General features: G+C 64.1%; 98 protein-coding genes and 2 tRNA genes (2 of these 100 cut by a window edge). 24 read left to right on the top strand and 76 right to left on the bottom strand.

The features are described from left to right. The 3 genes in view from RDV55_RS10065 to RDV55_RS10055 are tightly spaced (at most 19 nt apart) and all read left to right on the top strand, a layout consistent with a single transcriptional unit that may run on beyond the window. On the top strand, positions 1 to 907 hold the final stretch of the coding sequence (locus RDV55_RS10065; RefSeq protein WP_111824249.1) for a DEAD/DEAH box helicase. 1,859 nt of this gene lie to the left of the window's left edge; the window shows 907 of its 2,766 coding nt (coding positions 1,860–2,766); the start codon falls outside the window, past its left edge; it ends in the stop codon at positions 905 to 907. Positions 908 to 923: 16 nt separating this feature from the next. After that, the gene (gene lnt / locus RDV55_RS10060; protein ID WP_111824250.1) at positions 924 to 2,543 is read left to right on the top strand and encodes an apolipoprotein N-acyltransferase; all 1,620 of its coding nucleotides are present in this window, start codon (positions 924 to 926) and stop codon (positions 2,541 to 2,543) included. Positions 2,544 to 2,562: 19 nt separating this feature from the next. Continuing rightward, positions 2,563 to 3,345 carry a polyprenol monophosphomannose synthase gene (locus RDV55_RS10055; RefSeq protein ID WP_111824251.1) on the top strand — a complete coding sequence of 261 codons (783 nt, stop codon included), beginning with the start codon at positions 2,563 to 2,565 and terminating at the stop codon, positions 3,343 to 3,345. Here RDV55_RS10055 and RDV55_RS10050 read toward each other — a convergent pair whose 3' ends face one another. Beyond that, positions 3,346 to 3,711: an RNA polymerase-binding protein RbpA gene (locus tag RDV55_RS10050; RefSeq protein ID WP_111824252.1), complete on the bottom strand. Its 366-nt coding sequence runs from the start codon at positions 3,709 to 3,711 to the stop codon at positions 3,346 to 3,348. 163 nt (positions 3,712 to 3,874) lie between these two features. Here RDV55_RS10050 and RDV55_RS10045 point away from each other — a divergent pair, with 163 nt between their 5' ends. Beyond that, a complete protein-coding gene (locus RDV55_RS10045) occupies positions 3,875 to 4,618 on the top strand; it encodes a phosphatase PAP2 family protein (RefSeq protein ID WP_111824253.1) in 744 nt (247 codons plus the stop codon). Between the two features lie 33 nt (positions 4,619 to 4,651). Further along, a complete protein-coding gene (locus RDV55_RS10040) occupies positions 4,652 to 6,166 on the top strand; it encodes an Hsp70 family protein (protein WP_111824254.1) in 1,515 nt (504 codons plus the stop codon). An 81-nt stretch (positions 6,167 to 6,247) separates the two neighbouring features. Here RDV55_RS10040 and RDV55_RS10035 read toward each other — a convergent pair whose 3' ends face one another. The 7 genes from RDV55_RS10035 to pepN all read right to left on the bottom strand — a co-directional run bounded on the left by RDV55_RS10035 (position 6,248) and on the right by pepN (position 12,778). Further along, positions 6,248 to 6,799: a MerR family transcriptional regulator gene (locus tag RDV55_RS10035; protein ID WP_174703837.1), complete on the bottom strand. Its 552-nt coding sequence runs from the start codon at positions 6,797 to 6,799 to the stop codon at positions 6,248 to 6,250. A 112-nt stretch (positions 6,800 to 6,911) separates the two neighbouring features. After that, the gene (gene ftsR / locus RDV55_RS10030; protein ID WP_111824255.1) at positions 6,912 to 7,679 is read right to left on the bottom strand and encodes a transcriptional regulator FtsR; all 768 of its coding nucleotides are present in this window, start codon (positions 7,677 to 7,679) and stop codon (positions 6,912 to 6,914) included. Position 7,680: 1 nt separating this feature from the next. Beyond that, a complete protein-coding gene (locus tag RDV55_RS10025) occupies positions 7,681 to 8,115 on the bottom strand; it encodes an FHA domain-containing protein (RefSeq protein ID WP_111824256.1) in 435 nt (144 codons plus the stop codon). Between the two features lie 101 nt (positions 8,116 to 8,216). Beyond that, positions 8,217 to 9,017, bottom strand: coding sequence for a DUF881 domain-containing protein (locus RDV55_RS10020; RefSeq protein ID WP_309187952.1), 801 nt, complete (start codon positions 9,015 to 9,017; stop codon positions 8,217 to 8,219). 1 nt (position 9,018) lies between these two features. Continuing rightward, the gene (locus tag RDV55_RS10015) at positions 9,019 to 9,351 is read right to left on the bottom strand and encodes a small basic family protein (protein WP_111824499.1); all 333 of its coding nucleotides are present in this window, start codon (positions 9,349 to 9,351) and stop codon (positions 9,019 to 9,021) included. Further along, entirely contained in the window at positions 9,348 to 10,202 is an 855-nt protein-coding gene (locus tag RDV55_RS10010) for a DUF881 domain-containing protein (RefSeq protein WP_174703848.1), read from the bottom strand. Before RDV55_RS10010 ends, RDV55_RS10015 begins: the two co-directional genes overlap by 4 nt. After that, positions 10,199 to 12,778 carry an aminopeptidase N gene (gene pepN, locus RDV55_RS10005; protein ID WP_111824498.1) on the bottom strand — a complete coding sequence of 860 codons (2,580 nt, stop codon included), beginning with the start codon at positions 12,776 to 12,778 and terminating at the stop codon, positions 10,199 to 10,201. The genes RDV55_RS10010 and pepN overlap by 4 nt, the downstream gene beginning before the upstream one ends. Positions 12,779 to 12,850: 72 nt before the next feature. Here pepN and RDV55_RS10000 point away from each other — a divergent pair, with 72 nt between their 5' ends. The 4 genes from RDV55_RS10000 (at position 12,851) to RDV55_RS09985 (ending at position 17,454) form a co-directional block, all read left to right on the top strand. Further along, positions 12,851 to 14,431: a UDP-N-acetylmuramoyl-L-alanyl-D-glutamate--2,6-diaminopimelate ligase gene (locus RDV55_RS10000; protein ID WP_111824497.1), complete on the top strand. Its 1,581-nt coding sequence runs from the start codon at positions 12,851 to 12,853 to the stop codon at positions 14,429 to 14,431. 79 nt (positions 14,432 to 14,510) lie between these two features. Continuing rightward, positions 14,511 to 16,064 (top strand): ribosome biogenesis GTPase Der, encoded by a 1,554-nt coding sequence (gene der / locus RDV55_RS09995; protein ID WP_111824496.1) that lies wholly within the window; start codon positions 14,511 to 14,513, stop codon positions 16,062 to 16,064. Positions 16,065 to 16,234: 170 nt separating this feature from the next. Then, positions 16,235 to 16,870, top strand: a complete 636-nt coding sequence (locus RDV55_RS09990) for a DNA-3-methyladenine glycosylase I (protein ID WP_111824495.1) — start codon at positions 16,235 to 16,237, stop codon at positions 16,868 to 16,870. 71 nt (positions 16,871 to 16,941) lie between these two features. Then, positions 16,942 to 17,454, top strand: coding sequence for a PH domain-containing protein (locus tag RDV55_RS09985; RefSeq protein ID WP_111824494.1), 513 nt, complete (start codon positions 16,942 to 16,944; stop codon positions 17,452 to 17,454). Between the two features lie 643 nt (positions 17,455 to 18,097). Here the strand turns inward: RDV55_RS09985 and RDV55_RS09980 are convergent. Further along, positions 18,098 to 18,171 (bottom strand) — tRNA-Pro (locus RDV55_RS09980). Positions 18,172 to 18,584: 413 nt separating this feature from the next. Here RDV55_RS09980 and RDV55_RS09975 point away from each other — a divergent pair. Together RDV55_RS09975 and RDV55_RS09970 are read left to right on the top strand one after the other, a co-directional pair. Then, a complete protein-coding gene (locus RDV55_RS09975) occupies positions 18,585 to 19,019 on the top strand; it encodes a hypothetical protein (protein ID WP_309187949.1) in 435 nt (144 codons plus the stop codon). A gap of 347 nt (positions 19,020 to 19,366) precedes the next feature. Next, positions 19,367 to 19,897, top strand: coding sequence for a hypothetical protein (locus RDV55_RS09970; RefSeq protein WP_133256528.1), 531 nt, complete (start codon positions 19,367 to 19,369; stop codon positions 19,895 to 19,897). 60 nt (positions 19,898 to 19,957) lie between these two features. On the opposite strand, the gene cmk is transcribed toward RDV55_RS09970, so the two are convergent. The 7 genes from cmk to RDV55_RS09935 are packed head-to-tail and all read right to left on the bottom strand — an operon-like array spanning position 19,958 to position 25,898. Next, entirely contained in the window at positions 19,958 to 20,689 is a 732-nt protein-coding gene (gene cmk, locus RDV55_RS09965) for a (d)CMP kinase (protein ID WP_111824492.1), read from the bottom strand. A 13-nt stretch (positions 20,690 to 20,702) separates the two neighbouring features. Then, positions 20,703 to 21,917, bottom strand: a complete 1,215-nt coding sequence (locus RDV55_RS09960; RefSeq protein ID WP_111824491.1) for a prephenate dehydrogenase — start codon at positions 21,915 to 21,917, stop codon at positions 20,703 to 20,705. Beyond that, entirely contained in the window at positions 21,914 to 22,663 is a 750-nt protein-coding gene (locus tag RDV55_RS09955) for a pseudouridine synthase (protein ID WP_111824490.1), read from the bottom strand. Before RDV55_RS09955 ends, RDV55_RS09960 begins: the two co-directional genes overlap by 4 nt. Continuing rightward, positions 22,660 to 23,220 carry an SMC-Scp complex subunit ScpB gene (gene scpB, locus RDV55_RS09950; RefSeq protein ID WP_111824489.1) on the bottom strand — a complete coding sequence of 187 codons (561 nt, stop codon included), beginning with the start codon at positions 23,218 to 23,220 and terminating at the stop codon, positions 22,660 to 22,662. Before scpB ends, RDV55_RS09955 begins: the two co-directional genes overlap by 4 nt. Continuing rightward, entirely contained in the window at positions 23,213 to 24,085 is an 873-nt protein-coding gene (locus RDV55_RS09945; RefSeq protein WP_111824488.1) for a segregation and condensation protein A, read from the bottom strand. Before RDV55_RS09945 ends, scpB begins: the two co-directional genes overlap by 8 nt. Next, on the bottom strand, positions 24,069 to 24,932 hold the full coding sequence (locus RDV55_RS09940; protein WP_111824487.1) for a ParA family protein: 864 nt from the start codon (positions 24,930 to 24,932) through the stop codon (positions 24,069 to 24,071). The genes RDV55_RS09945 and RDV55_RS09940 overlap by 17 nt, the downstream gene beginning before the upstream one ends. 18 nt (positions 24,933 to 24,950) lie before the next feature. Next, complete coding sequence (locus tag RDV55_RS09935; protein ID WP_111824486.1) at positions 24,951 to 25,898, bottom strand: site-specific tyrosine recombinase XerD; 948 nt, start codon at positions 25,896 to 25,898, stop codon at positions 24,951 to 24,953. Between the two features lie 127 nt (positions 25,899 to 26,025). On the opposite strand from RDV55_RS09935, the gene tkt reads away from it, so the two are divergent. The 4 genes from tkt to pgl all read left to right on the top strand — a co-directional run bounded on the left by tkt (position 26,026) and on the right by pgl (position 31,489). Further along, positions 26,026 to 28,110 (top strand): transketolase, encoded by a 2,085-nt coding sequence (gene tkt, locus RDV55_RS09930; protein ID WP_174703847.1) that lies wholly within the window; start codon positions 26,026 to 26,028, stop codon positions 28,108 to 28,110. Between the two features lie 169 nt (positions 28,111 to 28,279). Continuing rightward, on the top strand, positions 28,280 to 29,806 hold the full coding sequence (gene zwf / locus RDV55_RS09925; protein ID WP_111824484.1) for a glucose-6-phosphate dehydrogenase: 1,527 nt from the start codon (positions 28,280 to 28,282) through the stop codon (positions 29,804 to 29,806). Next, on the top strand, positions 29,803 to 30,744 hold the full coding sequence (locus tag RDV55_RS09920) for a glucose-6-phosphate dehydrogenase assembly protein OpcA (protein WP_111824483.1): 942 nt from the start codon (positions 29,803 to 29,805) through the stop codon (positions 30,742 to 30,744). Before zwf ends, RDV55_RS09920 begins: the two co-directional genes overlap by 4 nt. A 1-nt stretch (position 30,745) precedes the next feature. Then, complete coding sequence (gene pgl / locus RDV55_RS09915; RefSeq protein ID WP_111824482.1) at positions 30,746 to 31,489, top strand: 6-phosphogluconolactonase; 744 nt, start codon at positions 30,746 to 30,748, stop codon at positions 31,487 to 31,489. Between the two features lie 119 nt (positions 31,490 to 31,608). Here pgl and secG read toward each other — a convergent pair whose 3' ends face one another. The 9 genes from secG to uvrC all read right to left on the bottom strand — a co-directional run bounded on the left by secG (position 31,609) and on the right by uvrC (position 41,606). Then, positions 31,609 to 31,854 carry a preprotein translocase subunit SecG gene (gene secG / locus RDV55_RS09910; RefSeq protein WP_111824501.1) on the bottom strand — a complete coding sequence of 82 codons (246 nt, stop codon included), beginning with the start codon at positions 31,852 to 31,854 and terminating at the stop codon, positions 31,609 to 31,611. A 162-nt stretch (positions 31,855 to 32,016) separates the two neighbouring features. Beyond that, complete coding sequence (gene tpiA / locus RDV55_RS09905; protein WP_111824481.1) at positions 32,017 to 32,793, bottom strand: triose-phosphate isomerase; 777 nt, start codon at positions 32,791 to 32,793, stop codon at positions 32,017 to 32,019. Positions 32,794 to 32,796: 3 nt separating this feature from the next. Then, positions 32,797 to 33,987, bottom strand: coding sequence for a phosphoglycerate kinase (locus RDV55_RS09900; protein WP_111824480.1), 1,191 nt, complete (start codon positions 33,985 to 33,987; stop codon positions 32,797 to 32,799). Positions 33,988 to 34,094: 107 nt separating this feature from the next. Beyond that, a complete protein-coding gene (gap, locus tag RDV55_RS09895) occupies positions 34,095 to 35,102 on the bottom strand; it encodes a type I glyceraldehyde-3-phosphate dehydrogenase (protein ID WP_111824479.1) in 1,008 nt (335 codons plus the stop codon). A 205-nt stretch (positions 35,103 to 35,307) separates the two neighbouring features. Further along, positions 35,308 to 36,291, bottom strand: coding sequence for a DNA-binding protein WhiA (whiA, locus tag RDV55_RS09890; protein WP_111824478.1), 984 nt, complete (start codon positions 36,289 to 36,291; stop codon positions 35,308 to 35,310). 45 nt (positions 36,292 to 36,336) lie between these two features. Further along, entirely contained in the window at positions 36,337 to 37,341 is a 1,005-nt protein-coding gene (locus RDV55_RS09885; RefSeq protein ID WP_111824477.1) for a gluconeogenesis factor YvcK family protein, read from the bottom strand. Then, positions 37,341 to 38,336 carry an RNase adapter RapZ gene (rapZ, locus tag RDV55_RS09880; protein WP_111824476.1) on the bottom strand — a complete coding sequence of 332 codons (996 nt, stop codon included), beginning with the start codon at positions 38,334 to 38,336 and terminating at the stop codon, positions 37,341 to 37,343. The genes RDV55_RS09885 and rapZ overlap by 1 nt, the downstream gene beginning before the upstream one ends. Positions 38,337 to 38,370: 34 nt before the next feature. Continuing rightward, entirely contained in the window at positions 38,371 to 39,594 is a 1,224-nt protein-coding gene (gene purT, locus RDV55_RS09875; RefSeq protein WP_111824475.1) for a formate-dependent phosphoribosylglycinamide formyltransferase, read from the bottom strand. Then, complete coding sequence (gene uvrC, locus RDV55_RS09870) at positions 39,591 to 41,606, bottom strand: excinuclease ABC subunit UvrC (RefSeq protein WP_111824474.1); 2,016 nt, start codon at positions 41,604 to 41,606, stop codon at positions 39,591 to 39,593. The genes purT and uvrC overlap by 4 nt, the downstream gene beginning before the upstream one ends. 188 nt (positions 41,607 to 41,794) lie before the next feature. Between uvrC and glnA the strand changes: the two genes are divergently transcribed. The 3 genes from glnA to RDV55_RS09855 all read left to right on the top strand — a co-directional run bounded on the left by glnA (position 41,795) and on the right by RDV55_RS09855 (position 47,163). Continuing rightward, positions 41,795 to 43,219 (top strand): type I glutamate--ammonia ligase, encoded by a 1,425-nt coding sequence (glnA, locus tag RDV55_RS09865; RefSeq protein ID WP_111824473.1) that lies wholly within the window; start codon positions 41,795 to 41,797, stop codon positions 43,217 to 43,219. 115 nt (positions 43,220 to 43,334) lie between these two features. Beyond that, positions 43,335 to 45,200: an AMP-dependent synthetase/ligase gene (locus RDV55_RS09860; protein WP_309187938.1), complete on the top strand. Its 1,866-nt coding sequence runs from the start codon at positions 43,335 to 43,337 to the stop codon at positions 45,198 to 45,200. Between the two features lie 46 nt (positions 45,201 to 45,246). Further along, on the top strand, positions 45,247 to 47,163 hold the full coding sequence (locus RDV55_RS09855) for an AMP-dependent synthetase/ligase (RefSeq protein ID WP_309187936.1): 1,917 nt from the start codon (positions 45,247 to 45,249) through the stop codon (positions 47,161 to 47,163). A gap of 95 nt (positions 47,164 to 47,258) precedes the next feature. Here the strand turns inward: RDV55_RS09855 and RDV55_RS09850 are convergent, their stop codons facing one another. Then, entirely contained in the window at positions 47,259 to 47,756 is a 498-nt protein-coding gene (locus RDV55_RS09850) for a polysaccharide transporter (RefSeq protein ID WP_111824522.1), read from the bottom strand. A gap of 8 nt (positions 47,757 to 47,764) precedes the next feature. Beyond that, positions 47,765 to 50,635: an excinuclease ABC subunit UvrA gene (gene uvrA, locus RDV55_RS09845; protein WP_111824503.1), complete on the bottom strand. Its 2,871-nt coding sequence runs from the start codon at positions 50,633 to 50,635 to the stop codon at positions 47,765 to 47,767. Positions 50,636 to 50,692: 57 nt separating this feature from the next. Between uvrA and RDV55_RS09840 the strand changes: the two genes are divergently transcribed. After that, complete coding sequence (locus tag RDV55_RS09840) at positions 50,693 to 50,974, top strand: YciI family protein (RefSeq protein ID WP_111824504.1); 282 nt, start codon at positions 50,693 to 50,695, stop codon at positions 50,972 to 50,974. Between the two features lie 70 nt (positions 50,975 to 51,044). On the opposite strand, the gene RDV55_RS09835 is transcribed toward RDV55_RS09840, so the two are convergent. The 5 genes from RDV55_RS09835 to coaE form a co-directional block, all read right to left on the bottom strand. Then, on the bottom strand, positions 51,045 to 53,435 hold the full coding sequence (locus RDV55_RS09835; RefSeq protein ID WP_111824505.1) for a cation-translocating P-type ATPase: 2,391 nt from the start codon (positions 53,433 to 53,435) through the stop codon (positions 51,045 to 51,047). Then, positions 53,425 to 54,423: a TerC/Alx family metal homeostasis membrane protein gene (locus RDV55_RS09830; protein WP_111824506.1), complete on the bottom strand. Its 999-nt coding sequence runs from the start codon at positions 54,421 to 54,423 to the stop codon at positions 53,425 to 53,427. Before RDV55_RS09830 ends, RDV55_RS09835 begins: the two co-directional genes overlap by 11 nt. Positions 54,424 to 54,482: 59 nt before the next feature. Next, on the bottom strand, positions 54,483 to 55,463 hold the full coding sequence (locus RDV55_RS09825) for a TerC family protein (RefSeq protein WP_111824507.1): 981 nt from the start codon (positions 55,461 to 55,463) through the stop codon (positions 54,483 to 54,485). A gap of 280 nt (positions 55,464 to 55,743) precedes the next feature. Next, positions 55,744 to 57,831 carry an excinuclease ABC subunit UvrB gene (gene uvrB, locus RDV55_RS09820; protein ID WP_111824508.1) on the bottom strand — a complete coding sequence of 696 codons (2,088 nt, stop codon included), beginning with the start codon at positions 57,829 to 57,831 and terminating at the stop codon, positions 55,744 to 55,746. Positions 57,832 to 57,912: 81 nt separating this feature from the next. Continuing rightward, positions 57,913 to 58,605 carry a dephospho-CoA kinase gene (gene coaE, locus RDV55_RS09815; protein WP_245907782.1) on the bottom strand — a complete coding sequence of 231 codons (693 nt, stop codon included), beginning with the start codon at positions 58,603 to 58,605 and terminating at the stop codon, positions 57,913 to 57,915. Positions 58,606 to 58,696: 91 nt separating this feature from the next. Here coaE and brnQ point away from each other — a divergent pair, with 91 nt between their 5' ends. Beyond that, positions 58,697 to 60,046: a branched-chain amino acid transport system II carrier protein gene (brnQ, locus tag RDV55_RS09810; protein ID WP_111824510.1), complete on the top strand. Its 1,350-nt coding sequence runs from the start codon at positions 58,697 to 58,699 to the stop codon at positions 60,044 to 60,046. Between the two features lie 387 nt (positions 60,047 to 60,433). On the opposite strand, the gene rpsA is transcribed toward brnQ, so the two are convergent. Both rpsA and polA read right to left on the bottom strand, forming a co-directional pair. Beyond that, on the bottom strand, positions 60,434 to 61,870 hold the full coding sequence (gene rpsA / locus RDV55_RS09805; RefSeq protein ID WP_111824511.1) for a 30S ribosomal protein S1: 1,437 nt from the start codon (positions 61,868 to 61,870) through the stop codon (positions 60,434 to 60,436). Between the two features lie 171 nt (positions 61,871 to 62,041). After that, positions 62,042 to 64,768, bottom strand: coding sequence for a DNA polymerase I (polA, locus tag RDV55_RS09800; RefSeq protein WP_174703849.1), 2,727 nt, complete (start codon positions 64,766 to 64,768; stop codon positions 62,042 to 62,044). Between polA and RDV55_RS09795 the strand changes: the two genes are divergently transcribed. Further along, complete coding sequence (locus tag RDV55_RS09795; RefSeq protein ID WP_111824513.1) at positions 64,767 to 65,243, top strand: hotdog fold thioesterase; 477 nt, start codon at positions 64,767 to 64,769, stop codon at positions 65,241 to 65,243. The two genes, polA and RDV55_RS09795, sit on opposite strands and share 2 nt — an antisense overlap. 60 nt (positions 65,244 to 65,303) lie before the next feature. Here the strand turns inward: RDV55_RS09795 and RDV55_RS09790 are convergent, their stop codons facing one another. Continuing rightward, a complete protein-coding gene (locus tag RDV55_RS09790; protein WP_007588074.1) occupies positions 65,304 to 65,894 on the bottom strand; it encodes an ANTAR domain-containing response regulator in 591 nt (196 codons plus the stop codon). 63 nt (positions 65,895 to 65,957) lie between these two features. Here RDV55_RS09790 and RDV55_RS09785 point away from each other — a divergent pair. Next, positions 65,958 to 66,031, top strand: a tRNA-Leu gene (locus RDV55_RS09785). A gap of 135 nt (positions 66,032 to 66,166) precedes the next feature. Here the strand turns inward: RDV55_RS09785 and RDV55_RS09780 are convergent. The 23 genes from RDV55_RS09780 to aspS all read right to left on the bottom strand — a co-directional run bounded on the left by RDV55_RS09780 (position 66,167) and on the right by aspS (position 92,802). Continuing rightward, positions 66,167 to 66,382, bottom strand: a complete 216-nt coding sequence (locus RDV55_RS09780) for a hypothetical protein (protein ID WP_016461722.1) — start codon at positions 66,380 to 66,382, stop codon at positions 66,167 to 66,169. Positions 66,383 to 66,621: 239 nt separating this feature from the next. Then, on the bottom strand, positions 66,622 to 68,061 hold the full coding sequence (gene pyk / locus RDV55_RS09775) for a pyruvate kinase (protein WP_111824514.1): 1,440 nt from the start codon (positions 68,059 to 68,061) through the stop codon (positions 66,622 to 66,624). A 122-nt stretch (positions 68,062 to 68,183) separates the two neighbouring features. Beyond that, the gene (gene lgt, locus RDV55_RS09770; RefSeq protein WP_245907784.1) at positions 68,184 to 69,143 is read right to left on the bottom strand and encodes a prolipoprotein diacylglyceryl transferase; all 960 of its coding nucleotides are present in this window, start codon (positions 69,141 to 69,143) and stop codon (positions 68,184 to 68,186) included. Beyond that, the gene (trpA, locus tag RDV55_RS09765) at positions 69,140 to 69,949 is read right to left on the bottom strand and encodes a tryptophan synthase subunit alpha (RefSeq protein WP_111824515.1); all 810 of its coding nucleotides are present in this window, start codon (positions 69,947 to 69,949) and stop codon (positions 69,140 to 69,142) included. Before trpA ends, lgt begins: the two co-directional genes overlap by 4 nt. A 1-nt stretch (position 69,950) precedes the next feature. Then, positions 69,951 to 71,246, bottom strand: coding sequence for a tryptophan synthase subunit beta (gene trpB, locus RDV55_RS09760; RefSeq protein ID WP_111824523.1), 1,296 nt, complete (start codon positions 71,244 to 71,246; stop codon positions 69,951 to 69,953). Further along, positions 71,246 to 72,094, bottom strand: coding sequence for an indole-3-glycerol phosphate synthase TrpC (gene trpC / locus RDV55_RS09755; protein ID WP_111824516.1), 849 nt, complete (start codon positions 72,092 to 72,094; stop codon positions 71,246 to 71,248). Before trpC ends, trpB begins: the two co-directional genes overlap by 1 nt. Before the next feature lie 88 nt (positions 72,095 to 72,182). After that, positions 72,183 to 73,712 (bottom strand): chorismate-binding protein, encoded by a 1,530-nt coding sequence (locus RDV55_RS09750; RefSeq protein WP_111824517.1) that lies wholly within the window; start codon positions 73,710 to 73,712, stop codon positions 72,183 to 72,185. 102 nt (positions 73,713 to 73,814) lie between these two features. Next, complete coding sequence (locus RDV55_RS09745; RefSeq protein ID WP_111824518.1) at positions 73,815 to 74,507, bottom strand: prepilin peptidase; 693 nt, start codon at positions 74,505 to 74,507, stop codon at positions 73,815 to 73,817. After that, entirely contained in the window at positions 74,504 to 75,364 is an 861-nt protein-coding gene (locus RDV55_RS09740; protein ID WP_111824519.1) for a shikimate dehydrogenase, read from the bottom strand. Before RDV55_RS09740 ends, RDV55_RS09745 begins: the two co-directional genes overlap by 4 nt. Next, positions 75,361 to 76,806: an endolytic transglycosylase MltG gene (gene mltG, locus RDV55_RS09735; RefSeq protein ID WP_245907786.1), complete on the bottom strand. Its 1,446-nt coding sequence runs from the start codon at positions 76,804 to 76,806 to the stop codon at positions 75,361 to 75,363. Before mltG ends, RDV55_RS09740 begins: the two co-directional genes overlap by 4 nt. Further along, the gene (ruvX, locus tag RDV55_RS09730) at positions 76,803 to 77,291 is read right to left on the bottom strand and encodes a Holliday junction resolvase RuvX (RefSeq protein ID WP_111824520.1); all 489 of its coding nucleotides are present in this window, start codon (positions 77,289 to 77,291) and stop codon (positions 76,803 to 76,805) included. The genes mltG and ruvX overlap by 4 nt, the downstream gene beginning before the upstream one ends. After that, positions 77,288 to 79,996: an alanine--tRNA ligase gene (gene alaS / locus RDV55_RS09725; protein ID WP_111824521.1), complete on the bottom strand. Its 2,709-nt coding sequence runs from the start codon at positions 79,994 to 79,996 to the stop codon at positions 77,288 to 77,290. The genes ruvX and alaS overlap by 4 nt, the downstream gene beginning before the upstream one ends. Positions 79,997 to 80,117: 121 nt before the next feature. Continuing rightward, the gene (gene rpsD, locus RDV55_RS09720) at positions 80,118 to 80,741 is read right to left on the bottom strand and encodes a 30S ribosomal protein S4 (RefSeq protein WP_007590432.1); all 624 of its coding nucleotides are present in this window, start codon (positions 80,739 to 80,741) and stop codon (positions 80,118 to 80,120) included. A 119-nt stretch (positions 80,742 to 80,860) separates the two neighbouring features. Beyond that, positions 80,861 to 82,204 carry a replication-associated recombination protein A gene (locus tag RDV55_RS09715; RefSeq protein ID WP_309187930.1) on the bottom strand — a complete coding sequence of 448 codons (1,344 nt, stop codon included), beginning with the start codon at positions 82,202 to 82,204 and terminating at the stop codon, positions 80,861 to 80,863. A gap of 10 nt (positions 82,205 to 82,214) precedes the next feature. Continuing rightward, positions 82,215 to 83,519 (bottom strand): type IV secretion protein Rhs, encoded by a 1,305-nt coding sequence (locus RDV55_RS09710; RefSeq protein ID WP_174703834.1) that lies wholly within the window; start codon positions 83,517 to 83,519, stop codon positions 82,215 to 82,217. 219 nt (positions 83,520 to 83,738) lie between these two features. Further along, positions 83,739 to 84,833, bottom strand: coding sequence for a hypothetical protein (locus RDV55_RS09705; RefSeq protein ID WP_111824175.1), 1,095 nt, complete (start codon positions 84,831 to 84,833; stop codon positions 83,739 to 83,741). 289 nt (positions 84,834 to 85,122) lie between these two features. Beyond that, on the bottom strand, positions 85,123 to 85,917 hold the full coding sequence (locus tag RDV55_RS09700; protein WP_111824174.1) for an ABC transporter ATP-binding protein: 795 nt from the start codon (positions 85,915 to 85,917) through the stop codon (positions 85,123 to 85,125). Further along, on the bottom strand, positions 85,914 to 86,963 hold the full coding sequence (locus RDV55_RS09695) for a FecCD family ABC transporter permease (RefSeq protein ID WP_111824173.1): 1,050 nt from the start codon (positions 86,961 to 86,963) through the stop codon (positions 85,914 to 85,916). The genes RDV55_RS09700 and RDV55_RS09695 overlap by 4 nt, the downstream gene beginning before the upstream one ends. Beyond that, entirely contained in the window at positions 86,960 to 87,955 is a 996-nt protein-coding gene (locus tag RDV55_RS09690; protein ID WP_111824172.1) for a FecCD family ABC transporter permease, read from the bottom strand. The genes RDV55_RS09695 and RDV55_RS09690 overlap by 4 nt, the downstream gene beginning before the upstream one ends. Positions 87,956 to 87,990: 35 nt before the next feature. Continuing rightward, positions 87,991 to 89,028 (bottom strand): ABC transporter substrate-binding protein, encoded by a 1,038-nt coding sequence (locus tag RDV55_RS09685; RefSeq protein WP_111824171.1) that lies wholly within the window; start codon positions 89,026 to 89,028, stop codon positions 87,991 to 87,993. Positions 89,029 to 89,118: 90 nt separating this feature from the next. Next, on the bottom strand, positions 89,119 to 90,159 hold the full coding sequence (locus RDV55_RS09680) for an enterochelin esterase domain-containing protein (RefSeq protein ID WP_245907750.1): 1,041 nt from the start codon (positions 90,157 to 90,159) through the stop codon (positions 89,119 to 89,121). A 145-nt stretch (positions 90,160 to 90,304) separates the two neighbouring features. Next, a complete protein-coding gene (locus RDV55_RS09675) occupies positions 90,305 to 90,922 on the bottom strand; it encodes an L-threonylcarbamoyladenylate synthase (protein WP_111824169.1) in 618 nt (205 codons plus the stop codon). A 74-nt stretch (positions 90,923 to 90,996) separates the two neighbouring features. After that, the gene (gene aspS, locus RDV55_RS09670; RefSeq protein WP_174703832.1) at positions 90,997 to 92,802 is read right to left on the bottom strand and encodes an aspartate--tRNA ligase; all 1,806 of its coding nucleotides are present in this window, start codon (positions 92,800 to 92,802) and stop codon (positions 90,997 to 90,999) included. Between the two features lie 102 nt (positions 92,803 to 92,904). Between aspS and RDV55_RS09665 the strand changes: the two genes are divergently transcribed. Then, the gene (locus RDV55_RS09665; protein ID WP_174703831.1) at positions 92,905 to 94,314 is read left to right on the top strand and encodes an MFS transporter; all 1,410 of its coding nucleotides are present in this window, start codon (positions 92,905 to 92,907) and stop codon (positions 94,312 to 94,314) included. Here RDV55_RS09665 and RDV55_RS09660 read toward each other — a convergent pair. The 18 genes from RDV55_RS09660 to RDV55_RS09575 all read right to left on the bottom strand — a co-directional run bounded on the left by RDV55_RS09660 (position 94,302) and on the right by RDV55_RS09575 (position 115,307). Further along, on the bottom strand, positions 94,302 to 96,464 hold the full coding sequence (locus RDV55_RS09660) for a DEAD/DEAH box helicase (protein ID WP_111824167.1): 2,163 nt from the start codon (positions 96,462 to 96,464) through the stop codon (positions 94,302 to 94,304). The genes RDV55_RS09665 and RDV55_RS09660 overlap by 13 nt on opposite strands. Before the next feature lie 229 nt (positions 96,465 to 96,693). After that, a complete protein-coding gene (locus tag RDV55_RS09655) occupies positions 96,694 to 98,283 on the bottom strand; it encodes a GTPase (RefSeq protein ID WP_111824166.1) in 1,590 nt (529 codons plus the stop codon). Next, positions 98,280 to 99,935 (bottom strand): dynamin family protein, encoded by a 1,656-nt coding sequence (locus tag RDV55_RS09650; RefSeq protein ID WP_111824165.1) that lies wholly within the window; start codon positions 99,933 to 99,935, stop codon positions 98,280 to 98,282. Before RDV55_RS09650 ends, RDV55_RS09655 begins: the two co-directional genes overlap by 4 nt. After that, positions 99,936 to 101,288, bottom strand: a complete 1,353-nt coding sequence (gene hisS / locus RDV55_RS09645) for a histidine--tRNA ligase (protein ID WP_111824164.1) — start codon at positions 101,286 to 101,288, stop codon at positions 99,936 to 99,938. It abuts the gene before it with no gap. A 31-nt stretch (positions 101,289 to 101,319) separates the two neighbouring features. Continuing rightward, complete coding sequence (locus RDV55_RS09640) at positions 101,320 to 102,039, bottom strand: MBL fold metallo-hydrolase (RefSeq protein WP_111824163.1); 720 nt, start codon at positions 102,037 to 102,039, stop codon at positions 101,320 to 101,322. Position 102,040: 1 nt separating this feature from the next. Further along, positions 102,041 to 103,375: a DUF349 domain-containing protein gene (locus RDV55_RS09635; protein WP_111824162.1), complete on the bottom strand. Its 1,335-nt coding sequence runs from the start codon at positions 103,373 to 103,375 to the stop codon at positions 102,041 to 102,043. A 167-nt stretch (positions 103,376 to 103,542) separates the two neighbouring features. Continuing rightward, complete coding sequence (locus RDV55_RS09630) at positions 103,543 to 105,843, bottom strand: RelA/SpoT family protein (protein WP_309187925.1); 2,301 nt, start codon at positions 105,841 to 105,843, stop codon at positions 103,543 to 103,545. 78 nt (positions 105,844 to 105,921) lie between these two features. Next, complete coding sequence (locus tag RDV55_RS09625; protein ID WP_111824161.1) at positions 105,922 to 106,461, bottom strand: adenine phosphoribosyltransferase; 540 nt, start codon at positions 106,459 to 106,461, stop codon at positions 105,922 to 105,924. Then, a complete protein-coding gene (gene secF, locus RDV55_RS09620) occupies positions 106,458 to 107,546 on the bottom strand; it encodes a protein translocase subunit SecF (protein ID WP_111824160.1) in 1,089 nt (362 codons plus the stop codon). Before secF ends, RDV55_RS09625 begins: the two co-directional genes overlap by 4 nt. Position 107,547: 1 nt before the next feature. After that, on the bottom strand, positions 107,548 to 109,503 hold the full coding sequence (gene secD, locus RDV55_RS09615; protein ID WP_111824159.1) for a protein translocase subunit SecD: 1,956 nt from the start codon (positions 109,501 to 109,503) through the stop codon (positions 107,548 to 107,550). Positions 109,504 to 109,529: 26 nt separating this feature from the next. Beyond that, on the bottom strand, positions 109,530 to 109,916 hold the full coding sequence (locus RDV55_RS09610) for a preprotein translocase subunit YajC (RefSeq protein WP_111824179.1): 387 nt from the start codon (positions 109,914 to 109,916) through the stop codon (positions 109,530 to 109,532). A gap of 176 nt (positions 109,917 to 110,092) precedes the next feature. Beyond that, positions 110,093 to 111,133 carry a Holliday junction branch migration DNA helicase RuvB gene (ruvB, locus tag RDV55_RS09605; RefSeq protein WP_174703833.1) on the bottom strand — a complete coding sequence of 347 codons (1,041 nt, stop codon included), beginning with the start codon at positions 111,131 to 111,133 and terminating at the stop codon, positions 110,093 to 110,095. A gap of 7 nt (positions 111,134 to 111,140) precedes the next feature. Continuing rightward, positions 111,141 to 111,746 carry a Holliday junction branch migration protein RuvA gene (gene ruvA, locus RDV55_RS09600; protein WP_111824157.1) on the bottom strand — a complete coding sequence of 202 codons (606 nt, stop codon included), beginning with the start codon at positions 111,744 to 111,746 and terminating at the stop codon, positions 111,141 to 111,143. Between the two features lie 55 nt (positions 111,747 to 111,801). After that, positions 111,802 to 112,431 carry a crossover junction endodeoxyribonuclease RuvC gene (gene ruvC / locus RDV55_RS09595; RefSeq protein WP_111824156.1) on the bottom strand — a complete coding sequence of 210 codons (630 nt, stop codon included), beginning with the start codon at positions 112,429 to 112,431 and terminating at the stop codon, positions 111,802 to 111,804. Continuing rightward, a complete protein-coding gene (pdxT, locus tag RDV55_RS09590; RefSeq protein WP_111824155.1) occupies positions 112,431 to 113,024 on the bottom strand; it encodes a pyridoxal 5'-phosphate synthase glutaminase subunit PdxT in 594 nt (197 codons plus the stop codon). Before pdxT ends, ruvC begins: the two co-directional genes overlap by 1 nt. Next, the gene (pdxS, locus tag RDV55_RS09585; RefSeq protein WP_003792524.1) at positions 113,018 to 113,920 is read right to left on the bottom strand and encodes a pyridoxal 5'-phosphate synthase lyase subunit PdxS; all 903 of its coding nucleotides are present in this window, start codon (positions 113,918 to 113,920) and stop codon (positions 113,018 to 113,020) included. Before pdxS ends, pdxT begins: the two co-directional genes overlap by 7 nt. A 2-nt stretch (positions 113,921 to 113,922) precedes the next feature. Then, positions 113,923 to 114,684 (bottom strand): YebC/PmpR family DNA-binding transcriptional regulator, encoded by a 762-nt coding sequence (locus RDV55_RS09580; RefSeq protein WP_111824154.1) that lies wholly within the window; start codon positions 114,682 to 114,684, stop codon positions 113,923 to 113,925. Between the two features lie 140 nt (positions 114,685 to 114,824). Beyond that, on the bottom strand, positions 114,825 to 115,307 hold the full coding sequence (locus RDV55_RS09575) for a SixA phosphatase family protein (protein ID WP_111824153.1): 483 nt from the start codon (positions 115,305 to 115,307) through the stop codon (positions 114,825 to 114,827). Between the two features lie 32 nt (positions 115,308 to 115,339). Here RDV55_RS09575 and RDV55_RS09570 point away from each other — a divergent pair, with 32 nt between their 5' ends. Next, positions 115,340 to 115,343, top strand: the start of a protein-coding gene (locus tag RDV55_RS09570; protein WP_111824152.1) for a hypothetical protein. Its footprint extends 230 nt past the window's final position; the window shows 4 of its 234 coding nt (coding positions 1–4); its start codon is at positions 115,340 to 115,342; the stop codon falls past the right edge of the window.

Below are 115,343 nucleotides of genomic sequence, written 5' to 3'. Positions count from 1 at the left end.
GTGGCGCGCTCTGGCTTTCGAGGACGTTCGCGGCGCGATTGCAGTCGTCGGCCATATGTCTATTCCGGGAGGCTCCGCGCTTCGGCGCACAAAGGAGCGCACAAGAATCGCCGGAGAACTGCGGTCCGGCACTGCCAAGGGCATCTATGAGCTCCCCTCAGATGTCGCGCAGGACTGCGACCCCGTCTCAGCCCTGCGTGTCGCGATGCGCCAGCACCCAGTTCACCGATGCCCGCATCGGGAGGAACATGCGCGTGCGGGTGCCCAATGGGCACGCTTGGCACGGGAGGTTGACCGCCTGCGCTCATCTATCGATTCTCAGACGGGATCCGTCGCGGCCCAGTTTGACCGCGTCTGTTCGGTGCTCGAACGCCTCGGTTTTTTGGCGGGCGATGAGGTCACCGATGCCGGTCAGCGTTTGCGTCGGATCTTTGGCGAACGCGACCTGGTTGTCGCGATGTCGATGAACGAAGGCACGTGGAACGAGCTCAACGAGGTGGAACTTGCCTCGATGGTCTCCGCCCTCGTGTACGATTCACGGTCCGACGACGATGCCCAGCAGCTCGCTCCCGCAGGGGTTGGCATTCGCTTGCAGGAAGCCTGGCACGAGAGCCTCGCGACTCTGAAGCGTGTTCACCGCGTGGAGAAAGCGTGTGGGTGCGACCTTACCCCGAGCCTCGACGCGGGCCTGATGGCACCGACGCTTGCGTGGGCGCACGGAGCGACCTTGGCAACCGCGATCGATACGACGCCTATCCAGGCGGGAGACTTCGTCCGCTGGATGCGCCAGGTGATGGATTGCCTAGGCCAGATCGCGTCGGCCGCAACGAGCAGCGAGCTCAAGCGCAAGGCAGAGACCGCGAAGGATCGAATCGGCCGCGGTATTGTGGCGTGGTCGACTATCTAAACGACCTGGAGGGATAGTGGGGCAGCAGGACTTGTTTCGACGCGTATCGCTGGGCCACCTGTGCGGTGATTCGCTCATCGCCGCCATCGCCGGACTCACGTCATACGCGTCGTTTCCCCCGGTGGGCTGGTGGTGGCTGTCGATCCCCGCGCTCGCGCTGTACCTGTCGCGCATTGACGAGGCCCGGGCGCCACGCGCGCTGACAGTGACCTTTGTGTTCGGCATGAGCTTGTGGATTCCGCTCATTGACTGGATTCCGCTGGCGGTGGGGACGACGCCTCCGTGGTTTGTCCTTGCGTTCGTGCAGACCTTATTCCTCATGGGATGGGTGTTATTCGCGCGTTGGACGCAGCTGTGGTCGTGGGCGCGGGGTCCGCTTCTTCAAGCGACGTTCTTTGCTCTCACGTGGGCAGGCGTCGACGCCGCACGATCGCGGTGGCCGTGGTCGGGTTTTCCTTGGGGCTCTGTGGCTTTGCCACAGGTGGATTCGTCTTTGGGGCATCTCGCGCCCTACGGCGGGACCACGCTTATCACCGCCGTCGTCGTGTTTCTGGCCGTCCTCCTGCGCCGTGCTTTCGCGGCTCGCGACGCGAGCATCGTGCGGGAGCATTGGTTTTCGCGGCCTGTTCTCGCCCTTATCATCGTCGCCGCGTTCATTGCTCCACTCGCGCTGCCGCTGCCCAAGCAGGCTGAGAACGGGATGCTGCGCATTGGCGTCGTTCAAGGTGATATCGCTTTGCCTGGCGCACAGGCCTACAGCCGCGAGGGAGAGGTGACGGACAACAACGTGCGGGCATCCCTCGATCTTGCGAGTTCGCCAGAGGTCGCCGATGACCCGATCGACGTAGCGATCTGGGGTGAGGGGTCCGTCGATCGCGATCCGAAGGATTTCCCAGCGATTGGGCAAGCGGTTGATCAGGCCGCCACGGCCCTGGATGCTCCGATTCTTATCGGGTATACGAACGTAAACGAGCGCGATCGCGTCAAGAATTGGCTGGCGGTCTGGGTACCGGGGCAGGGGGTGGACGAGTCGGCGCGCTACTCCAAGCACATTCCCGTACCTTTCGGCGAATTTATTCCATTCCGCGAGTTCATCGCCTCCTTCGCCACGGAGGTCGCACAGTCGAGCCGCGACATGGAAGCGGGGGAGGAGCCTCCCCTCATGACGATTCGTGCACGAGACGGTCGCAGCGTACCCCTCGCGGTCGGCATCTGTTTTGAGGCCGGCTACCCGCTGGTGATCGGCGAGGGCGTTGCCCGTGGCGGACAGGCGATCATCGTTCCATCGAACAACTATCACTTCCAGTCCTCGGGAGAGTCCGCTCAGCAGGGTCAGCTGTTGCGCATGCGGGCGATGGAGTATTCGCGTAGTGCGGTTCAGGCCTCGACGACTGGGCATTCCTACGTCATTCGTCCCGACGGCTCGATCTTAAAGAGCAGCGGCACGCAGCAGTCGGCCACACTCGCCGCAGACGTTCCGCTTCGTTCGTCCCTGACGTTCACGGCCCAAGCGGGGGAGAGAATTCCCAATGGTGTCATGGGCGCGACGCTTATCGTCGGCTTCCTCGCCTTCCTGACGGTTATCGGTCGGGGAGTGCGTGCCTCCTGGCGCGCCAGGCGTGCGTCACGCCGCTAAGTTCGGCAAAATGTGACTCATGACCGTTTCTGAGCGCCTCGTGCCGTCTCCCGAGGGAGACCACACCCTGATCGTTATCCCGACATACAACGAGATGGAGACGCTTCCAGAGATCCTCACGCAGGTCTGGGCGCACGTGCCACGCGCTCATATCCTCATTGTTGATGACTCCTCGCCAGATGGGACGGGGGAATGGGTCGATTCTCGCCGCGCCTGCGAGGAACGACTGCACATCCTGCATCGCCCGGCGAAGTCCGGCCTGGCGACCGCCTACGTCGACGGCATGGGCTGGGGTATCGACCGCGGGTATCCGTTCATCCTCCAGATGGACGCCGACGGATCTCACCGCCCAGCGGACCTCCCGAAGCTACTGAGCCGCATCGCCGGACCCGATCGGCCCGACCTCGTCATCGGCTCACGCTGGGTACCCGGAGGGCGCATCAACGGGTGGTCTCACAAGCGCGTCGCCCTGTCGAAGGCGGGCAATTATTATGTCCGATTCTGCTTGGGGACCCCGGTCAAGGATGCAACAGCGGGCCTGCGCCTACACCGCGCCGCCTTCCTGGCTAACAATGAGGTTCTCGACCGGGTAGCGACCACCGGATTCGGATTCCAAGTCGAGATGACGGAGCTGGAACGATCCCTGGGTGCCACGATTGCCGAGGTGCCTATCACCTTCGATGAGCGTATCGCCGGAGAATCCAAACTCGACTCGTCGATCTTCGTCGAGGAACTCATCATGGTCACGAAAGGCGGCTTGGGTCGTCTGACCCAAGCCGCCCGTCGAGTGCTGTCGAAATGATCAGCCCTTGCGGTATGAGCCCTCTGGGCGCAGGCGTCCCTCTCGGTAGGCACTGAGCTGCTCGGTGAGAACGACCTCGAGTTCTTCGATAGAACGACGCTCGAGAAGCATGTCCCAGTGGGTGCGCTGAGGCTTAACGGGCTTGTCTTCCTCGTCCTCGACGGTCTCGCCGATCAGATCCGCCGACTGGCCGCACTTGCATTCCCAGGTCGCCGGAGCCGTCGCCTCACTGGACAGCGTCACCTCGAACTCATGTCCGTTCGGGCAGGCGTAACGAACGATGAAACGATCGGCGAAAACGACGCCGTCCTCGGACTCGAGGGACTTCGCACCGATCTGCATGCCACGCAGCGCGCGGTCAGCCATAACAGCCTCCTGGACGTAGATAAGAAACGGAACCATTCTATCTGACGCGTCAAGCGGAACGGTACTGGCTCCGGGCAGTAACAGACCCCTACGATCCGATAATGTACATTATGTCCGTTTTTCTTTTCCTGACCCTCTCCGCCCACACGCTACAGTTGCACCCATGACGACAGAACACGACGCGCGCTCACAACGCCCCCCTGCTCTTCGAGAGACCATCGTGCTCACGGCGGCCTGCCTATCGTATTCACTCCTGTCATTCCTCGCGAAGGCCCCGGAATCCATTGCCATCGCACACGCGCACGACGTTGCTGCCTTTGAGACGCGCTTCGGCTTCTTCATCGAGAAACCCGCGAACGCATGGCTAACGGCTCATCCACTCCTCGCATCGCTCGCGTCAGTTCAATACGCCGTTTCCTTCTTTGCGATGACCGGTTTTGCCATGATCATCCTGTGGCTGAAGGCCCCCGCCCATTACCGCCGCGCTCGATGGACTCTTGTCATCATGACGATCGGCGCGCTCATCACCTACTGGTCCTATCCCCTGGCACCCCCGCGCCTCGTGCCCGGCCTCGGCTTTGTTGACGCTGTTGCCCAGCATACGTCTGCCTATTCGCAGCTGTTTGGCACACTCGCGAACCCCTACGGGGCCATGCCTTCAATGCATACTGGCTGGTCCGTATGGGTCGCCTGCACGCTCGGCGCCTACGTGTGGCGCTCATGGTGGGCACGACTCATTCTTGCCATTCACCCCGCCTTAACTATCGTGACAATCGTCGCAACCGCCAATCATTACGTGGTTGACGCCATTGCCGGATGCACATACTTCCTACTTGCGTGGCTCTTTGTCATCATTGGGCAACGTGCCTTACCGGGGAACGTGCGTACGCTCGGCGAGACGTCCTAGGACCGGCCTACTTTAGACGCTAGGGTGGTTGTCATGAGACTCGGAGTAGATTTTGGCACCACGACAACCGCAATCGCTATCGTTGATCGGGGGAACTATCCGATCGTCTCTTTCGTCGACAACAACGACGATACGGTCGATTTTGTCCCCTCGATCATCGCTCTTGACGGAGACCGCCTCGTCTACGGCTTCGACGCCGAGGACGCCGCACGCGATGGAGCTCCCCACCTGCGTTCTTTCAAGCGTTTGCTGTCCGACCCATCGGTAACTGACACGTCTACGCTGCGCCTAGGCAACCACAGCATTTCGATCCTCGAGGTGCTCACCGGTTTTCTGACCTACGTTGCGCACCAGCTGCGTACCAACTCCTCTATTGCATCGCTGCCCGATTCCGAGCCGCTCGAAGCGCTCGTTGGCGTGCCTGCTCACGCATGGTCGGCTCAGCGTTTCCTTTCCCTCGAGGCCTTCCGGCGCGCCGGCTGGCATGTCCTCGCGATGGTGAATGAGCCTTCCGCTGCCGGCTTCGAGTACACCCACCGTCACGCCGGAACCCTCAACTCCAAGCGCACCGCGATTCTTGTGTACGACCTCGGTGGCGGCACGTTCGACGCGTCAATCGTTTCGGCTACCGGCACCTTGCACGAGGTCATGGGTTCACGCGGCCTCAACATGGTCGGCGGAGACGACTTCGACGTGGTGCTCGCCACCCGCCTTGCAGCGGCCGCCGGAACCGATTCCGGGAAGCTCGGCGAGGCAGCCTGGGAACGCCTCATCGAGGATGCCCGAGACGCTAAGGAGACCCTCTCCCCCTCCACGAAGTTCATTACCGTGCCCGTCGACGGCGAGCCCGTCACGATCCCGGTTGCGGATTTCTACGAAGCCGCTTCTGCCCTCGTCGAAGCGACGATCGCCGCGATGGAACCACTCCTTGTTCACGACGCGTCCGGAGTCGGCCAGCTCGGCGGCGACATCGCCGGTCTGTACGTCGTCGGTGGCGGCTCACAGCTGCCTCTCGTTGCTCGCATGCTGCGTTCGCGCTTTGGCCGCCGCGTTCATCGTTCTCCCCACACCGCTGCCTCTACCGCGATTGGCCTGGCGATCGGTGCCGATCCTGAGGCCGCATACACGGTACGCGAACAGCTTTCCCGCGGTGTCGGTGTTTTCCGCGAGCGTGAAGCTGGTTCCTTGATTTCCTTCGATACGCTTCTTGAGCCCAACACCGAGCTCGCTCCCGGCGAAACTCTCACCATCAAGCGCCGCTACCGCGCCGCGCATAACATCGGCTACTTCCGTTTCGTCGAGTACTCCTCGTTCGACGAGGCCGGGGTGCCGCGCGGCGACCTTCAACCCTACGGCGAGGTCATCGTTCCCTTCGATCGCGCCTTGCGTCGTGACGATGTCGACCTGAGCACTGTTCCTGTCATTCGCACCGAGGACGGGCCGCTCATCGAGGAGTCATACATTGTGGACGAGAACGGCATGGTGACCGTGGAAATCACCGACGTCGAAGCATCCTACACGGTCCATCGCCCCCTGGGTCGCCGCTGAGGGCCACAGTCCTGCCGACATTCACAAGCTGTGGGGGCCAGGCTCAGCCTGGCCCCCACAGCTATGTTCAGACGCTCCGTGTCAGGACGCAGAAAGCTTGGAACGACGACGCTGCGCGAGCTCGTCAACAAACGTTGGCTCAGAACGCTCAAGCGGAAGCTCCGCGAGCGATCCCTCGACCTCGCGCCACACACGGCCTACCGCGATTCCGAAGACGCCCTGGCCACCCTGGAGGAGATCGATCACCTCGTCGGTCGAGGTGCATTCATAGACCGACGCTCCGTCACTCATCAGAGTGATAGACGCAAGATCGTCCACTCCCCTGTTCTGGAGCGACGAGACGGCAACACGTACCTGTTGAAGGGACACACCCGCATCCAGTAGCTTCTTGACGACCTTCAGCACGAGAATGTCTCGGAAGGAGTACAGACGCTGCGAGCCGGAACCGCGAGCCGCGCGAATTGAGGGTTGAAGGAGGCCGGTACGCGCCCAGTAGTCCAGCTGACGGTAGGTGATACCTGCGGCGCTGCACGCAACGGGACCACGGTAGCCCATCTCGTCCGTATCAAGACCTTCGAGCGGGTCGCCAAAAAGCATGCCTTGCCGGCTAGCGGCGTTCGCTTGTGCGCTCACTGTCGGGCTCCTTGCAGGTGGTACTTGATGAGAACAGGTCTACGGTAGAGCACCGAGGCACGGTGGTCAATGACCGAAGCGGCGAGTCTAACCTTCATGTTCAACATGAGACTTAGCCTGCATCATCCGCGAGGGCAGACACAGCCACAGTCAGCATTTCACGGTGCAGGTCGGCAAACATCTCCCCCAGTTCAACCGCCCTGGCGCGCGCACGTTCACGATCGGCACCACGGCCTCGTCCACGCTGTGAGGACACGGCCTGATCGATGATGTCGGCGCTACGCTCGGCACCTTGACGAACCGCTCGCAACACGCGCACGTCAACTCCAGCACACTCAAGGCGTGCAATTGCTGACACCGCCTGCACGCAGCGCGCAGGAAAATAACCGGCCAGGTCAGGTGTGATGAGCCCAAGGCGGGTGTAGCGGTCGAGGGTCTCTACATCGATGCCCGTCAGATCAGACAGATCAGCGGCGGGCACCGCGCGGCGCCCGGCGAGTGACACCGTCTGTCCCTCGGAGGAGACGACCTGGGCGACCCTGCGCCTCGCAGGAGTGTGGCCCGCATCGAGCGCATCGAGCTGCGCGCGAATCACGCTCAGCGGTGTGAAGGAATCACGCTGCTCGGTGAGCACGTAACGCAAACGCTCCACGTCGGCTGCGGAGTACTTACGATAACCCGAACCTGTGCGCGCGGGAGTCACGAGTCCCTCGCTCTCCAGGTAACGCACCTTGGACAGCGAAATAGCGGGGAACTCCTCTTTCAGAGAGTCAACGACGCGGCCGATTGACAGCTCGGGGCTGTGATCGGCATCCTGCGGCCACGAGCGAGCCTCGTGAGAGGAGCCTGCCCCCCGCGCGTGCGCAACGGCTGCTGACACGTCAGGCCTGCTTGGTCGACGGCTGGTAGGTCAGACGATACTTACCGATCTGCACTTCGTCGCCGGCGCGCAGCTGGACGGAGTCGACGCGCTCGCGGTTGACGTACGTTCCGTTCAGCGATCCCGAATCGCGCACGATGTGACCGCCCTCAGAGGCGATGAACTGGCAGTGCTTGCGCGACACGGTCACGTCGTCAAGGAAGATATCAGCCTTGGGAGAGCGACCGGCGTTGGTCACCTCAGGATCCAGCAGGAAACGCGCACCCGTATTCGGACCGCGCAGCACGATGAGAAGTGCCGAGCCAGCGGGCAGGGCCTCGACGGCCTCGCGGTCGCGAGCGGAAAGCGCAACGGGTGCCTCTTCGACCTCGTCAACGACAGGCGCCAAGCCGAAAACTGAGGTTGCAGTCGGGTCGAATGGCTGGTTGTCAGACATTGTGCGCTCCAAAGAATAAGAAAATGGAATGAGTCAAGTGTAAACGTTTGCCTTGTATCAGGCGCGAGCACGCACCACATGATAGCCAGCTACGGCCACGATCAGCCGTAGGTAGCAAACTGCGGGGGTTTCGGCGCGGCAATCGATGTAATCGATAGATCGTCAGCCTGCGTGATCGTGACGGTCGCACCCTTCGCTCGCATCTGCGCCGCTGAGCCCGCCTGGATATCAAGAGCGGTCGCGATTGTCTGTCCTTCGCCGATCACCTTCCACGTGTACGGCGAAACGATCGGTGTCCCATCGACGATAATGGCACCAGCCTGACCCGTGAAGGCAGAGCGCGTAGAGAGGCGTACGCCGTTGAGTTCGATTGCCTCAGCTCCCGCATTGCGCAATTCCCCCAGCGTCATAACGAATTGCGTGGGAGTCAGATTAGTGCCCGGGTCCGCGACTCCGACAGTGACTCCGGGGCCGTGCACGGGTGCTGTACCAGCTGCAATTTGCGCTTGAGTTTCAGCCTTGCGAGTAGCCTGTTCGCGTGCATCTGCCTCGCTGGCTGCGCTGCGCAGGTCATCAAGCTCGCGGGAAAGCTCGCCGCGGCGGTTGCGTAGGTTCTGTTCCTGTGTGCCCAGCTCGTCCAGGACGGTGACGAGATCCTGCTCCGAGAGCCCCTCGAGGGGATCGGACCGTTGCGCACGCACCTGCGTGGCCAAAGCAAATCCGAGAATCATGAAGATCACGAGCATCACGACATGCAGTCCGCGAGGAAGTGCGAAGAAGGCTTGGCGAGCACGCGTCCACACGCGGGAATCCCCGTGTGGCCCTCGACGGCTGACGTGCGCACGCGTCTCTTCCTCGACGCCATCGTCCTGTGCGACAGGCTGAGTGGGTTCGTCGTTCATCTCAGGCTTTCAGAAGTAGACGGCGAATCGACGCCGTGTTGGAGAAGATACGGATACCCAGAACGACGACGACAGCTGTCGTCATCGCTGAGCCGACACCAAGCTGGGTGCCGAGGAACACAAGAAGGCAAGCGACGACGACATTCCAGAAGAATGACGTGACGAAGACTCGGTCCGCGAAGCGACCCTCGAGCCACGCGCGACCGGCACCGAAGAGAGCATCCAGACCAGCGACGACGGCGACGGGCAGGAACGGGGCTAGCCAGGCCGGAACCGTGGGATCCAGGACCACGCCGAGAACGATGCCGATGATCAAGCCAATGACAGCGATCATGAAGAACCTCCTTCATTCGATTCTCCCACCGGGGTTGCGTAGCGGGAATCCGTGAGCGTGAGCGCCTCCATCTGGAGGTGGTCCGAAACCTTCGAGGACACCGTCATACCGGTCACCGACTGCGCGGCCGAGAGGTAGTCGCCGGTGGCCCCGCGAACGAGGGCGACGGAGAGCGCGTTGGCGTCACCGATCGCCGACACTTCGTAGGGCGAGGAGACGGGGGTAACGTTCACGAGGATCACGGATCCAGCCGTGCGCACGAACGTGTCGGGACCGACCCGCTGACCGTTGATGGAGACGGCGTCCGCTCCGGCGGCCCACAGGGCATTGACGACTATCGCCAGATCTTGATCACGCACCGCTCCGCTCCCCTTGCCCGGGCCGCCGCGATCCGTCAGAGTGACCGTGATGCCGGGGCCGACGACCGGAGTCGTCGCGGTCACGAGATCCTGTGCCGGGTTAGATGCCGCAGTCGGGCCTGTACCGGAGTACTGTTCGATGGCACGCCCCAAAGATTGCACGTCGTTGTTGAGCGCTTCGACCGTATCGGTGCGCTCGGATGCCTGTGCCTTCAAATCGGATTTGACATCTGAGGCCGGAGCTCGCAGCGAGCTCGTCGCGACGATGGAGGCGAAGCCGAGCGCGACGGCTACCGCGAAGACACCGATTGTACCGATGACGCTTGCTGGCCTCGACCCACGGTCGGCGTGAAAGTGCTCGTAACCAGCGTCGAGGGGGTTGGCGAGCAGAGAATTCAGGAGGGACATCGAGGCCGCGGGGTCGGCGGACGAGGCCAGGGTGGCCTCGGCCCGCTCGCCCGCCGCCTCGCTGCGCTGTGCTCCCGGCGTCACTGATCGTGCTTCCAGCGGCGCTGTACGCGCTCGTCACGCTCAAAGGCATCAAGGTGCTCCAGGACAATACGGCGCAGCTGCGCCGGAGCATCTCCGTGAGCATCGAGCCAGCCGCGCAGGAGCCCCACAGAACGTTCGACACTGCCCTCCCGGTCAATGTCGAGGCCGTAGCCGAGCACGCCGTTCGCGTAGCGCAAGGCCATCCCAATGGTGTGGGATTCCCAGTAGGACCGAAGGCGCTCGACGGCGCTGTCGATACCCGATTCACCATCCCACGACGAAGCGTTCAGGCCGGCGAGTGTCGCCGTCAGGAAGTCGTTCGAAAGCGACTCCGAATACACCGCCTCCCACGCCTGCGAGCGCGCCTCCTCGAGCGGCAGCGACGCGAGTGCTTCGACGCTCATGCGCGCAGCCTCACCGGAGCCGTCGGCGTTGCGCCACGCTTCGATGGCTCCCGTGTCGACGAGGCCCCGTGCCGCCAGGGCACGGCGGGCACGCCAGGCGATGTCGGGGTCGTCGCTGGCTGCGAAGCCGCGCACGGTGGCCTCGTGCTCTTGAGCGCCGCGGGCGGCGAACTCCGCGATAAAGGCACGGGTGTAGGAGCGCCAGGCGTCGGAATCTTCCGTCTCGCGCGACAGGCGAATCGTCGTGGCCAGCACCTGATCGTGGACGTGACCGCGAAGGCTTCCCGGCAGGAACGAGGACAGCGCCTCGGAGACGAAGAGAAGCAGCCGGTCGCGAATGGCGGGTTCTGTCTCTGTAGGAACGGCAGTCAGTACGGCAGCAATAAAACGGCGAGGATCGAGCAGTCCGTCACGCACCGCGTTCCACAACGACGCCCATATCACGGCACGCGTGATCGCCGTGTCGATGGTTCCCACGTAGGCGAGTGCCACGTCGGTCGAACGCTCATCCAGGCGAGAGATCGCATACGTAAGGTCGTCGTCGTTGACGACGACGAGATCAGCGCGGGCGGCTCCACCGGGAACGGAGAGCACTCCTTCGGGGTCGATGGCTGCCGCTTCGCCTTCGATACGCACGTCGAAGCTATGCGTCCGTTCGAGGGTGCCAGCAGCGACCCGCCACGTGGAAACGGTGACGCGGTGAGGACGCAGCGCACCGTCGCAGGCATCGCCGCTCTGGTGAAGAATGAAGTCGGTGATCGCACCTACATTGTCCGTGACCCACGATGCGGACAGCGTCGAGGGGCCGGAGGTCTCAAGCCACGCGCTCTTCCACGACGACAGTTCCTGGCGCGATGCCCCTTCAAGGGCGACTAGCAGGTCTTGCAGATTCGTCGCCCCGAACTGATGCTCCGCAAAGTAGCGGCGTGCTCCTTCGTAGAAAGCGTCTTCTCCAACCCAGGCGACCAGCTGCTTCAGGACCGATGCACCCTTCGCGTAGGTAATGCCGTCGAAGTTGGTCTTTGCGGCCGCGACGTCCGGAATATCGGCTGCGATCGGGTGGGTAGTCGGCATCTGGTCCTGCGTGTAGGCCCAGATCTTGCGGTTCATTGCGAAGTTTGCCCATTCCCCGACGTAGCGGGTCGCGGTCGCAATCGCGCTGGCACCCTGGTTCTCAGCGAAAGACTCTTTGAGCCACAGGTCGTCCCACCACGAGGGCGTTGCAAGGTCGCCGAACCACATGTGGCACATCTCGTGCAACGTCGTGTTCGCTCGACGCTGGCGCTCGGAGAACGTCGGGGTCGAGCGGGAAATGTAGTTCTCGTTGAAGGTAATGCACCCTGGGTTCTCCATAGCGCCCAGGTTGTATTCGGGCACGTAGACCTGGTCGTAGGAGCCCCACGGGAAGGTCACTCCGTAGCGCTCATGGAAGAAGTCCAGGCCTGCGCGCGTCACCTCGAAAACGTCATCGGAATCGAGGTAGCGCTCGAGCGTACGCCGGCACAGGAGACGCAGGGACAGCTCGGCGTGCCCGCCATCCGATGCGCCGCCACGCCACGTGCCGCCGTCGATAACCGCCCAGGGCCCCGCGACGATGGCAGTAATGTAGCTCGACAGCGGGCGGGTCGCGGTGAAGTCGTGGCGCAGCGCCCCCGAACCTTCCACCTCCTCGACGTCTGTCTCGACCCCGTTGGAGGAGACGACCCAACCGGCGGGAGCGATGACGTGGAATGTCCACTCAGGCTTAACATCCGGCTGATCGATGCACGGCCACGCACGGTGTGCGTCATTGGGTTCGAACTGGGTGTAGAGGTACACCTCGCCGTCCTCCGGATCCGTGTAGCGGTGGAGGCCCTCACCGCTACGCGAGTAGCGCGCAAGTGCACGGATCTCCAGAGTGAATGTTTGCCCCACGGGTAGCCCGCCGACCCAGACGCGATCATTATCATCATCGAAGGGATGCGCCTGACCGTTGAGAAGGACGCCGGTGACCTCCCCTGCGATGTCGATAAACGTGCGCTCTTCATCCGAGCTCATCGTCAGGGTCGACGCCACGGGATAGGTGGGATTCGCCGTGTCCTGGGCGTCTCGGATATCGACCACAACGTCGATAGCGGAGACATGAAGGTGGGCAGCGCGATGCTTTGCTTCGTTGCGTGTCAAGATCTGCATGACACCCATCCTACTGTGTCCCGGCCCGTCGGTGTGGCGCGCACTGCCGTCGCGACGAACTACAGTAGAGACATGACTTCAGTGAATGACATTCGCCCCACGATCGCTCCGGTCCGCCTGGCGACCGCCCTGTCCGGCCTGGACATTGAAGGCTTTTTCGGTGCCGATGGTGCCCCCGCATCTATCGCCGACACGGAACTGATGCTTCGCGGCGTGACCGTCTCCTCCGATGACTGCGAGTCGGAGTGGCTTTTCGTGGCAGTGCCCGGCCTGAAACAGCACGGTATTCGTTTCGCTCACGCGGCGATCGAAGCCGGAGCAAGCGTCGTCCTGACGGACGAGGAGGGACGCACACAGGCGCACGAGCGCGGCCTGGGAGTGCCCGTCATTCAGGTCGCCGACCCGCGCGGCGTGGTTGCGCAGCTGTGCGCCAACGTGTACACCTCGCCCGCCACGCGCCTGACGACGATGGCGATCACGGGCACGAACGGCAAGACGACGACCTCGTATCTGATGCGCGCAGCGATCGCCTCCCGTTTCCCACACGCGTCACTGTGCGGCACCGTGGAAACCCACGTCGGACCGATTTCTTTCGAGGCCGTGCGCACGACCGCCGAAGCTCCCGTTGTCGCACGTTTCCTGGCAGCGACCGAGCAGTACGAGTGCGGAGCCGGGGTCATCGAGCTGTCCGCGCATGCGCTGTCGTTGCACCGTGTCGACGGGATCGTCTTCGACGTCGCCGCATTCACGAACCTACAGCACGACCACCTGGACTACTACGGGGACATGGAGAACTACTTCCAGGCGAAGGCTCTCCTGTTCACTCCGGAGCATTCGCGCCGCGGCGTCGTATGCGTCGACGATAAATGGGGTCGTCGCCTGGCTGAGCAAGCCACTGTTCCGGTGACCACTGTTTCCGCTTTGACCGAGCAGGACGCCGATTGGCGCGTCCGCGACGTCACCCCCGATCAGACGATCGGTCGCACCGTATTCACCCTCGTTGATCCTTCCGGGGCCGGGCACCGAGTCGCGATGCCCATCCTGGGCGAAGTCAACATCCAAAACACTGCGGTTGCGATCGTCAGTGCGGTAAGCCTCGGCATCGACCTTGCTGAGGTTATCTGCGCGATCGAGGATGCGCCTCAGATTCCCGGACGGATGGAAAAGGTAAACCCGGTGCCCGGTGGCCAGCCCCTCGTCATTGTCGACTACGCGCACACTCCCGAAGCCCTCGAGTGGACGCTGCGTTCGACCCGGGAGCTGACGCCCGGTCGGGTCGTCGTCGTCTTCGGAACCGATGGTGACCGCGACGCCACCAAGCGCGAGCATCTCGCCGAGATCGCTGCGCGCGAGGCCGACGTCCTGTGGGTGACGGACGAGAATCCGCGCACCGAGGATCCTCAGTCGATTCGCGACTACCTTCTCCGGGGAATCCGTTCCGTACGCCCTGGCATGGAACATGTCACCGAGGTGACGACCTGCCGCCGCGATGCAGTGCGCCTCGCGATCCTTGCCGCCGATCCCGGTGATACCGTCATCATCACGGGTAAGGGAGCCGAGTGGTACCAGGAGGTTCAGGGAATCCACCACCGCTACAACGACGTGCCGGTCGCCGCCGAGGTGCTCGCCGGAGACGTTCGTTCGCATGAATAACCACGCCACAGCTGTGAACTGGCGCGCCGCAGGTACTCCCATCGGGCCTTTGCAGTGCGCCACACCGTAGACTGGGCGCGTGAACGACTTTGATAAGCAGCCCGACGTAACCACCGAGTACGATGCGGGCGCGGACGAGACCTACATCGAGGACGCGACGACGGCCCCCTCCGACGCGATCGAACTGAGCGACGAGGAGACCGAGGCTCGCGCCCGCGTGATGCGCGCAAACCTCGACCAGTTCGACCTGGACGAGGAGGACCTGGCGCTCTTGGAAGGCGAGTCTGGGCTCGAGGACGTCGACGACGTGGCGGCTGGCCTGCCTGTGCTCGCAGTCGTTGGACGCCCCAATGTCGGCAAGTCCACACTGGTCAACCGCATCCTCGGACGGCGCGAGGCCGTCGTTCAGGACACGCCCGGCGTGACCCGCGACCGCGTCTCCTACCCTGCCGAATGGGCGGGCCGCGACTTCACGCTCGTTGACACTGGCGGATGGGAAATCGATGTCAAGGGTCTGGACCGCTCTGTCGCGGAGCAGGCCGAGATCGCGGTTGACCTGGCCGATGCTGTCGTCCTCGTTCTCGACGCGACCGTCGGCGTCACGGCCTCGGACGAGCGCATTGTCGAGATGCTGCGCTCGAAGAAGAAGCCGATCATCCTGGCCGCCAACAAGGTCGACTCACCCCTTCAGGAGGCCGACGCGGCCTACCTGTGGAGCCTCGGCCTGGGTGAGCCCTACCCGATCTCGGCGCTGCACGGACGTGGAACGGGCGATCTCCTCGACGTCATCATGGAGGTTCTCCCAAGCGAGTCCGCCGTCGCTTCGGCACTGCCCACCGGCGGTCCGCGGCGCGTCGCTCTCGTCGGCCGCCCGAACGTCGGCAAGTCTTCCTTGCTGAACGCGCTGGCCGGCGGCGAGCGCGTCGTCGTTAACGAGCTGGCGGGCACCACGCGTGACCCCGTCGACGAACTCATCGAGCTCGATAATCGCTCGTGGTGGTTCGTTGACACCGCAGGCATTCGCCGCAAGATGCACCGTACGACCGGAGCGGACTACTACGCGTCGATCCGCACCCAGGCAGCGATCGAGAAGGCCGAGGTCGCACTCGTCCTCATCGACGGTTCCACTGCGCTGACCGAACAGGACGTCCGCGTCGTGCAGCAGGTCATCGATGCCGGCCGCGCACTCGTCGTCGTCACCAACAAGTGGGATCTCGTCGACGAAGAGCGACAGAAGGAGATCAAGAACGAGCTTGAACGTGAGCTCGTACAGATCCAGTGGGCACCGCGCATCAACCTTGCCGCTAAGACTGGCTGGCATACGAACCGCATCGTGCGCGCGCTCGACACCGCCCTGGAAGGCTGGGAAACCCGTATCCCCACGGGCCAGCTCAACGCCTTCCTGGGTCAGCTGGTCGCCGCCCATCCTCACCCGCTGCGCGGCGGCAAGCAGCCGCGCATCCTGTTCGGCACGCAGGCGTCGAGCAAGCCCCCGCGCTTCGTCCTCTTCACAACGGGTTTTCTCGATCCTGGTTACCGTCGTTTCATCGAGCGCCGCCTTCGCGAGACCTTCGGTTTCGCCGGCACACCGATTCAGATTTCGGTGCGCGTGCGTGAACGCCGTCGCAAGTAGGCTTGAGTCACAAAGGGCGGGGTGCCACGGTCGTGGCAGCCCGCCCTTCTCGCGCGACACCCATGCATACGACCTCTCCCCTATCCACAGGCGGCCAGCGGCGCGTACCTGTATCCACAGGTCTTATCCCCTGCCTTGACTGGCCGAGGAACCGGGCGCACCATCCTGTCATGACTACTTCACGCACAGCACCAACCTCGCGGCCGATTCCCGTCGGTCTTACCCTGTGTTCCGACGGCCTCGTCCGTCCCGACTGGGCCTCCAATGACCTACTCATGCGCGAGTACTACGACTCCGAATGGGGACTGCCCGTACACGACGAAGCAGGCGTCTTCGAGCGCCTCGTGCTCGAGGGATTCCAAGCCGGGCTCTCCTGGCGAACGGTACTCGCCAAGCGCGATGCATTGCGCGCAGCTTTCGCGAGTTTCAGCCCTGACCGGGTCGCTGCCTTCACGCAGGCCGACGTCGAACGCATCCTCTGCGACCCCGGCGTCATTCGTAACCGCCGAAAAATTGAGGCTGCAATCAGTAACGCACGCGCAACGGTCACCATGCGTGGCAGCAGCGACAGTTCGCGTGCTCCGACCCACCTGGGCGAACTCGTCTGGACCTATCGCCCCAAACAGGATCCGTTTCCTCGATCACAGGACGAGGTGCCCACACAGCTGCCAGAATCGGTGGCGCTCGCTAAGGAGCTGAAGGACAGGAACTTCCGTTTCGTGGGTCCGACGACGATGCTCGCATTGATGTCAGCGATAGGCATCGTGAATACTGACATCGTAGGTACGTACCGCAGGCCGTCATGACGTGACGCAGCGTGGCCACCAGGGGCCTACCGACTATCCCTCTTGCCCCGGCTATCTGGCATGATGGTGACATGGCCCTGTCGAAAAAGCTCCTCAGTCAGGACGAGGTCGTCGTCCGGCACATGCACACGCACCTTAAGACCCTGCTCCCAGCGATCGTTGTCGAAATCCTTTTGGTCCTGGCAGCGGCCGTCGGATCGTTCTATGTTCCCCAGGACGCCCGCTACTGGGCGCTCACGACGATCTGGATCGCCGTCGCGGTCCTGTCGATCCCGCTGTTGATCGCTCCGTGGGTCAAGTGGTGGTCGACCAGCTACACGGTGACGACGAAGCGTGTGATCACCCGTACCGGTGTGCTCAAGCGCACCGGCCACGACCTTCCGCTGAGCCGCATCTCCGATATTCAAATTGAGAAGGGCGTTGACGACCGCATCTTTGGTTGCGGAACGCTGGCGCTTCAGACATCCGCTAATGATCCGCTGCTCCTGCGTGATGTGCCCAAGGTGGAGATGGTGCAGGTAGAGATCTCGAACCTGCTCTTCCACGACATTCAGGGGGCGATCGACGCGGATCCGCGGAGCTGATCGCACTGCGGTACCCAGGTCCCGCATTAGCCTGTCAGCGCCATATCTGCTTCGGCGGTGAACCAGGTGACGGCGGTGTCTGAGTTCTAGAATCCACAAACTCGAACACCGACGTTGGTGGACCTCTCGTCTGGTTAGCCTGGCGTTGTGGATCATCTCGCGCGCTGAGGGGTTCTCCGAGCGTTCCTGCCGTGGCCTCGTTCTGCGATGGACTGGGACGGGCGGTCGTCGCGGAAACGGAGATGCCCAACGAACTGTTGCGCACATTAAACCGCGCGACTCACGTGCGGAGTACCCGCTGGTTAAGGTGTCACGTCGTCTTCTGCCACGGCCGACAGTAAGCAGGTCGAAATCATCCCCGTTGACGACTTCGACCTGACAATCAGTTTACTCCAGTCATTGAACTAGTTGTGAGTGTTCGCGCACGCCCAGCTAGCGGCTTTCACCTGCAAGAATCCGTTGATATTTTCGAGAAAACTACGTTCTACCAGCCGAAATATAATAGCAAAATCTGGATCACATTTCGGTTACAAATGAAAAGCTGGAGCGTCGTCAGGGACAGAGGTCCCTACCTTACCTTCTCCACGCAGACAGCACGACAAACAACAAAAAACCGTGAGGCTCACTCCTCACGGTTCTTCCGTCGGGCTGGCGGGATTTGAACCCACGACCCCTTGACCCCCAGTCAAGTGCGCTACCAAGCTGCGCCACAGCCCGTATTTAGTTCGTCGCCTCGGCGACCTGTAGAACTATAGCTCACCCAACGTTGGGGAAGCAAGCCGACGAGCGTGCGCCACAACACACTATTGACACAAGTCGAAATATGCTGCTCCCAACGAGCATCATGCCGACCGTATCGGCCCGCGAAACACCGGGTCTACAGCCAATAGTGGGGCTAGACTGATACCTATTCATGACCGTCCCTCATCGTGGGAGAGATCCACATGACCATCCGCCGACCACTAACCTTTGCCGCGACCCTCGCCCTCGCTATCACGGGTGTCGCACTGCCTTACGCCGGCGCGTGGGACACAGCGACACCGCAGGCGAGTGCGGTCGCCGTTAGGTCGGACAGCTCCCCCGCTAACGTTGCCACCACGGGACATCAGGTTGCCACCACGGGACATCAGGTGGATACGAGCACATCGGTAACTGCGCCAACACGTCGACGTTTCCGCTCGCGAATCACGTCTCACGACCCTGTCTCCGTCGTCATCGCCCTGGTCGTTCTTATCCTAGCCTTCGGCGGCTACTACCTGTTCCGTTACCTGTCTACCCAGGGATCCAGGCGCCAACAGCAGACCGTGAACTACAACGGCCCCGCCGGCCCTCAATACGGCGTCACCGCGGACATCTATGGAGGCCCCCAGTATCCCCAAACGGGCGCCCCCATGAACTCGCCCATACAGCAGGCAAACGAGTACGGCATGGGCGGCTACGGGAATTACTACGGCAGCGGGCAAGCCGGATACCCGCCGTCAGGACCGAACGGCCCCTACGCAGGCCCGAACGGCACCTACGGTCCCTACGCAGGACCGAACAGCACCTACGGCGGCAGCTACTGAGATCCCGATAGGCCCACCACGGCACCGGCATAGACGTGTGGCTCCGTAGACCCGCTCGCCCCATCTCCCATCGCGCACGAAGGAGCCAGCCTATGTTGTCGCATCGGCTTTTCGCCTACGGAGCTACCCTCGCTTGCGTCCTCATGCCCCTCGTTTCTTCCTTAGCCTTGGCATCTGGACAGTCAAGCGCGCCGCTGGTCGCAAGCTCCGCAGCGCTGCACGACTCCGGCAACGTCATAACATCGAGCGCCATAGTCCGCCCTCCGGCACGGCCAGGTACGACCGCCAGCAGATCTTCGTCGCACACGCCTCACAGCGCTGCAGTCAATTCCGCATCTAGTGCCGGGATGTTTGAAGCCGTCATCCTGTTCATGATTCTGGCCATCTTCTTTTCGCCCATCACCATCATCTACATCATCTTGTATCGACGGGCACGAAAGGACGTCAACGATATGCCTAACTACACCGGGGTCAACGGTCCCCAGTATGGTGTCACAGGCTATCCTCAGGGAACAGTACCTCCCAGACAATCGATCCACGCAGGCTTTAATCCCTTGTGGTCGAAGAACAGCTCCTACACCGGTGGTCAGGCTATGCCGGTGGTATCCCCTGTCAACGGCTACGGTGCTCCCCCCGCCCAGGGACCTGTGTATGGCGCGCAGCCGGGACAGGCACCAACCTACGGGTACGGTACCCAACCCGGCCAGGCACCCGCATTCGGATACGGCGCAGAGGCAGGCCAATGGCCAAGCTACGGCTCGCAAGCAGGCGGAGGCTACGGAAGAGCACCCGCTTCGCAGGAAGAGGTTTCGCCTTTCGCCCAGCCTCCTGAGCAGGCTGGCGGCGAGCCACCTGGACAGAACTATCCGGGCTACTGAGCACAGTAGGGGTGTGCCCCGCACCTGTCGGTGCGGGGCACACCCCTACTGTCTCGGTGACTACTGGCCGTCGCGGAACGCAAGGTCAGCGTCCACGTAGGCGAGGATCGCCTCGCACACACCGTCGATATCGAGGCCAGTTGAATCAACGGTCTGAACGCCGGGTGCCGCCACCATGAACTCGGACACCGCGGAATCCGCCCTGTCGCGGCCCTCAACCTGAGCACGCACAATCTCCATGTGTTCCTCGGACGCGTCGCCGTACAGTTCGAGAGTGCGCCGGCGCAGGCGTGCTTCCTGATCCGCGAGGAGCAGGATGCGCACGTCCGCGTCGGGGCACACCACCGTCGTGATATCACGGCCTTCGGCGATCATGCCCGAGCCCTCCTCGCGGGCTTCCATCATGCGTCGGCGCTGCTCCGTAGCCATCCACGCGCGCACGTCAAGATTCGTCGACACGTGCTTGATCTCCAAGGCGATACGCGGATCGCGGATCTCCTGGGTGACCTCTCGTTCCCCTACCCACACGTGAGGATCAGCAGGATCCGACACGAGCCGCAGAGGCATGTCGTTCGCGGCCGCGGCGACGGCCTCCTTCGCAGTCAGATCGATACCGCGATCCAGGCAGTACCACGTGAGAGCGCGGTACATCGCGCCAGTATCGAGATAGCCAATACCGAGCCTGGACGCCAAAGCCTTAGAGACGGTAGACTTCCCCGAGCCCGCGGGACCATCGATCGCGATCGTGATGCCCACGCGCGAAATGGCGTCCCTGCGCATCAAGTCATTCATAGCAGCATTCTCCTCATCGAGGTGTTGAGTGAGTGATGAGTCGCCAGCCCCGATCCTGCAGGCCCGCGACGCAACGGTCAGAAACTGATGGGTCAATCATGACGCGGGCGACGCCGGCCTGTGCCCCCGCCGAGTGCTCGAGCACGAGATCCTCAATGTTGATGCCGGATTCGCCCAGCTCGCTGAACAAACGTCCCAGCGCACCCGGTTCGTCGGGGATGAGAACCTCAATCTCGGCGTAGCGGGACGGCGCACCACCGTGCTTGCCGGGAATGCGTGAGACACCCTGGTTTCCAGCGGTCATGACGCGATTGATGGCTCCGACGCTTCCGCCGCGCAGCGGCCCCAGCTCAGCCGCAGCGTCAAGGTGCGTCAACAGATCGTCGAGATCGCCGCGCAAATCGCGCAGAATCGATGCGACTGGCCCGGCGTTGCCCGCCAAAATCGCGGTCCACAGACGCGGATCGGAGCCTGCGATACGGGCGGTATCCCTCAATCCCTGGCCGGCCAGACCCAGAGCCTGAGCAGGAGCATCGACGAGGCGCGCAGCGAGCATCGAAGACACGAGCTGCGGGACGTGAGAGACGAGAGCCACCGAATGATCGTGCGTCCCCGCGTTCATTTCCAGCGGAACGGCACCCACGTCAGTTGCGAGCGCACGGGCGACCAGGACAGCTCGAGGCCAGGTGTCGTCGTGAGCCACGATGACCCACGGGCGCCCGTAGAAGAGGTCCGCGTCGGCAGCGCCCGCGCCGCTGCGCTCGCGGCCTGCCATCGGATGGGAACCGACGTAGCGCGACGAGGCCTCGGACGCCCCCTCGGCTCGCAGACCGGAAAGTACATCGGCGACGATGGCATCCTTGACCGACGCGACATCGGTAACGATCGCCTCGGGGAAACGCAGCAGGGACTCAACGATGACCCGATCGGCGACGTCAGGTGGCGTCGCGACGACGACGAGACGAGGAGCCTCATAGTCTTGGTGATCGGTACCGCAGGCCGCGCGTCGAACACCGGCCTGCGCGAGGACGTCAGTGAAGGCGTCTCCCGCGCCCACGTCAGAGGCCAAGCGCAAGGACGTGGGCGAGGCATCCTCTAGATAGACGGGCACTCCCCCGGCGCGCAGAGCGAGACCAAGCGACGCGCCGAGCAGACCCGATCCGATGATGAGGACCGGTCCAACAGTCGAAACGGCGCGCTGGGCCGTCCTCCCGCTCGAGCCGCTCACAGGCCGACGGAGTCGTAGAGCGCGGCCAACGCGTTGCCCTTAACGCGTCGGGTCGTGCCCTGCTTCAGGTGATCAAGAGAGATCGGACCGAAGCCGGTACGCACCAGCTCGCGGACCGGATAGCCGACGGCCTCCATCATGCGACGCACCAGCCGGTTACGCCCCTCATGTACGACAATCTCCACCGTCGTGATGTCGCCGTAGGTGTCGACAATGCGGAAGGAATCAACCTTGATCGGCCCGTCTTCCAGATCGATACCGTTCAAGAGGGTGCGCCTGACGCCAGGCTTGACGTCGCCGTGCAGACGCGCCACGTAGGTCTTGCGAATCTCGTAGGACGGGTGGGTCAGCCGGTTCGCGAGCTCGCCGTCGTTGGTCAGCAGCAGCAGGCCGGACGTGTCGATGTCGAGGCGACCGACGTGGTAGAGACGCTCCGGGTAGTCAGCGATCAGATCCGCGATCGTGGGGCGTCCCTCCGGGTCGCTCATCGTGGAGACAGTACCGATTGGCTTGTTGACGGCCAGCACGATGTGCTTCGTCTCGTCGAGGATCAGGCGCTCCCCGTCAACGTGAATGACCTGCGTCGCGGGATCGACGCGCACGCCCTGGTTGCGCACGACGGTTCCGTCGACGCTCACACGCCCATCGGCAATCATCTGTTCGGACGCACGCCTGGATGCGACGCCAGCCTGGGCGAGCACCTTCTGCAGGCGCACTCCACCCTCCGTGTAGGGGTTAGCCCTCATAGTTCTTCCTCCAATTCATCCAGCGCGTCGGCGTCTGGCAGGTAGGGTGCCAACGGTACCAGTTCCGACAGGCTCTTTATTCCCATTTTCTCAAGAAACTCTCCGGTCGTCCCGTACAGGCGCGCGCCGGAGGGTGTCAGTCCCGTCTCTTCCACGAGGCCTCGGGAAAGTAGCGTGCGCACGACGCCGTCAACGTTGACACCACGGATGCGACAGATGCGGGCCCGCGAAATCGGCTGACGGTAGGCAATAACGGCCAACGTCTCGAGGGCCGCCTGCGAGAGGCGGGCATGAGACGAGCCAACGACGAAACGCCCAACCACATCGGCAAAGGCACGCGCCGAGTATACTCGCCATCCGCCCGCCACCTCGCGCAGCTCAAAGCCGCGGGGGCGGCGCTGCCCCTCACCCAGGTACTCCGAGGCGAGAGCACGCAGTTCGGCCTCGATGTCTTCAACGCTCTCTTCGAGCACATCAGCGAGGTCGCGAGCTGCGACGGGCTCGGATGCCACCATGAGAATAGCCTCGATAGGGCCGCGGAGCGTGTTCTCACTCATCGCTTAGTACTCCTTCTGTGTCGATCGATGGCTCGCGCGCCAACGTGGCCGGGTCCACCTCGGGGCCACCGGTGTAGTCATCCACGTCAATGTCGATGCTTCCTTCACCGCCGGTCCACGAAATGGTTAAGGCCCCTAGCGCATCTTCCTGAGAAAACTCGACGGCGCCGCGCCGATAGAGCTCCAGGAGCGCGAGGAAACGCGACACGACGACGGCGCGCGTCGGCGCGTCCTCAACGAGATCATGGAACGTCATGCGCCCAGCGTCGGCGAGCATCGCAGACACGACAAGCGCCTGTTCGCGCACAGGCACGACCGGATCGTGCAGATGCGCGATGTGAACCGTCGGAGTCGGCGATGAGAGCGCGTCGGCCGCCAAACGGGCGAGATCCTCCAGGCTCGTGCGCCACTGCAACTCGGGAAGCAGCACGGCAAAGTGAGGCTCAAGAGAAACGTCTCTGGCGACGTAGGAGCTGTACTCATCGAGGCGCTCGGCGATGTGTGTCGCAGCTTCCTTAAACGCCCTGTACTGCAACAGCCGGGAAAAGAGAAGATCGCGTGCCTCGAGGTCGGCTTCCGACGCGTTGTCCTCCTCGTCGATGCGAGGCAGGAGGTGCGCCGCCTTCATGTCGAGCAAAGTAGCGGCCACCACCAAAAACTCTGTCGTACGGGACAGGTCCGGAGAGGCTTTCATAAACGCGATGAACTCGTCGGTCACCTGCGCGAGCGCGACCTCGGTGATGTCGAGCTTCTTGCGAGCGATCAGCGACAGGAGAAGGTCGAAGGGTCCTTCGAAAACCGGCAGGGAGACCGCAAAAAGGTCGAACTCTCCCTGAATCTCCAGGCTGTCAGGCCGCGTCGCCACGGGCGATGACTTCCCGCGCGAGTCGACGGTAGGCGTGAGCGCCCGCGTGGTTGGGGGCGTAGGAAATGATCGGCTCGGTGGCCACCGACGCGTCCGGGAACTTGATCGTACGGCCGATACGGGTATCGAAGACGAGATCGCCGAATGCCTCCTGCAAACGCTGCAGGACCTCACGCGAGTGCAGGGTTCGAGAGTCGACCATCGTGGCGACGATGCCGTCAATTTTCAGTCGCGGGTTGATGCGGTCACGCACCGTCTCGATCGTCTCGACCAGCAATGCTACTCCACGCAGCGCGAAGAACTCGGCCTCGACCGGAACGATGACGCCGTGGGCAGCCGTCAGAGCGTTAACCGCGAGCAGACCAAGCGACGGCTGGCAGTCGATGAGCACCACATCGTAGTCGGATTCAACGTGGCGCAGCACGCGAGCAAGTGCGCTCTCACGTGCGACCTCGTTGACCAGCTGCACCTCGGCCGCAGACAGGTCGATGTTTGCCGGGATGATGTCAAGGTTGTCCGTCGACGTGTGACAGATCGTCGCCTTCACGTCCGCCTTCGGGTTCATGAGCAGCGTATAAATCGTCTGCTCCATATCGAGCGCGTTGATGCCCAGGCCCACGGATGCGGCCCCCTGGGGATCGAAATCCACGATCAGAACACGACGACCGTACTCGGCCAGCGCGGCACCCAGGTTAATCGTGGTCGTCGTCTTTCCGACGCCGCCCTTCTGATTACACATCGCGATCACCCGGGCGGGACCATGCCCCGACAGTGGCGCGGGCACGGGAAAATCGACCGGCTCTTCGTGCAGGTCGGGCGTCAGCGTAGGATGCGAGTTCGTGGTCACGTCCCCAATCCTAATTCATCACCGCGCCGATGCGTCGGTGCCACGCGCCCGCGGATGCGAGAGCGAAAAAACCTCACGCAGCGCCTGGGCTGTCACCTGCGTATAAATCTGCGTCGTCGCAACCGACGCGTGTCCGAGGAGTTCTTGCACCTCACGCACGGATGCGCCGCCTTCGAGCAGGTGCGTCGCGAACGAGTGCCGCAAGGTGTGGGGGGAGATTCGGTCTCCAAGTTCGGCCGCCTGGGCAGCGCGCCGGATGGCAGTCCAAGCGCTCTGTCGAGACATCGCACCACCCCGCGAGTTCAGGAAGAAGACGGTGGATCCACGTCCTCGTGCGGCGAGAGCCGGGCGGGCGCGCACCCGGTACGCATGGAGAGCGTCGACCGCGAACGAGCCGACGGGAACGATCCTCTCCTTGCGCCCCTTGCCAAAGAGTCGAACCACGGGAACGTCTCCGTCAAGATCCAGGTCATCCGCGCTCAGAGAAGCCGCCTCTGAGACGCGGGCACCGGTCGCATACAGCAACTCCAGCAAAGCGGCGTCACGCAGACCGATCGGGGAATCGTCTGCATGGGCAGCATCGAGCAGTCTGCCTACTTCGTCCACCGACAGAGCCTTGGGAAGGTGGCGACCCTGGCGGGGCGCGCGTAGAGCGGCGGCCGCGTCGTTTCCGACTGCCCCCTCGGTCAGCGCGTACTTGTGAAGTCCGCGGATGGCAGCGGAGGCACGCGCGACAGACGAAGCCGCAGCAGGTTTGCCAGTAACCGCTCCAGACGCGAGCCGCATCGTGTAATCCTCAATGTCTCGCGTCGTCACGTCATCGACGTTCGACTTTCCCCGGCTCTCCATGTCAAACGCATAGCGGACGGCGTCTCTGCGATAGTTAGAAACTGTATGAGCCGATGCACCCTTCTCAACGCGCAGATAGTCCACCCACTCGTCAACAAGCGCTGTCAGAGAGGTCATGGTGACAGGGTAAGCGACATTGCAACATATGTGCGTGAGCGCTATCGGCATGCACGTACATTCGCTAGACTGTGACGCGGTAAACCATTTCCGCCCCAACGCAGGGGCCCAACAACTGGAGAGCAACGTGTCACTTCACTGGGATCACATCGACGACGAAGCGGTCAAAACCGCAAAGCTCCTCGCCGCCGACGCCGTCGAGCAAGCCGGTTCGGGCCACCCCGGTACCGCCATCTCGCTTGCCCCGGCCGCATACCTCCTCTACAACAAGGTCATGAATGTCGACCCCGCGGATCCGCGCTGGATCGGACGCGACCGCTTCATTCTCTCGGCCGGCCACTCCTCTCTGACCCAGTACGTCCAGCTCTACCTCGCCGGCTTCGGCCTGGAGCTCGAGGACATCAAGACCCTGCGCACCGCCGGCTCCCTGACGCCCGGGCACCCCGAGTATGGTCACACCAAGGGCGTCGAGATTACGACCGGCCCCCTGGGGACCGGCATCGCCTCGGCCGTCGGCTTCGCCATGAACGCCCGCCGCGTCCACGGCCTACTCGATCCCGAAACTCCCCTCGGTGAATCCGTTTTCGACCACAACGTCTACGTTATCGCCGGCGACGGCTGCTTCGAGGAAGGCGTCTCCGCCGAGGCCTCCTCGCTGGCTGGCACCCAGGAGCTGGGCAACATCACCGTCATCTGGGACGACAACCACATCTCCATCGAAGACGATACCTCGATCGCTTTCAACGAGGACGTCCTGGCCCGCTACGAGGCATACGGCTGGCACGTCCAGCGCGTCGACTGGCTCGGCGAGGACGGCTCCTACGAGGAGAACACGGACGCGCTGAACGATGCCCTCGACGCAGCCAAGGCCGAGACGAAGAAGCCTTCGCTCATCGCGCTGCGTACCATCATCGGCTGGCCGACCCCCGGCAAGCAGAACACAGGTGGCATCCACGGCTCCAAGCTCGGCTCCGAGGCTCTCAAGGGACTGAAGGAAGCCCTGGGCGCAGATCCCGAGAAGATGTTCGACGCCGACGCCGCGATCGTGGACGAGGTCCGCGCCCGCGCCGCCGCCCGCGCCGCGCAGTTCCGCGAAGACTGGGACGCCCGCTTCGAAGCGTGGAAGTCCGCCCACCCCGAGCAGGCCGCACTGCTCGAGCGCCTCCTTGAGGGCCGCCTCCCCGAGGGATGGGAGACCGCTCTGCCCACCTTCGAAGAGGGCAAGGCCATTGCGACGCGGGCCGCCTCCGGCCAGGTTCTCAACGCGATTGCCCCCGTGCTCCCCGAGCTGTGGGGTGGCTCTGCCGACCTCGCAGGCTCGAACAACACCTTCCTCAAGGGCGAGCCGTCCTTCCTGCCCGCTCACCGTTCCTCCTCGTCCTTCAGCGGCGACGAGTTCGGCCGCAACCTCCACTTCGGCGTGCGTGAGTTCGCCATGGGCGCGGCCCTCAACGGCATCGCCGCAGACGGCTTCACCCGCGCATACGGCGGCACGTTCTTCGTATTCTCCGACTTTATGCGCGGCGCCGTGCGCCTCGCCGCCCTCATGGATCTGCCCGTCACCTACGTGTGGACCCACGACTCCATCGGCGTCGGCGAAGACGGCCCCACGCACCAGCCGATCGAGCACCTGGCCTCCTACCGCGCGATCCCGAACTTCGCGGTCGTGCGCCCCGCCGACGCAGCCGAGACGGCCGCGTCCTGGAAGGCAATCCTCGAGCAGTCCCACCCGGCCGCCATCGTCCTATCGCGCCAGAATCTGCCTAACCCGGCACGTGGCGAAGGCACCGGACTTGCCACCACCGAGGACCTGGCGCGCGGCGCCTACGTCCTGGCCGACACCGAGGGCACGCCCGACGTGATCCTGCTGGCCTCAGGCTCCGAGGTCTCCGTCGCTCTTGAGGCTCGCGAAGCACTGGCCGCCGACGGTATCGCAGCCCGCGTTGTGTCCGTTCCCTGCCTCGACTGGTTCGAGGCACAGGACCGCTCCTACCGCGACGCCATTCTGCCCCCGTCGGTGCGCGCCCGCGTCTCCGTCGAAGCCGGCATCGCCCTGCCGTGGTACCGCTGGATCGGCGACGCCGGCCGCGCCGTGTCCATCGAGCACTTCGGCGCGTCCGCGCCCGGCGAGTTGCTCTTCAAGGAGTACGGCATCGACGCCGAGCACGTGACCGCCGCAGCGAAGGAATCCATCGAGGCCGCTCGTTCGTGACTTTGTAGTCAACTGAACTGAACACAGGGCTGCTGGCGCGCAATAGCGTGCCAGCAGCCCTATTCTCTTAAACATATGTGTGTCCTCGGTCCCGTTCCGCTCGCCCCTGCGTGCGCAGCGTTCGGGCCCCGGCCTCGTCCCAACCCTTCAGCGAAAGGAGCGACCACTCGTGACCAACGAGATTCCCACCCTACGCGACCCCCAGGACCGCAGGCTTCCGCGCATCTCGCCACCCTGCGGCCTCGTCATCTTCGGTATCACCGGCGACCTCGCGCGCAAGAAGCTCCTGCCCGCCATCTACGACCTTGCGAACCGGGGTCTTCTACATCCAGCATTTTCGCTGACCGGCTTTGCCCGCCGTGACTGGAGCCCCCAGGATTTCGAGGAGTACGTGCGTGCGTCCATCGAGGCCCACACTCGCACCGGCTTCAACGAGGGGACGTGGAACCAGCTGCGCTCGGGCCTGCGCTTCGTCTCGGGCACCTTCGATGACCCGGAGGCTTACCGCCAGCTGGCCGACACCGTCGCCGAGCTCGATTCCTCTCGCGGCACCGGCGGCAACCACGCATTTTATCTGTCCATTCCCCCGTCGTACTTCCCCGTTGTTGCCAAGCATCTGTCGGACACGGGCCTCAACAAGCGCCAGGGCCGGGAGTGGCGACGCGTCATCATCGAGAAGCCTTTCGGTCACAACCTTGAGTCCGCGCGCGAGCTCTCTGACGTCATCTCTCAGATCTTCGACGAGCAGGATGTCTTCCGCATCGACCACTACCTGGGCAAGGAAACCGTCCAGAACATCATGGCGATGCGCTTCGCGAACGCCATGTTCGAGCCCCTGTGGAAAGCCAACTACGTAGATTCCGTGCAGATCACGATGGCCGAGGATATCGGCATCGGAACGCGCGCCGGCTACTACGACGGAATCGGTGCGGCTCGCGACATCATCCAAAACCACCTCCTTCAGCTCATGGCGCTCACCGCCATGGAGGAGCCCGTCCACTTCACGCCCGAAGAGATTCGCGCGGAGAAGGAAAAGGTACTCTCCGCCGTCCGTCTGCCCGATGACCTAGCCGCCGACACCGCGCGCGGCCAGTACGCGGGCGGCTGGCAGGGCGGCGACCAGGTGCGCGGATACCTCGAGGAGGACGGCATCCCCGCCGAGTCGACCACCGAAACCTTCGCTGCCATCAAGCTGTTCGTTGGCACCCGCCGCTGGGCGGGGGTGCCCTTCTATCTGCGCGCCGGCAAGCGCCTGGGCAAGCGCGTCACCGAGATCGCGGTGATCTTCAAGCGTTCCGCTCACGTACCTTTCGGTAACTCCGACCTGTCCGAGTCCGGACAGAACGCGCTCGTCATCCGCGTCCAGCCCGACGAGGGCCTCACCCTCAAGCTCGGCGCGAAGGTTCCGGGCACGTCCATGCAGGTGCGCGACGTGACCATGGACTTCGCCTATGGACATGCGTTCACCGAGGACTCGCCCGAGGCCTACGAGCGCCTCATCCTCGACGCGCTCGTGGGTTCCGCTCCCCTGTTCCCCCACCAGCGCGAGGTCGAGGCCTCGTGGAAGATCCTCGACCCTATCCTTTCTTTCTGGGAAACCCAGGGCCAGCCCGAGCCTTACGCTCCTGGCACGTGGGGTCCCCAATCCGCACACGACATGCTCGCCCGTGACGAACGCTTCTGGAGGCTCCCGTGATCATCACCCTGAAGAACACCACGTCCGCCGAGGTCGCCTCCCGCATCATTGAGCTGCGCGACGAACGCGGTTCTGCAACCCTCAGCCGCGTCCTGACGCTGCTCATCTGCGTCCCCGACATGATCGACGTCGACAACGCGATCGAGGTATCCGACGCCGTCTCACGCGAGCACCCGTGCCGCGTGATCGTCATCGTCGAGCCCAAGTCGACCGAAGGTGCCGCTCTCCTGAATGCGCAGATTCGCGTAGGCGACGCTGCGGGCCTGTCCGACATCATCATCCTGGAGCCGCGCGGCGAGGCCGGGTCGAACATCGATTCGCTCGTCATGCCGCTGCTTCAATCGGATACACCGGTCGTCACTTACTGGCCGGTCACCCCACCCGAGAATCCGGGTGCTCACCCGCTCGGCCGTCTCGCGGTCAAGCGCATTACCGATTCGCGCGCCACTGAGTGCCCGATGGAGACGCTCTCGGCACTGTCGAACGTCTACACCCCCGGTGACACGGACCTGGCGTGGGCGGGAGTCACCCTGTGGCGCGCACTGCTCGGAGCCATCGCCGAAGACTTCGATCGCCTCCCAACCTCGATCCGTGTGTCGGGCAATGCGACGCATCCCTCGCCCTTCCTCGTGGCCGCGTGGCTCCACCACCAGCTGGGGGTGCCCGTCGAGCGCGTCGTGGATCCCCATGCCCTCACAATCACGGACATTACATTCTTCTTCGCGGACGATACGACCGTGTCCCTGTCGCGTAGTGCATCCTCGTCGGTCGCACGCCTATCCCGCCCCGGTCTCGAAGATCGCAGCGTGAACCTGGCGCGTCGTTCCGTGCAGGACTCCCTGATGGAAGACCTACGCCGCCTCGATCCCGACGTGTACTACGGCGAGCTGCTCACAACCGAGCTGCCTCGCCTGGCTACCTGCTCTACGGAGGGCTGAGATGCATCGGGTCCACACGTTCGAGGTCTACCCGAGCATCGAGGAACTCAACGATGCCGTTGGCCGCGCGTTCCTTGCTCGTCTGGGTACGCTCGCCGACGAGGCAGAGGTCGGCTCACGCGTCAACCTCGCCATCTCGGGCGGCGCGATCACGACATCTCTGCTGCCTTCTTTGTCGGAGCGCGTCGGCGAGGTCGATTGGACCCGCGTTCGCGTGTGGCTGGTCGATGAACGCTACGTTCGGTCCGGCGACGCCGACAGAAACGACGATCAGGCGTGGGAGGGCTTCTTCCACGCGGCTACCGGCGTGGAGCTGGTGCGCATGCCGACCTCCGACGCATGGGCCCCGGGTGCCGGTTCCCTTGACGAGGCGACCACAGCATTCACCGCAACGTGGCGCGAGATCATGGGTGAGGGCTCTTTCGACATTGCTCTCATCGGCATGGGCCCCGACGGGCACATCTGTTCGCTCTTCCCGGGCAGCGTCGACATGAACGAAAGCGCACCCATACTCGCGATCCGCGATTCGCCCAAGCCTCCGCCGCAGCGCATCACGGTGTCGATGCCAGTCATGCGTCGCTGCGGCGAGGTGTGGCTGACGACCGCAGGCAAGGCGAAGGCGGACGCTCTGGAGCGCGCGTTCTCGGGAGCCTCCGCACTCGAGGTACCCGTCGCGGGGATCCTCTCCCCCTCGACTCGCGTGTACCTCGACGAGGCCGCGGCCTCGCAGATTGTGAACGCTTAGCCCCCGTGTAGCATCGCGTGTGGCCGTCTTCCTTGACGAGACGGCCACACGCGTATACGCACACATAAACAATGGCTCCCCGCCGAGAAGCGGAGAGCCAAAGCGACAGACGAGTGTGGTCAGCCGCCGAACTTAGCAAGAAGCGCGTAGCCGATGATGCACACCAGCCAGACGAGCAGCGTGCCCAGGGTGATGCGGTTCAGGTTGCGCTCGGCCACGCCGGAGGAGCCGGCAGACGAGGAGATACCGCCACCGAACATGTCCGACAGACCGCCGCCCTGTCCCTTGTGCATGAGGACGGTCAGGGTCAGCAGGATGCTGGTCAGGAAGATCAGCACGATCAGCACGTTGTTCAGAATGGTCACGGTCAATCCAGTTTCTATCGCAGTCACGCCCCGCAACGGGACACATACGGGTTAAGTTTAACGGAGAAAGCCGGTGGGGCCAACCGGCACACCGGTTGGCCCCACCTCGCGTCCGCTCCGACCCGGCTGAGGTGGCTGGGCGGGCAGGCGCTTGACATGTTCTCAGGCGTAGAACGTCGCCATGGCGGCGAAGGAGTCAGCCTTGAGGGACGCGCCGCCGACGAGGCCGCCGTCGACGTCGGGCTGTGCCATGAGCTCCTTGATGTTGTCGGGCTTGGCGGAGCCACCGTAGAGGATGCGGGTCGCCTCGGCGGTCTCGGCGCCGAAGTCCTCGGCCAGGGCGGCGCGGATGGCGCCGCAGACTTCCTGGGCGTCCTCGGCGGAGGCGGTCTCGCCGGTGCCGATGGCCCAGATGGGCTCATAGGCGATGACGATCTTGGCGACCTCTTCGGCCTTCCAGCCGGCGAGCGCAGCACGGATCTGGCCGAGCACGAAGTCGACGTAGGTGCCTGCCTTGCGGACCTCGAGGGCCTCGCCGCAGCACAGGATCGGGGTCATGCCGGCGTCGAAGGCCTTGCGTGCCTTGGCACCGACAAGTTCGTCGGACTCGCCATGGTACTCGCGGCGCTCGGAGTGGCCCATGACCACGTAGGAGACGCCGAGCTTGCGCAGCATGTCAGTGGAGATTTCGCCGGTGTACGCGCCGTTGTCGTGGATCGACACGTCCTGAGCACCGTACTTGATGCCGAGCTCGTCGGCGTCAACGATGGTCTGGACGGTGCGGATGTCGGTGAATGGCGGGATGACGAGGACCTCGCACTTGGAGTAGTCGTGACCCGCGTCGGACAGGGCCATCGCCAGGCCCTGGACAAGGTGGTTGGCCTCGAGGTGATCGAGGTTCATCTTCCAGTTGCCGGCCATCAGGGGGGTGCGTGCCATGTGTCAGTCCTCCAGAACTGCGATACCGGGCAGAACCTTGCCCTCGAGGAGCTCGAGGGAGGCGCCACCGCCAGTGGAAATGTGGGAGAAGGTGTTCTCGTCGAAGCCGAGCAGGCGAACGGCCGCGGCGGAGTCGCCACCACCGATGACGGAGAACATGGTGCCCGTGGAGAGGGCTTCGGCGACGGCGCGGGTGCCGCCGGCGAAGGAATCGAACTCAAAGACGCCCATGGGGCCATTCCAGGCGACGGTCTTCGCGCCTGCCAGCTTGTCGGCGAAGAGCTTCGCGGACTCGGGGCCGATGTCGAGACCCATCTGATCGTCGGGGATCGCGTCGACCTTCACAACGGTCGCGGGCGCGTCGGCGGCGAACTCGGGGGCGACAACAACATCGATGGGCAGAACCAGGTCAACGCCGCGCTCGGCGGCCTCGGCGATGTAGCCCTTGACGGTCTCGATCTGGTCCTCTTCAAGCAGGGACTTGCCCACCGAGTGCCCCTGAGCTGCCAGGAAGGTGAAGGCCATGCCGCCGCCGATGAAGAGCATATCGGCCTTCTTCAGCAGGTTCGCGATGACGCCGAGCTTGTCGGAGACCTTGGAGCCGCCGAGGACGACGCCGTAGGGGCGCTCGGGCTCACCGGTGACCTTGGACAGGGACTCGATTTCCTTGAGGACCAGCAGGCCGGCCGCCGAGGGCAGGATCTTCGCGATGTCGTAGACCGAGGCTTGCTTGCGGTGGACGACGCCGAAGCCGTCGGAGACGAATGCGTCGCCGAGTTTGGCGTATTCACGGGCGAGTTCTTCGCGCTCTTCGTCGACCTTGGAGGTCTCGCGAGCGTCGTAGCGGACGTTCTCGAGCAGGGCGATCTCGCCCTCGGACAGGCCGGCGACGGTCTCGGTGGCGGACGCGCCGACGACGTCGGAGGCCAGCGTGACCTTCACGCCGGACAGCTCGGCCAGGCGCGTGGCGACGGGGGCCAGCGAGAAAGCGGGATCAACCTGCCCCTTGGGGCGGCCAAGGTGGGCCATGATGACGACCTTTGCACCGGCGTCGGTGAGGGTCTTGAGGGTCGGCAGCGCTGCGCGGATCCGGCCATCATCGGTGATGACGCCTTCCTTGAGCGGAACGTTGAAGTCGGAGCGGACGAGGACGCGCTTGCCGCGCAGGTCGCCCAGGGTGGAGATGGTCCTCACGGGGAGTCCTTTCGGTCTGGAGGCTGTGGCGATGTACGAGATGCCCGTGCACGGCCGTGCACGGGCATCTCGCTGATCAGCTCATGGCTGGTGTATCAGCTGTGTGCTCAGGCGAGCTTGGAGCCGATGAGGGCGGTGAGGCGAACGAGAGCGTTCGAGTAGCCCCACTCGTTGTCGTACCAGGACAGGACCTTGACGAGGTTGCCGATGACCTTGGTCTCGGTGGCGTCGAAGATCGAGGTGTGCGGGTCGCCCACGATGTCGGTGGAGACGATCGGATCCTCGGTGTACTTCAGAACACCCTTGAGCTCACCCTCGGCGGCGGCCTTGACGGCGGCCTTAACGGCCTCGACGGAGACCTCGTTCTTCGCGATGAAGGTGAGGTCGGTCAGGGAGCCGGTCGGGGTGGGGACGCGGACGGCGAGTCCGTCGAACTTGCCCTCAAGCGCGGGCAGGACCAGGGCGACGGCCTGGGCAGCACCGGTCTTGGTGGGGATCATGTTCAGGGCCGCGGCGCGGGCGCGACGCAGATCCGAGTGGGGGGCGTCAAGGACGCGCTGGTCGCCCGTGTAGGAGTGAATGGTGGTCATGATGCCGCGCTCGATGCCGAAGTTCTCCTCGAGAACCTTGGCGAGGGGGGCGAGGCAGTTGGTCGTGCAGGAGGCGTTCGACACGATGTTCATCGTGGCGTTGTCATAGTCAGCCTCGTTCACGCCCATGACGAACGTGCCGTCGACGTTCTTCGCGGGAGCGGAGATGACGACCTTCTTGGCACCACCATCAAGGTGAGCCTTGGCCTTCTCGCCGTCGGTGAAGAAACCGGTGGACTCGACGACGACCTCAACACCGAGCTCGCCCCAGGGCAGATCGGCGGGGTTGCGCTGCGCGAGCACCTTGATGTGCTTGCCGTCGACGATGATGCCCTCGTCGTCGTAGGAAACCTCACCCTGGAAGCGACCCGTGATCGAGTCGTACTTCAGCAGGTGAGCGAGGGTCTTGTTGTCGGTGAGGTCGTTAACGGCAACGATCTCGATATCCGCGCCCTGCTCAAGGGCAGCGCGGAAGAAGTTACGGCCAATGCGGCCGAAGCCGTTGATGCCAACGCGGGTGGTCACTATGTTCCTCCTGCTCGTGCCCCACACGGGGCACGGTATTCGATGCAACCGGGCCTGCGGGTTGCCTGCCCGGCCCGCAGATGTCTGCGGTTCCAGCAATCCCTACTCTACACCCGAAAGCGGACTCCATCACAGTCCAATTTGAAAATCTTCACGTGGGGTAATTCTCGTTTGGATTGAGACAAAGCGGCAGGATTCAGGGACCTCAGTCCTCTTCCAGCATGTCGAGTGTCAGCGCTGATTCCGTATCGGGAATGCCGCGTTCGTGGGCGACCTTGTCCGCGAGAGCCAGAAGCCGGCGGATGCGTCCGGCGACGGCATCCTTCGTCAGGGGCGGAGTCGTGCGCTTTCCGAGCTCCTCAAGGGACGCCTGCTTGTGCTGCAGGCGCAGGGTGCCAGCCTCGAGCAGATGGGCGGGCACGTCGTCCCCGAGAATCTCGAAGGCACGCTCGACGCGGGCACCGGCCGCGACGGCAGCGCGCGCCGAGCGACGCAGGTTCGCGTCGTCAAAGTTGGCCAGTCGGTTGGCGCTACCGCGGGCCTCGCGCCGCTCGCGTCGCTCCTGCCACGCCGCGAAGGTCTGGGGCGCACCCATGGCGGAAATCAGCGTGCCGATCGCATCCGAATCGCGCACGGATACGCGGTCGGTGCCGCGCACCTCCTTGGAGCGGGAGGCCGCGCCGAGCTTGCGCGCGCACCCGACCATCGCGAGGGCCACCTCGGGGCCGGGGCACGTGATCTCGAGAGAGGAGGATCGTCCGGGCTCCATGAGGGAACCGCGGGCGAGGAACGCGCCGCGCCAGATCGCGGCGGCCTGAGCGGTACCGGAGGCCACGAGAACCGGAGGCAACCCGCGCACGGGCCGACGCATGGAGTCAACAAGGCCGGTGAGGCGTGCGAGTTCGTCGGCCTTGTGAACGACGCGCACGACGTAGCGCTTGCCGCGACGCAGGGACGAACCGGACACCACGACGACCGTAGACTCGGCGTTGTACAGCGCCTGGAGGTAGGTACGCAGGCGGCGAGCAGCGACGGGCGAGTCGAGCTCGGCCTCGACGAGGATGCGGCCGCCCACCAGGTGTAGTCCTCCCGCAAAACGCAACGTTGCGCTCACTTCGGCGGCGACCTCGGACGGCGTCGTGATGACCGCGCGCGCCAGCTCGTCCTTCATGTCAGATGTCAGGGACACGGATTCTCCAGGTATGTGATGTCGTTTGTCAGCAGGCAACAGGTTCTAAGGTAACCACGTTTCGGGCTGTCCGACCTCGCCGAGGAAGCCGTCAAATGCGTCACGCAGCGCCGCCGCTAGGCGCAGCGGGTCATGATGCGGCGCACCGTCGCCCGTGCGAACCTGCCGTAGGAGGACGCGCGCACCGATCTCCTCGGCCGCGACGATGAGGTCGTCGATGTCGTCGCAGGCCGTCGGGTCGGCGACGACCACGTCGAGCTTGAGCATGGGTGCGTATTCACGCAGCACGCGCACATGGTCGGCTGTCGACATCAGGTCGGTTTCGCCGCGCTGACGCGCCAGGTTGAGCACGAGCGCACGGTGAGCGTCGGTCGTGGCGAGCGCACGGTTGATCTCGGGGACGAGCAGGTGTGGAATGACGGAGGTGTACCAGGAGCCGGGACCCAAGACGACCCAGTCGGCCTCAGAGATCGCCTCGGTGACGGCGGCGGGCACCTGCGGGGCCTCAGGCGTGATACGCACGTGCTCGACGGTGCCGGGGGCGACGGCGACCTTAGACTGACCGGACACGACGTAGCGGCGGCCGCCGTCATTCATGTCCGCCTCAATGTCGATCGGCGTCGTCGACATGGGCAGAACGCGTCCCTGGGCTCCGAGGAGACGGCCCACCCAGTCGAGGCCCTCGACCGGATCGTCAAGGAGTTGCCACAGGCCGGAGATCAGCAGGTTGCCGAGAGCGTGTCCGTTGAGGGGACCGCTCGTATCCAGACGCAGCTGCATGACGTCGCGCCACGTCAGACCCCACTCGGATTCCTCGCAGAGCGAGGCCAAGGCCATGCGCAGGTCGCCCGGAGGCAGGATCGGCATCTCCTGGCGCAGACGGCCGGAGCTGCCCCCATCATCGGCGACGGTGACGACGGCGGTGAGCGCACGGGTAATGTGGCGCAGCGCCCGCAGCGTCGCGGACAGGCCGTGGCCGCCGCCCAGGGCGACGATGTTCTGGCCGGATTCTCCGCGTTGAACCCAGCCGGCTGCATCAAGATAAGGCATCAGTCTCTCCCAATGTCACGGTGCATGACGCGAACCGTGTATCCGTGTGTGCGCAAGCGTTGCGCGATCGCCTCAGAAGACGCGACGGAACGGTGCTTTCCGCCCGTGCATCCGACGGCGATCGTGACGAACGGCTTCAATTCTGCCAGATAGCCGCTGAGCATGGGGGCCAGAAGGTCGGCGTATCCGAGAGCAAATTCGCGCGCGCCCGGTTGAGAGAGGACGTAGTCGGCGACGGCCTCGTCCTTACCCGTGAGGTGTCGCAGCTCATCCACCCAGTACGGGTTCTTCAGGAAACGCACGTCGACGACGTGATCGGCGTCGAGAGGTAGACCGTGCTTGAAGCCGAAGGACTCGACCGTGACCTGCAGGGGGCGTTCCTCCCCCGCGACGATGTCGCGGATACGACGGGTGAGGTCGTGGACGCTCATCGTGGAGGTGTCGATGACTTCGTCGGCTGCGCGGCGCAGGGGCGCGAGCAGGCGCATCTCGGCTTTGATGCCGTCCATGAGGGTCCCGGCACCCTGGAGGGGGTGGGGGCGACGGTTGGATTCGTAGCGGCGCACGAGGGTCTCGGGGCTGGCCTCGAGGAAGATGACGCGATAGACGATGCCCGCGCCCTTGAGCTGCTCGAGGGTTGCGTCGAGCGTACGGAAAAAGGTTCGCGAGCGCACGTCGACGCCAACCGCAAGGCGATGCACGCCCGCGGCCGGATCGTTCGACATCATGCCGACCAACGCAGGCAACATCGTCGGCGGCAGGTTGTCGACGACGTACCAGTCGAGGTCTTCGAGCGCGCGGGCGGCGCCGGTGCGGCCCGCTCCCGAGTAGCCGGTGATGATGAGGACCTCGTTGGAGGCGCGCGGCTCGTACTTGACCCGGACCATGTCGCGCACGGCGATGCCCTCAGGAACCGTGGGTGGGTTCTCTTCCCTCATAGACGAGGCCTGGGCCTCGGGCGCATCGCAAGCGTCCGTGGGTGTGTGGTCGGGCATGGCGTCCTCCTGACGGGTCGGGTGCTGGGAGCGGTTAGGCGAAAGGCGCGGGGGCCTCGTCGACGGTGATGCCGGCGGCAGCGCGCCTGGCGATAACTCGCGCTTCCTTCGGCGTGCTTGCGGTCGCGGCAACGACGCCAACGCGCCTGCCGGCGCGGCTCACGGGCTTACCGAACAGACGCACAATGTCGGCTGATCCGAGGGCGTGCGAGACACCGTTGTAGACGGGGGCATCGACGGCGCTTGTCGACTTGATGACGGCGGACGCGCCCGGCGTGGACTGCGCGGTGGAGACGGGCAGGCCGAGAATCGCTCGGGCGTGGAGCTCGAACTCGGACTGGTTTTGGGTCACCATCGTCACCATGCCCGTGTCGTGGGGGCGCGGCGAGAGCTCGGAGAACCAGACATCGTCGCCACGGACGAAAAACTCGACGCCGAAGATACCCAGGCACGGGCCGTTGCCAGCCTGTGCGAGGGCATCGGTGACGGCCTTGGCCATATCTTGCGCCGTGCCGATAGCAGCCTCACTCATGGCCATCGGCTGCCAGGATTCGACGTAGTCTCCGCCCTCCTGGCGGTGACCGATGGGTGCGCAGAAACTCGTCGTGACCGTGCCGGAGGCACCGTCCCACGAGCGCACGGTCAGCAGGGTGATCTCGTAGTCGAAGTCAACACCCTCTTCGACGATGACGACGCCGGTCGCGGCGCGCGCGTCTTCCTGCGCGTGCGCCCAGGCGGAGGCTGCCTGCTCGGGGCCGGTCACGCGGGACTGTCCGTGCCCGGACGACGACATCGTGGGCTTGACGAAGGCAGGATAACCGACCTCGTCGAGCGCGGCAGCCAGTTCAGCCTCGCTACGGGCGAAGCGGAACGCGCTGGTGCGCACCCCGGGCACGGATGCGGCAAGGGTGCGGATGCGTTGGCGGTCCATCGTTGCCTGGACGGCGAAGGCGTTGGGGACGACGCGCACGCCGCGCTCCTCGTCGACACTCAGGCAGTCGGTTGCGATCGCCTCGACCTCGGGGACGATGATATCGACGTTCACGGCGTCGAGAACCTCGCGCAGGGCCTGTGGGTCGCTCATGTCGAAGACACGGGATTCGTCAGCAACCTGCATGGCGGGAGCGTTCGGGTAAGAGTCGCAGGCGATGACAGTGCATCCGTAGCGCTGCAGGGCGATCGTCACTTCCTTGCCGAGTTCGCCCGATCCGAGCAGCAGAACGCGTGCCGGCAGTGGCACCGGAAGCATCGTTGTCATGGTGTGTCCTCCCTCGACGATGTCGCTAGCCTATCGTGGATCGTCTGCGCGAGGCTGACTCCCACGCCCTTGACCGCGGCGATCTCGTCGACGGAGGCCTGGCGAATCCGCTTCACCGAGCCGAAATGCTTGAGCAGCGCCCCCTGGCGTGCGGGTCCAAGCCCTGGAATGGAGTCCAGGACCGAACGGCGCTGAGCCTTCGAGCGGCGCTTGCGGTGCTTCGTGATGGCGAAGCGGTGGGACTCGTCGCGCAGGTACTGCAGGAGGTACAGCGCCTCAGAAGTGCGCGGCAAAATGAGCGGGAAGTCATCGCCGGGGATCCACACCTCTTCGAGACGCTTGGCCAGACCCACGACGGGAACGTCCGCGCCCACCGCGTCCAGGGCAGCGCGGGCTGCGTTGACCTGGGGCAGGCCACCGTCGATGACCACCAGATCGGGCCGGTATGAGAAACGCTTGGGGCGTCCCGTCATCGCATCGATCGGTCCCGAGGCGTAGGCAACGCCATCCTCGTCCTCACCGTCGACGCCGGCCTCCTCGGCGAGCAGGCGCGAGAAGCGCCGAGTGAGGACCTCATTCATGGCACTCGTGTCGTCGGGGGTGCCGTTCCCGTCCTCGCCACGGATGTTGTAGGTACGGTAGGCGTCCTTGCGCGGGATGCCATCCTCGAACACCACCATTGAGGCAACCTGATTCTCGCCGCCCGTATGCGAGACGTCGTAGCACTCGATGCGCAGGGGCGCGCCCGGCAGGTCGAGGTTCTCGGCGAGCTGCTCCAGCGCCTTCGAGCGCGCCGTGATGTCGCCGGCGCGCTTCGTGCGGTGCAGGGCAAGGGCCTGCCGGGCGTTCTCCGTGACCGTCTCCATGATCTGTGCCTTCGGGCCGCGTTTGGGCACGTGGATCGACACGGAGGCACCGCGAATCTCGGCGAGCCAGCGCCCGATCGTCTCCTTTTCCTCGGGTTCGACGGAGACGAGCACCTCGCGCGGGATCGCGGAGGTCGGCGTGTGCGCGACGTCGTCCACGCTCACTGCTGCCACCTTTGCCGTCTTCCCCGTCCCGGCCTCGTCCGGCGATGCCGAGGAATAGACCTGCTCAAGAAGGCGAGCCATCAGGGCCGCGTCATCCGCCCCGTCCACGCGCTCAATCACCCAACCGCGTGTGCCTCGGATGCGTCCGCCGCGCACATGGAAGACGTGAACGGCCGCGTCCAGGTCGTCGCTGACAAGGGAGAACACGTCCGCGTCGGAGCCGTCGTCGAGCACGACCGCGTTTCGCTCCAGCACGGTACGCAGCGCCTTGACGTCGTCACGCAGCTTCGCCGCACGCTCGAAGTTCAGTTCCATCGACGCCTGGCGCATCTGCTCCTCAAGGTCACGGATCACCGGTCCCGTTCGCCCCTCCATGAACTGGCACAGGCCCTCGGCGAGCTCGCGATGCTCCTCCATCGAAATACGCCCCACGCAGGGAGCCGCACACTTATCGATGTATCCAAGCAGGCAGGGGCGTCCCTGTGCCTTCGCACGCTGGAACACTCCCGCCGAGCACGAGCGCATCGGGAAGACTCGCAGCAGCTGATCGATCGTCTCTCGAATCGCCCACACCTGAGTGTATGGGCCGAAGTAGCGCGACACCGCCCGCTTACGCTCACGTGTCACCTGCACGCGCGGGTAGCGCTCCCCCATCGACACCGCCAGGTAGGGATAGGACTTGTCGTCCTTAAACATGACGTTAAAACGCGGATTGAACTCCTTAATCCAGGTGAATTCCAGCGTCAGGGCCTCCACCTCGGAACGCACGACGGTCCACTGCACGGCGCTCGCGGTCGTCACCATCTGCTGGGTGCGCGGGTGCAGGTTCGCCAGGTCCTGGAAGTAGTTGGTGAGGCGGTTGCGCAGGTTCTTAGCTTTGCCTACGTAGATGACGCGGCCGCGCGGGTCTGAGAATCGGTAGACGCCCGGCGAGGTGGGAATGTCTCCCGTGCGGGGTCGGTACGTCGAAGGATCTGCCACGTTCCCAGGGTACGAGGCCTGGGCAGGGAGTGCCCGACGCTCACCTTGGGCGTGCGCTATGTCATGAATCCATCAAAAACTAGAACCAACACACGCAGACACCACCCGTGGGCATATACTGGACTTGGTTACGAATTGATCGATTCTTGACCATTGAGTAGATATCACTCCCGCAAAGAAGGACGTTCATGTTCACCTCCGCCCAAGAGGTCGCAGACTTTATCTCCGAGCAGAACATTGAACTCGTCGACGTGCGCTTCTGCGACGTCCCCGGTGTTCAGCAGCACTTTACGATCCCGGTGAGCGAATTCCTGGACGCCGCTTTGTCGGACGGCCTCATGTTCGACGGCTCCTCGGTGCGCGGTTTCACCGCCATCCACGAGTCCGACATGAAGCTCGTCCCGGACATCTCCTCCGCCTTCGTAGATCCTTTCCGTGATCGCAGGACTCTCGTCGTCAACTTCTCGATCGTCGACCCCTTCACGGACGAGCCTTTCTCCCGCGACCCGCGTCAAGTGGCCGCAAAGGCCGAGGCCTACCTGCGTTCGACCGGCATCGCCGATGAGTGCTTCATTGGTGCTGAGGCCGAGTTCTACCTCTTCGACGACGTGCGCTACCAGGTCACGCCGCACAACACCTTCTTCTCCGTCGACTCCCCCGAGGCATACTGGAACACCGGACGCGTCGAGGAGGGCGGCAACATGGGCTATAAGGTGCCCATCAAGGGCGGCTACTTCCCCGTCTCCCCCGCCGACAAGTACGCGGACGTGCGCGACGAAATGAGCCGACTCCTCGAGGAGGTCGGCCTTACTATCGAGCGCGCCCACCACGAGGTCGGTTCGGGCGGCCAGCAGGAGATCAACTACCGCTTCGCAACCCTACAGACCGCGGCCGACGACATGATGAAGTTCAAGTACGTCATCAAGAACTCCGCTCTCGAGTTCGGGCATTCAGCGACCTTCATGCCCAAGCCCCTGTTCGGCGACAACGGCTCGGGCATGCACACGCACATCTCGCTGTGGAAGAACGGCGAGCCCCTGTTCTATGACGAGCGCGGCTACGGCTCCCTGTCCGACACGGCCCGCTGGTTCATCGGCGGGCTGCTCGAGCACGCACCCGCGCTCCTCGCCTTCACAAACCCGTCGGTGAACTCCTTCCGACGCCTCGTTCCCGGCTTCGAGGCCCCGATCAACCTCGTGTACTCGGCGCGAAACCGCTCCGCGTGCATCCGCATCCCCGTGACGGGCACGTCCCCGAAGGCCAAGCGCGTGGAGTACCGGGTGCCGGACCCGAGTGCGAACCCCTACCTGGCTTTCTCCGCGTGCCTGATGGCAGGCATCGACGGCATCAAGCGCCGCATCGAGCCGGCTGCGCCGATCGACAAGGACCTCTACGAGCTCCCCCCCACCGAGTACCTGGACATCGCGAAGCTGCCGAGCTCGCTCGAGGCTGCCCTCGACGCGCTGCGCGAGGACCACGAGTTCCTCACTGAGGGCGACGTCTTCACGCAGGACCTCATCGACACGTGGCTCGAGTACAAGGAGACCAACGAGGTCGCCCCCATGCGCGCTTACCCGCACCCCTACGAGTACCAGATGTACTACGACCTGTGATCTAGTCGTCACTCAGTGGCCCCCACCCCGGTTAAGGGGCGGGGGCCACTACATACCCAGTAGACTCTCATCGAACCTGTTGTTCAGCCTTTGAACCGATATCCCGGAGGACACGATGAAGCGGATGCGCGATGGCTCGTACACGATCAAGCCAACCTACAAGGTTGGCGAACACGACATCGTGCCCGACATGCTCGCCAAGCGAGCGCTCCTGCACCCCGGACAGGTTGCGGTCGAACAGCGCTCTTCCGTCGGATCCACCCGCTCACTGACCGCGAGCGAGCTTCAGCGTCAGGTCGAGTACACAGCCTGCGGCCTCATCGGCCTTGGCGTCCAGCCTGCAGACGCGGTCGCGATCCTCGCCCCGACCTCGTACGAATGGCTTCTCCTGGACCTCGCTCTCCTGTCTATCGGCGCGATCACCGTCCCGATCTACGAATCGGACTCCGCCGTCCAAATCCGGCACATCCTCACCGATGCCCACGTTACCCGGGTCTTCACCGCCACGACCCAGCAGGCCGAACTCGTGCATTCCGTCGCCCCCGAATACACCGTGTCGGTGGATTCCTTCGACCGCGGAGCCCAGCGCCTGATCGCCCGCGCCGCCACCGGCATCACCATCGAGAACGTCCAGCAGCGCCGAGCGGCCATCTCCTCCTCCGATATCGCCACCATCATCTACACCTCGGGAACGACCGGGAACCCCAAGGGCGTAGCCCTCACCCACGCGAACTTCGTGGCCACCGCGCTCGGCGCACGCCAGATCCTCAGCGAGGTCATCGACTCCCCCGAGACCCGCCTGCTCCTCTTCCTACCCGTTGCCCACGTCCTCGCGCGCCTCGTCATGCACGTGATTCTCTCCGGCCAGGGCGTACTCGGCTTCTCCCCCAGCATCAAGAACCTGCTGCCGGACATCCAGGCCTTCAAGCCCTCCGTGCTGCTCGTCGTGCCACGCGTCCTCGAAAAGGTCTATAACGCTGCATCCTCCAAGGCGGGCGGCGGCCTCAAGGGCCGCATGTTCTCGTGGAGCGCCAAGCAGGCACGGACCTTCTCCATGGCCTCCGAGAAGACCTTCGGCCCCGGCATGTTGAAGAAGATGCGTCACGGCATCGCCGACGCGCTCGTCCTCAAGAAGATCCGCTCCGTCCTGGGCCCCAACCTGCGTTACATCGTCTCGGGCGGCGCACCCCTGGCCACCGACCTCGCTCACTTCTACGCCGGTATGGGTATCACGCTCATCCAGGGTTACGGCCTGTCAGAAACGACCGGCCCGATCGCAGTCCAGCACATCGGCAAGAATCCCGTCGGCGGCGTAGGCCTGCCCCTGCCCGGAAACTTCATCAAGATCGCCAAGGACGGCGAGATTCTCGTGCGCGGCCAGTCCGTCATGCCCGGCTACTACCACCTCCCCGAACAGACCGCAGAGGTCATGCCCGACGGAACGTGGTTCCACACGGGTGACCTGGGTTCAATCGACCGCAAGGGCCAGCTGACCATCACGGGCCGCAAGAAGGAACTCATCGTCACCGCCGGCGGCAAGAATGTCTCTCCCGAGGTGCTCGAAGACTCCCTGGCCACGCACCCGCTCATCGCCAACGTCATCGTCGTCGGCGACCAGCGCCCCTACGTCGGAGCCCTGTTCACCCTTGACGCCGACATGCTGCCCGATTGGCTCACCAAGCACGGCCTGCCTCAGTGCTCCCCTACCGAAGCCGCCGAGCTGCCAGCCGTGCGCGACTCCCTCGAGAAGGCCGTCGAACGCGCCAACAGGGCCGTCTCCCGCGCCGAGTCAATCCGTAAGTTCCGCATCATCGACGCTACCTTCACCGTCGAAAACGGGTACGTCACGCCGTCGATGAAACTGCGCCGCCGCAAGGTCATCACCGACTACGCCTACGAGGTCGATGCCCTGTACGGCGGCCCGGTCTCCGCCGAGGAGCCCAAGAAGGGCGGGTTCTTCCGCCGCTTGAAGAAGAACTGATCTCAGCACGCTCAGCACACAACGCCCACCCCACGAAAGGACCGCAATGACGGTACGCAGGCTCGCGGATGGCTCATGGGAGTCCATCGCAACGCGAGAAGCCACCGAGGATATGAACCTGCCCAAGATGCTCCACCAGCGTGTAGCAACTCACCCCGGGCAGGTCGCGATTGAACGCCGCTCCAACGTCGGCGCATGGCGTAGTGTCACCATGGAGACATTCCTCGGCGAGGTCGACTCGATCGCGCGTGGCCTCATTGGCATCGGGCTTGAGCCCGGCGACCACCTGGCGATCCTGGCCCCGACCTCGTATGAGTGGGCGCTCATCGATGTGGCGGCGCTGTCCTGCGGCGCGGTCACCGTACCCATCTACGAAACGGATTCTGCGTCGCAGATCGCGCACATCCTGGCCGACGCCGACGTGCGCATCGTCATCACTGCGACGACGCAGCAGGCCGAGCTGGTCGAGTCCGTGCGCACCGAAAGCGTGCGCCACATTCTCTCCCTTGACCGCGGCGCGCAGCGCGTCCTGACGGGCGCCGCACAGGGAGTGACGGTCGAGCAGGTGCGCGAGCGTACCGATGCCGTCAAGCTCAGCGACGAGGCAACGGTCATTTACACCTCGGGAACCACCGGCATGCCCAAGGGTGTCGTCCTCACGCACGGCAACTTTATCTCGCCCATGCTGCAGGCCTACGACTTCCTTCCCCTGCTCATTAACGACCCAAAATCGCGCTCCCTACTCTTCCTGCCTGTCGCTCACGTGCTCGCACGATTCGTCATGTACTGCCTGCTCGCCGGGCAGGGAGTCACCGCTTTCTCCCCCGACACCCGCAACCTCGTCGACGACATCGCGACCTTCAAGCCGACGATGCTCCTCGTGGTACCGCGCGTCATGGAAAAGGTCTACAACGCTGCCGCCGCGAAGGCCGGTGGCGGCATGAAAGGCCGCATGTTCTCGTGGGCCGCCAAGCAGGCGCGCGCCCTGTCCAAGGCCAGCGCCTACGTGGACTCTCCGCTACCCGAGTCCGCCGTCGCGGGCCCCGGACCCGACACGACGCCCATCCCCGACGCCTCCGCGATGCCCTCCCCCGGGCCATCCACAGTGCTCAGGCTGCGTGGCCGCATCGCCGACGCCCTCGTCCTGTCGAAGGTGCGCGCAATCCTGGGCCCGAACCTGCACACCATCATCTCCGGTGGCGCTCCTCTGGCTCTCGACCTGGCGAATTTCTATCGCGGTCTGGGTATCACGCTCCTACAGGGCTACGGCCTGTCTGAGACGACCGGCCCGATCTCCGTGGAGACCCCGCAGGATTTCCCACCGGACTCGGTGGGCTTCCCCTGGCCCGGCAACCGCATGAAGATCGCCCCCGACGGCGAGTTGCTCGTTCAGGGCATTTCCGTATCGAAGGGCTACCACAACCTGCCGGAAGCGACGTCCGAGGCCTACGTTGACGGCTGGTTCAAGACAGGTGACCTCGCCTCCATCGACGACCGTGGCCACCTGCGCATCACGGGGCGCAAGAAGGAACTCATCGTCACTGCGGGGGGAAAGAACGTCTCCCCCGAGATCCTCGAAGAGTCCCTGTCAACACACCCTCTCATCGCGAACATCATCGTGGTCGGTGACAACCGCCCCTATATCGGCGCGCTTATCGCGCTCGACACGGAGATGCTGCCCGAGTGGCTCTCGACGCACGGCCTGCCCGTCGTCGACGCGGCGCAAGCCGCGAATCTGCCCGAGGTACGCGACTCGCTCGAGAAGGCGATCGCTCGGGCCAACAAGGCCGTCTCGCGCGCCGAGTCTATCCGCCGCTACCGCATTGTCAATGCGGCGTTCACCGTGGAGAACGGTTACATGACTCCCTCGCTGAAGCTCAAGCGTCGCCGTGTCCTGGCCGACTACGCCGACGAGGTTGAGGCCCTGTACGCGTCGGGTGAGGCCGCGAAGAACCAGGAGTAACCCGGGTTCTCCCGCTCTTGTCTCACAGACCAAGCGGCCACCGCCTCGTTCACAAGTGAGGTGGGGGCCGCTTCGCACCTCCCGTTCTGGAGCGCTCATTCGGGGGCGGTGTTACGTCCCAGGACAAAGGCTGCGAAGACAGCGAGCAGGAAGATCGCTCCCCAGACAGGCAGCGGAATCCAGAAAAGCATACGCCGCGCGATTTCGAGGGCGGCGAACACGGCCACGCCAACCGTCAGCAACAGGTGAAAGGCACGCGACCACCCGAAGCCGCGGGACCCCGCGCGCCACAGGGACACGAGGGTCGCGACCAGGAAGACGGCGACGACCGCATAAATCACGATGACCGTTCCGAGCTGCCACACGTGGCGAGCCTCGGCATGGGCCAGCACGCTCAGGCACAGGTTACCGAGACTAGCGACGAAACCGCAGCCCAAGCCGTAGACCCGGGGCCGACCGGCGCTTCGGGCAACGAGTGCCTTGAGAGTTAAGCCGCCGGACACCACCATGAGCGCGACCACGACGAGGTGGAGCCATGCGGGCCAGAAGTAGTAAAAGCCGTACAGACCGTATGCGGGAGTCGTGAGATACATACTAACCTTCACTTCTGACCATTGGCGGTGTCTCGCTCGGCCTCCTTCGCAAGGACCTCTGCGAGGTATTGGCCGGTGAAGGATTCCTTGACCGTGGCGACTTCTTCGGGCGTCCCCTGCGCGACGACCGTGCCGCCGCCGGCGCCACCCTCCGGACCCATGTCGATGATCCAGTCGGCGCTCTTGATGACGTCAAGGTTGTGCTCAATGACGATCACGGTGTTGCCCTTGTCAGCGAGTGACTGGAGGACCAGGAGCAGCTTGCGGATGTCCTCGGAGTGCAGGCCCGTCGTGGGCTCGTCGAGCACGTAGACCGTGCGGCCGGTCGAGCGTCGCTGCAGCTCGGAGGCCAGCTTCACGCGCTGAGCCTCGCCACCCGACAGGGTCGTCGCGCTCTGGCCAAGACGGACGTATCCCAGTCCGACCTCGACGAGAGTGTTGAGGTGGCGGGCGATGCGCGAGATCGGCGCGAAGAACTGTGCGGCCTCCGCGATCGGCATATTGAGCACGTCAGCGACGGTCTTGCCCTTGTACTCAACCTCGAGTGTCTCACGGTTGTAGCGGGCGCCGTGGCAGACCTCGCAGGGCACGTACACGTCAGGCAGGAAGTTCATCTCGATCTTCAAGGTGCCGTCGCCCTTGCAGGACTCGCAGCGCCCACCCTTGACGTTGAAGGAGAAACGGCCCGGGCCGTAGCCACGCACCTTCGCCTCCTGCGTCTCGGCGAAGAGTTTACGGATCTGGTCCCATACGCCCGTGTAGGTCGCCGGGTTGGAGCGGGGTGTTCGGCCGATCGGGCTCTGGTCCACGTGTACGACCTTGTCGAGCTGTTCGATGCCCGTGATCGTGCGGTGACGTCCGGGCACCATGCGTGCTCCGTTGAGGCGCGAGGCCAGGGTGCGGTAGAGAATCCCGTTGACGAGGGTGGACTTGCCCGATCCGGAGACCCCGGTCACGGCCGTGAGGACGCCCAGAGGGAAGGAGACATCGACATTCTTCAGGTTGTTTTCGCGCGCGCCCTTAACTGTGACGACGCGTTTCTTATCGATTGGCCGGCGGGTCGGGGGCAGGACGATACGGCGCTTGCCAGACAGGTACTGGCCGGTCAGCGACTTGCGGTTGGTGAGCAGCTCAGACAGCGGACCCGAGTGTACGACCCAGCCGCCGGTTTCTCCCGCACCGGGTCCAATGTCGACGATCCAGTCGGCGGCCTCCATCGTCTCCTCGTCGTGCTCGACAACGATAAGTGTGTTGCCGAGGTCTCGAAGGCGCTCGAGCGTGGCGATGAGCTTGCGGTTGTCGCGCTGGTGCAGGCCGATCGACGGCTCGTCAAGGACGTAGAGGACGCCGACGAGGCCGGAGCCGATCTGCGTGGCCAGGCGGATACGCTGTGCCTCGCCACCCGACAGGGTGCCGGCACCGCGCGACAGCGTCAGGTAGGTGAGTCCAACGTCAACGAGAAAGGCGAGACGAGCCTCGATCTCGGTGAGGATCGGCGCGGCGATCGAGCGTGCGCGCTGCTCGAGCTCGACGTCGGCGAGGAAGGCGCGCGCATCCGCGATAGACATGTCGGAGAGCTCGGCGATCGATTTATCGCCGATGCGCACGGCCAGTACCTCCGGGCGCAGGCGGGCACCGTGGCACGTCGGGCACGGGATCTCGCGCATGTAGGAGTCGAGCTTTTCGGTCACGGCGGTGGACTCGGTCTCCTCGCGCTTGCGCTCAATGTACTTGACCGCGCCCTCGAAGCCCGTCGTGTAGGAGCGTTCGCGCCCCCATCGGTTACGGAACTTGACCGTGACCTCGTAGTCCTTGCCGTACAACACGGCGTCCTTGACCTTCTTCGGCAGGGATTTCCAGGGTGTGCCCATCGCAAAGCCCAGCTCCTTGGAGAGGGATTCGAGGAGCTTCTTGTGGTACTTGAAGTTCGAGTTCCAGACAATGACGGCACCGTCGGCGAGGGAAAGCTCCTCGTCGGGCACGACCAGCTCGGGGTCAACCTCGAGGCGGAAGCCCAGTCCCGAGCAGTCCGGGCAGGCACCGTAGGGGGCGTTGAAGGAGAAGGTACGGGGCTCGATCTCGTCGAGCATCAGGGGGTGATCGTTGGGGCACGCACGTTTTTCGGAGAAGCGGCGTCGACGCTCGGGATCGTCGGCGTCCAGGTCGACGCAGTCGATGACGACGAGGCCGTCGGACAGGCGCAGGGCGGTCTCGACGGAGTCGGTGAGGCGCTGGCGCATGCCCTCACGCACGACGAGACGGTCGACGACAACCTCGATGGTGTGCTTGAGCTTCTTCTCGAGCTTGGGAGCGTTCTCGAGGCGAACCATCTCGTCGTCGATAATCGCTCGCGTGTAGCCCTCTGAGCGAAGCTCGTCGATGAGGTCCTGGTACTCGCCCTTGCGGCCACGTACGACCGGAGACAGGACCTGAAAGCGCGTACCCTCGTCCATCGTGCGCACACGGTCGACGATCTGCTGGGGTGTCTGCGCCTGAATCCGAGCCCCGCATTCCGGGCAGTGAGCGACGCCGGCGCGGGCGTAGAGTAGGCGCAGGTAGTCGTGGATCTCCGTGATCGTGCCCACCGTCGAACGCGGGTTGCGCGACGTCGACTTCTGGTCGATGGAGACCGCGGGCGACAGGCCTTCGATGAAGTCCACGTCCGGCTTGTCCATCTGTCCGAGGAACTGGCGGGCGTAGGACGAGAGGGACTCGACGTAGCGGCGCTGTCCCTCGGCGAAGATCGTGTCGAAGGCGAGGGAGGACTTCCCGGATCCCGACAGGCCGGTGAAAACGATCATGGAGTCGCGGGGCAGCTCGAGGTTCACGTCCTTGAGGTTGTGTTCGCGGGCACCCTGGATGATTAGCTTGTCATGCACCCCTCGATCCTAGCCGTCCCCTAGGCAAAAGGGCGGATGGGGGCTAGTGTTGTGCGTATGGCATTCTACGCAGTCGAATACGTCTACAACCCCTCGATGACCGAGACGATGGACGAGGTACGCCCAACGCACCGCGCGTTCCTCTCCGGCCTGCTCGAACAGGGGATCAACATCGCCTCCGGCCCCCTCGTTGGCGAGATCCCCGGCGCGCTGATCCTCATCAACGCCGAGAGCGAAGCCGACGTCGAGCGGATCCTCAACGAGGATCCCTTCTACGTCGCCGAGGTCATCCAGGCGCGTCTCATTCGCGAGTGGAACCCCGTCATCCGGGCGTTCTGATCGCGGCTCACGAACGAGGCCGGAAACGGGTTCATCACCCGTCACCGGCCTCGACTCGTATCTGGATTCCTCAGCCCTCCAGCGAGCGGACGAATTGGCTCGCGTAGAAGATGCGCTGTGCGACCTCGATGAGGATCGCTGCGCAGGCACCAACGCCGAGGATGACGAGCCACTCGTATCCGGAAGGCGCAACCATAGAAAAGAAGCGGCGCACGGGCGGGATGAGCACTCCCCCGACGGTCGCGCTCGTCACGCAGACGAGCAATACCCACTTCCACGTGGACAGGGGGCGCGCCGTGATGACGAGCAGCCAGATCGCCCCCAGCATGAGGGACAGGATCGCCGCCGTGGACTCGCGTGCCTGAGGGGGCCCGTCAACGATGCCGAAGGCGGTGAGCGCCGCGGCCGACAGGATGATGCCCGTGGGCATCGCAAGCGACAACGTTCGCTTGAGGAAGCCGGGCACGTAGCGGCGAGGGTTCGGCCACAGCGCCAGGAAGAACGCCGGGATGCCGATCGTCAGCGAGTCGATGTAGCTGAACTGGCGCGGCAGGAACGGGTAACGCCAGCCGACCAGCGCCGTCACGATGACGAGGACGGCAGCGTAGGTGGTCTTTGCCAGGAACAGCGAGGAGACGCGCTCCATGTTCGCAATGATGCGCCGGCCCTCCAACAGGACACCGGGAAGGACGGAGAACTTGGAGTCCACGAGGACGATCTGCGCGACAGCCTTCGTGGCCTGCGTGCCATTGCCCATCGCGATCCCCAGGTCGGCGTCCTTCAACGCGAGAGCGTCGTTCACACCGTCACCGGTCATGGCCACGCAATGATCGCGGGCCTGGAGCGCGCCGACCATGGCACGCTTCTGCTCGGGGGTTACGCGGCCGAACACGTCGTGGTTCTCGATGGCATCGACAAATGCCTGCGAGGTCAGGTCCTCGGGCAGGTCACGGGCATCCATCAGGCGGGCGGGCGAGCCGTCCGGCGCGGTCAAGCCGGCCTGCGCGGCGAGCGCGCCGACCGTCGTCGGGTTGTCCCCCGAAATGACGCGAACGTGCACGCCCTGCGAACGGAAGTAGTCGAGAGTATCGGCTGCGTCGGGGCGCAAGTCCTCCTCAAGGACAACGAGGGCAGCCACCGCGCGCTTCGCGGGCAGCTCATCGTCCACCACGGCCTCGTCGGCGTGAACGAGGGCGACGACGCGCGAACCATCCGCCGCGGCGAGTCCCACCTTGGCCAGGACATCCGCGTTCTCAACGAGCGTCTCGTCGATCACGAACTCCGGTGCGCCCAGAATCCATGATTCGCTCCCCGCCCCCCAGGCGCTCCACTTGCGCGCCGAGGAGAAGGGCACGGACCACTCGATGCGCTGTGCCGCTTCGGCGCGCTCACGGTCCCCCAGGTGCCCCCAGATCGCTTCGGCGGTCGCATTCGTGCGGTCGCTCGCGGCGCTCGCGAGGGCACGCAACACCGTGGTTTCGTCACCCGAGACAGTCTCAACACTGCGCACTCGGATGCCACCGGTCGTGAGGGTTCCCGTCTTGTCCAGGCACAGGCAGTCGACACGCGCGAGCACCTCCACGGCGGGAAGCTCCTGGACGAGCACGCCGCGGCGGGCAAGCGTCGCCGAACCGATGGCGAAGTTCATCGAGGTCAGCAGCACGAGCCCCTGCGGGATCATGCCGATGACGGAGGCGACCGAGAGCACGAGAGCCTCGCGCCAGTCTCCCCCGTGCCCCCCAGCGACGCGGTTCTGCGAGTAGAACGTAAGAACCACGATGGGAAGCAGCATGACGGATACGACCTGCAGCACCCGATTGATCGACATCTGAATCTCGGAAACGGTGCGCGTGAAGGCACGAGCCTGCTCGGACAGGCCCTGCGCGTAGACGCGCTCACCGACCGCAGTCGCGACCATGCGGCCCGAACCCGCGACGACGCTCGTTCCCGCAAGAAGCTGATCCCCTTGTTTCTTCTTGACGGGGCGAGACTCGCCGGTCAGCAGCGATTCGTCGATCTCCAGGCCCACCGAGGACAGGACCGTACCGTCGACGCTCACCTGATCGCCGAGAGTCAGCTCGATCACGTCATCGAGGACCACGTCGCGCGCGGGCACCACCGTAAGAGTGCCGTCGCGTAAAACGGTCGCCTGCGGGGCATCGACGATCGCAAGCGAATCGAGAGTGCGCTTGGCTCGCAGCTCGGACACGATGCCAATGACCGCGTTGATGATCATGACGCCACCGAAGATGCCGTCGCGCAGATCGCCAAAAAGCAGCACAATGACCGACGCCGCGACGATGATCGCGTTGAACAGCGTCAGCACGTTCTCTCGGATAATAGACGTCACTGATCGCGACGTGCGATCCTTCACGCGGTTGACCGCGCCGCGCGCCACGCGCTCAGCGACATCGGCACCGTTCAGGCCGTGCTCGTCGACACTGGGGTTCTCAGCGCTCACGGGCGCCCTCCTCGTCCATTGCGCTGCGAACCAGCGAGGTGACAACGGTAACCACGAGGGTCACGACGATAACCCCCAGCGATACCGAGACGGAAATTTCTGGAGCCCACTCAAAGCCACGTCCGCCGTTGATAAACGGTAGCGTGTTGGCGTGGAGGGCCTCAAGAATGAGCTTCACGCCGATAAAGCTCAGGATCACGCCGAGGCCGTAGCCCAGGTAGACGAGCTTGCCGAGCAAGGCATCCACCAGGAAAAAGAGCTGGCGCAGACCCATGAGTGCAAAAACGTTGCATGCAAACACGAGGAACGCCTGCGAGGTGATCCCGAAGATCGCGGGGATCGAATCGAAGGCGAACATGAGGTCTGCGGAGCCGAGGGCCAACACGACCACGAACATCGGCGTCATGTAGGTGCGCCCGCCGTGGCGGTAGAGCATGCGGCTGCCGACAAAGCCGTCGGAGACCGGGAGAACTCGGCGGAGAACGCGAATGAAGGCGTTCTCTTCGTACTCTTCGTCGTCTGCGCTACCCGTGGCGGTTTCCTTCACCTGAGAGAATGCCGTCCACAGGAGCCAGACACCAAAGATGAAAAAGACCCACGAGAAGCGTGCGACCAACGCGGAACCCATGAGGATGAACACCAGGCGAAGAAGCAGCGCTATGACGATACCGAAGAGCAGCGCTTTCTGTTGGTTCTCGCGCGGGACCCGGAACGCCTTGAGGATCATGATGAACACGAAGAGGTTGTCGACGGATAGCGACCACTCCATCGCCCAGCCCGCGTAGAACTCCTGAGCATAGAGCCACCCATTCGTCAGCCAGATGCCAACCCCGAACAGAGCCGCAAGGCCGACGTAGAAAAGCGTCCAGCGGGCGGCCTCCGTGGCCGTCGGCGGGTGAGGATTACGGGCATGCCCCAGAAAATCGAGCGCGACCAGGGCGACGGCGACAAGCGCCAGGACACCCCACGCCCACGCGTGAACAACCATAGGTACCTCTTAACTCTCCGACCACGGAATTCTAACGCCGAGCCGCGCTCGCATTCATCTCACGCGCGCGCTTTACGTGAAACCGCGAGCGAGGCAGCAACGGTGATCAGGATCGTCACGACGATGAAGCCCAGCGAGAAGGCAATGGACGGTTCGGGGATGACCGACACCTCGTGGCCCCCGTTAATGAAGCGCAGCTCGTTGGTGTGCAGCGCATGATTGATGAGCTTGAAACCAATGAAGCCGAGGATCGCAGCGAGGCCGTAGTGCAGGAACACGATGCGGTCGAGCAGGCCGTCGATGAGGAAGTAGAGCTGACGAAGGCCGAGCAGCGAGAACGCGTTGGCGGCGAACACGAGGTAGGCCTCGGAGGTCAGCGAGTAGATCGCGGGAATCGAATCGACGGCGAACATGACGTCGGCGGTGCCGATGGCGATGACGCACAGGAGCATCGGCGTGATGTAGGTGCGTCCGCCGTGGCGGTAGAGCATACGCGAGCCGATGAAGCCGTCGGTGACAGGCACTACCTTGGAGACCCAACGAACGAGCAACGGCGGCCGGTACTCATCCTCGTCATCATCGTTGGAGCCCTCGCGTACCTGGCTAATGGCAGTCCACAGCAGCCAGGCTCCGAAAATGTAGAACACCCACGAGAAGTTCTCGATGAGGGCGGCACCCGCCAGGATGAAGATGAGGCGCAGGACAAGCGCAATGATGATACCGGCCAGCAGGACCTCCTGCTGGTTCTTCCGAGGCACTCGGAACGTCGACAAGATGATGACAAACACGAAGAGGTTGTCAATACTGAGCGCTTTTTCGGTGATGTAGCCTCCCAGGTATTCCTGGCCATACTGCGGCCCCCACACGGCCCAGACGATGGCACCGAAGATGAGGGCGATCGCGATGTAGGCAACCGACCACCAGGTGGCTTCCTTGAGTGTGGGTTCGTGGGGCGTGCGAACGTGGCCGACGATGTCGACGACGATCATGGTCAGGATGATGCCTGCCAGGACAATCCAGGCAAGGGCGTGCACGTGCATACGTGGGTCCTCCGGTACGAGTCGGGTACCGGAGGTCTCCTCCCGCCAGGGATTCTGGCCGGTGACGCCGGAGGCCACGCCGCGTGGGCGGGCCGTCGTGATGACGACGCCACTGTTGGTGGGAGTACTCCCCTCCGCTTACGCCTCTATCCTAGTCGGAACAAAATGATCCTTGGTGATTCATGACAAGTGGCGTCTGTCGCCTTGACGATCTCTACCGGCGCCGACGAACGAGGCAGGGGCGGTTCTGATGCCCGGCTGCACCGGCCGGAAGGCACGCTCAGTGGGCGCGCTTCATGGCACGCAGTTCCTTTTTGAGGTCTTCGATTTCGTCGCGCAGGCGCGCCGCAACCTCGAATTGGAGGTGTTGGGCGGCGGTCATCATCTGGGCAGACAGCTCTTCGATGAGTTCCGCGAGCTCGGCCTCGGCTCGCGCACCGGAGGACGCGGAGCACCCGGCACCTACGGCGCTTTCGGAGCGTTCACGAGCGGTCTTTTCCTTGCGGTAGCCGCCCTCCAGGAGCGTCTGAGTGTCGACCTGCTCGCGTGCCAGCATGTCTGTCACGTCCGCGATCTTCTTGCGCAGCGGCTGCGGGTCAATCCCGTGTTCCTCGTTGTAGGCGATCTGGATCTCGCGGCGGCGCATCGTCTCGGAGATAGCCTCGTTCATCGAGTCGGTCATGTTGTCCGCGTACATGTGGACTTCACCGGACACATTTCGGGCGGCGCGGCCGATCGTCTGGATGAGCGAACGGGTAGAGCGCAGGAAGCCTTCCTTATCCGCGTCAAGGATCGACACAAGAGAAACCTCAGGCAGATCGAGGCCCTCACGCAGAAGGTTAATGCCGACGAGCACGTCGAAGGTTCCCAGGCGCAGCTCGCGCAGCAGCTCGACGCGGCGCAGCGTGTCGACATCAGAGTGGAGGTACTCGACCTTCACTCCGCGTTCGGCCAGGTAGGTGGTGAGTTCCTCGGCCATCTTCTTCGTGAGTGTGGTGACCAGGACGCGCTCGTCGCGCTCGACGCGCACGCGCACCTGCTCGAGCAGGTCATCGATCTGCCCCTGCGTGGGTTTGACGACGACGAGCGGGTCAACGAGGCCCGTGGGGCGAATGATCTGCTCGACGACGCCATCGGAGCGCTCGAGCTCGTAGGGGCCGGGCGTGGCCGACAGGTACACGGTCTGGCCGATGCGCTGTGTAAACTCGTCCCACTTCAGGGGGCGGTTGTCCATCGCGGACGGCAGGCGGAATCCGTAGTCGACGAGGGTGCGCTTACGGGACATGTCGCCTTCAAACATCGCGCCGATCTGCGGGACGGTGACGTGGGACTCGTCGATGATGAGCAGGAAATCGTCGGGGAAGTAGTCCAGCAGCGTGTGCGGCGGCGTGCCCGGGCCTCGTCCGTCGATATGCCGCGAGTAGTTCTCCACGCCCGAGCAGGACCCGATTTCCTTGAGCATCTCTAGGTCGAAGGTCGTGCGCATGCGCAGACGCTGCTCCTCAAGCAGCTTGTTCTGGCCGCGGAACCACTCGAGCCGATCGTCGAGTTCGTCCTCGATGGACGCGATCGCTTTCTTCATGCGTTCCTCGCCGGCCACGTAGTGCGATGCCGGGAACAGGTAGGTGTGGTCGACCTCGGAGATCACGTCGCCGGTCAGCGGGTGGAGAACGGCGAGGGAATCGATCTCTTCGCCGAACATCTCGATGCGGATCGCGAGTTCCTCGTACACTGGGATGATTTCGATCGTGTCGCCGCGCACACGGAAAGTGCCACGCGTGAAGGCCATGTCGTTGCGCACGTACTGCATGGAGACGAAGCGACGCAGCAGCGCGTCACGGTCGATAATCATGCCGCGCTCAAGCTCGATCATGCGGGCCACGTACTCCTCGGGCGTACCGAGGCCGTATATGCAGGACACCGAGGACACGACGACGGTATCACGGCGGGTGAGCAGCGAGTTCGTGGCGCTGTGCCGCAGGCGCTCCACCTCGCCGTTGATGGAGGAATCCTTCTCGATGAAGGTGTCCGTCTGCGGGACGTAGGCCTCCGGCTGGTAGTAGTCGTAGTAGGACACGAAGTATTCGACGGCGTTATTGGGGAGCAGCTCGCGGAACTCTGCGGCGAGCTGGGCGGCCAGCGTTTTGTTCGGCTCAAGGACCAGGGCGGGACGCTGCAGCTCCTCAATGAGCCACGCGGTCGTGGCGCTCTTTCCCGTACCCGTCGCGCCCATCAGGACGACGTCCTGTTCGCCGTCGCGGATGCGGGCGGCGAGTTCGCGGATGGCCTTGGGCTGATCGCCCGACGGCGTGTAGGGAGAAATAACCTCGAAAGGCTTGTTCTGGCGGGTCACAGGCTTAGCGCTCACGCCTCTACGCTACCGCCCAGGCACACGTGCCGCCCGCACAGAGCACCGAGGTTCGCGCCAAGCGTTGCCGCCTCGGCCCGGTCAGTCGAAGACAGGGGTATCCGGTGCGAGCCAGCGTTCGTAGACGAGGCGCGCTACCTCTTCGAGATCGCACGCGCTTCCCTCGTTGTCGATCCAGATCGAGGCGACGGCGCGGCGCTGGCACGACGAGGCCTGGGCGCGGATGCGTGCACGAGCGTCCTCGGGCGCTACTCCCCTGCCTTCCAGTCGCTTAATGCGTTCCTCGATGGGCGCATCCACGATGACAACCGCATCGAAGTGCTCCGCATGATCTCCTTCGACGAGCAAGGGAATGTCGTACACCGCGACAGATCCTTCGGGAGCTCCGTTTAGTATCTCCCATGCACGCTGCTCGATGGCGGGATGGGTGATCGCGTTGAGGGCCGCGATACGCTCTTCGGCGCCCTCTCCGGCGAAAACACGTCGGGCGAGGCCGGAACGATCGAGGGCACCGTCTTCACCGATCAGGTCAGCTCCGAAGCGCGCTGCGACCTCCTTGAGCGCGGGCTGACCCGGCTCGAGAACCTGCCGAGCGATAGCGTCGGCGTCCGCCGTCGTCGCCCCCATCGAGGCGAACACGCGGGTGACCGAGGACTTGCCGGATCCGATACCGCCGCTGACTGCGACGACGCGGGCGGGGCCCTGCACGCGCAGCGGAGGGATCGGACGGATGAGCGAGGCCGTACAAGCCCCGCGGCTCAGAGCACTGTTCACTCCCACAGGGTAACCTCCCAGCACTTGCGCATCGGTGCCCTCATGCAAGAATTGGTGCTGTTAAAGAACCCACACCATCAAGTGAGTATCAGTGACGCAGACAGTCAATGAAGATTCCACTGGCCGTTCGAGCAGCACCGCTGTTCTCATCGCGACCGCCCTGACGCTTTTCTCGATGTTCTTCGGCGCAGGCAACCTCATCTTCCCTCCGATCATGGGCGCATCGGCTGGAACCAACTTCGCCCCCGCCATGGTTGGCTTTCTTATCGGCAGCGTCGCGCTTCCCGTCATCTCGATTATCACGATTGCCCTGTCGGGTACCGACATGCGTGACCTCGTTAGCCGCGCCGGAAGCGCTTTCGGACTCGTCTTCTCCGTCCTCGTCTACCTGTCGATCGGCGCGTTCTATGCTCTGCCGCGTACGGCCGCCGTGTCTTTCTCAACTGCGGTCGTTCCCATCATCGGCACGAAGTCACTGGTGGCATCTGTCGTTTTCTGTTTGGTGTTCTTCGGCGTTGCTTTCTATCTGTGTTGGAATCCGGGCAACATTATCGATAGCCTCGGCAAGGTTCTCACTCCGATTCTGCTTGGCCTGCTCGTCCTTCTCGTGTTCTTGTGCTTGGCTTCCCTGCCTGCCTCTCACGATGCTCCGACGGGCGAATACGCGTCCACTCCCCTGGCCGCAGGCCTTCTCGAGGGCTACATGACGATGGATTCGATCGCGGCGCTGGCGTTCGGCATCATCGTCGTTACCTCGCTGGGACACACGGGCGGAGGAATCGGCGCTAAGGTGGTCCGCCGCACGTCTACGGCTGCGATCATCGCCGGCGCCTTGCTTGCCGTCGTCTACGTGGGTCTGGGGCTCGTCGGACACGTCATCCCCAACGCCCAAAGCTACACTGACGGTGCGACCCTGCTCGCCGACGCGGCACAGATGACGATGGGGTGGCCCGGCCAGATCGTCTTTGGGCTCATCGTGCTGACCGCGTGCATGACGACAGCGGTCGGCCTCATCGCGGCAACATCGGAGTTCTTCCACCGCTTGGTCCCGGCGATCCCCTACCGCACGTGGATGATCATCTTCACGATCATTTCCTTCGTCCTGGCATCTGCGGGCCTCAATTCGGTACTCGCGATCGCCGTCCCGATCATCACGTTCCTGTATCCGATCGCCATCGCGGTCATCTTGATCACGATTACCTCTCATCCCCTGCGTCTGGCAACACCCGCTTTGTGGACGTTCCGCCTGGGCACGTGGGTGGCGGCCGCCTGGTCGGCCCTAACGACACTCGCGCAGGTCGGGGTTGCCACCGACGCGATCAACGCGGCACTGGCGTGGAGCCCCCTACAGGCGCTTCAGCTCGGCTGGATCCTACCCACGGTTGTCGCAGCCGCTATTGGTGCCTGCATCGATGCGGCAGCGCTACGTCGCTCAGCCTAATCACAGTGCGTGCAGGTCCTCGGCGAAACGCATCCGCCCGATAGGAGTCCACCGCGGTTCCGTAGAAAAAGGCAGCGGTGCACGTGTACGGTCGCGCTGGACACGGCTAGGCATCGGGGATGGCCTGGCTGCGGTTCCCGTGGGCGGTGGCGGGGCCTGGCCGGGCTTCGAGGCGACGCGCCGAGCGCAGCTCGCAGCGCGGACGGTTAGCGGGCGGGCCCCCGCCCACGGACACGCCAAGCAGCCCGGCCCACACACGCAGGCCGCGTGGCAGCCGGAGAGGCGACAGAAGAAGAAAAAGTGGTGGCCCCCAGGAAACCTGGGGACCACCACTCATGCGTTCACGTGCGTGAACCGACGAGTTGAAGGTTAGTCACAAAGACTGATTCAGTTGTTCGTCAGCTTCTCACGCAGCGCGGCCAGGGCCTCGTCGGAAGCAAGGGTGCCCTCGTTGTCGACCGGAGTCGAGTAGGAGGCCTGCTCCTCGATGGAGGGAGCCGCTTCGGCGTCCTCTTCGAGGGCCTTGCGGACCTGAGCCTTGTGGGACTCCCAACGGGCCTGAGCCTCGGCGTACTGGGCTTCCCACGCCTCGCGCTGAGCGTCGAAGCCTTCCATCCACTCCTGGGTCTCCGGATCGAAGCCCTCGGGGTACTTGTAGTTGCCGTTCTCGTCGTACTCGGCGGCCATGCCGTAAAGCGAGGGATCGAACTCTTCGGAGGTCGGATCCACACCCTCGTTGGCCTGCTTGAGAGACAGGGAGATGCGGCGACGCTCAAGGTCGATGTCGATGACCTTGACGAAGACGTCTTCGCCAACCTTGACGACCTGGTCCGGGAGCTCGACGTGACGCTGAGCCAGCTCGGAGATGTGGACGAGACCCTCGATGCCGTCCTCGACGCGAACAAACGCGCCGAAGGGGACCAGCTTGGTGACCTTGCCCGGCACAACCTGGCCGATTGCGTGGGTGCGGGCGAATGCCTGCCACGGATCTTCCTGGGTGGCCTTAAGCGACAGGGAGACGCGCTCGCGATCCATGTCGACGTCGAGAACCTCGACGGTGACTTCCTGACCAACCTCGACGACCTCGGACGGGTGGTCGATGTGCTTCCAGGACAGCTCGGAGACGTGAACGAGGCCGTCGACACCACCGAGATCGACGAATGCGCCGAAGTTGACGATGGAGGAAACGACGCCGGAGCGCACCTGACCCTTCTGCAGGGTGTGCAGGAAGTTCGTGCGGACCTCGGACTGGGTCTGCTCGAGCCATGCGCGGCGGGACAGAACCACATTGTTGCGGTTCTTGTCGAGCTCGATGATCTTCGCTTCGATCTCGCGACCGATGTAGGGGGCGAGGTCGCGGACGCGGCGCATCTCCACGAGGGAGGCGGGCAGGAAGCCACGCAGGCCGATGTCGAGAATCAGGCCGCCCTTGACGACCTCGATGACGGTACCGGTAACGACGCCGTCCTCTTCCTTGACCTTCTCGATCTGGCCCCAGGCGCGCTCGTACTGCGCACGCTTCTTCGACAGGAGGAGGCGGCCTTCCTTGTCTTCCTTCTGGAGGACGAGCGCCTCGATCTGGTCGCCCACGGCGACAACCTCGTCGGGGTCGACGTCGTGCTTGATGGACAACTCGCGAGAGAGGATGACACCCTCGGTCTTGTAGCCGATGTCAAGGAGGACCTCGTCGTGGTCGACCTTGACGACAGTGCCCTCGACGATGTCGCCATCGTTGAAGTACTTGATGGTCTCGTCGATGGCTGCGATCAGGTCTGCTTCCGAACCAATGTCGTTGATAGCGACCTGCGGCGTGTTGGTGGTCATGTAGTAGTTTCTCCGAAACGGACTGGATAGTAGATGGACAGTTCTGGCACCTCGGATCACATGCGGATGCACGTGTGCCCAGGCACCATGATCCAGTTTAGCAGTCTTTAACGTGCAAATGTGACGAATATGGCGGCACTTTGCGTGGTGTGCGTCGCCTCATGTCGCCCATCAGTGGGCCGCGAGCTGCCAGGACTGCCCGATTCCGACGGCGACGTCGAGCGGCACGGAGAGCTCGACCGGGGTCGCCATCTTGTCGCGGACAATCGCTTCGACGGCCTGTGCTTCGCCCGAGGCAACCTCGAGAAGAAGCTCGTCATGGATCTGCACGAGAAGGCGTGACGCGAGCCCCGCCTCGGACAGGGTGTCGGCGACGTTCATCATCGCGATCTTCACGATGTCCGCGGCACTGCCCTGAATGGGTGCGTTGAGGGCAGCGCGTTCGGCCATCTCTCGACGCTGGCGATTCGACGAGCGCAGGTCGGGCAGGTAGCGGCGGCGTCCAAACATCGTTTGGGTGTAGCCGTCAGCTCGCGCTTGAGCGACGAGACCCTCGAGGTAGTCGCGCACTTTACCGAAGCGCTCAAAGTAACGGTCGCGCAGAGCAGCCGCCTCTGGGACGGCAATACCGAGCTGGGCCGCCAGACCGTAGGAAGACAGACCGTAAGCGAGGCCGTAGGAGGTTGCCTTGATGCGCGAACGCTCCTCGCCACTGACATCGGCGACGGGGGTACCGAACACCATCGAGGCCATGGTGCGATGCAGGTCTTCACCCGAGTTGAAGGCTTCGATGAGAGCCTCGTCGCCGGACAGGTGAGCCATGAGGCGCATCTCGATCTGCGAGTAGTCGGCACTCATCAGCGTTTCGAATCCGTCGCCAGCGACGAAGGCACCACGAATACGCATGCCGTCTGCGCTGCGCGCGGGGATGTTCTGCAGGTTCGGATCGGAGGATGCGAGGCGACCCGTTGCCGCTGCGACCTGTGAGAACGTCGTGTGGATACGGCCATCGGAGGCGACGGTCGCCGACAGGGAGTCGACCATCTGCTTGAGCTTGATGCGCTCACGGTGCGTCAGTAGGAACCCAAGGAAGTCGTGTCCTGCTCCCCCCTGATCAGCAGTCTTCGCATGCAGGTCCGCCAAGGCCTCTGCGTTCGTCGTATACCCGGTCTTCGTCTTCTTCGTCTTGGGAAGGCCGAAGTGGTCAAAGAGGAGCTCCTGGAGCTGCTTGGGGCTCGAGAGGTTGATCTCACGCCCCGCCGCCGCCCACGCGCCCTCGCGCGCGGAATCGACGGCCGCTCCGAGTTCGTCAGAGAGCCCGTCGAGCACGCTCGTGTCCGCTGCGATACCGATGTCTTCCATCCGGCCAAGCAGGACCGACAGGGGCATCTCCATCTCGGTCAGCAGCGACGCTTCGGAACTCTCTTCGAGCCGGGCGCGCAGGGTCTTGGCAAGAGGGTGCAGGTGCGCGGCCAACTGGCCCGCATACGTCTGCGCAGCGTTCGGCCCCGCTCCGACGTCCGAGAGTTCAAAGAGCGCACCGGTATCACCCTCCCGCTCCTCGATGACGGCTCCGAGCACGCGCGAGAGCACGTCCACCAGCTTGTGTGAGCGCTGGTCCGGGTGGGCGAGGTATGCGGCCAACATGGTGTCGCACTCGATGCTACCAAGGGTCCATCCGCGCGATGCCAGGGCGTGACGGGTTCCCTTCGCGTCGTGCACGATCAGGGACGAGGCCGTGGCCAGAACGGCGCCAACCGCTTCCTCCTGCGCAGGACTCAGCTCGACTGGGTCGATGACGAGCGCGTCAGCCTCGGAGGCGAGAACGAGGCGCGTGACATCTCCACGCGTCGGCCTCGTGTCGCCCTCAACGAGGACGGCGAGCGTGGGGCGGCCGCGAGCCCACTGAGCGATGTCGCAGGACGCATCGGCGAGGGACACCGAGATCTCAACCTGTGCGACCGGTTCGGGAGCATCGTCGGCGCGCTCCTGCCCCATACCGATGCCGGAAACTTCACGAACCTTATGACGCAGGCGACCAAACTCGAGAGAATCGAAAAGACGGTCAATGGCGGCCACATCCGTGGCGCGGCGAGCGAGGTCGCCAGGACCCACCTCCAGCTCCATATCGGTGAGCAGGTGGTTGAGGCGACGGTTGCGCACAACGTCGTCTAGGTGTTCGCGCAGGGCGGCACCGCGCTTTCCACCGATCTCGTCGGCGCGGGCCAGGAGGTTGTCCAGTCCGTCAAACTTATTGATCCACTGAGCGGCGGTCTTCGGCCCGACGCCGGGAACGCCGGGCAGGTTATCCGACGTCTCGCCCACGATTGCGGCAATCTCCGGGTAGCGATGCGGCGGCACGCCGTATTTGTCTTCCACGGCCTGCGGCGTCATCCGGCGCAAGTCACCGGGGCCCGTACCCGGATACAGGACCGTGACATTCTGTGTCACCGTCTGGAAGGAATCGCGGTCGCCGGACACCACCAGGACGGTCGCCCCCTCGCGGCCGGCGCGGTAGGCAAGAGTCGCGAGAATATCGTCGGCCTCGAATCCCTCGCGAGACAGCGAGACGATACCCATCGCGTCGAGTACCTCCCGGATGAGCTCAACCTGGCCCTTAAACTCCTCGGGGGTCGCGTCGCGCGTCCCCTTGTACTCCGGATACTCCTCCGTCCGAAATGAGTGCCTGGACACATCGAAAGCGACGGCGATACGGGTGGGCTTCTCCGTCTCCAACAAGCGCGTCAGCATTGAGACGAAGCCGTAAACCGCGTTCGTGTGCTGGCCTGTGGCCGTCACAAAGTTATCCGGCGGAAGCGCGTAGAAAGCGCGAAACGCCATCGAATGGCCATCAATAATCAGCACAGTGTCACTCACACATGCCACCCTAGATGCCATGACACACGATCACCAGACGAAACACACGCAGTCTTCCTCACCCGACCCGCTTGCACGCGGCGGCTGGGTCGGTGCCCACTGGCCCGGCACCCTCATGGAGGCCACAGGGATGGAGGTGCTCGAACACAGCGCCATGCGCACCGTGATCTCCATGCCCATCGACGGAAACCGCCAGAGCGCGGGAATCCTCCACGGCGGTGCGTCCGCAGCCCTCGCTGAAACCGCCGCATCGTTCGCTGCGCAGATCCATGCCAGGGAAACGAACCCGGGTAAGCAAGCGTACGCCGTCGGTACCGAACTAAACGCCTCGCACATTAGTGCGGGCCGTGAAGGGATCATCACGGCAACGGCCACAGCCGTTCACCTGGGACGCAGCTCAACCGTTCACACCGTGGAAATCCGCGATGAGGCGGACCGCCTCATTTCGATTGCGCGTGTGGCTAACCGCATCCTCGTGCGCTCGAGCCACGACTGACGAGCCGCAACACAACGATGGGGAGGGTCTATTGACCCTCCCCATTCGCGCATTCTTGACTCAGTCGTCGACCTGGTTGATCACCGCGTCGGCAACCTCACGCATGGACAGACGACGATCCATCGACGTCTTCTGGATCCAGCGGAAGGCCTCGGGCTCGCTCATTCCCATGTTCTTCATGAGAAGGCCCTTCGCACGGTCGACCCGCTTACGAGTCTCGAAGCGATCCGACAGATCGGCAATCTGATCCTCGAGCGACTCAATCTCTGCGTGACGCGACAGGGCAATCTCGACCGCGGGAATCAGGTCAGCAGGGCTGAAAGGCTTAACGACGTATGCCATCGCACCGGCGTCACGGGCACGCTCGACGAGCTCGGTCTGCGAGAACGCGGTCAGCATGACGACGGCGCAAGACAGCTCCTGCAGGATCTTCTCAGCAGCGGTGATGCCGTCCATCTTCGGCATCTTGACATCCATCACGCACAGGTCGGGTTCCAGCTCAAGCGCGAGCTCGACAGCTTCCTCACCATCGGCAGCCTCGCCGACGACCTCGAACCCCGCCTGGGTCAGCGTCTCAACGATATCGAGACGAATCAACCCCTCGTCTTCTGCGACGAGGACGCGACGCGGTTCAGCCTGCTCTTCACTCATTGTCATATTCCTCAGTTTGATCGGTTTGCTTAGCTGTTCTATTGTAGACCTCGCACACGCGAAGCCCCGATAGCCCAACTGGCAGAGGCGGTCGGCTCAAACCCGGCTTGTTGTGGGTTCGAATCCCACTCGGGGTACCGCCAGTGGAGTACGTGCTCCTAATGGTACCGGCAATTGCGCACGCGTGCGACGCGCGTCGCGCAACAGCTACAACAAAATCGCAGACGAACAAGGGGCCGACAAGCACTGCTTGTCGGCCCCTTTGTCACGGCTCAGGCCACCACGCTCAGTTCGAGACCGAGATACTCGGCAGCCGCGCCCCGGCGGGCCGGCTCGTCAAGGTCGGCAATTGCCTGCTTGACCCTCGAATCGTGGAAGTCAGCGAACCACGGCTCAACGGCGCGTGACAGCTGACCGACCTCCAGGTTGTTGGCCACACGACCAAACAGAGTGTCGTGGACCGACACGGTCCGGATATTCGTATTCATTTCTCTTTCTCCTCTTTCATTCGGGCGCTCCAGAAAACGTGCTTTGTTCGCACAGGCATTCCTGATCACGCCGGGCAGCGATCTGCTGCACTGCCGCGCCGTCGTTGGTGCGACGTCCACGTGTCTCAACGTGTATCCGGATAGTTTATTCCACGAATACAATGTTGTCCACGTCAATGCTGAAAAAGAGCGGGGGCACCGGCTCACCGCCGACACCCCCGCTACCGCATATCTCAGGCCTAGCGCAGACCACCAATCGCGTAATCGGCCTCATCTCCGACTTCGTGGATACGCAGCATGTTCGAGGAGCCGGCGATGCCCGGGGGCATGCCCGCGACGATCACAAGCTGTTCGCCGATGTCGGCCAGTCGCGAGGATTGGACGACCTGATCGAGCTGCCAGACCATGTCGTCGGTGTGCTGAACAGTCGGCACACGATAGGTCTGAATGCCCCACGACAGGGCCAGGCGGCGCCGGGTCGACTCCAGCGGAGTGAAGGCCAGCATCGGGATCGGGCGACGCATGCGCGACAGCAGGCGTGCCGAGGTGCCCGACTGAGTGAACGTCACGAGGTAACGCGCGTCCATCTTCTCTGCGATTCGTGCAGAGGCTTCACAGATGACACCGGCGCGATCGGCGAAGTAGCCGGGAATCGAAGCGATGCGCTCTCCGCCGTTCTCTTCCGTCGACTCGATGATCGCGGCCATCGTGCGAACCGTCTCGATCGGGAAAGCGCCCACCGAGGTCTCGCCGGAGAGCATGACCGCGTCGGCACCGTCAAGAATCGCGTTGGCGCAGTCGGAAGCTTCCGCACGCGTCGGGCGAGGATTCTTGATCATGGAGTCCATGACCTGCGTCGCGACGATAACGGGCTTGGCAGCAATACGAGCGAGTTCGATCGCGCGCTTCTGAACCAGAGGAACGGCCTCGAGGGGCATCTCGACGCCGAGGTCGCCGCGGGCGACCATGATGCCGTCGAAGGCCTCGATGATGTCCTCCAGCGCCTCAACGGCCTGCGGCTTCTCGATCTTGGCGATAACCGGGATGCGCTTGCCCATCTCGTCCATGATCTCGTGAACATCCTTGATGTCCTCGGCAGAACGCACGAAGGACAGCGCGATGAAATCAGCGTCCTGATCGATGGCCCAGCGCAGGTCCTCCTTGTCCTTGTCGGACAGGGCGGGCACGGACACGGCGACACCGGGCAGATTCAGGCCCTTGTGGTCCGATACCACGCCAGGAACCTCAACCAGGGTGACCACGTCGGTCTCGTTCACCTCGAGAACGCGGACCGCGACGTTGCCGTCGTCGATCAGCAGGCGGTCGCCCGGAGCACAGTCGCCAGGCAGGCCCTTGAAGGTGGTTCCGACGAGTTCCTTGGTGCCGGGAACGTCCCGGGTGGTGATGGTGAAGGTGTCGCCAATCTTCAGTTCCTGGGGTCCGTCCTGGAAGGTTTCCAGACGGATCTTCGGTCCCTGGAGGTCGACGAGAACCGCAATAGCGCGGCCGGACGTGGCAGACGCCTTTCGCACGCGCGAAATGACGGCTTCGTGTTCCTCAGGCTTTCCATGCGACCGGTTGATACGCGCGACATCCATGCCGGCGTCCACCAGTGCCTGGAGCTGCTCAGGGGTTTCAGTGGCAGGTCCAATAGTGCAGACAATCTTAGCTCGACGCATAAGGATCAGTTTACCGTCCAATCACAGTTGAAACGAGGAGGATCAGCGTCAGGGGGACGTGATCATTCCCATGAATACCCCGTAGCGGCATCATATGGGCGGGTAGCGAGGTGGGGCGCATATCAAGACCGCTCGTGCTCGTTGTCTCCAGTCGTTGCGTCCACGTCGTCGGAGATCGTCTCATCCGCCGCGTGTGCCTCGACAGCGCTCGTGGAGTCCTCCCCCGCTGCGCAGGATTCCTCCTCTTCCGTGGCGTCGGCGGATATGACCCGCGTCGAACGGCCCAGACGTCCCGCAACGACGAAGACAAGAACGCCGAAAGCAAACACGAGAATCGACGTCCACACGTTCAGGCGCAGACCCAAAACCCTGTGCGCATCATCGATGCGCAGCATCTCAATCCAGCAGCGCCCCGCAGTGTAGGTCATCAGGTACAGGCCGAAGACCTGACCCCCGGCGAAGCGGTGGCGCCGGTCAAGCCACACGATCAGCGCAGCGGCGGCGAGGTTCCACAGGCACTCGTAGAGGAATGTCGGATGGAACAGCGTCCCTGCGGGGTACCCGGCGGGGATGTGGGCCGCATCGATCTGGAGGCCCCACGGCACGGTCGTTGGGGCACCAAAAAGCTCCTGATTAAACCAGTTCCCCCACCGGCCGATAGCCTGTGCGACCAGCAGCGCAGGGGCCAGGGAGTCCGCGATCGGCCCCAAGCGGACGCCCGCACGCTTTACGGCGATGAAAACTCCGAGAGCGCCGAATGCGACTCCGCCCCAGATGCCAAGTCCGCCTCGCCAAATCTGGAAGGCGAGCATCGGGTCGCCACCGGGGCCAAAATATGCTTCCGGAGAGGTGATCACGTGGTAGATGCGCGCGCCAACGACCCCAAGGGGGATAGCCCAGAGCGCCACGTCGTACAGCGTGTCCGGCTTTCCCCCGCGATCGCGGTAGCGACGGGCGGTCCACCACACGCCGACAATCATGCCGACGGCGATGATGATGCCATAGGCCCTCAGCGGGATCGGCCCGAGGTACCACACTCCCTGCGAAGGCGACGGAATACCGGCCGTAATGAGCGCCCTCATACGCGGGCCCCACTGACGCCGACCTTAAGCTCCTTCGCGAGCTCACCCAAGGCCTTCAAGCCACGGTCAATGTTCTCATCGAACAGAGTCTTTACGAGCGCAGAGCCAACGATGACGCCATCCGCGTAGGCACCGATCTCCCGAGCCTGAGCACCGTTGGAAACTCCAAGGCCCACACACACGCGTTCGGCGCCCGCTGCGCGGGTACGCGCCACGACGTCTGCCACGTGCGCGCCAACTGCGGCGCGCGCACCCGTGACGCCCATCGACGAGGCCGCGTACACCCAGCCTCGCGAATGCTCCGCGATTAGCTTCAGTCGGTGCTCGGGCGACGAGGGGGCACTCAAGTAGATGCGTTCCAGGTCGTACTCGTCCGAGGCCGCTTCCCACTGCGCGCCCTCCTCGGGCGGCAGATCGGGGGTAATAAGACCCGAGCCACCAACGGCGGCGAAGTCCTTGGCGAAACGCTCAACCCCCCACCACTCGACGGGGTTCCAGTAGGTCATCGAGCACGTCGAAACACCGTAGGAGGTCAGCTCGTCCACGGCATGGAAAAGATCCTCCAGATGGGTGCCGCGCTCGAGAGCAGCAACGGTCGCACGTTGGATGGTCGGACCGTCCATGCCGGGATCCGAGTACGGAAAGCCGAGCTCGATGACATCAACGCCGCAGTCGGCCAAGACCTTGCCCGCGCGGATCGAATCCTCAACCGAGGGGAAGCCAACGGGCAGGTATGCGATGAGTGCGGCGTCGCCACGGTCGATAGCGGCATCGATAGCCACGGCTGAATGGGGTGCGCGCGTCATGTCACTTCTCCTCGTTCTCGTCTAGGACGGCAACGCCCGACGGTCCGGCGCTGGGGTCGATGACCTGCAGCTTCGCGTGCCCATAGCCAAACCACCGCGATGCCGTATCGACGTCCTTGTCGCCACGGCCCGAGACGGTCACGATGACGATGGGTTCCTCCCCCGGCGCGAACGATCCCTCGGCCTGCGCCTTGGCGCGAGCCCACGCGCGCGCACCGGCAAGGGCGTGTGACGACTCGATCGCGGGGATGATGCCCTCCGTGCGTGACAGGCGCAGGAACGCGTCCATCGCCTCGGCGTCGGAAATCGGCATGTAGGATGCGCGATTCGAGCGAGCCAGCCACGCGTGCTGCGGGCCGACGCCCGGGTAGTCCAGGCCAGCGGAAATTGAGTGCGAGGCCTTTGTCTGACCGTCGCGCTCCTGCAGGACGAAGGTACGCGCTCCGTGGAGGACGCCGACCTCATCGGCGGTGATAGACGCTGCGTGGCGCCCGGTCTCAAATCCGTCGCCGGCCGCCTCACATCCGAGCAGCTCGACGCCCGGATCATCGATGAACGCTGTAAAGGAGCCGATCGCGTTGGAACCGCCACCCACGCAGGCGACGACCACGTCGGGCAGACGCCCCTCGGCGGCGAGCAGCTGAGCGCGTGCTTCATCGCCGATGACGCGCTGCAGATCACGCACGAGCTCAGGGAACGGATGCGGCCCGGCGGCGGTGCCGAAGATGTAGTTGGTCGTCTCCGCGTTGGTCACCCAGTCGCGGAACGCCTCGTTGATCGCGTCCTTGAGGGTCGCCGAGCCTGCGGTCACGGCGATGACCTCGGCACCGAGCATTTGCATGCGCGCGACGTTCAGGGCCTGACGCTCAGTGTCCTCACGTCCCATGTAGATCGTGCAATCGAGGCCGAGGAGGGCTGCGGCGGTAGCGGTGGCCACGCCATGCTGTCCCGCACCGGTCTCGGCGATGACTCGGGTCTTGCCCAATTCCTTGGTGAGCAGTGCCTGTCCGAGCACATTGTTGATCTTGTGGGAACCGGTATGGTTCAGATCCTCTCGCTTCAGGAACACGCGCACGCCGCCCAGGTCAGCGGCGAAGCGGGGGGCCTCGGTCAGCAGGGACGGGCGTCCCGCGTAGTTCAGGAAAAGGTCACGCAAACGACGCTGAAAAGACTTGTCTCGCCACAAGCGTTTCCACGCGGCCTCGACCTCTTCGAGGGGGCCCATGAGTGACTCGGCGACAAAGCGACCGCCGAAATCACCGAAGTAGGGTCCTTGCGCAAAATTCTCGGCTTCCATCATTGTCCTTCCTGACGCGCCGCCGCGACGCGAGCCTTGCGATCCGTACGCAGCGCGGGATGCTGGCCTGCGCTCACCATGTCCTGGATGCTCGCGTGTGGATCGCCCGACGTCACGAGAGCCTCGCCGACGAGAACCGCATCCGCACCCCACTTGGCATACTCAAAAACGTCATGGGCATTGGCGACGCCGGACTCGGCGACCGCGACAACATCCTGGGGGATCACGTCGATGACCTGCTCGACGGTCGAGCGGTCCACTTCCAGAGTCTTCAGATTGCGGGCATTCACGCCGATGATCGAGGCACCGGCCTCCATCGCGCGCAACGCCTCAAGCCGGGAGTGCGTCTCTACCAAGGCCTCCATGCCCAGGGAGCGGGTACGCTCCAGCAGTGATATCAGCGCGTTTTGTTCCAGGGCCGCGACGATCAGCAACACGAGGTCAGCGCCGTGAGCACGCGCCTCGTGAATCTGATACGGCGTAACGATGAAATCCTTGCGCAGGATCGGAATATCGACGACCGCGCGCACCGCATCAAGGTCTGCGAGCGAACCGTTGAAACGACGCTGCTCGGTGAGCACCGAAACAACAGACGCTCCCCCGGCCTCGTACGTCGAAGCCAGGGCGGCGGGATCTGGAATGGATGCGAGTGCACCCTTGGACGGTGAAGAACGCTTCACCTCGGAAATGATCTTGACCGCACCGTCACGGTTGCGCAGGGCGCTGAGCGCATCCTTCGCCTCCGGGACCTGAGCCGCCAGCTCCTTGATCCGAGCCAAAGGGACGCGGTCTTCACGCTCTTTCAGGTCTTCGCGGACCCCGGCGATAATGTCATCGAGAACGCTCACGACGCTCCCCTTTCAGGCAGAAACAATCAATCCTCACCTAGGCTAGCGAAAAATGGCCCACGGCGGCTGAGCCATCCCGCACTACGGGTTAAGACAGGGGCACGAGAGTCGAGGCACGCACGACTGACTCGACCGCCGCCGCGGCCTTGTTTCGCGACTCCTCGTATTCGAGGGTGGGAACCGAATCCGCGACGAGTCCCGCGCCCGCCTGGACCGAGGCCAGGCCGTCCTTGAGAGAGGCCGTGCGAATAGCGATCGCCAGATCCGCATCGCCCGACAGATCGAAGTAGCCCACGACGCCGCCGTACACGCCACGGGCAGCCGGCTCAAAGTTGTCAATCAGCTGGATTGCGCGAGGCTTGGGAGCACCCGAGAGGGTACCCGCAGGGAAGGTCGCCACCAGGGCGTCAAGAGCGTCGGCGTCAGGGCGCAGCACACCGGTGACCGTCGACGAAATATGCTGAATATGAGAGAACCGCTTGAGCTCCATCAGCGTCGAAACCTCGACCGACGCCGGGTCGCACACCTTCGACAGATCGTTCCGGGCCAGGTCGACGAGCATCACGTGTTCGGACAGTTCCTTCGGATCCTCAAGCAACTCCGCTGCCAGTCGATGATCCTGCGCCGAATCCGCGCCGCGCGGACGCGAGCCGGCAATCGGGTAGGTCCACACACGCCGCCCCTGCGCCTTCACGAGAGTCTCGGGAGAAGAACCCACGACCTCGAAGTGACCGCCCTTGTCGTCGGGCAGATCAAGGAAGTACATGTACGGCGAGGGGTTGACCGTACGCAGCACGCGGTAGACATCGATCCCGCTGGCCGACGTCGACACGTCGAGACGCTGCGACAGCACGATCTGGAATACGTCACCGTCTTCGATCGAGCGCTTGGCGGCATTCACGGAGGACTCGAAGTCAGCGCGAGAAGTACGCTCGCGAACCACCGGGGGGGTCGCGCCACTACTGCCCAGCACCGCCGGAGCAATCGGGGTCGCAAGCTGCGCCGTCATCGCATCGAGGCGCTCAATCGCACGGTCATAGGCTCCGTCGATTCCTTCCGCGGAGCCGTTCAGGTTCCATGCGATCGCCATGAGATACACCGAGCCGGTGGCATGGTCGAGCGCGGCGACCTCCGTAGCCAACACAAGCGTCGCATCGGGTATGTCCGATTCCTTCGGGGCGGTCGCGGCGAGCGTCGGCTCCCACTCGGGAATGATCCCCCATCCCAGCGAGCCAACGAGCGCTCCGGTCAGCGGCGGCATACCCTCGATAGCCGGTGCGGAAAGCTCCTCGAGCGCTGAGTGAACAACCTCCAGGAACGTCCCCTCCTGCAATGCGCCTTCAGGATACGATCCGATCCACCGTGCGCGACCGTCCCGGGCGACGATAGCGCCCGCGCTCGACGCGCCCACGAACGACCAGCGCCCCCAGGAACCTCCGTGCTCCGCCGATTCCAAGATGAAACTGCCATAGTTGCCGTGCGCGAGCTGTCGATAGACACCCACTGCGCTGAGTTCGTCGGCAAGCACGCGCCGGACGACGGGAATCACGCGTCGATTCTGCGCAAGATTGACAAAAACGTCGCGAGGAGGCCAGGTCTGGCCCCAATCGAGACTCACAGGCTCAGACTGAAACGAAGGCGTCGAGTTACTCACCGTGCCATTATCCCACCCCTCACCGGCCTCGGCCCATCGGGTTCACGATGGGACAGCGTGAGCGACCTACAGCCAGTCGGGAACGACTCCCCAGGCAATCGCAGCAACGAGCGCCGATCCGATCATCCACGGCCCCATCGGCACTCGTGACTTCGTACCAGCCGACCCGATAACGACCTTCCAGAGAGCCGCAAGCCCGGCGAGCACGAACGACATGGCGAGAGAAAAAAAGGCCGCGTGCAGGGCGACAGAACCTGCCATCGCACCCAGCACGGGTGCGAGCTTCACATCTCCCCCGCCCATGCCACCCGGCAAACGGTTCAGCAGCGCGATGGGGATTGTCCAGACCAGAGCACCGACGATGCACCCAATGAGACGCTGCTGCCACATCGGAGAAATGATCACGCCAACGCCGACGCCCACCGCGACACCGACCGCCATCGCCGCTGTGTAGGCGTTCGGCAGACGATGAGTATGTCCATCGACGTAGGCACTAAGCGCACCGATCATCGCAACGGACATCACTGCTGGCATACCGGGGCGCATCTGGGCCGCGACGAAAAAGAGTGCGCCGACGATCGCCGCACTCCAGACGATCGCATTACGCGTCAATGGCGTTCGGGTGGCTTCAATGAAATACCTGCGCTGAATCTTCCAGCCCGACCGCCACAGCCACGCGAGCACGATAATCCACGTGAGGAAACCCGACACGAGAGAGAGGTCCGCGCTGATTCGCGGAGGGAGCCATCCGACGATCACGGCACCAATCCTACCCGTGAGCGCCTTTCCAGTTCTTCCTCAAGGGCATCGCGCATAACACCGGTGTCGGGGCTCCGCCCCGTCATGAGCTGCACCTGGGCGGCGGCCTGGTAGACAAGCATGTCTGTGCCCTCGGCGACGATGCCCCCGGCTTTCTCAAACGTGCTGCGCAACGCTGTTTGACGCGGAGCGTACACGACATCCAAAAGGATCTGTCCCTCGCGAACGTTCAAGCGCTCGGCAAGAGGATCGGCGGCTGAGGCAGGAAGTGTGGAAATGATGAGGTCGACGCCGTGGGCGGCGCGGTCCACAGCCTCGATGTCCGACCACAGAACCTGTTCGATGCTGACTCCGAGCCGCGAAGCCGCTGCCACAACCGAACCGGGGCCACCAAAGCGGCGCGCCGCCACCGTCGACGCGGTGATTCCAAGTTCGCCGAGGCCGGCCAGAGCCGACGAGGCCGTGGCACGCGCGCCGAGCACGAGGGCACTGCGCGGCAGCGGCACATTCGCCATCGAGCAGGCACGCCGCACAGCCGAAGAAATACCGGTCACGTCCGTGTTAAAGCCCGCGAGGACGCCGGAGGACGGAACGACTGTGTTCACCGCACCAACTGCACTGGCCAGAGGATCGATGACGTCCAGCAGCGCCATGATCGCCTGCTTGCAGGGCATCGTGACAGACAAACCGGCACAGTCGTCACCAAGGCCGGCGATGAGACCCGGCAACGAGTCTCCGTCGCGTTCGAGCCTGCGGTATTCCCACCCGTCAATGCCGAGCTGGACCCATGCCGCCCGATGGATCACGGGTGACAGTGAGTGCCGAATCGGCGATCCAATGACAGCGGCCCAGGTCATGACGCTTGGCAGTCGCCCGGGTGGGCGGTACAGTACGCATTCAACTGTTCGCGGTTCTTCTCCTGCTCCTCGAGCGTAGAGGCGAACAGCGTTTCACCCGTCTCCAGATTGACCGTGACAAAGTACAGCCAGGTTCCCTCCGCCGGGTTGAGAACGGCTTTAATGGCCTTCTCACTGGGCTGACCGATCGGCGTAGGCGGAAGGCCAGCGTGGAGGCGGGTGTTGTACGGGTTGTCGTTGTCGAGGTCCGCCTGGTCGGGCAGGCCGCTCGTCTTACCGACGCCGTAGAGTACCGTCGAGTCCATGCCGAGCATGCCCTTCGTCTCGCCGTTGGTGTCAGCAAGGCGATTCTCGATCACACGAGCGACCATCGGCATGTACTTGTCGATGTTCATTTCACCATCGACGATCGATGCCTTGATCAGCACGGTCTCACGGTCCGCGGGTGCGACTCCTAGCCGATCCAGTTCGTCAATCGTGCCCTGGACCATACGTGCGATCAGGGTCGTGGGCGTGTCTGTTTCACCGGCTTCGTAGGATCCGGGCAAAAGCCAGCCCTCGGCGTTACCGCCGGCCTCGGACGGAAGGCCGATGGCCTCGGTGTCCGCGAAGGCCGCATCAACGTCCTCCTCGGAAACACCCATGATGTCGACGATACGCTGCTTCACCTCCGAGAGCTTCTGGCCGGAGCGGATCGTCACGGTCGAGTCAACGCGGTTCGTCTCATCCAATAGCGCGGCGAGCGCTCCTGCGGCGCTCATCTGCAACTTCAATCGGTACGTGCCCGGGCGGATAGACATGGACGCCGAGGTCTTCTCGAATTGGCGCACGAACGCTCCGACGGACTTCACGACGCCCGCGTCCACGAGTGTCTGTCCGATCGCTCGACCAGACGCCTCCTCATCGATCGTTACTTCGACCGAGTCGACGCCGGGTCCCGGATAGTCGTCCGATGCGGTCGTCGACGTATTGACGAGCTGGTCGTATGCGACGTAGCTGGCACCCGCGAGCAAACCGAGCACGAGAACGATGATGAAGAACGAACGCACGCGGCGGCGGCGCTTGCGCTTGCGGGCGGCGCGCCTCTCGCGATCGAGTCGACGAGACCGCATTCCGGTGGTTTCAGACAGCGTGTCGCCTCCCTGGGTGCCCCCGCGACCGAGAGTGTCCGACGCAGACACGCGCAGCGTCCCACCGGTGTCGGTCACCTCATCAAACGAAGGGAGGGATGCCGATCGCTGGCGCACGCTCTTACGACGCGCAGGCGCTGCGGCATCGTCTGCAGAAGCCGTGCCAGCCGCAGGTGTGCCCTGCACCGGAGTGGGTGTGGGGTCGTCGGCAGCGGCGCTGGCATTCTCTTGCGGCGCGTCCGAGTAGACCTTTGGCTCGCCAGAGTGAATCTCACGGCGAGAACGGAAGGGGTAAGGGGGAGGCGTACTCACGTGTGCGCTCCTTCGTTTGGTTCGAGGATGATCTCCTCACCGGGAGATCGACCGCCCATGCGTTCGAGCTCGAGCGCCTGCTCCAAAATGATCTGCGCTGCGACTTGGTCAATGACGCTACGGTGCTCAATCTCGGGGATTCCGGATGCGCGTAGTCGCGCATGGGCCTGGTGAGAGGTCATGCGTTCGTCGACCATCGCCACGCGAACATCGGGAACAAGCTTCTTAATTCGGCGCGCGTACTTGCGCGCACCCTTCGCAGATATGCCCTCTCCCCCACGCAGGTGGCGAGGAAGTCCGACGATTACCTCGATCGCCTCGTGGCTGCGAACGAGATCGGCCAGACGATCGAGGTCGGATAGATCGGGGGCCCTGAGAAGGGTTTCGACTGGCATCGTGAGGATGCCGTCGGGGTCGCACCGGCTGACGCCGACACGCACGGTGCCGACGTCTACGCCGATACGGATACCCCGACGCATACTCACAGAGCCTCGATTTCCTTGCGGATCGCCGCGATCGCGTCGGCGATGCCCTCGGGCTTGGAGCCTCCGCCCTGAGCGATGTCATCCCGGCCACCGCCACCACCACCCATGTACTTACCAACGGCGCGAACGAGTGCACCGGCCTTGACGGAGTGCTCCCGCGCGGCCTCGTTCGTTGCCACGACGAGCGAAGGCTTGCCACCAACGACACCCGCCAGTGCCACGACGGTACCACGCTCGTTGCCGAGGCGATCACGCACGTCCAGCGCGAGGGTTCGCAGAGCATCGCCCGAGGGCATCTCAGCAACGGTGGCCGCGACGACGCTCAGAGCGCCAACCGGCGAGGCAGAGGCCGCCAGGTCGGCACCCTGGCTGAGGGCCTGCGCAGTACGGATCTTCTCGAGCTCCTTCTCGGAATCGCGCAGCTTGGCCAGCAGCGACTCGATGCGCTCCGGCAGCTCGTCGGCGCGCCCACCCACCAGCTGCGAGAGCTGGCTGACGAGCGCGTGCTCCTTCGCCTGGAACTCGTACGCGCCGGTGCCGACGAGGGCCTCGATGCGGCGCACGCCGGATGCGACAGAGCCCTCGCCGAGCAGGGTAACACGACCGATGTGGCCGGTTGTGGGCACGTGGGTGCCACCGCACAGCTCACGGTCAAAGCCGTCGCCGATCGTCACGACGCGCACCTCGGAGCCGTACTTTTCACCGAAGAGCGCGATCGCGCCCATCTCCTTCGCCTTGTCAATACTCATCACCTCGGTGGTGACCTGCATATCTTCGGCGAGCTTCTCGTTGACGAGAGCTTCAATATCGCTCAGCTGTGAGCCCGCGAGGGCGCTCGAGTGGCGGAAGTCGAAGCGTAGACGGGACGGAGAGTTCTCAGAACCGGCCTGGTCCGCGTTCTCGGACACGACGGCGCGCAGGCCCGCGTACACCATGTGGGTCGCGGTGTGCGCGCGGGCGATAGCGAGGCGACGCTCTGCGTCGATTTCAGCGTACGCCTTTTCGCCCACCGTCATGGCGCCCTCGGTGAGAGTGCCACGGTGGACGCTGAGCCCGCGGATCGGTGCCTGCACATCGTGAATCTCCACGACGCCGCCGCCGGCGAGGCGAATCGTTCCATGGTCTGCCAGCTGGCCACCCATCTCGGCGTAGAAGGGCGTGCGATCAAGGATGACCTCGACCTCGCTAGGAGCGGTAGCTGCGGGGGCCTCCACGCCGTCAACAAGGAGGGCCTGGACGGTGGCCTCGGAAGCCTGCTCAGTGTAGCCAAGGAAGGTCGAGCCTCCCCCCATTGCCTTCTCGATGTCGTGGAAGATACGCACATCGGTATGGCCGGTCTTCTTCGAGCGCGCGTCGGCACGAGCGCGTTCCTTCTGCTCGGCCATCAGAGTGCGGAAGCCCTCCTCGTCGACGGAGACGCCCTGCTCGGCGGCCATCTCGAGGGTCAGGTCGATCGGGAAGCCGTAGGTGTCGTGCAGCGAGAAGGCAGACTGGCCCGAAATCATGGGCGCCCCCTTCGATTCCTTCGCGTGTGCCACGGCCGCGTCGAGGATCGTCGTTCCGGTGCTGAGCGTGCGACGGAAGGCGTCTTCTTCCGCGTAGGCAACCTCGGAGATCGTCTTCCAGTTGGTCTCCAGCTCCGGGTACGAGGCCTTCATCGCGTTCTTGGATGCCGTCAGCAGGGTCGGCATGGTCGCCTCGTCGACGCCCAGCAGGCGCATCGAGCGGACCGCGCGACGAATCAGGCGGCGTAGCACGTAGCCGCGGCCGTCGTTACCCGGGCGAACGCCGTCACCGATGAGCATCAGGGAGGAACGCACGTGGTCGGCCACGACACGCATGCGTACATCGTCTTCGTAGGCGGAACCAGCTTCGGGACCGGCGGCACCCAGGCCGTAGCGCTTGCCACTCATCTGCATCGCTGCGTCGATGACGGGGAACACCTCGTCGATCTCGTACATGTTGGCCTTGTCCTGCATGACGAAGGCCAGGCGCTCCAGGCCAGCGCCCGTATCGATCGCCTTCTTGTCCAGCTCGCCCAGCAGCGGGTAGTCCTTCCCGGTGCCCTCGCCACGCATGTACTGGTCGAAAACCAGATTCCAGACCTCGAGGTAGCGATCGCCACCCGGGTCGACGTTTCCTCCCACGGCCTCGGGACCGTAGGCGGGGCCGCGATCGTAGTGCCACTCAGCGCATGGGCCGGCGGGGCCGGGCTGGCCGGTGTCCCAGAAGTTTTCGACGCGGGGCAGGCGCACGATGTGCCCGGGATCCATGCCGACCTGCTTCGTCAGGACGTTGAAGGCTTCCTCGTCCTGGTCCCAGATCGTCACCCAGAAACGATCACCGTCGAGGCCGTACTTGCCTTCTTCCCGAGAACCCGTCAGCAGGTCCCACGCGAAGTTGATGGCACCCTCCTTGAAGTAGTCTCCAAAAGAGAAGTTTCCGTTCATCTGGAAGAACGTGCCATGGCGGGTCGTCTTTCCGACGTTGTCGATATCGTTCGTACGAATGCACTTCTGCACCGACGCTGCACGCGGCCACGGAGCAGGCTCGACGCCCATGATGTAGGGGATGAACGGGACCATCCCCGCGATCGTGAACAGGATCGACGGCTCCGGCGAGACCAGAGAAACGGAAGGACAGATCTCATGACCCTGCTTGCCGAAGTAGTCAAGCCAGCGGGTGCGGATTTCAGACGTACGCATAGTGCCCCATGTTAGTCGGTATCCACCCATCACGGCACATCGGCACGCGAAAGCGGACAGTGGGATACATGAAAAAACTGCGCCCCCGAGCCGAAGCTCGAGGGCGCAGGAAAGACGGGTGTCAGCGCGAGTAGTGCTCGACGACCATCTGGACGTCGACGGTCACGGGGACCTCGGCGCGCTTCGGGCGACGAACGAGGGTCGCCTTCAGGCGCGACAGCTCAACGTCCAGGTACTCGGGGACGGCGGGCAGAACGTCGCGGTGGATGCCCTCAGCGGCGATCTCGAAGGGAACCGTCGTCTGCGACTTGGGCTTGACCTGCAGGGTCTGGCCGGGCTTCACGCGGAACGAGGGGCGGTCGACGATCTTGCCGTCAACGAGGATGTGACGGTGAACGACGAACTGACGCGCCTGCTGAATGGTACGGGCAAAGCCGGCGCGCAGGACGAGGGCGTCAAGACGCATCTCGAGCAGCTCCACCAGGTTCTCACCGGTCAGGCCGGCGGTGCGGCGGGCCTCTTCGAAGGCGCGGCGCAGCTGCGACTCGCGGATGCCGTACTGGGCGCGCAGACGCTGCTTCTCCTTCAGACGAACGGCGTAGTCGGAGTCCTGGCGACGGCGGGTGCGGCCGTGCTCACCGGGGCCGTAGGGACGCTTCTCGAAGTAGCGAACGGCCTTGGGGGTCAGGGCCAGGCCGAGGGCGCGGGACTCGCGCACCTGCTTGCGGGAACGATTCGTTGCCATTTTTCTTCTTCCTGTTTCTCATGTCATGCCGGGGAACCCGACATGGGGCCAACTCCTGGATCGATTCGATCCGTCGGCTAGGGCCCCAGGTGCCCGCCGGTGCGGGCAGCTGTCCTATCCTAGCGTCTTCTCAGCAGATTGCGAATCACACCGAGCCGCTTCGTGAGCATCGCCTCATGTCCATTCTCCGTCGGCTCGTAGTACTGCGAGCCTTCTAGGTCATCGGGCAGGTACTGCTGAGCGGCGACGTGGTGCGGGTGATCATGCGCGTAGAGGTAGCCATCGCCGTGCCCCAAAGACTTGGCACCAACGTAGTGCGCATCGCGCAAATGCTCGGGTACCGCTGCCCCACGCCCTGCGCGCACATCGGCAATGGCACGGTCGATTGCCAGGTAGGTCGCGTTCGACTTTGGCGCGGTTGCGACGGCAACGACGGCTTGAGCCAAAAGCAGGCGCGCTTCCGGCATACCGATCAGAGCGACCCCCTGGGCGACGCTGACACAGGTGCTCAGCACTTCGGGGGCGGCCATGCCAACGTCCTCGGAGGCGGCGATCATGATGCGCCGGGCGATGTAGCGCGGGTCCTCCCCGGCCTCAATCATGCGTGCGAGATAGTGAATAGACGCATCCACATCCGATCCGCGCATCGACTTGATGAAAGCACTAGCGACATCGTAATGCTGGTCCTTGCCCCATCGAACGAGGGCTTGGTTGGCCGCGGCCTCGACACTCTCCACGGAGATCTCGCCGGACCCGACCTCACTTGCAACTCCGGCGGCCGCCTCGAGAAGGGTCAGCGATTTGCGCGCATCCGAGCCCGCCAGACGCACGAGGCCAGCCACGGCCTCAGCACTGATTGAGAAACGATTACCCAGGCCGCGCTCGTCCAATAGTGCCCGCCGGATCAAGCCCTCAATCGAATCGGGATCGAGCGGACGCAGCGTGAGTAGCAGAGAGCGCGACAGCAAAGGCGATATTACCGAGAACGACGGGTTCTCAGTCGTTGCGGCGACGAGCACGACCCACCGATTCTCGACCGCGGGCAGGAGCGAGTCCTGCTGCGACTTGGAGAATCGATGCACCTCATCGACGAACAGAATGGTCTCTTCTCCCCCGCCGGCGAGCGTGCGACGCGCATCGTCGACGACGCGTCGAACGTCGCTCACGCCGGAGGACACAGCCGACAGCTCGACAAAGCGGCGGCCAGACGCGCGCGCGATCAAGTAAGCGAGCGTCGTCTTACCCGTACCCGGCGGCCCCCACAGCACGACGGAGGAAACCGCAACGCCGTTGGACCCTCCGGTCGACAGCAAGCGCCGTAGCGGTGCCCCCTCCCCCAGGAGATGAGACTGACCGACAACCTCATCAAGGCTCGAAGGGCGCATACGAACGGCGAGGGGCGCACCCGCGTTATAAGCAGGCACGCCCGACTCGTCGATAGATTCAGAATCAAACAGATCCATGAAACACAGCTTAGGACAAAGTGACTCCACTAGAGGAGGAGGCGATCTTTGGACCGGAGAGAACCTGAACGACCACCAGTCCGCCAAGGATCAACATGCAGGCACCGGCACCGAGAAGGTAGCCATTGAGACCTTCCGACTCGTTTCCCGCGACGGAGGAGGAGAGCCTCTCTGCATGCAGCTTCACATCGCCGGACGCGTCGACCGAAGAGCCGACACCGGCTGCGGCCACCGTGGAAGCAACCTTAAAGTCGGCCCAACCAACCAATTCGTGCTGGCGGTTGGCCACGACGACCTTGTAGTCTCCCATCGGCAGGCCCGTCACGTCCATGGACACCTGATTGGAGTCCTCCACCTGAAGCCAGCGGGCCTCACGTGTCTGCATGATGTTCGCACTAACCCATTCGCCAGCAACAGCCTTGTCCGAGGGGACGTTGATCGTCAGCTGCCCGCCGGTGAAAGCAGCACTGACGCCACCCTTGTTCGCGTCCGTCAGCTGAGAGACGTCGGTGATGGGCGACACCGGGGCACCGAAAGGCTGCGAAGCTGCAGGGGATGCGCTTGCGGAAGGGGTGGGAGTAGGCGTTGCGGACGGCGTGGGCGTCGGGCGCACAGCGGGGAGCTCCGGATCGTCGGGCTGGGGGGCGGCTGAGTCGTCAACGGTAGGCACGGGAGCGGGCTCGGGCACAGGATCTGCCGTCGGTTCGGGAGCGGGCGCAGGATCGGCCGTCGGTTCGGGAGCGGGCGCAGGATCTGCCGTCGGTTCGGGAGCGGGTGCAGGATCTGCCGTCGGTTCGGGAGCGGGCGCAGGATCGGCCGTCGGCGGCTCAGTCGGCGAAGGATCGTCGACATTGTCGTCGTCTGCGTTGTCGCTAGTGGGTTCGTAAACGCGCACGGTGTAGGTCACCGGGTCGCCCTCGATGAGCGAACGACCTTCCTCGAACATCAGCACGGTCACAGTGTGAATCGTACCGGGTTCCCAGGTGATGCCCTCAACATTGTTCTTACCGTTGGGGACAGGAACGGTCAGCGTGTAGTTACTCGGGCTGGCGGCAACCCAAATGCCATCGGCGGCCACTGCCTCCGTTTCACCGTTGCGAATGTAGGTCGGCTTCTCGATGGGCGTCACGCGCCCCGAATCGAGCATCACACCCCAATAGCCGGTTTCGCCGTACATCTCCTCGAAGGACGAACCGTGCTCGATCGTGACGGTGAACGACGTGTTCGGGACGGGAATTGCATCATCATTGCCGTCCGCTCGAGCAGAAAATCCGGGGATCGCAAGCGCAATGGCAGCGAACAGGCTCAGGCCCATCAGGAGGCTCATCAAGCGGCTACGCCCCGCAAGCCCGCGCGCGGCAAGGGCAGAAGTAGCCCGTGCGTGCTGCATACCGTTCTCCTTATAGTTACTCAACCCTCAGAAGCAATTGTTCTGGAACTAGAGTAACAGGCGTGACGCGTGAATGCTAAATTCCAACGCACACCGATCGGTTAATGCACGTTATCTCAACTCATCGGCACGGATGCGAAGCAATCAGCGCATCAAGCCGTGCGAACGACGAACGATACTGACCGTCACGATCGCACCGAGGAGCACCAGAAGGCCACCACCCGCGACGACCCAACCATACAGACGCGACTCCTGCTCATGCGCAGCCTGATTCGACGCCTGCTGCTCAGAATGCGCCTTGGGACCAATCTGCGACGCAGAGACACTCTGCTGCGCCGAAGACGTGGAAGGCTCCGGCGTCGGGTCCGCACCGGAGTCCGATCCAGCTACAGACGAGGAGGAAGAAGCTGAAGCGGAGGCCCCACCGGCGGAAGATGAGCTCGTCGAAGCGGAAGGCGAAGCGTCCGGGGAAGCCGCATCGCTCGCCGCCGGCGTCGGAGAAGTCCGGGCCTGAACGCCTACCGGAGGAACCGGCTGCGACGTAGACACGGGCGGCTCACCATTGATCGAGGGGGAGGCATCGTCGGCGACAACGTCAGAGGGAACCACAGGCAGGCTATCGGTTGCGGAGTCAGCCGTTGGAGCTACGGTATCGTCGGCGACCGGATCAGCAGCATCGGCGCTCGATCCGTCGGTCGGCTTGAGCGTACAGGAACGAGCCTCGGCCGTAGCCCCAACGATCGAGACCTCAACCTGGACGTAGTTACCTGTCACACCGTCACCGATCATCACCTGATGCGACGAGCCAATAGCCCACGCGGCGGGCAGGTCAAAGTCGATCGAAAACACTCCCTCAGCGTCAACCTTAGCCGCAGCCCATGCAGACTTGTTACGCTCCACCGAGGCCGGCACCCAGGACGGGAGCGCGACACCGTCGGGACGGACCTCCTGACCGTCGTCGAGCGTCACGACAACGAAACCAAGCGCGTCGCCGGTAGAAGCACCCCAGCCGGAGCCCTCAACATGAAGCGGCGCCCCGACGGGAACGTTCGACGACACAACGATCGACGCACCCGCTTCGGACGCGGTCAAACATTGCGCGGCGACGTCACCGATTCCATCCACGCTGTAGGCCGGAGCGACCGAAACAAACATTGCACCAACAACGGAGGCAGAGGCGGTCAGCGCAAGCAGGGACATGCGCAGTCCCCTGCCCTGTGAGCGCATCCGTGTTGTCATGCGTATTAGTTTCCTTCTGTCTGGGATAGTCTCAACCGATCGGCACCGTCATGCGCAGAACGTTCATGTCAGTGTTTCAGTAACTACTCGATACAAGCAGAATACTATTGCCTTACCCCAAAGATGTAATTGCAAGCAACAAGCAAACTCGCGGAACGTTCGCTCAATTCCAGGTTTCACCCGGTTTTATAGGGCCATACCTCGAAGAACGTGACGCATATTATCGAACAATCGTGGCAGCTGATGACCCTCCGGTCAGCATTTGAGATATTCACGAACACATCGCCCATCACCGCCGCGGGATAACGAGCGGGGCACCCGTTTCGGGATCATCGATAATCCGACATGGGACGGCAAAGACTTGCTCCACGAGCTCAGGCGTGACCACCCGACCAGGCTCGCCCTGCGCGAGGACCCGCCCATCCTTCATGAACACGAGGTGCGTGGCATATCGGAACGCCAGATGCAGGTCGTGCAACACGGCGACGACCGTCGTGCCTGCACGCTGCAGGCGCTCCGCCAGGCGCAACACCTCGAGTTGATGATTCAGATCCAGGTAGGTCGTTGGCTCATCCAACAGCAGAATCTCAGTAGACTGAGCCAGCGCCATCGCTATCCATACGCGCTGGCGCTGCCCACCAGAAAGCTCCCCAACGCGACGCCCCGCCAAAGGCGCGACCCCTGCGTCTTCCATCGCTCGCGCCACGGCCTCGTCATCCTCACGACTCCACTGACGCAGGAGTGACTGGTAGGGGTACCGCCCACGTGCTACTAAGTCCTCAACGAGCATGTCGCCCGGAGCGACGGACGACTGGGCGAGTAGGCCAAGTCGGCGCGCAAGCGCCTTCTGGTTGATGTTCGCGACGCTACGCCCATCGAGTTCCACCACACCAGAGCGCACATCAAGGACACGCGCCAGCGAACGCAGAAGCGTCGATTTCCCGCACGCATTGGGGCCGACAATGACCGTGAGTTCCCCAGCGAGCACGTCCAGGGATAATCCTTCCAGAATCGGATCGTTTTTCCCATAGCCGACGACGATGTCCCGAGCACTAAGCCCCTGCCTCGTAACGATCTCAGTCACGATCTCACCTCACGAATCAACAACCACAGAAGGTACAGGCCTCCGACGACGCCGGTCACGACGCCGACAGGGAGCTCAGCGGGAGCCACAAGCCTTTGAGCGCAGATATCAGAGACCAGCACGAGCACAGCGCCAACGAGGGCGGAGGAGGCAAATCCGACTCCCCCAGCCGCGCACAGCCGATGCGCGACGTGCGGAGCCGCCAGAGCAACGAAGGCGACTGGCCCAGCGACCGCAGTCGCGGACGCAACAAGCAAAATGGCGACGACAATGAGGAGCACGCGGGTCTGACGCACTCTGACGCCAAGCCCTGTCGCGATGTCATCGCCCATCGCGACAAGTCCGAGGGGAACCGCACAGACGGCACACACCGCAACGACACCGGCGATCACGATCAGCAGAGGCGTCAGACGCTCGATGGTGACGCCCGAGAATGAGCCAGCGCTCCACAGCTGCGCACGCTGGGCCGCCTCCAGAGGCGCCTTGACGATGAGCAGCGAATTGACCGCCCGCAAGGCCGCCGAACATCCGATTCCCACGAGGACGACGCGGATTCCCGTCACTCGCATGCCTCCCGCGCACGCGAGGATGAACGCGCCCGAGGCGAGTCCACCGAGCAAGGCACCGATTCCTGTGACGGCGGGGCTCGAGCCCATAAGAATGATGGCAATCAGAGCGCCGGTCGCGCACCCCGTGGACAGGCCCACGATGTCGGGGCTACCGAGCGGATTGCCCGAGATTGTCTGGAAGATGCGCCCCGCGATTCCGAGTGCCGCGCCAACAGCCACCGCCGCGAGCATACGCGGCAGGCGCACGGACTGGACGAAGTAGACGCCCAAAAAGTCATCCCGAGGCCCACCGTCTCCGAGGAGACGACGGAATGAATCGGCGGCGCTGAGCCCGTAGTCACCGAGAGTGAGCGAATAGACCGCCAATGCACACAGAAGAGCGAATCCGATGAGCACGACGGCGGCGCTGCGCCGGTGCACACGCACCGACACGCGACGCAGCGAGACAATTGTGTAGCGCGACGGAGCTGGCCTCATGACATGCCCTTTCCGCGCGACCCTATGATAAAGAACGGCGCACCGATCAAAGCGACGATAACGCCAACGGGAACCTCGGAAGGCGCCAGCACAAGGCGCGAGACAACATCGGCAGCGCACACCCACGCGGCACCGACGATCAGCGACCACAGTGCAATCGTCCCCTGCCGAGCACCCACAACGCGTCGCACCAAGAGCGGAACCGCGAGACCCACAAAGGTTAGCGGCCCACCAAGCGCCGTCGCCCCGCCAGCCAGGGCCGTGACGGCCACGACGCCGAGACTGCGAATGAGGCGCACACGCACACCGAGGCTCACCGCGGTGTCCTCACCGATAGCGAGGACCCCAAGAGCCGAGGAGATCAGGGCAGCAACCACGCCGCCGCATGCGATGACTGCCCCGGCGGCAGCCACGGAGCCCATGTCGACGCCCTCTAATGATCCCGACGCCCAATATCGGAATTCGTTAAACGCAAACTGATTCGCCGCGAGGACCGCCTGGGTCAGCGATGCGAGCGCAGCCGATACGGCAATGCCCGCCAGGGCGAGGCGTGATCGAGAGCCTCCCCCGCTCCCCGACATAGCGAAGACGAGACCAGCCGCGACCCCCGCACCGATGAGAGAAGCGCCCAGCGTCGACGTGCGAGTGGCGACGCCACTCGCAGCGGTGATGGTCACGACGAGAAAGGCCGCCCCTGCGTTGATGCCGAGTACACCGGGATCCGCAAGAGGATTACGAGTCATCGCCTGCATGATCGAACCTGCCAACCCCAGTGCCCCGCCAATGACGAGCGCGGCGAGCGTACGGGGAACACGCAGTTGTGTGACCACCTGGGCGTCCTGACTGCTTCCCCCGTTCACGAGAGCGTCCCACACTACTTCGGGAGCGATCTGGCGCGAGCCCAGAGCGAGAGACGCGAGCGTCACGAGGACAAGCACCAGCGTCGCCACTGCACAAGCAATGGCGACGCTGGTGATGCGACGGGTAGTCATGTTAGGTCATCAACCCGGGGTGCCCTGTTACGAGCTCAGGAAGCCGGGACGAACTGGGCCTCGATGCTCGAGACGATGCCGTCCATGAGGAGGTAACCGCCAGTCGAGGTCCACAGGGAGCCGTCGACGGGGATCACGTGATTCGCCTTCACGGCGCCGAGGGAATCGAAGCCGACGGTGGCCTTCGCCTCTTCCAAGGCGGCGGCCGAGGCATCGACCCCCGTGTTACCACCGGCGGAGGGGTTGTTCACCGAGGCCTTACCGAGCGTGCCGAAGAAGATCCAGTCCGCGTCGATCTGGTCGATGTTCTCGAGGGAGACCGGCTCCGAGTGGCCTTCACCATCGCGGTCCTGGTTTGCGGGGCGCTTCATGCCGAGCGCGGAGAGGGCCTGACCGGCGGGCAGCTCCTTGAGGATGAGGCCAGCGCTGTCACCCTGCCAACGCACGACCGAGTAGGTCTGATCGAGGTAGCCGGCGTCCTTCAGGCGTGCACTCACGGACGCCACATGCTGGTCGAATTCGGCGAGCTTGGCCGCAGCCTGGTCAGCAACGCCGAGCGCATCGGCCGTCAGAGTGAAGGTCTCGCGCCAGTCGCCTCCCTTTTGAGTCGTGAAGAAGACGGGTGCGATCTGGGACAGTGCATTCAGGGTCTCGGTGTCATTGTTCTTCACCGATGTGCCGTCGACGAGGATGAGATCCGGGTGTGCCGCACCGATGGCCTCAAGGTTGGGAGTGCCAATGGAGCCCAGGATCGGGATATCGCCCGCGCGTTCAACGAGATAGTTGGGGACCGTCTGCTGGCCGCGGCCGGAGACGACACCGATCGGGGTCACGCCCAGGGCGAGCGCATTGTCGGTCGTCGGCTCAGAGAGCGTGACGACGCGGCTCGGGTGAGACGGGAGTGTAATGTCCTGGCCGGAGGCATCGGTGACGGTGCGCGTCGCGGAGGTTTCGGAGGTCGCGGAGGCCTCGGGGGACGAGGCCGGGGCGGGCTGGTTGGACGAGCATGCCCCCAGGGCGAGAGCGGTCAGAGCGACGCCGACGATGGCGCGAATTCGCGTCGACAGGTGCACGAGTGCCTCAATTCAGTCGATAGGTTAGCTGGCATAGGTAAGCCTAACCTAAAGACCTGGCTGGGGCTATGGTTGTCTCACTAATGGTCGTCATGGGCGAGCCCACCATTCATCGAGGGCCCGCACAAGACCCTCACGCCACCATGCCACGTCGTGGCCACTGCGATAGTGGTCGACCTCAACGGCTGCTCCCAGGCCCTGCAGGAGCTGCGCGCAGTCATCCACAACGGGTCGCATCGTCTGTTCCAGCGTCCCCACCTGTAGACGTAGGTGCACATCCCTGCGCGGCCTGACGCTCCCGGCGCGAAGGTCGCCCATCAGCGTCCCTTCGCCAACTCCTCGTTGCTCTCCTCCCCACCACAGGGACGGAGACTGGGCGACCGCACAATCGAGGGAAAGATCACTGCGCAGCGCCGCCTCCAACACAGCCAGACCGCCGTAGGACTGGCCCGCGACCATCACAGGCCCCACCCCAGTCTCGTCGCACACTGCCCGTAGCAGCGCCACGACACTGTCCACGTCGGTCAACTCCGCCTCGCGCACGCCCAGATCTCCGGCGTCGATCGTCACGACGCGCAGGCCGGGATAGCGCCGCGTCAACCAGCCAACGCAGTTGCCCCGCCAGATCTCGCCATCGAAGAGGATGAGCGTACACGTCGGATCCGCGTCGCCGTCATGAACGATCACATCATGCTGGCGCGCAACAGAGAGCCGCGCGCTCACATCCGCAGCGATGTTCTGTTCACGCGCCGCACGCATCTCGGGAGCAGACAGATCCTGCGACGGCCACACCACCCGCGCGTCGGGCCCAACAAAGAGTGAGGCTGCGGCACCGCGCCCATTCACGACCCTGAGCGGATTCGACGAATCGGGGCGAGCATCCTTGAGGAATCGGATCCACTCCCCCATGTCCGTACCCACGCTGGGGTCGAGGCCCGACGGCCCGACGATCACCTTCTGGTAGCTGAGGATCGCATCCGCGGGAAGAGCACACACGAGCGCCCGAGCGTCCGACCGCCCAGGCCCTATCGACATGCAAAAGTCGTCGAGGTGCTCGCGCGCCCGATCCGTGATCGTGTTCAGGACGACGTAGCAGTCAGCCGCGGCCTGGGCGCCCCATTGGAAAGTCACGCGAACAGCGTCGACCCCATCAATGACAAGGCGCGGTCCGACGATCGGGAGCCCGTCGGCATAACGATAAATTCCGTCTGACGCCTCCCAGCGCAGCCGACAAAAACCGGTGCGCGAAAAAGACGTCTGCTCGAAGGCCACGCGCTCAGTCGAAGAGCGAGACGTCGCCGGCGCCCACGCGCGCAACAACGGCGTCCCCGCCGGCGAAGTCGATGACCGTGGTCGGCTCGGCTACGCCTACCGGCCCCACGACGACGAGGTCGACCAGGTGGCCGATGCGGTCGTCGACATCGAAACCGTCAGTCAGAGGCTCGTCCTCGCCCGGCATGATGAGCGTCGAGCAGGCCAGGGGTTCGCCCAGGGCCTCCACGATCGCCTGCGTGATGACGTGATCGGGGATGCGCACGCCCACCGTGTGCTTCTTCTTGTTCAGCATGATGCGCGGGACCTCCTTGGTCCCCCGCAGGATGAACGTGTAGGGTCCGGGGGTGAGCGCCTTCATGGTGCGGAACTCGTGATTATCGATGATGACGAGCTCGCCGAGCTGCGCAAACGAGTGGCACAGCAGCGAGAAGTTGTGCTTGTCATCGAGCTTGCGGATCGAGCGGATCGTGTCCATACCCGCCTTGTTACCTGCCTTCGTGGCGATCGCGTAGCCGGAGTCGGTGGGCAAGGCGATCGTGCCACCGCGCTCGAGCAGGTCAACGACCGTGTTGACCAAACGTGCCTGCGGATTCTCGGGGTGCATCTCGACGTACGACATGTACCCATTGTGCACGAAACCCCCACCGGTCGGTAACCGATGGGGGTTCCGTGGACAAGGTCACGGCGAAGGAATCACTTCTCGGATTCCTCGGAGGCCTCCTCGCCGCGCTTCTTCGGCTTCGCGTCGACGCCGGCTTCCTTACGCTGCGCGGGCGTAATCGGGGCCGGGGCCTCGGTCAGCGGATCGAAACCGCCGCCGGACTTCGGGAAGGCGATGACGTCGCGGATGGAATCGGACTTCGTCAGCAGCGAGACGATGCGGTCCCAACCGAAGGCAACGCCGCCGTGCGGCGGGGCGCCGTACTTGAAGGCGTCCAGCAGGAAGCCGAACTGCGTCTGCGCTTCCTCCTCGCCGATACCCATCACGTTGAACACCCGGTTCTGGATGTCTCGACGGTGGATACGGATGGAGCCGCCGCCGATCTCGTTGCCATTGCAGACGATGTCGTAGGCGTAGGCCAGCGCGTTTCCCGGATCCTTATCGAAGGAGTCAACCCATTCTGGCTTGGGCGAGGTGAAGGCGTGATGGACGGCCGTCCATGCGCTATGGCCCAGCGCGACGTCACCCTCGGCCTCGGCGTCGCCGGTGGGCTTAAAGAGCGGCGCGTCGACAACCCAGGTGAAGGCCCAGGCATCGGGATCGATGAGGTCGCAGCGCTTGCCGATCTCGAGGCGAGCAGCGCCGAGCAGCTCACGCGAGGGGGTAGGCTTGCCGGCAGCGAAGAAGATGCAGTCGCCGGGATCGGCGCCGGTGGCTGCTGCCAGCCCCTCGCGCTCGGCCTCGGTGATGTTCTTGGCGACGGGGCCGCCCAGCGTGCCATCCTCGGCAACCGTGACGTAGGCCAGGCCCTTGGCACCGCGCGCCTTGGCCCATTCCTGCCACTTGTCGAAGGTGCGGCGCGGCTGCGAGCCGCCACCGGGCATGACGACGGCACCCACGTAGGGAGCCTGGAACACACGGAAGGTCGTGTCCTTGAAGTACTCGGTCAGATCGGTCAGCTCCAGACCAAAACGCAGGTCGGGCTTGTCGGAGCCGAAGCGCTCCATGGCGTCCTTGTAGGTCATGCGCGGGATCGGCGTGGACAGGTCGTAGCCGATGAGGGCCCACACGTTCTTCAGGACGTCCTCGGCCACCTCGATGACGTCATCCTGGTCCACGAAGCTCATCTCGATGTCGAGCTGGGTGAACTCGGGCTGACGGTCGGCGCGGAAGTCCTCGTCGCGGTAGCAGCGCGCGATCTGGAAGTAGCGTTCCATGCCGGCCACCATGAGCAGCTGCTTGAAGAGCTGGGGCGACTGGGGCAGGGCATACCAGGAGCCGGGCGACAGTCGGGCGGGGACGATGAAGTCGCGCGCGCCCTCGGGGGTCGAACGGGTCAGGGTCGGGGTCTCGATCTCGACGAAGTCGCGGGCGTAGAGCGCCTCACGGGCGGCACGGGAGACCTTCGATCGCAGGCGGATCGCGTACTGCTCGGGCTCACGACGCAGGTCGAGGTAGCGGTACTTCAGGCGTGTTTCCTCACCCACGTTGCCGGAATCTTCAGCATTGGAGGAGACCTGGAAGGGCAGGGGCGCGCTGGTATTGAGGATTTCAATGTCATCGCCCATGACCTCGATGGCGCCGGTAGCCAGGTGGGGGTTCTCGTTGCCCTCGGGGCGGGCCGCAACCTCGCCTGTGACCTTCAGGACGAACTCGGAGCGCAGCTCGTGAGCGACACGTTCGTCACGGACAACGACCTGGGCGATACCGGAGGCGTCACGAAGATCAATGAAGGCCACGCCACCGTGGTCACGACGACGATCCACCCAACCGGTGAGCGTCACGGTCTGACCGACCAGGTCGGTGCCGAGGGTTCCAATGTTGTGAGTGCGAAGCACTGTGATTCCTTTCGTAGCTACCATCCGCGAGACAGGCGGCGGCAGAGTCATTGTACGCCTGCCTCCCGAAGAGTCACGCCAGCCGCGAGTAGGATAGTCAACATGCCCGCCGATGCATCTTCTTCCTCATCCGCCTCGTGGACGCCCGCCGAAATCGGATTGGCGATCGGTTCCGTCCTCCTGATCACGCTCGTCGCATTCGAGGAGCTGGCAGCCACGACGATCATGCCCACGGTCGTCGCGTCCTACGATGCAGCCTCCTGGTATCCGATCGCTGCAGGCTCTGCGATGGCGGCGCAGCTGTGCGCGACGGTGGTCGCCGGGGCCCTGGCGGATTGGAAGGGGCCGCGCATCGTCCTTTTTGTCGGCATGCTGCTCTTCGCAGTGGGGCTCGTCATCTCAGCCGTGGGGCCCAACGTCGTCGTCTTTGTCGCGGGGCGCGCGATGCAGGGACTCGGAGGAGGCCTGCTCATCGTCCCTCTCTACGTCCTCATCGGTTCGGTTGCATCCCCGCGCCACCGCCCCTCGTTTTTCGCATCTTTCTCGCTGGCCTGGGTGTTGCCTTCCCTTGTCGGCCCCGCAATCGCTGGCCACGTCACGCAGATCTGGGGATGGCGCTACGTGTTCGGAGTCGTTCCAATCTTCATCGTGATCGCCGCCGTGCCGGTGGTCTACGTGCTGCGCTCGGTTCCCGCGAGTAAGGCCAGAAAGGCATCTCGCCTGGCCTCGCTTGCACGCGACGCGATGCTAGCAGGATTGGGCGTCGTTCTCTTGCAACTCGCAGGCGCTCTTCGGGACCCGCTCTCTCAGCTCGGGGTATTCGCCCTCGGAGCTGCGCTCACGGCGTGGGCACTACCCCGCCTCTTGCCACGCGGTACGTTCCGCTCGCGCCCCGGAATGCCCTCGGCGATCCTCGCGCGCTTGTGCGCTATGTCGGCCCAGGTCGGTCTGAGCGTCATGATTCCGCTGGTCCTGCAGCGGGTGCACTCCTGGTCCGAGTCATCCTCCGCCTGGTGGGTCACGCTCGGCTCGCTCACGTGGTCGGTGGGGTCCGTGGCTCAGGCACGTGCGCATGATCCGCTCTGGCGCCGCCGCCTTCCCGTCCTTGGGGGCTCGCTGATGGCAATCGGCGCGATCCCGGTCGGGGCACTCCTGATTCCAGCTATTCCCGGGTGGGTGGCTCTGATCGGCTGGATGCTAGTCGGCCTCGGCATGGGCCTCCTCCACGCTCCCCTATCCGTCATGGCTCTCGAGGTCACGCCCGAAGCCAAGCATGGGCGCGTCGCTTCATGGCTTCAGGTCGCTGATTCCGCAGGCCCAGCTCTCGAGCTTGCTCTCGTGTCGGTGGCCATGAGCGCGTGGGCCGCCACCGCCCGAACGGGCGGGGCGACCTACGCTCCCTATTGGGTGATCGCTGCTGCGCTCGCCATCGTCACGGTCGTCACCGTTCGGCGACTACGTCCATCACCGGAGCACTCCACGGATTCGGCGAGTGCCGCTCAGTCGTCGTAACGACGCTTGCCGAAGTGGCGTCGTCCGCCGTCACGGCCACCATCGCGGTCCCAGCCGCCATCGCGGCCGCCATCGCGCTCACGACGCGTGCGCTTGATGTCCTTCTCCCAGCGTTCGGTACGAACGCTGCGGCGAGGACGCGATCCGTCGCCTTTCTCAAAGCGATGCGGGCGCTTCTCGTCGCGCTCACCGAAGCGGCCCTCCCGATCGCCGTAGCCACCGCGGCCTCGGTTATCGCGATCAAAGTCACGGCGCTCGAAACCACTGCGGTCGCCGTGCGAACGCGCGCCGGGGCCCTCGTCCACGCGGATGCGCAGCTGGCGGCCGGACACGTATCCCTTGGAGATGCGCGACAGCTGTTCACCGGACAGGTCGGCGGTGATGTCCACCAGAGAAAAGGTCGGGTAGATTTCAATGTTGCCAATGTCGCGGCCGTCAATGCCGCCCTCACCGGCAATGGCGCCGACGATGGAACCGGGCTTGACGCGGTCCTTCTTGCCGACCTCGATGCGGTAGCGAATGCCGGCACCGGGAGCCGCACGGCCACCACCACGACGACGAGCACCACTCGCGCCGCCCTTCAGCGGACGATCCTTGTCACGGCCTGCCTCGAAGGAGGCACCGACGAACTCGCCGGACTCGTCCAGCTTCTCCTCGCGGCGGACCTTGCCGTTGCCGCGGCGATCCTTCTCCACGCGCGGTGCCGGGCCCTCGTCGCCGACGGCGGTAGCCATCAGAGCGGCGGCAATGTCCTCGACGGAGATCTCATCGCCCAGGTCGGCGAGCAGGCGCTTGTACATGTCCAGACGGCCTCGCTCGATGCGAGCAGACAGGCCCTCAAGCAGGCGACTGGCGCGGAACTCGGAGACAGCTGCGGGCGAGGGAATCTCGACCTCTTCCATCTCGGTGCCAGTCAGCTTCTCGATGCGGCGCAGACGGCCGTGTTCGCGCGGGGTGAAGAAGGTAAGCGCGCGGCCCTCACGGCCCGCGCGACCCGTACGGCCGATGCGGTGAACGTAGGCTTCCGGCTCACGCGGAACGTCGAAGTTAACGACGAGCGAGATACGTTCAACGTCAAGGCCTCGTGCAGCCACGTCGGTCGCGACCAGCACGTCGAGCGAGCCATTCTTTAGGCGCTCCACCATGCGTTCTCGCTCGGTCTGGGCGACGTCGCCGGAGATACCGGCGGCGCGGAATCCACGCCCCGACAGTTCCAGGGACACCTCTTCGACATCGGCGCGGGTACGCACGAACACAATGGCAGCGTCGGCTGCTTCCTGGCCCTCCTTGATGTGCTGGGCGCGTGTGGCGAGCACGCGTGAGAGCGCACCGATCTTGTGCTTGTAGGGCACGACCGCGTAGGTCTGGTGAATCGTATCGACCGTGGAAGACTCGGTAGAGACCGCGACCTTGACCGGATTCTTCAGGTGCTCTCGGGCAACCTTCTCGATGGCGGCAGGCATCGTAGCGCTGAACAGGGCCGTCAGGCGATCATCCGGGGCGCTCGACGCGATCGTCTCCACATCCTCAGCAAATCCCATGCGCAGCATCTCGTCAGCCTCATCGAGGACCAGCATGCGCACGTTGGACAGGTCCAGGGCACCCTTGTCGATGAGATCGATGACGCGACCCGGCGTGCCGACGACAACCTGGGCTCCGCGCTTGAGGGCACCGATCTGCGGGCCGTAGGGCGAGCCACCGTACACGGGGACGACATCGAGTCGAGCGGTGCGCGCCGCAAAGTCCTCAATCGCCTGGGCGCTCTGCATCGCGAGCTCGCGGGTGGGAGCCAGGACGAGGGCCTGAACGTCGCGTTCATCCGCGTCAACGATCGCCAGCAGCGGCAGGCCAAAGGCAGCGGTCTTGCCGGTGCCCGTCTGGGCGATACCGACGACGTCGCGCAGTTCCAGCAGAGGCGGGATGGCGGCTGCCTGAATAGGTGTGGGAACACGAAATCCCATGTCGGTCACGGCCGCGAGGATCTCCTCGGGCAGACCGAGGCTTGCGAAGGTGACGGTGTCTTCTTCCAGCTCCTCGGCGGATGCTTCGATGTCTGCGCCGGTGTCATCGACGAGGCCGAGGCTCTCATCGGCGTCACCGATGTCGTTACGCTCGTCGCGGGCGTCTTCCATATAGTCCTCAGAGGGCATGGTTGTTCCTTGCATGTTGCATGTGGGTAGCAAAACCATCGGGGTGGGCCTACTCGGCTCCTCGGCGCGGCCTCACCCATAACAACAAATCCCGCGTCCCGCGGGCACCATAACAAGGGGCAGCGCCTCATCGCTACCTTCAGCTTACTCGCCGTATCGGGGGCACGGAGCGCGTGGTCGGCGAACTCACTGTTCTACGAGCTCGACACTGACACAACCGTCACGCCGATCACAAGCGTAGGCGCGCAATAAAGGAGGCGATCGTCACCTGTCGGTTGTCTTCGGCTCGCACCGGCGCGACCACGAGGCGCTCGACCTCGTCGCGGCACAGTCCCCTCAGATCGCGCATGACCGCGCGATGGCGACGCCCAGCGGCCCATCGGCACACGCCCCGGTTAATGCCGGCAAGGAGCACGGTCACCGCGAGTGAGATGCCAACGAGCGCGGTCGGAGCGGGAATCGGACCGAGCGCCGGAACCTCCCAGTCGATCAGCACCGCTCGTCCGAGGTGAACGAGGCCTATCCACGCGGCTCCCACCAGGCAGACCGCCCACGCGAGCAGCTGCACTCCTCCCAGTAAACGACTCGTCGACGGAGCACCCGTCACCACCCGAACGTGCCCACCGACCTCGCGGCGAGCGGCAGCCGGAACGTCTCGCGCACCTTGGAGTGCGCGTTCAACCAAGCGACCCCGCCACGCCGCCGGCCGCCCCTGGGAACGCTCCCCCACCTCGCGGCGCACATCATTGACGAAAGAGGCCTCGTCCGACGAGGACGGCGTCGGCAGCGTCGGTGTCGTCGCGCCTTCGGAGCGAGACTCATCGTCCAGGTGTAGCCGTCGCAACGGATCCACGCCCATCCACGCGATCCATCGCAACGGCAGCCATCCACCCGCACGCTTACCTGCACGCATCGTGGAGCCGGCCACGGCCTCGGCAATGATCGGCGCACCCGCAAGGTCTGCGGCGGCGACGCACAGTTCGGAGGCCAAGCCGTCCGTTTCAATCCCGCGCACCGCGCCTTCCAGACCGACCGCGTCACGAATCAGCAGCGCCGCCTCACGCAGGGCTTGGCGAGCCCTCGCTGCCTGACGCGACACGCGTTCCGCCTCCTTGGAGAGATGCTTGGCGAGGCCAGGCACTCCTTCGCCGGTCGCCGACGACACGCACAGCACCGTCGCGGTGCTCATGCCGCGCGCACAGAGAAGGCGACGCAGATCCCGCTCGATCGATTCTCTCTCGGCCGGGGCAACCGTATCGATGTGCGTGAGCACGACGGTCACCGACGCATGGGAGGAACGAAGACGAGAGAGCCACTCGTCGTGAAGCCGAGCATCCGCATACTTCTGCGGATTGACAACAACCACGAGCGCATCCACGCGAGAGGCGAGGCGATCGGCGATCTCAGCGTGGCTCACCTCAATCGAGTCGATGTCAGGCAGGTCGATGACCACCGTGTCACCGGGCAGAGCCTTCGGTGCTTCCACGCGCCGCGCGACTCCCAGCCACCCGAGGAGCTCACGGGGCGCACGGCCCGCAGGAAGGACCGCACACGCCTCGTTCGTCGTCGGGCGACGGACACCGGCGGTCACGACTTCTGCCCCGCTCAACGCGTTCACCAGCGAGGACTTGCCCGCACCCGTCCCTCCCAGCATGCCGATGACACACCACGTTGGATCGATCTCGCTACGCTCCGAGGTGACGTCGATCAGCTGCTGAACCTGAGACAAGGTTGCGTCATCAATATCTGGGGCCGCCAGCGCGCATATCTCGTTGAGTTCCGAGGCCGCCGATGCGACCGTGCCCTTCGAACGCCTCATGCGAGGACCTCCCGAGCCTCACCCAACGCCTTATCCAGCGCATCCAGGCGTACGCCTTCGTCGGAACGATCTAACAGAGCAAACACGGGTGCCACAACGCCCTGCAGGGACGACAGCGCGCTGCTCTCCAGCGCGTCACGCGCCTGCTGAGCGAGAGAGCGGACGGTACGCTCCCCGAAGAAGGACTCCAGAACCGTCTGCGAGAGTGCAGCCGATGCGCCCGCGACGCCGACCTCGAGGCCTGTCAGCCCACCGGTCATCGCGAACACGCTGACCATCAAAGAGACCGTGACGACGTTGATTCCTCCGGCCAGAAGCCTGCCGCTCACGTGCGAAGACTCGGCCTGCGCACGAATAATTTCAGTGACCTCGGCTGTCCATTCCTGGGCGGTACGCCGCGCGCGCTGCGACGCCTCGTCCGCATCGAGAAGCGGATCCGGCAGCTGATCGCCTCCAAGAACCGGGCGAGCGGCACGGAGAGCCTCATCCCACGCCCGGTGATACTGGTCGGCTAGACGAGCCGCCAAGCCGCCCGTCAGGTCCCGCTGTACCTGAATGTCCGGCGCCGCCTCGCCGCGCAGAGCACCCATCACCCGAGCGCCCAGTCCCGACATGAAACGAGAGATCGTACGCGTCATATCCCACGAACCGAGCACCTCGGCGATACGTGCGCTCACTTCCCCGCGCAGGACGTCGTCGCTTGATGAGGACGCGACCTCCCGCGCGCACGACGCGACGGTCCGCTCAATCCCGTCAATGGCTTGCTTAAACGCGCGATTATGTTCGCGGGCACCGTCGAGAGCGCTGAGCGACTCCCCCAATGACGCCGACACAGCTCCCGCAAGTGAACGGCGAACGATGGCAGCACGCTGCGCGGCATCTTGACCGATCGACTCCAAGAACGAGCCAACGGGAGCCACCGCGTCGATGGGCAAACGGCCTTCGGTGAGGGGTTGCTCATCGATCGTCATGATCGGGACATCGCCCAAGCCTCGGCGCTGCGCGAGCGCTGCGAGGTCGGCGGAAATCTCCTGCGCTGCCCCTGCTGGCACGCGATTGAGGACGATCGCGACTCGCAATCCGCGGCTCGCCGCATCCTCCAGGTGCTTCCAGGCAACGGCATCCGCGTAGCGTGCCGCGCTCGTGACGAACACCCACAGGTCCGCGCCGTCGAGGAGCTCCGCGGCAAGGCGACGGTTGCCATCCTCCACTGAGTCAATGTCCGGTGCGTCCAGGATGCCGACGCCCGACCACAGCGTGTCATCAACCGCAATAGTGATGGCGTCAAGACTCTCTCCGCCCTCGCCGGCGTGCTTAGCCAGACGGGGCAACACCCGATCGGACATGAACCACGCGCGCGACTCCTGCGAGCACACCAGGACGGGCCGACGCGTCGTCGGACGCACCGCCCCGGCACGACTCACATTTCGCCCCAGCAAGGAATTGACGAGAGTCGATTTACCCGACCCCGTCGAACCGCCAACGACGACCAGCAACGGCGCGTCGGCGTCCTCCAGGCGCGGGAGGACGATGTCTTGCAGACGACGCAGCGCGCGTTCAGCGTCACCGCGGCTCCCCTGGGGCATCGCCTCCAGGGACTGCTCAAGGGCGTCCGCCAATGCGCGGGCCGACTCAACCGACGTGAGCGGCACTCAGTCCGTCACCCTCTCGACGGAGGCGACCGCGTCTGAGGCCGGAATCGTCCAGGTCGCCGGATCGGCCTCCACCTGCTCTCCGGTGCGAATGTCCTTGACCGTGTCCGCCGCCCCATCATCACCGGGGAACCAGACGAAGGGAATGCCACGCTTGTCAGCGAACTTGATCTGCTTGCCGAACTTGGCGGCGCTCGGTGCGACGTCCGTTGAAATCCCACGTGCGCGCAGCGCTGCCGCAATCGCCTCGGAACGCTCGCGCTGATCCTCGGTGATGACCGCGACGACGACCGCCGTGGGAACCTTGCGTGACGCCTTGACCATCGGCGCGGAAATCATGCGCGACACGAGGCGCGAGACACCAATTGACAGACCCACGCCCGGGTAGGTGCGCTTGCCGTCCTTCGCGAGAGAGTCATAGCGGCCACCCGAGCAGATCGACCCCAGGTCCTCATGGCCTTCGATCTCGGACTCGTAGACGCTACCCGTGTAGTAGTCGAGGCCGCGCGCGATCTTCAGGTCTGCGACGACGACTCCGGGCATGCGCTTGTTCGCCGTATCAAGCAACTCGGTCAGCTCACGCAGCCCCTCTTCGAGCAGCTCGCCGCTCACACCGAGGTCAGCCAGGCGCTGACGAATCTCAGCCGAGTCACAGGAGCGGACCTGCGCCATACGCAACAGGACGGAGGCCTGATCACCGCTAATGCCGGACTGGGCGAGCTCTACGGCCACGCCCTCCGGTCCGATCTTGTCAATCTTGTCAAGGCCACGCAGGGCACCTTCGACGTCGGTCACACCCAGGGAGTCACACACCCCCTGGACGACCTTGCGGTTATTGACGAGCACGCGAACGGGAGGGATCGGCAGGTTGTTGAGGGCCTCAGCCATCACGAGCGGCAGGTCGACCTCAAAGTGGAAGGGGAGCTCGCCGTTACCGACGACGTCGATGTCCGCCTGCGTGAACTCACGGAAACGACCATCCTGGGGACGCTCACCACGCCAGACTTTCTGGATCTGATAGCGCTTGAAGGGGAAATCCAGTTCGTTGGCATTCTCCACGACGTAACGCGCGAAAGGCACCGTCAGATCGAAGTGCAGCCCCATACCCTTGTCCTTGGGAGCACGCGCCCCCAACTCAGCCGCCTTGAGGGCCTGCAGGCGGTCGAGCACGTAGATCTCCTTGGAGGTTTCGCCCTTCGCCTCCAGCTGTTCCAGGGTCTCGACCGCACGGGTTTCGATACCCGCGAAGCCATGCAATTCAAACACGCGCCGCAGCTCGTCGAGGACGTGCATCTCAATGATGCGCCCCTCGGGGAGCCATTCGGGAAAACCGGACAGGGACGTGCGAACCATGAAGCGTTCTTTCTGTGAGGAAGGTCGGGCGTTAGCCGATACGGCGTGCGCGGATCAAATACTGATTCGAGGTTATCTCATCGCTCAGCGTCGTCGCCGGCCCGTGACCGGGAACAAGGACTGTGCGCGGGTCAAGAGCGTTAGAAATGGTACGCAGCGAGTGACGCATTTGCGTTTCATCACCGCCTGGCAGGTCGGTGCGCCCAACGCTGTCCTTGAAGAGCACGTCCGCGCTCATCGCCCACGGAACCGGCTCGCTCGACGAGTAGAAGGATTGATTGTTCACACGAATGTCCAGAGGGCTCTCACCCAGGAAGACTGCAGATCCTTCCGTGTGGCCAGGAGCCGGGACCATGCGCAACCACAGGCCCGGGACTACCTCGAAGGAATCGCTGGGTGCCTCGCGCAAGTCGGTGGGCTTCACCCAGTCGCCGACGAAGTCCGGCAGCGGCATCGGCAGGAACGAAGCCGGGTCATCCATACGATACATGTCGGGTCCGGGCACGTACACGGGGACGGTGGCACCATCGGGTCCCCACGTGGAGACCTCAGCGGCATCCCAGACGTGGTCGGGGTGCCCGTGAGTGAGCAGCACCGCGCCGACACTCACGCCCTCAAGCCCGAGGACCTCGCGGATCAGGTGCTGAATGCCGGCGGAGGGATCGACAACAAGGGCTGTGCCCGCCCCGGAAGGGACGAGCACAAGCCCATTCGCCGCGTAGAAAGGCGACGGAATCACGTGAAGCCGCATGTCACTCCATGGACGAGGAGATCTGCGCGAGCCAGGCACGCTTGGTCTCAAGGGTCTCGCGCACGCTCTTGGCAGCCTTGTCGTCGCCCTTGGACTCAGCCTCGGCGAGGGAACGCTCAAGCTGAGCGATCTGCTCTTCGAGCTGACCGACCATACCGGCCGCGCGGGCGCGTGTCTCCGGGTTGGTGCGGCGCCATTCCTTCTCCTCAGCGTCACGGACCGCGGCCTCAACGGCACGCAGGCGGCCCTCGATGCGGTGTAGGTCGGAGGACGGCACGCGACCAACATCTTCCCAGCGGTCCTGAATCTGGCGCAGCTGAGCCTTGGCACGATCGATATCGGTGACCGGCAGGATCGCCTCGGCGTCCACGAGGATCGCTTCCTTCGCGACGAGGTTCTCGCGATACTCGGCGTCAGTGGCTTCGTCCTTGGCACGACGTGCGTCGAAGAAGACCTGCTGGGCAGCGCGGAAGCGAGCCCACAGGGCATCGTCTTCCCTGCGGGACGCGCGGGGGGCGGCCTTCCAGCGGTTCATGAGTTCACGGTAAGCACCGGACGTGCGCGACCAATCCTCGGACGAGGACAGGGCCTCAGCCTCGGCAATGAGAGCTTCCTTCACACGCTTGGCCTCAGACTGAGCCTGATCGAGCTGGGAGAAGTACTGGCGACGGTGACGATCGAACTGCGTGCGAGCAGAGGAGAAGCGCTTCCACAGCTCGTCCTCCACGGCCTTCTCCAGTCGGGGACCGCGACGCTGAAGATTCTTCCACTCGTCAAGCAGATCGCGCAGCGTCTGTCCGGACTGCTTCCAGTGGGTCTTTGCGGGATCCTGCGCAACGATCGACTCCGCGCGCTCGACAACGGAGGTGCGCTCGGCGAGAGCCTGAGCCTTCGCAGCCTTGCGCTCTTCGCGCGCGATTTCCTTGCGTTCCTCGCCGGCCTTCGCAACGGCCGCGACGCGCTCGCGCAGCGCCGGGATGTCACCGATAACGTTGGGCGAAACAACCTGCTCACGCAGCGTCGCAAGCGTCTGATCGATGTCGCGCGGACTCAGGGTGGCCAGGCGATCCTCGAACAGCTTGATCGTGGCCGCAAGGTCGGCGTACCGACGCTCGTAAAGGGCGTAGGGAGAGGCGGGAATACCCTCGGGGAAGCCGCCGATGACGCGCTCCTCGTCTCCATCCTTGACATAGACAGTCCCGTCTTCGCCAATGCGGGCGAAGGGGTGCTCGGGCACCTCGGACGCTGCGATCGTCCTCGAGGCAACGGCCTCCTCAGACGTCGAGGCGGCAGATTCGGGAGCGGCTTCATTATTCGGAATCGGCGTCGTGGTCACGATATTCCTTCTGAGACGAGGGCTTACGCCCGGCGCGGGTGCGTGCCGATGTGACACACAAGTCTAGTGTGTCACATCTAACGAGGAGGTGAAAGCTCAGCCCACAAAAGGGGACGGATGTAACACCCTTTTCCCGCTGATCGCTGCAGCCTCCCCCCCCGCCTCGTCTATGAGTCAGCTCCGATGCGCACTGCCTCAAAGACACCGTCGACCCGACGCAGGGCTGACAGGACCGCGTTGAGATGACCGAGGTCGGCAAGCTCGAAGGAGAAGTTGCCCGATACGACCTGGTCGCCGTCGGTCTTGAGGGCTGCGGCGAGAATGTTGACGCGGTAGTCGGACAGGACACGTGTCAGATCGGAGAGCAGACCACCGCGATCAAGGGCACGCACCTCGATCTGCACGCGGAAGGGGGATCCCAGCCCCTTCTCGTTCCACGAGACATCGACGAAACGCTCGGGCTGCAGCTGCCCGAGGCGCACAGCGTTTGCACACGTGCTTCGGTGAACCGAGACTCCCTGTCCTCTCGTAATGAAACCGACGATGTCATCACCGGGAACAGGCGTGCAACACTTAGCCGGCTTCACCCAGATGTCATTTGGACTCAGGCCCGCGACTGTGATCGCGGCATCCCCAGAGGCCTCCGAGCGAGGCTTCTGCGAGCCCGGCGTGACGCCCTCGGACAGCGTCTCCTCGGTACCGTCGCCCCCGCCCAGGTTGTCGACGAGTCGGGTCACGACGTTCTGGGCAGAAATATGCCCCTCGCCGACGGCCGCGTAGAGGCCGGACACATCCGGATACCCGAAGGACGTCGCCACCGACAGGATCGACTCGTGGTTCATCAGGCGCTGCAGAGGCAGGTTCTGCTTGCGCATCGTGCGGGCCAGCGCTTCCTTACCGGCCTCGATGGCTTCCTCACGACGCTCCTTCGAGAACCATGCCTTGATCTTCGAGCGCGCGCGCGGGGATGCGACGAAGGCAAGCCAGTCACGAGATGGTCCCGACTTGTCCGACTTCGATGTGACGACCTCGACCGTCTCACCCGATTCCAGTCGGGTATCCAGGGAGACGAGACGCCCATTCACCTTGGCCCCGACTGTGCGATGTCCGACCTCGGTATGGACCGCGTAGGCAAAGTCGACGGGCGTCGCGCGCGCCGGCAGCACGATGACCTGCCCCTTAGGTGTAAACACGTACACTTCATCGCCGGCAATCTCGTAGCGCAGCGAATCCAGGAACTCTTCGGGGTCACCCGTCTCACGTTCCATTTCCACGAGCGCACGCAGCCAGTTCGCCTGCTCATCCGAGCTCATGCGATCAGAATCCCCGCCCGACGCGTTCGGGTTCTGCTTGTACTTCCAGTGCGCCGCTACACCGTGCTCGGCGCGCTCATGCATGTCGAAGGTCCGGATCTGGATCTCCACCGGTTTACCGCCGGGACCGATGACCGTCGTGTGCAGCGACTGGTACAGGTTGAACTTCGGCATCGCGATGTAGTCTTTGAATCGACCCGGGATCGGGTTCCAGCGCCCGTGCAGCGATCCGAGAACCCCGTAGCAATCCTTGATCGATTCGACGAGGACGCGCACCGCGACCAGGTCGAATACCTCGTCGAACGCCTTTCCGCGCACGATCATCTTTTGGTAGATCGAATAGTGACTCTTCGGACGACCGCTCACCGTCCCCTTCGTACCCGAGCGACGCAGATCCTCCTCGATCTGATCAATGACATCACGCAGATACTCCTCGCGCTGCGGGGCGCGCTCCGTGACCAGGCGATCGATCTCGTCGTAGATCTCCGGATACAGGGTCTTGAAAGACAGCTCCTCGAGCTCCCACTTGACCATGTTCATGCCGAGGCGGTGAGCCAGCGGCGCGTAAATCTCGAGTGTCTCCTGAGCCTTCTTGGCAGCAGACTTAGCCGGCACGAAGCGCCATGTGCGGGCGTTGTGCAGGCGGTCGCCCAGCTTGATGAGCAGCACTCGAATATCACGGCTCATCGCGACGAGCATCTTGCGCAGCGTCTCAGATTGGGCTGAGGCACCGTAGTGCACCTTGTCCAGCTTGGTCACGCCGTCGACGAGGTTTGCAATTGCCTCACCGTACTCTGCTGCCAGCTGTTCAAGGGTATAGTCGGTGTCCTCGACGGTGTCGTGCAACAGCGCGGCGACAAGCGTCGGCGTCGTCATGCCCATCTCGGCAAGGATGGTCGCAACGGCAACCGGATGGGTGATATACGGTTCGCCTGACTTGCGCATCTGCCCGCGGTGATGTTCCTCAGCGGTGCGATAGGCGCGCTCGACGACGCTGATATCCGCCTTCGGATGGTTCGCTCGCAGCGCGCGTACCAGCGGCTCAATCTCAGGGATAGTAGCCCGCCCGCGCGAGCCAAACCAGACGAGGCCGGAGCGCACCCGGGAACCAGCCGCGGGAAGCGCGGAGCCTGTTGTCATGTCGTCGCTGCTCATGGCCCCATGATAGCGACGAACAAGCGGGTCCGGGGATCATCGCGATCCCCGGACCCGCTCATTCTCAACAAGCAACACTCACAGGTGAAGCGCGCTCTCCACGGTGATGCCCGACAGCGCCGAGCGACCGCCAAGCACGTCGAGTTCGAGCAAAACGGCCACGGCCTCAACGGAGGCTCCGCACTGACGCAGCAGGCTCACCGCGGCGTTCGCGGTACCGCCCGTAGCGAGCACGTCGTCAATGATGAGGACGCGCTGTCCCTCGTGGACGGACTCGGGGTGCATCTCCATGCGAGCAGTCCCGTACTCGAGCGCGTAGTCCACGCCGATCACGTGGCCGGGCAGCTTGCCGGCCTTGCGGATCGTCAGCATGCCAAGGCCGAGCTCAGCGGCGACGGGCGCTCCGAGGATGAAACCACGCGACTCGAGGCCCGCGACAGCGTCGATTCGCCCCGCATAGCGGGCACCGATCAACTCGACCAGTTCCTTGAAAGCCGGGCCGTTCGCGAACAGCTCAGTGATGTCGCGGAACAGGACGCCGGGCTCCGGAAAATCTGGAATCTCCAGCATGTTGCTCTGAACCAGAGCGGCGATACGATCGCCAAGCTCACCGATCATCGATGGTTCTTCTTCCTATGTGGCTGGTTCTCATTACCCAGACGCTTTCCGGGCTTGATCGGAGCCACCTTGACGGACTTCGGCGTGGAAGACTCGCCAGTGGCGGTGCGGTGGCCGCGCTCGTGCTCGACCGCCGCGTTGTGCTCGCGAGTCTTGATCGAGAGCTCCTGGAATGTCACCAGCAGCGGGGAGGCGATAAAGATCGACGAGTAGGTACCGGCAATCATGCCGATGAACAGGGCCAGCGAGATATCCACCAGGGTACCCGGGCCCAGGGCAGCGGTACCGATGATGAGGATCGCACCGACGGGGAGAAGCGCCACAACCGAGGTGTTGATCGAACGAACCATAGTCTGGTTCACAGCGAGATTCACGTACTCCGCGAAGGTGTAGTGCTTCTGCTCGTAGACGTCTGAGGTCAGCTCACGCACCTTGTCGAAGACGACGACGGTGTCATAGAGCGAGTAGCCCAGAATCGTCAGGAAGCCGATGACGGTCGCGGGCGAGACCTCGACCTGCGCAATCGCGAAGACACCGACGGTGACGGCGATATCGTGCAGGAGGGCGAGGAGCGCCGAGGCTGCCATGCGCCACGAGCGGAAGTACACCGTCATCAGCAGGGCGACGAGGGCCATGAAGATAACGAGCGACTGTGCGGCCTTCGTGGTGACCGACGAACCCCAGGAAGGGCCGATCGAGGAGGACTGAACCTCGGTGGCATCGACGCCGTAGGCACTCGCCAGCGCGTCACGCATCTGCGCGGTCTGTCCAGAGTCAAGGGAGGTGGTCTGGATGCGCACGGAGTCGGAACCCACGCGCGTGACCTTAGGAGCAGCCTCGACGAGGCCGGTCGCACTCACCGCACGGGATGCGAAGGACTCACTCTGGTCACTCACGTGAGCGACGTCGAACTGCGAGCCGCCGGTGAACTCAATCGAACGATTCAGTCCCATGATTGCCACGAGCGCAAAACCGAGAACAAGGACGCCGGCAGCGAGTCCGACGAAGACCTTGCGTTTGGGGACGACGGCGTAAGACTTGTCGCCCGAGTACAGGGCGTTACCCCACTGAGCAAAACTCATCATGTCAGTTCTCCTCTTCCTCGGTCGCCACCGTGACATCGTCCGTGGACTCACCCGACGACGCCTCTTCCTCCGCCTTTAGGGCGGCCAGACGTGCAGCACGGCGACGCTCAGCAATCGACAGACCGTCCCCGACCTCGTCTTTCTTGTCCTTCGAAGCGGACTCGCCGCGCACGACCACACGTCCACGTCCCGCGTAGACGAGCGAGTTCTTCGCACCCAAGTGCTCAGGGTCGAGGCCCGAGAGCTTGTGGCCCTCGCCGAAGAAGCGGGTGCGAATCAGCAGCTCCATCATCGGGTGGGTGAACAGGAAGATCACCGCGATGTCGATGACGGTCGTGACGCCAAGCGTGAAGGCGAAGCCCTGAACGCCGCCGACGGCGAGAAGGTACAGAACCACGGCGGCCACCAGGTTGACGGCGTCGGAGACCAGGATCGTGCGCTTGGCGCGATCCCAGCCCTCTTCGACGGCAGCCTGCAGGGGGCGTCCGTCACGCACTTCGTCGCGCACGCGTTCGAAGTAGACGATGAACGAGTCGGTCGTGACGCCGATGGCCATGATCAAACCGGCGACACCCGCGAGCGACAGGCGGTAACCCATCAGCCAGGACAACAGGGCGATCACCAGGTAGGTGATGACCGAGGCGACGACGAGCGAGCCGGCCGAGATAACCGCCAGACCGCGGTACTGCCAGATGAGGTAGACGATAACGAGCAGGAAGCCGATGAAGGCTGCCCACAGACCGACCGTCAGATGGTCGGTACCGATCGTCGCGGAAATCTGCTGCTCCGACTCAACCTCGAAGTTCAGCGGCAGCGAGCCGAAGCTCAGCTGGTTGGCCAGCGTCGAAGCGGACTGAGCGGTGAAGTTACCGGTGATCTCAGCCTGGCCGTTGGGGATGATCGCGTTCATCGAAGGTGCGGTGATGACTGTACCATCGAGGACGACTGCAAAGGAGTTACGGTCGGGACGCCCCTGGTAGAACGACCCACCCTGAGGATCGGAGGTGTGATAGCCGTACAGGATCGTGGAAGTGTCCTTGAACTTCTCGGTGCCCGCGTCATTGAACTGCAGCGACACGGCCCACTGGCCGGTCGTCTGGCCGTTGCTGTTGCGCGCAAGACCGGCGGTTGCGGTCTTTAGATCCGAGCCGGGCACAGCCACGGGGCCGAGGATGTACTTAATCTGACCGGAGTCGTCACACGCGGCATAGGGCTTGTCGGAGGCCCCTTCAACACGCTTGACGTCGGCAGATGCCGAGCAGTCAAGCGTGAGGAAGTCGTACACGACCTGCTCAGTCACCCACGCAAGATCCGAGGCGTTCTCGGGAGTGGTCGCGGGGGTGTCGGACACGATGCCATCCTGGTTCGTATCAGCGATCCCCCGTGCAGTCGCCTCGTCCACGGCGGTGGACTGCACGCCGGACTGGGCTGCCTCGTTCGTCGCAGCGCCGGACTGGGCCCCGGACTGCTCGCCAGACTGGGCCCCGGACTGTTCGCCGGACTGGGCTCCGGACTGCGGCGTATTCGTCTGGGCGGACTGCTGGTTCTGAATGACGCCCTGAGCCGCACCGATGCGTAGGACGGGGCGGAAGTTCATCTGGGAGGACGAGCGAATCAGATCCAGCTGCTCCTGAGAGGGCGTACCGGGGATGGACACCATGATGTTCGAGCTGCCCAGAGACGAAATCTCAGACTCGGACACACCGGAGGCATCGATTCGGTTGCGAATGATCGAGATCGCCTGAGTGATGTCCTCTTCGGTGATCTCTCGCTGTCCATCACCGGTCACGGTCGGGGTCAGGATGAGCTGAGTGCCGCCCTTCAGGTCAAGGGCCAGGTCGGGATACGGGGATACGCCCTGGGTAACGTGCCCAATCGCCAGTGCCGCACACGCCGTCACAACGGAGACAGCGAGGGTCACGAGCGCGCGCACGGGGCGTCGCTTATCTGATGCCACGGTTCTACTTTCCGTTCAGCCTTGACTTACTTCTGCTGCTCGTCGGTGCCGGTCGGCTCGTCGAGTCCGAGGACCTTCTCATCCTCTTCAGCGGTCTCGACGGCGGTCTCGAGCGCGTCCGCCTGCTCAGTGTCAGCGAGGGGCGGCTGGCCGCCGATCTCGGCGATCATTTCACGCTCCCAATACATCTCGTGCCCGTCGGTGGTCTCCAGGACGATGATGTCGCCGTCGAGGTCGACAAAACGACCCCAGAAGCCAACGCGGGTGCGAACCCATTCTCCGGGCTTCACGGCGGCGAGCTGGTCGCGCTTTTCCTGCTCCATCTTTGCCATCTGCTTCTTGCGGGAGGTCGAGCTCCACCACATAAAAGCGACCATGACGACGATCAGGATCACGAGGGTGTAGTTGTTCATAAAGGCTGATTCACTTTCGATGACGGTCAGGCGCTTCGAGCGCACCTTGCCAGTCTACTGCCCGAGGAGGGTTTTAGCCTAAGTGATCAAGGTGTGGCGCGGCGCATGGATTCATCGGAAGTTCCTTGACAGTGCCGAGTACGCCCGTGGCCAGCCAGGGCACGAGGCTTGCTCCCCTAGTCGAAGAGCGCCCCATCCGGGGTGGGTGGGGTCAGGCCAAGGTGAGTCCACGCCTTGGGGGTTGCCATGCGCCCCCGGTTGGTGCGAACAAGGAATCCTTCGCGCACGAGATACGGTTCGGCGACTGTTTCGACCGTCTCTGCTTCCTCGCCGATCGTCACGGACAGGGTCGTGAGGCCCACCGGGCCGCCTGCAAAGCGGCGGCAGATGGCCTCGAGGACCGCGCGGTCGAGCCGGTCCAGGCCGGAGGGGTCAACCTCAAAGAGTTCGAGAGCGCCGCGTGCGGCGTTGAGGGTGAGCTGTCCATCGCCGTGCACCTGGGCGTAGTCGACGACGCGGCGCAGGAGGCGGTTTGCGATTCGCGGCGTTCCGCGCGAGCGCGAAGCGATCTCGTGCGCGGCCTGCGCGTCGATGGGCGATCCCAGCAGCGAGGCCGAGCGGGTAACCACGGATTGCAGCTCGTCCGTCTCGTAGAACTCGAGATGGGCCGTGAAGCCAAAGCGGTCGCGCAACGGGGCCGGCAGAAGGCCGGATCGAGTCGTCGCTCCGACAACCGTAAAAGGAGGAAGGGTCAGCGGGATCGAGGTCGCACCGGGCCCCTTGCCCACGACGACGTCGACACGGAAGTCCTCCATCGCGAGGTACAGCATTTCTTCGGCGGTGCGCGCAAGGCGGTGAATCTCGTCGATGAAAAGGATGTCGCCTTCTTGTAGGCCTGACAAAATCGCCGCGAGATCGCCGGCGTGTTGAATCGCGGGTCCGGAAGTGAGCCGCAAAGAAGTACCCATTTCAGCCGCGACGATCATCGCTAGCGTCGTCTTACCCAATCCGGGAGGACCTGCGAGGAGGACATGGTCGGGGCAGGCCGAACGCATACGAGCTGCGTCAAGGACGAGCTGCAGCTGGCCTCGCACGACGCGCTGGCCAACGAACTCCGAGAGCTTCTTGGGGCGCAGAGCCGCCTCGGCCGCACGCTCGAGCTCTCCGGCATCGGGGGCGACGATGCGCATCGTATCAACGTCGAATCCGGGATCCATCTGATGATCAGCCACGTCCGCCTCCCAGCGTCACGAGGGCCGCGCGCAGCATGTCGGAAGCCCCAAGCCCACTGCCCGCTAGCTTCTCGATCGCCTTGGCAGCCTGAGCCTCTGTCCATCCGAGACCGACCAGGGCGGCTCTGACCTCGGACGCAACGGCATCCTCGGTGGGCGCGGGAGCGAGTCCGGCTTGCGCACCAGGCAGGGCTGCCGGAGTGCCCAGCTTGTCCCCGATCTCCAGGGCCATGCGCTGAGCCGACTTCTTCCCCACGCCCGGGATGCGCTGCAGTGCGGCCAGGTCCTGGTCGCGCACCGCACGACGCAGGTCGTCAGGATGCAAAACCGCCAGCGCGGCTAGCGCGATCTTCGGGCCAATGCCGGAAACCGAGAGCAGCTTCGTGAACACGTCGCGCCCATCCACAGAGTCGAAACCGTAGAGCGTCATCGAGTCTTCACGCACGATCATCGACGTGAACGCCGTCATCTCCTGGTCGCGCTTAGCGCCCTGCGCGAAGGCGGGCGTCACGTGTACGCGAAAGCCGATGCCTCCCACCAGGAGATCGATGTAGTCGAGGCCGACGCTCGCGACTGTGCCGCGCAGAATGGAGATCACTGCGTTCCTTTCGCTCACCGATCGCCCACACACGCAGGCGAACATATGTACGATTCTAGCCGCGTCGGCGCCTCGGATCGACCGCACCGGTTCGGCGTTGCGCGGCCTGAGCCTCGGCCCAGGCTTTTTGTGCTGGCGTCATGGAGCCGCGAGCGGTCAGGCGACCCGAGAGAGAGACGGCCACCGAAGAATCCTCCGGCGCACCCAGCAGCCCTGTCCCACGCCACGCGTGTGTGATAGCAATGGCCAGCGCGTCTGCGGCATCCGCAGGCTTGGGAGCCTTGGCGAGTCCGAGGATGCGCGCAACCATCGCCTGTACCTGACCCTTATCCGCCTTGCCGTTGCCGGAGACGGCGGACTTTACCTCGGAAGGCGTGTGCACGGCCATCGGCAGACCGGCGCGACCGACGCACGTCATTGCAGCGCCCATCACCTGCATCGTCGAGGTGACCGACTGAAGGTTATCCTGCGCGAAGACGCGTTCGATAGCGACGACCTCAGGTTCGTAGCGCTCAATCACGCTATCGATCGCATCCGCGATCGTGCGAAGCCGAAAGTGCGTAGCGAGGTCCTTATCGGTTCGGGCTACGCCGACGTACACGAGCGAGGCGCGCCGCGACGCATCGACATCGACAACGCCAAGCCCGCAGCGCGTCAGCCCCGGGTCAATGCCCATCACGCGCATCAGGCGTGGGCCACCATATCGACGAACATTGCGTGGATACGGTGATCCCCGCCCACCTCTGGGTGGAATGACGTCGCCATGACGTTGCCGTGGCGAACCGCGACGATCGGACCATCTGCGCTGTTTCCGGCACGCGCGATGACCTCAACACCCTCGCCCACCGACTCGACCCAGGGGGCGCGAATGAAGACGGCGTGGAAGGGGCCGCCCTCAAGGCCCACAACGTCCAGGTCCTCCTCGTAGGAGTCAACCTGGCGACCGAAGGCGTTACGACGCACCACAATATCGAGCCCGCCGAAAGAACGCTGGTCCTCGCGCCCGTCCAGGATCGAGGAGGCGAGCATGATCATGCCCGCGCAGGTGCCGTACACGGGCATGCTCGACGCAATGCGCTCATAAACAGCGTCAAACAGCCCAAAAGACACCAGTAGATTCGACATGGTCGTCGACTCGCCGCCCGGGATCACCAGACCATCGACCCGGTTCAGTTCGGATTCCCTGCGCACTAGCAGCGCGCGGGCGCCGGAGTTTTCCAGCGCCCGCACGTGCTCTGCGACGTCGCCCTGCAGGGCGAGAACGCCAATGGTCACCATCCGCGCTCCGCGAGGCGGTGATCGACCGGCAGGTCGTCGACGTTAATGCCAACCATGGCCTCACCCAGTCCGCGCGATACCTCGGCAATGACGGACGGGTCGTCGTAGAAGGTCGTAGCCTTGACGATGGCGGCCGCGCGCTTGGCGGGATCGCCGGACTTGAAGATGCCCGAGCCGACGAAGACACCCTCAGCACCAAGCTGCATCATCATGGCAGCGTCGGCGGGGGTTGCGATGCCACCGGCCGTGAACAGCACGACAGGGAGGCGACCCTCACGGGCGACCTCGGCGACGAGCTCGTAGGGTGCCTGCAGTTCCTTGGCCGCGACGTAGAGTTCGTCCTCGGGCAGGGAGGTCAGGTGACGGATCTCGTCGCGGATCTTGCGCATGTGCGTGGTTGCGTTGGAGACGTCACCGGTGCCGGCCTCACCCTTAGAGCGGATCATGGCCGCACCCTCGTTGATACGACGCAGTGCCTCACCGAGGTTGGTCGCACCGCAGACGAAGGGAACGGTGAAGTTCCACTTGTCGATGTGGTGCGTGTAGTCGGCGGGCGTCAAAACCTCGGACTCGTCGATGTAGTCGACACCCAGGGACTGCAATACCTGCGCTTCGACGAAGTGACCGATGCGTGCCTTGGCCATCACCGGAATGGACACAGCCTCGATGATGCCCTCGATCAGGTCGGGGTCGGACATGCGGGCCACGCCACCTTGGGCGCGAATATCGGCTGGGACGCGTTCGAGAGCCATGACGGCCACTGCGCCCGCGTCTTCGGCGATCTTCGCCTGCTCGGGGGTGACGACGTCCATGATGACCCCGCCCTTGAGCATCTGGGCCATGCCGCGCTTGACCTGCGGGGTGCCGACCTCGCGCTTCGCGGTCGAATCGCTCATGTTCACTCCTGCTCTTCCAGCTGGGCACGAACCTCGTCCGACAGGGACATGTTCGTGTAGATGTTCTGCACGTCGTCGGAGTCCTCAAGGGCGTCGATGAGTTTGTTCACCTTGAGCGCACCCTCGAGATCGAGCTCGACCTCGGTGGAGGCGACGAACTGGACTTCGGCGGAATCGTAGTCGATGCCGGCATCCTGCAAGGCGCTGCGCACGGCGACGACGTCCTTGGGGTCGGACTCGACGACGAAGAGCTCACCGGCATCCTCAACTTCTTCGGCACCCGCGTCCAGGACGGCCATCATGATGGATTCCTCGTCCACACCGTCGGTGGCGGGCACCTCGACGATGCCGCGACGCGCGAACAGGTAGGACACCGATCCCGGGTCTGCGAGCGAACCGCCGTGGCGGGTGAAGCCCAGGCGCACGTCGGAGGCCGCGCGGTTGCGGTTGTCCGTCAGACACTCCACCAGGAAGGCGACACCGCCCGGGCCGTAGCCTTCGTACATAATGGTCTCGTAGTTGGCGCCGCCGGCCTCAGCACCGGAGCCACGCTTGACGGCGCGGTCGATGTTGTCAGCGGGAACGGAGTTCTTCTTCGCCTTCTGGATGGCGTCGTACAGGGTCGGGTTGCCAGCGGGGTCGCCGCCGCCCGTGCGAGCCGCAACCTCGATGTTCTTGATGAGGCGCGCGAAGAGCTTGCCGCGCTTGGCGTCAATAGCGGCCTTCTTGTGCTTGGTGGTCGCCCACTTAGAGTGTCCCGACATCACTTCTCCCTGTTGGGTGGATAGATACCGCCACATTCTAACGCGCCTGCGGCCCGCTTCCGCATCCGGGCGGGCCTCACGTGGACAAACGTAAACACAGTCACAGGCGCGAGGCCGAGGCAAGGCCATAATGGCCCCGATTATCGAGTGGGCGGGGTGAGGATAAGGCGCAACGCGGCGCTACCGGGAGAAAGATCCTCCCAAGCGCCGTCGAAGCTGAGGATGAGAGCGGTTGCGGTGGGAATGCCGCGGGCTACCTCTCCCCGACTATCCTCACGGGCCAGAACGTATCCGACACCGGACATGGTGGGCTCGTGGCCAACGATGAGCGCCCGTTCCCCCTCAAAGGTGCGAGCCAAGGTGAGGATGTCCTCCTCGTCGGCGTTATACACGCTGCGGTCAAACCAGCCATCACGGACCCGAACGCGCTGGCTGATCTGCCCGAAAGTCTCCCGCGCGCGCGTCGCATCCGAGCAGACGGCCACGTCGAAGCCCCCGACGTCGCGAGCCACAGCACCGCCCAGGCGCGCGGCCTGGTCGAGGCCCGCATCGGTCAGCGGTCGAGAGTGGTCAGGGTAGGAGTAGGCGGCCTGCGCGTGGCGAACGAGTACGAGGGTTGGCATACTTCCAAGCGTAACCGCACCGGGAGGACACCATGG

It is taken from the genome of Schaalia odontolytica, from assembly GCF_031191545.1.
In the GTDB taxonomy this organism is placed as follows: domain Bacteria; phylum Actinomycetota; class Actinomycetes; order Actinomycetales; family Actinomycetaceae; genus Pauljensenia; species Pauljensenia odontolytica.
This window is presented reverse-complemented; position numbering and strand designations above follow the sequence as displayed.

Excerpts from the sequence above, each read along its gene's own strand:
- RDV55_RS10055 (WP_111824251.1), top strand. The coding sequence starts at position 2,563 with ATGACCGTTTCTGAGCGCCTCGTGCCGTCTCCCGAGGGAGACCACACC.
- RDV55_RS10050 (WP_111824252.1), bottom strand. The coding sequence starts at position 3,711 with ATGGCTGACCGCGCGCTGCGTGGCATGCAGATCGGTGCGAAGTCCCTC.
- RDV55_RS10045 (WP_111824253.1), top strand. The coding sequence starts at position 3,875 with ATGACGACAGAACACGACGCGCGCTCACAACGCCCCCCTGCTCTTCGA.
- RDV55_RS10040 (WP_111824254.1), top strand. The coding sequence starts at position 4,652 with ATGAGACTCGGAGTAGATTTTGGCACCACGACAACCGCAATCGCTATC.
- RDV55_RS10025 (WP_111824256.1), bottom strand. The coding sequence starts at position 8,115 with ATGTCTGACAACCAGCCATTCGACCCGACTGCAACCTCAGTTTTCGGC.
- RDV55_RS10020 (WP_309187952.1), bottom strand. The coding sequence starts at position 9,017 with ATGAACGACGAACCCACTCAGCCTGTCGCACAGGACGATGGCGTCGAG.
- RDV55_RS10015 (WP_111824499.1), bottom strand. The coding sequence starts at position 9,351 with ATGATCGCTGTCATTGGCTTGATCATCGGCATCGTTCTCGGCGTGGTC.
- pepN (WP_111824498.1), bottom strand. The coding sequence starts at position 12,778 with ATGCAGATCTTGACACGCAACGAAGCAAAGCATCGCGCTGCCCACCTT.
- RDV55_RS10000 (WP_111824497.1), top strand. The coding sequence starts at position 12,851 with ATGACTTCAGTGAATGACATTCGCCCCACGATCGCTCCGGTCCGCCTG.
- RDV55_RS09990 (WP_111824495.1), top strand. The coding sequence starts at position 16,235 with ATGACTACTTCACGCACAGCACCAACCTCGCGGCCGATTCCCGTCGGT.
- RDV55_RS09985 (WP_111824494.1), top strand. The coding sequence starts at position 16,942 with ATGGCCCTGTCGAAAAAGCTCCTCAGTCAGGACGAGGTCGTCGTCCGG.
- RDV55_RS09970 (WP_133256528.1), top strand. The coding sequence starts at position 19,367 with ATGTTTGAAGCCGTCATCCTGTTCATGATTCTGGCCATCTTCTTTTCG.
- cmk (WP_111824492.1), bottom strand. The coding sequence starts at position 20,689 with ATGAATGACTTGATGCGCAGGGACGCCATTTCGCGCGTGGGCATCACG.
- RDV55_RS09955 (WP_111824490.1), bottom strand. The coding sequence starts at position 22,663 with ATGAGGGCTAACCCCTACACGGAGGGTGGAGTGCGCCTGCAGAAGGTG.
- scpB (WP_111824489.1), bottom strand. The coding sequence starts at position 23,220 with ATGAGTGAGAACACGCTCCGCGGCCCTATCGAGGCTATTCTCATGGTG.
- RDV55_RS09935 (WP_111824486.1), bottom strand. The coding sequence starts at position 25,898 with ATGACCTCTCTGACAGCGCTTGTTGACGAGTGGGTGGACTATCTGCGC.
- pgl (WP_111824482.1), top strand. The coding sequence starts at position 30,746 with ATGCATCGGGTCCACACGTTCGAGGTCTACCCGAGCATCGAGGAACTC.
- tpiA (WP_111824481.1), bottom strand. The coding sequence starts at position 32,793 with ATGGCACGCACCCCCCTGATGGCCGGCAACTGGAAGATGAACCTCGAT.
- RDV55_RS09885 (WP_111824477.1), bottom strand. The coding sequence starts at position 37,341 with ATGCCTTATCTTGATGCAGCCGGCTGGGTTCAACGCGGAGAATCCGGC.
- rapZ (WP_111824476.1), bottom strand. The coding sequence starts at position 38,336 with ATGCCCGACCACACACCCACGGACGCTTGCGATGCGCCCGAGGCCCAG.
- purT (WP_111824475.1), bottom strand. The coding sequence starts at position 39,594 with ATGACAACGATGCTTCCGGTGCCACTGCCGGCACGCGTTCTGCTGCTC.
- glnA (WP_111824473.1), top strand. The coding sequence starts at position 41,795 with ATGTTCACCTCCGCCCAAGAGGTCGCAGACTTTATCTCCGAGCAGAAC.
- RDV55_RS09860 (WP_309187938.1), top strand. The coding sequence starts at position 43,335 with ATGAAGCGGATGCGCGATGGCTCGTACACGATCAAGCCAACCTACAAG.
- RDV55_RS09855 (WP_309187936.1), top strand. The coding sequence starts at position 45,247 with ATGACGGTACGCAGGCTCGCGGATGGCTCATGGGAGTCCATCGCAACG.
- RDV55_RS09850 (WP_111824522.1), bottom strand. The coding sequence starts at position 47,756 with ATGTATCTCACGACTCCCGCATACGGTCTGTACGGCTTTTACTACTTC.
- RDV55_RS09840 (WP_111824504.1), top strand. The coding sequence starts at position 50,693 with ATGGCATTCTACGCAGTCGAATACGTCTACAACCCCTCGATGACCGAG.
- RDV55_RS09830 (WP_111824506.1), bottom strand. The coding sequence starts at position 54,423 with ATGGTTGTTCACGCGTGGGCGTGGGGTGTCCTGGCGCTTGTCGCCGTC.
- RDV55_RS09825 (WP_111824507.1), bottom strand. The coding sequence starts at position 55,463 with ATGCACGTGCACGCCCTTGCCTGGATTGTCCTGGCAGGCATCATCCTG.
- rpsA (WP_111824511.1), bottom strand. The coding sequence starts at position 61,870 with ATGACCACCAACACGCCGCAGGTCGCTATCAACGACATTGGTTCGGAA.
- RDV55_RS09795 (WP_111824513.1), top strand. The coding sequence starts at position 64,767 with ATGACACACGATCACCAGACGAAACACACGCAGTCTTCCTCACCCGAC.
- polA (WP_174703849.1), bottom strand. The coding sequence starts at position 64,768 with ATGGCATCTAGGGTGGCATGTGTGAGTGACACTGTGCTGATTATTGAT.
- RDV55_RS09790 (WP_007588074.1), bottom strand. The coding sequence starts at position 65,894 with ATGAGTGAAGAGCAGGCTGAACCGCGTCGCGTCCTCGTCGCAGAAGAC.
- RDV55_RS09780 (WP_016461722.1), bottom strand. The coding sequence starts at position 66,382 with ATGAATACGAATATCCGGACCGTGTCGGTCCACGACACTCTGTTTGGT.
- pyk (WP_111824514.1), bottom strand. The coding sequence starts at position 68,061 with ATGCGTCGAGCTAAGATTGTCTGCACTATTGGACCTGCCACTGAAACC.
- lgt (WP_245907784.1), bottom strand. The coding sequence starts at position 69,143 with ATGAGGGCGCTCATTACGGCCGGTATTCCGTCGCCTTCGCAGGGAGTG.
- trpA (WP_111824515.1), bottom strand. The coding sequence starts at position 69,949 with ATGACGCGCGCACCCCATTCAGCCGTGGCTATCGATGCCGCTATCGAC.
- trpB (WP_111824523.1), bottom strand. The coding sequence starts at position 71,246 with ATGGAAGCCGAGAATTTTGCGCAAGGACCCTACTTCGGTGATTTCGGC.
- RDV55_RS09740 (WP_111824519.1), bottom strand. The coding sequence starts at position 75,364 with ATGACCTGGGCCGCTGTCATTGGATCGCCGATTCGGCACTCACTGTCA.
- alaS (WP_111824521.1), bottom strand. The coding sequence starts at position 79,996 with ATGCGTACGTCTGAAATCCGCACCCGCTGGCTTGACTACTTCGGCAAG.
- rpsD (WP_007590432.1), bottom strand. The coding sequence starts at position 80,741 with ATGGCAACGAATCGTTCCCGCAAGCAGGTGCGCGAGTCCCGCGCCCTC.
- RDV55_RS09715 (WP_309187930.1), bottom strand. The coding sequence starts at position 82,204 with ATGGATCTGTTTGATTCTGAATCTATCGACGAGTCGGGCGTGCCTGCT.
- RDV55_RS09710 (WP_174703834.1), bottom strand. The coding sequence starts at position 83,519 with ATGGGCCTGAGCCTGTTCGCTGCCATTGCGCTTGCGATCCCCGGATTT.
- RDV55_RS09705 (WP_111824175.1), bottom strand. The coding sequence starts at position 84,833 with ATGACAACACGGATGCGCTCACAGGGCAGGGGACTGCGCATGTCCCTG.
- RDV55_RS09695 (WP_111824173.1), bottom strand. The coding sequence starts at position 86,963 with ATGAGGCCAGCTCCGTCGCGCTACACAATTGTCTCGCTGCGTCGCGTG.
- RDV55_RS09690 (WP_111824172.1), bottom strand. The coding sequence starts at position 87,955 with ATGACTACCCGTCGCATCACCAGCGTCGCCATTGCTTGTGCAGTGGCG.
- RDV55_RS09675 (WP_111824169.1), bottom strand. The coding sequence starts at position 90,922 with ATGTCGTACGTCGAGATGCACCCCGAGAATCCGCAGGCACGTTTGGTC.
- RDV55_RS09665 (WP_174703831.1), top strand. The coding sequence starts at position 92,905 with ATGCCCGCCGATGCATCTTCTTCCTCATCCGCCTCGTGGACGCCCGCC.
- RDV55_RS09660 (WP_111824167.1), bottom strand. The coding sequence starts at position 96,464 with ATGCCCTCTGAGGACTATATGGAAGACGCCCGCGACGAGCGTAACGAC.
- RDV55_RS09655 (WP_111824166.1), bottom strand. The coding sequence starts at position 98,283 with ATGAGGCGTTCGAAGGGCACGGTCGCATCGGCGGCCTCGGAACTCAAC.
- hisS (WP_111824164.1), bottom strand. The coding sequence starts at position 101,288 with ATGGTTCGCACGTCCCTGTCCGGTTTTCCCGAATGGCTCCCCGAGGGG.
- RDV55_RS09640 (WP_111824163.1), bottom strand. The coding sequence starts at position 102,039 with ATGCGGCTTCACGTGATTCCGTCGCCTTTCTACGCGGCGAATGGGCTT.
- RDV55_RS09630 (WP_309187925.1), bottom strand. The coding sequence starts at position 105,843 with ATGAGCAGCGACGACATGACAACAGGCTCCGCGCTTCCCGCGGCTGGT.
- RDV55_RS09625 (WP_111824161.1), bottom strand. The coding sequence starts at position 106,461 with ATGATCGGTGAGCTTGGCGATCGTATCGCCGCTCTGGTTCAGAGCAAC.
- secF (WP_111824160.1), bottom strand. The coding sequence starts at position 107,546 with ATGATGAGTTTTGCTCAGTGGGGTAACGCCCTGTACTCGGGCGACAAG.
- RDV55_RS09610 (WP_111824179.1), bottom strand. The coding sequence starts at position 109,916 with ATGAACAACTACACCCTCGTGATCCTGATCGTCGTCATGGTCGCTTTT.
- ruvB (WP_174703833.1), bottom strand. The coding sequence starts at position 111,133 with ATGGATCCCGGATTCGACGTTGATACGATGCGCATCGTCGCCCCCGAT.
- ruvC (WP_111824156.1), bottom strand. The coding sequence starts at position 112,431 with ATGCGCGTGATGGGCATTGACCCGGGGCTGACGCGCTGCGGGCTTGGC.
- pdxT (WP_111824155.1), bottom strand. The coding sequence starts at position 113,024 with ATGGTGACCATTGGCGTTCTCGCCCTGCAGGGCGACGTCGCAGAGCAC.
- pdxS (WP_003792524.1), bottom strand. The coding sequence starts at position 113,920 with ATGAGCGATTCGACCGCGAAGCGCGAGGTCGGCACCCCGCAGGTCAAG.
- RDV55_RS09580 (WP_111824154.1), bottom strand. The coding sequence starts at position 114,684 with ATGTCGGGACACTCTAAGTGGGCGACCACCAAGCACAAGAAGGCCGCT.
- RDV55_RS09575 (WP_111824153.1), bottom strand. The coding sequence starts at position 115,307 with ATGCCAACCCTCGTACTCGTTCGCCACGCGCAGGCCGCCTACTCCTAC.